We start from the raw sequence: 90,229 nt of genomic DNA, 5'->3' as shown, positions 1-90,229 counted from the left end.
CCCTGTGTGCCTCCTACCTGCCCCACTACATGATTCCCTCCGCCATTCTCCGTCTGGAGGAAATTCCTCTCACCGCCAACGGGGCAGGGACGGGGCATCGGCCCCCTCCAGGAGGGCGGCGGTACGCCGGGCGGTGCGGCAGGTGTACAGGTCGGCGACCCGCAGGGAGCGGCCGGTGGCCTGGGCAATTTGGCTGAGAGCCTCCATGGCGTTGAGGGAGTTTCCGCCAAAGAGGAAATAGTCGCTGTCCACCCCCAGGTCAGGACGGCCCAGAACCCGGCGGAAGATGGCCAGCAGGCCTTTCTGGGCCGGGGTTTGGGGCTGGGCGTCGGAGTGGACGGTCAAATCGGGGCGGGGAAGCAGGGCCTCATTGATCTTCCCGTTGGCGGTGAGAGGAATTTCCTCCAGACGGAGAATGGCGGAGGGAATCATGTAGTGGGGCAGGTAGGAGGCACACAGGGAGAGCAGCTCCACCTCGGGAATGGGGGAGTCAGAAGTGTAGTAGGCTACCAACGCATCCTGTCCGCTGTGGTGCTGTACCGCGGCAGCCGCCTGTTTTACCTGGGGATGGCGGCACAGACAGGCGGAGACTTCCTGGGGCTCAATACGCAATCCCCGCAGCTTGACCTGCCGGTCGGAGCGGCCGGCCAGCACAAGCTCCCCCTCCGGTGTCCAGCAGGCTAGATCGCCGGTGCAGTACAGGCGATCTCCCAGGGAGAAGGGGCTGTCGGAGAAGCTCTGAGCGGTCAGCTCCGGGGCGTTGCGGTAGCCCCGGCCCACACACACGCCGCCCACATAGAGGTTGCCGAACACGCCGATGGGCAGGGGATTGCCCCAGTTGTCCAGAACGTAGAGCTTGCAGTTGGCCATGGGGCCTCCGGCTGTGATGAGGGAGGCATCATTGAGCTGCTTGACGCTTACCGCCACCGTAGCCTCAGAGGGGCCGTACTGATTGTAGATCCTGGCTCGGGTGCACAGACGCAGAGCCTGGAGCAGATCGCTGGGAAAGGCCTCGCCGCCGCATACCAGGCTCTCCATCCCGGCCATCGCTGCCTTAAAGACGGGATCCTTCAAAAAGGCAGCCAGGCGGGAGGGGGTGGTGGAGAGGAAGCCGGCGCCAAAGCCGGTGATTAGTCCGGCTAGGGCCTGGGGAGACTCCAACTGAGCATCCTCGGGGAGGAGGATGGTCCGGCCGTTGAGCAGGGCGGTGGCGCTCTCCAGAAGGAAGGCGTCAAAGCCTACGCTGCACACCGACAGCACCGCCCCTTTGCCGTAGATGGGCTCCATAGCACAGGCCAAATTGAGTAGGGAGCGGCGGCAAATTTCCACCCCCTTGGGAGTGCCGGTGGAGCCGGAGGTGTAGACCACATAGGCCAGCGCATCATCTGGGACAGACACTGGCGGCAGACTGGTGGGGACGGGTAGGTGGGAGAGGTCCACTATGGGCAGGGCCCCGGCAGACACAGATGCCAGCTCAGGGGTGGTGAGCAGAGCGGCCGCCTGGCTCTGATGGAGAATTTCACGCAGTCGGTTTTCCGGAAGATTGGGGGGCAGGAGGAGAAAGGCTCCCCCTGCGCGTAAAATCCCCAGCATGGAGGCATAGAGGTCGGGACACCGGGGCAGCAGAACGGCCACCAGGGTCTCTGGAACATTACAGATGGGTTGGAGGACGGCATGGACCTGGGCAGCCCGCTCCTCCAGCTGGCGGTAGGTGGTCCGTTCTCCCTTCCAAATCAGGGCGGCCCGGCTGGAATTTTGGCGGACATAGCGCTGAAAGCGGCCATATAGGCTGGCCTCATAAATGGGACTTGCCGAACGGTTAAAGGTGTAAAGGACCCGTTCCCGCTCCTCCGGACTCAGCACGGCCAGCTGGCAAATGGGGCGGTCGGGGGCAGCCAAGGCCTCCCGCAGGATATTGACCAGACAGGAGTGGAGAATCTCAATGTCCTGGGCAGTAAAAAACTGGGTAAGGTAGTCATAATCCACCGAGTAGCGGCGGTTGTCCTCCAAATTGCTTAGGTGAATGCAAAGCTGCTCCAGCTGATATCCGCTGTAGTGCCAGCGGCCGGAGAACATCACCGAGGCGTCCCGCCCCTCCAAAAGCTGGCTGTTTTGGTAGGAAAAGGCGATGTGAAACAGCCGCTCTGGGCAGCTGCCATCCTTGCTGGAGAGTGCCTGAATGTGGGAGAAGGGGAAGCTCTGGTGACGGAGCATATCAAACCAGCTCTCGTTGAGGTGGTCGCTGAACTGGTTTAGGGTCCACTCCCCGGAGATCTGGTTAAAAAAGGGCAGAGTGCTGACGTACATGCCGCTGGTCTGCTTGGCGGCAAAGTCCTTCCGGTTAAAAATGGGCACCCCAATGGTAAAGTGGTCGGCGCCGCCTACCCGCTTAAAGTAGATGGCCAGGGCCATATAAAAGACGGAAAAAGGGGCCACCCGGTGGTTGACGCAGAAGGTGTAAATGGCGTTATTCAGATCCTGGGGCAGGTCGAAGGCCAGCCGCCGTCCCACGTAGCTGACGGCGGCGCCCCGCATGGACTTGAGTACAGAGGGTTCCCCAGCCTGACGCATGGCCTGGGCCCAATAGGCCTGATCCTTGGAATAGCTGGGGGAGGACAGGTATCGCAGCTCCTCCTCCACGTGGGCCTGGTAGCTGGGGATGGGGTCCAGGGACGGCTGTTTTCCCGCCAGAAGATCCTGATAGACCTGACCGATCCGGTTGCAGAGCAGGGCTTGGGTCCAGCCGTCGGAGATCAGGTGGTGCATTTTAATGACCAGTCCCCCGGAATTTTCCCCGGTCCGCAGCAGAACAAAGCGGTACAGGGGTGCGTCTAAAAGGGGCATGACCTCCCGGGTAAAGGCCTCCTCCCAGCTCTCCAGCCCCTCCAGGCTGGACTGGGAGAAGTCGTAGATGGGAATGGGCTCGCGCTGAAAGGGGGCCTGATACTGCACGGGTTTCTGATCAGAAAGAGTGATGCGGGTGCGAAGGGAGGGGTCCCTCTCCAGAATGAAATTGACACTGTGCTGCAAAGCGGAAAAGTCTACCTGTCCGCGAATCTGTAGGGTTGTGCAGATGTTGTTGATGGAGGTGTCAGGACAAGAGCGCTCCACATCCCAGATGTTCTGTTGACTGAGGGAGAGGGGGAAAAACGCTGTCGTGGAGTCATACACAGTATCCAATGAAATGGCACCCTTTCTGTTGACATAAAAATGGAGAAAAACACCCACATTATTTATACAAGTTTCCCCGGGAAAAAGCAAGGGAAAGAAGGGAAAATGTTGAAAAAAGGAGTTTAAATTGAAAAGAAATAAAATTTTGTCACAAGAAAAAATAAAAAAATTACAATAAAATAAAAAATTTGAAACAAGTGATAAAAATGTTACCATTTAAGCCGTAATTGCTGGTAGATTATGCAAGGTTCATTTGCGCCATTGGGGCAAAATGTGGTATAATCATCCAAAATCCAAAGTTGTCCTCACTGCAAGTGGGGGCAGTGATGAGAGGGAGGATGTAACTGTGAAAGGACGAGCCGAGGAATTGGCCGAGATGGTGCGTACCCTGCAGGGCTGGGTGAACGAGAGCCGTTCCATCGTCTTTTTTGGCGGGGCGGGGGTGTCCACGGAGAGTGGGATCCCTGATTTTCGCAGTGTGGACGGCCTGTACAACCAAAAATACGATTATCCTCCAGAGGAAATTCTCAGCCGCAGCTTTTTTGATGCCAGGCCGGAGGAGTTTTACCGCTTTTACCGGGACAAAATGCTCTGTCTGGACGCAAAACCAAATCCGGCCCATGAAAAATTGGCTCAGATGGAGAAGATCGGGAAGCTGCGTAGTGTAGTGACACAAAATATTGACGGCCTGCACCAGCGGGCCGGGTCGGAGCGGGTGTGGGAGCTCCACGGCTCGGTCCACCGCAACCGCTGTATGCGCTGCGGCAAGGCCTATCCGGTGGAGTATATCCGGGACAGCCAGGGGGTGCCCCGGTGCTCCTGCGGCGGAACGGTCAAGCCGGAGGTGGTGCTCTACGAGGAGTCCTTGGACGGCCGGGTGATGGAGGGAGCTCTGCAGGACATCCAGAACGCAGACATGCTCATCATCGGCGGGACCTCTCTGGCGGTCTATCCGGCGGCCAGCCTGGTGCGCTATTACCGGGGGCACCGGCTGGTGCTCATCAATAAAAGTCCCACCCCCTACGATTCCCACGCAGACCTTATGATTCCCTACCCCATCGGTCAGGTGCTGGGTCAGATCCGAGTTTAAAGGGACACAGCGGGTGGAGTAGAAGTTAGGAGCGTATGGATTATGAAAACCATCCTGCATGAACAACGGCGCAGCAGCATCATTGTGGCAGTGGCCACTGTGGTTCTGGGTCTGGTGCTGCTGTGCTGGCCGGACCGTTCGGTGCAGATTTTATGCATGCTGCTAGGTGCAGCTATTTTCGTTACAGGCATTATCTACTTCCTGGGCTGGTTGGCCCGGCGTCAGGAGGGACTGCCAGCCTTTTTCCTCCTTCCGGGGGTAATTTTGTGTGCTCTGGGGGTGTGGTTGATGACCAGCCCGGCCTCAGTAGTTCTGCTGGTGCAGTATATTTTTGGTGCGATCCTCCTGTTCCATGGGGTGCTGGATCTTCAGGCAGCCTTCGCGCTGATGCGCCGGCGGTGGGAGCGGTGGTGGCTGGATCTGATATTGGGTGTGCTCACCCTGGCCTGGGGCCTTCTAATTTTACTGCGTCCCCTGGGGACCTTTTCCGCTCTGGTCATGCTCATTGGGGCTGGTCTGGTGTTTGACGGGGTCAGCGATCTGGTCCTGATCAGGCGGCTGAGTCGGGCGTTCCGGGAGTGGGAGGAACAGCAATAAAAGCAATCAAATGGAGCATGTGGTATCTCACTTCTCAGGGTCTTCATAAACGAGCGGAGAAGGATTCCCTTCTCCGCTCTTGCATTTTCAGATTCCAGCATGTATAATTTTCCTCAATTAAACCTTTTGGGGCGGGGTCCCAGTGCGTTTTTGCACGTAGAGAGAGGAAGGGAAACAATGCTAGAAACCATTACCAATGTAAATAAGCTGGTCAACGGGTTTGTGTGGGGCCCGGTGATGCTGGCTCTGCTGGTTGGCACGGGGATTTTCCTCACGTGCCGCACTGGCTGGGTCCAGGTGCGCTGGTTCGGTTACATTATGAAAAATACCGTTGGCTCCCTGTTCCGCAAGCAGGAGAAGGACCACGGCAACAACCTCTCCCCCTTCCAGGCGGTGACCACCGCTCTGGCGGGTACGGTGGGAACGGGCAACATTGCCGGCGTCACTGGGGCTATCTTTGTGGGTGGTCCGGGGGCGGTGTTCTGGATGTGGGTGTCCGCCTTTTTTGGTATGTGCACCAAGTATGCCGAGATCGCGTTGTCCATGAAGTTCCGGGTCACCGGGGAGGACGGACGCTACAAGGGCGGCCCTATGTACTACATTGAAAACGGTCTGGGCAAGGGCTGGAAGTGGCTAGCGGTCCTATTTGCGCTGCTGGCGGGCATCGCCTCCTTCGGCATCGGCAACATCGCCCAGTCCAGCGAAATTGCCGGTGCCATGTCTGGCCTGTTTGGCCTGGATTCCTTGGTTACCGGAGTAATTTTGGCAGTGATTGTAGCCATCGTGGTCATTGGTGGGGTGCAGCGCATCGGCCAGATCACCTCCTACCTGGTGCCCTTTATGGCCATCTTCTATATTCTGGCGGGAGTGGCGGTTATCATCCTGCGTCTGCCCCAGATTCCCTCTGCCTTTGCCACCATCATCAGCGCCGCCTTCAGCTTTGAGGCGGTGGGCGGCGGCGTATTCGGCTACGCCATCGTGGTGGCTATGCGTCAGGGCTTTGCCCGGGGCGTGTTCTCCAATGAGGCCGGTTTAGGCTCCGCCCCCATCGCTCACGCCGCCTCCTCCACTGAGGAGCCGGGTGAGCAGGCCATCTGGGGCGTGTTTGAGGTGTTCATCGACACTATTGTCATCTGTACCATCACCTCCCTGGCGGTGGTCCTCTCCGGCCTGGAGCTGGGGGAGGCCGCATTGAAGACCTATACCTCCAACGGCGCTGCGGCAGTAGCCGCGTTTAATACCATTCTGCCCGGCAATTTGGGGGGGATGGTCATCCAAATCAGTATGCTGTTCTTTGCCCTGTCCACCATTTTGAGCTGGAGCTATTACGGAGAGCGCTGCTGGGGTTACCTGAGCGGCAACAATAAAGGGGTAGACCTTTGCTACAAGATCCTCTTTGTTCTGATGTGCCTGGTGGGCGCCACCGGTTCGGGCTCCCTGATGTGGGATGTGGCCGATACCCTCAACGGCATGATGGCAATTCCCAACCTCATTGCCCTGCTGCTGCTGTCCGGAGTTGTGGTTTCCATCACCAAGGACTATTTCCGGGATAAAAAATAAAAATAAACAGATACCCCGCCTTCCAATCTGGAGGGCGGGGTATTTTATTTAACAGAGTCTCGGGCCAATTGTTCCAGTTCCCGGAGAAGGACGGGGCGACTATTTTCCAGTTCCCCCTGGGAGACTTCTTCCAGAAGCTGGGCCAGTGCCCTGCCGATGGCAGGGCCGGACAGCCCCACGGCCAAGGCATCCCGGCCGTTCACCGCCAGCTCCCGGAGAGAGAGGCAGTGGGGCCGTGCCAAAAGGGTCCGGGCGGCTTGAAGTGCTCCATCCACATCAGCGGTACCCTCCGGATGGGGGGCACAGGTCAGAGCGTCGGCCCGCTTGAGGGCCAGCAGATCGAATAATACGTCCTGACCCAGCCGGGCCAGCCACCGGCCCGCCCACTGCTCCGTAGGTTCCACGGGCAGGTGGTGGCGCTGGATGAGGACAAGTGCCCGGTCCCGGGTGGCCCCATCTGCTCGTAGCCGTTCCAGGGCCTGGCGGGCCAGGGTGACGCTGTGGTCCGGGTGGCCGTAGAAGTGGCCCACGCCCTGTTTGTCCAGGGAGAAGGAGGCGGGCTTGCCCACGTCGTGGAGAAGAGCGGCCAGACGGAGGGCGGGGACAGGGGGCACTCCGGAGAGGGTTTTGACGCAGTGGGTGTATACGTCATAACAGTGGTGGGGACTGCGCGGGTCAAAGCCGATGGAGGGGGCCAGCTCCGGAATGATCTGGGCGGTCACCTCCGGGAAGTCCAGCAGGACCTTCTCGACCCCCGGCGCGCAGATCAGGCGGGAGAACTCCCTGAAAATCCGCTCCCAGGCCACCAGGACAAGCTGAGGGGTGTGGCGGCGGATGGCATCTGATGTGGAGGTATCCAGCGTAAATTGGAGCTGGGCAGACAGGCGCAGTCCCCGCAGCAGGCGCAGCGCATCCTCCTCCAGACGGGTATCCGGGTCTCCCACACAGCGGACGATTCCCTCTCTCAGATCCCTTTGGCCATCAAATAGGTCGATAATCTGCCGTCCGTCCCAGGCCAGAGCGTTGATGGTGAAGTCCCGCCGGGCCAGGTCCTCCTCTAAGTGGGGGGTAAATTCCACCTGGTCGGGGTGGCGGTGGTCGGAGTAGCCGCTCTCCCGGCGAAAGGGGGTGACCTCCACGGGCATCCCCTGGGAGAGAACGGTGACTGTGCCGTGGCGTCCGCCTGTCTCGATGCACCGCAGCCCCTGACAGGCGGCTAGGATCTCCTCTGGACGGGCGGAAGTGGCACCGTCGTAGTCATGGGGGGACACCCCTCGTAAACTGTCCCGGACACAGCCGCCCACCAGCACCGCCCGGTGTCCTGCCCCCTCCAGGCGGCGGAGCACCTCCAGGGCTCTGGGGTCAAAGGACCACATTCCGGCCCCTCCTTTCCTGATTGGTGTGTCCTATCTTATCAGAGGTGAGAAAAAATAACAAGGCCGGGCGGTGTCTGCCGCCCGGCCTTTCCAGTTACCGGGCCATGAGCCCCAGGTTCTGGTCGGAAATGAAGTTGGAAAAGCTATAGAGCACCGCTACGGCGTCAATGTCATTTTCTTCCACATAGGTTTTGACACTGGTGGCGTTGTAGCGCAGGTCGAAGAGGTGGATCTCCGAAAAACGCTGGGTGAGGAAGGGAGCCAGGGAATCGGAGTAAGAGTCTCGGATGAGGAGTACCTTGGGGGCATCCTCCTGCTGGGTGTGGATGACCCGCAGGCCCTGGACTCCGCCCAGGAAGTAGGAATATTTGTCCTTCTGGTCCAAATAGCTCTCGTCGTAAAGCTGGGTCTGGACGGGAGAGCCGGAGGGATAGGAGGTGACGGTGATCCCCTCCCCGGAAATGTAGGTGTCGATGTGGTCGGGGGCCAGCCAGCGCACGCCGGAGGAGGAGAAGAGGGTGCCGTAGAACTGGTCGGTCACCGTGGTCTTGGTGTAGTTGGCCAGGTCCAAGGGCTCCATTCCCATGGCCTGAAGCAGGGCGTTGGCTCCGTAATAGGCCCCCAGGCTGGTCCAGTGGTGGTCGGTGCGGTAGAAAATTTCTTCCTCCTTGTGCTCCATCAGGGGGGTGATCAAGTCAATGGTGCTAGCTCCGGTGGAGAAGTAGAGCTGATCAATGGTGCTCTGCTGGTCGGCGGAGGGGGCTCCGGCGGGGAGCTTGTCTGCCCAGATACAGGCGGCGGTGGGGATGAGGCCAAAGTAGACCGGCACATTTACATTGCCCACCAGGGTGTCCAGGTAGCCCATGTCCTTGTTCAGCTTATCCATGTCGGGGTCCTCCACCCGGCTGATAAGGGTGTCGTCAGCAGCAAAATAGACGCCGTTGTTCTCGCGCTTTCCGCTCAGCCGCTCACTCCAGGCCTTGAGAGCCACCCAGAAGTCACGGCCCACGATGTGGTCGCTGGCGTAGTCCTCGGCCTGCTCCATGAACTTGCCGTTCTGTAGGTTTTCCAGGGTGAGCTTGGGGGGGCTTTGCAGCACCCGATTTTCCAGGGGGGAGAAGTCCTTATCGGGGAGAAGCGTGCTGATGAGGAGCACACCGCCGATAAAGGCGCAGAATAAAATGGTCAAAAATCGGCTGTATCCTTTGGTCATATCTGCACTTCTCCTTTCTTAAAAGTTCCAGTAGAGGAAGGGGTTATAGGTGCCGTCCACCAGGTAGGCGGTGCACAGGATCAGACCTGCTAAAATGAGCACTGCCCCTGATACCTGGGCCGCCCGCTGGGGCAGGCGGAGGAAGAGGGACTTGCCCAGAGGGGCGCTGGCCAGAGCGGCCACACAGAGAATGGGCAGGTAGCTGATGAGGGAGTAGCCGAAGAAGGCGTCTGCCAGGGGAACGCCGCCCAGGCCGAACATGACCTTCAAGTAGGCGGTGAGCTGATTGAAGTCCTCCAACGCAAAGATGGCCCAGCTCACCAGCACCAAAAACAGGGTGTAGATGTGCCCCACCAGGGCAGGGGCCCGCTCCAGACGCCGAAGGAGAAAAAACTTTTCCAGCATGAGCAGGGCGAAGAAGTATAGGCCCCACATTAGATAGTTCCAACTGGCCCCGTGCCAGATGCCGGTGGCCGCCCACACCACAAACAGGTTAAAGGCCCACCGGGGCTTGGAGCAGCGGTTGCCCCCCAGGGGAATATAGAGGTACTCCCGGAACCAGGTGGACAGAGAGATGTGCCACCGCCGCCAGAACTCAGTGATGCTGCGGGAGATATAGGGGTAGTTGAAGTTGGGCAGAAATTCAAAGCCCAGCATTCGGCCCAGGCCCACTGCCATATCGGAATAACCGGAGAAGTCGAAGTAGATCTGGAAGGTAAAGGCCAGCACACCCAGCCAGGCCCCGGCTACCGTCAGCTCACCGGGGGCCATGGCCTTGTAGGCCTCCCAGAGCATCCCCACATTGTTGGCAATGAGGACCTTTTTGGCCATACCTACCATAAAGACCTGCACGCCGGAGGCAAACTTCTCTGTGGAGCAGGTGCGCTCGTCAATCTGGTCGCCCAGGTCCTTATATTTGATGATCGGACCGGCGATGAGCTGGGGGAAAAGAGCGACGAAGGTGCCAAAGTTCAGGATAGAGCGCTGGGCCCGGGCGTCTCCCCGGTAGACGTCGATGGTGTAGCTCATGGTCTGGAAGGTGTAGAAGGAAATGCCGATGGGCAGGTGGGTGCCCAGCACCGGCATAAAGCCCAAACCGACCGCCTGGAGGGAAGAGGCGATAAAATCCCAGTATTTGAAGAAAAAGAGCAGAGCCAGGTTGAAGATGATGGAAGAGGCCACTGTCCGCCTGGCCGCTTTGTCGTTGCCCCGCTTTTTGTACCGGTCCACCAGCAGACCGTGGGTAAAGTCGATGGCGGTGGACAGGAACATGATGAGCACATAGGTCCGTTCTCCCCAGTAGTAGAAGAGGAGGGAGGAGCACAGCAGCACCACGTTTCGACCCCGGCGGGGGACGAGATAGTAAAGCAGCAGGGTCAGAACCAGAAAGTAGAAGAAAAAGATGGGGGTGGAAAAGACCATGGGGACCTCCTCATGGAAATGGCGGACGAGGGCTCGTCCGCCATTTCAGCAGCTTTATAGGGTAGTATGCCGAAAATGTTTAAAATTAAAACAGAGCATTAAAGTCCTTGACGATGCTGTCACAGTCCTCGCTGACAATCATCATCACATAGTTGCCGTTGGACACCACACGGGAGTCCTCGGTCCACAGGCGGGTGGGCTCGGGATACCAGGCCCCACCGTTGATCATGTTGTCGATGCGGGTCTGGAAGATGGACTTTACAGTGTCCACATCCTTGGAGTCGGAGACCTGAACCAGGGCGATCTCACCCATATTCATGGACAGCATGTTCAGATACACCAGGCACTGCTCGGTCTTGACAGCGGAGAGACCAGCAAAATACTGCTCCATCAGCTGGCTGTCCACGGGCTCGGAGGAGCCGGGGACGTTATAGGTGGAGGAGACGGTGGAATAGAAGGAGGCCAAATCCACCTGGGAGGAACTGGAGGAGCTGCCGCTGGAAGAGGAACTGCCGCTGGAGGAAGAACTGCCACTGGAAGAGCTGCTGCCGCCGGAACTGGAGGAACCGGAGCCCTCGGGCTTGGACTCCTCCTGGGCCTTGCAGTAGACCTTGCAGGTGACGGTCTGGTCACCGGCCACAGCGGTAATGGTGACCGAGCCGGGGGCCACATACGTAACGGTGCCGTCCTCACCAACGGTGGCCACCTTCTCATTGCTGGAAGACCAGGTCACTTTTTCTCCCTCGGGGACGTTGGCCGCCTTCAGACGGAAGGTGGAGCCCACGGTAAACAGGGAGAAGTCCACCCGGTTGAGGGTCATAGCCGTCTGCTCAGGAGCGGGGATAGAGGGCTCGTTAATAGCGCTGCCCTGGCTGGAACTGCTGGAGCTGCTGGAGGAGGCGGAGCCTTCCACGGAGCTGCTGCTGCCGGGCAGGGAGAGGTCGGAAGAGGTGTCGCTGGAGGTGGCGCCGGTCTGGCTGGAGGAGACGCTGCTCTGGTCAGAGGAAGTGCTGCTCTGACTGGAGGAGGCACCATTGCCACAGGAGGCAAGCAGAGCCAGGGAGACGGCGCAGGCCAGGATCAGGGAAAAAGAACGACGTTTCATAAAAAGTGAACTCCTTTCGGGGGTCAAAAATTGAGTGTCAAATTGACCACTTTTGTGTCAGCAATGGGTTTGACGCAGATTTCCCCCAAAAGGTTCCACCTGGAACAAAAAATTTTTTTCTCACTGGCCGGATACCCAGGTGACCAGATTGCCGGTGCGCTCCGTGCGTCCGGGGTAGAGGGGGCCGACAGGGCGGCCCAGAGCCAGGCTGGCGCAGACCCGTTCCTCGTCCTTCACTCCGATCAGGGCGCGCAGGTCAGGGTCGTCGCTGAGAGCGAAGGGCTGATTGATCCACCGAGATGCAACCCCCACCGCGCAGGCGGCCAGCATCATGTTTTCCATGGCGCAGGAGGCGTCCTGGAGGGCCATGGGGTTGTCTTTCCGGTTGGCTACCACCACCAGGGCGGGGGCGGCGTAGCGGCAGTCCCGCCCCTCAAAGCCAGGCAGCTTCTCGCTGACCAGACGGGAAATAGAGGAGAGAATGGCATTGTCTGTAATCACATAAAAGTGGTTCATCTGCCGGTTCATGCCGCTGGGGGCATAGCGCCCCGCCTCCACAATGGCGGCCAGAGTGGGCCGGTCCAGGGGCTCCGGCTGATACTCCTTGCAGCTGCGGCGGTCCAAAATCAAATTTAAAAGGTCCATGTTCTTGTTCATAACCAGGCTCCTTTGTTGAAAACGGAGTCCCGCATTATGACTGCGGGACGGGGCTCATTAGGGACTTCCCCATTATACCAGCACCTTAGAAAAAATACCAGTCTCCAGCCCAATTTCCTCTTGACAAGGGAGGTGAGTCGTGATATGTTTAGATCAAACATATGAATACATGTTCACATGTAAAGAGGTGAGAAAACATGGCTAGACGGGAGCCGCCCTGCTGTGAAGAGATACAGGTGCATACAGACGCGGTGGAACAGGTGCGGAGGTTGCTGCCTCAGGACGAGGTGCTGTATGACCTGGCGGAGCTGTTTAAGATCTTTGGGGACAGTACCCGAGTAAAAATTCTGTATGCCTTATTAGAGGGAGAACTGTGCGTATGCGACATTGCCAGCCTGATGGAGGTGACGCAAAGCGCGGTGTCCCACCAGTTGCGGGTGCTGAAGGGAAGCAAACTGGTGAAGTCTCGCCGAAAGGGAAAGACGGTATATTACTCCTTGGCTGATGAGCACGTGATCAGCATTCTTTCCCAGGGCATGGAGCATATTCTGGAGTAACGGGGCAGGGCCCGGCAGAGTCAGTGATCGGAGAAAAATACAAGGAGAGTGTCTGTCATGAAAAAAACCTTTCGTATGATTGATCTGGATTGTGCTAACTGTGCGGCTAAGATGGAGCAGGCCATTGGAAAGCTGGAGGGCGTGACGGCGGTGAATATCAGCTTCATGACCCAAAAGATGACCCTAGAGGCCGATGACGAACGGTTTGATGAGATCGTGGCCCAGGCGGTGAAGGCCTGCAAAAAGGTGGAGCCGGACTGCCAGGTCGTGGTGAAGTAAAGAAACCGGTGGAGAAACTTTCAAACCCAGGCACTCCCCGGAGAGAGGCCTGGGAAAGGACGGGGCGAGTATGACGAGGAAACAAAAAAAGACCCTTTTGCGGATTCTCCTGGCAGCAGGACTGTTGGTACTGGTTTGGGTGTTGGAGCCCGATACTGCCTGGCTGCTGCCGGATTGGCTGTCCTGGCTGCCCCTGGCGCCTGCTGCCGTGTCCCAGAACGGAGCGGTGGCCCGGTACGCTCCCGGGTGGCTGACGGGAGCGGCCTATCTCATCCCTTACGCCGTGATCGGCTGGGATGTGGCGTGGCGGGCCATTCGAAACATCAAAGACGGCCAGGTCTTTGATGAAAACTTTCTCATGGCGGTGGCCACGGTGGGGGCCTTTGGCTGTGGAGAGTATCGAGAGGGCGTGGCGGTCATGCTCTTCTACCAGGTGGGGGAACTGTTTCAGAGTGTGGCAGTCTCCCGCAGCCGCCAGTCCATTGCCCAGCTGATGGATATCCGGCCCGACTATGCCAATGTGGAGCGGGACGGCACTCTTGTTCAAGTGGACCCGGAGGAGGTGGCGGTGGGGGATATCATCGTCATCAAGCCGGGGGAGCGGGTGCCGCTGGACGGCACCGTGACCGAGGGAACCTCCGCCCTAGATACCGCGGCCCTGACGGGAGAATCCCTGCCCCGGGATGTGGAGCCCGGACAGGAGGTGGTCAGTGGCTGTGTCAACCTCACCGGAGTACTCCGGGTAACGGTGAGCCGGCCCTACGAGGAGTCCACGGTAGCCAAGATTCTGGACCTGGTGGAGAACTCTGCCGCCAAAAAGGCCAAGGCAGAGCATTTTATCACAAAATTTGCCCGGTACTATACTCCGACAGTGGTCTTTGCCGCTCTGGCGCTGGCTGTTCTGCCGCCGGTTTGTAAGCTGGCGGATGACGCTTTGGGGCTGGGACTGCTTCCTAGTCTGGGGCCGGGTGAATGGATGATGTGGGTCCATCGGGCCCTGATCTTCCTGGTGGTCTCCTGCCCCTGTGCCCTGGTAATCTCCATTCCGCTGAGCTTTTTCGGTGGGATCGGGGGAGCGTCCCGACAGGGTATCCTGGTCAAGGGGGGCAATTACTTAGAAGCGCTGGCCCAAGTGGGAATCGTGGTCTTTGACAAAACCGGAACCCTCACCCGGGGACAGTTTGCCGTCACCCAGGTCCATCCCCAGGGGATGACGGAAGAGGAGCTGCTCACTCTGGCTGCCCTGGCAGAACAGTGGAGCAATCACCCCATCGCCCGATCCATCCGTTCCGCGGCTCCCGAAAATCTGGATTGGGAGCGGGCAGCCGGGGCGGAGGAGGAGGCCGGCCACGGCATCAAGGCGGTGGTGGACGGCTGCTCGGTCTGGGTAGGCAATGATAAGCTGATGGAACAGGCCGGGGCGGACTGGGAGCGAAATCCCGGACAGGAGGGCACCGTGGTTCACGTGGCACTGGAAGGCCGGTATGCCGGATGGATCCAGGTGTCGGATCGGGAGAAGGAGGAGGCTGCCCAGGCCATCCGGGAGCTGAAGCAGGCGGGCGTGCGCCGCACGGTCATGCTCACAGGAGATATTCCTGCTGTGGGGGAGGCCCTAGGCCGGAAGCTGGGCCTGGATGAGATCCATGCAGGGCTTTTGCCCCAAGATAAGGTAACATGGGTGGAGCGGCTACTGGAGGAGAAAAAGCCGGAGGAACGGCTGGCCTTTGTGGGGGACGGTATCAATGATGCTCCGGTGCTCTCCCGGGCCGACATCGGGGTGGCTATGGGTGCTATGGGCTCCGACGCCGCCATCGAGGCCGCCGACGTGGTGCTGATGGACGACGATCTGACCAAGCTGTCTGCGGCAGTACGCATTGCCCGGAAGACCCTGGCCATAGTCCGGCAAAACATTGTCTTCGCCCTGGGGGTCAAGTTCCTGGTCTTGGCCTTGTCCGCCGTGGGCCTTGCCAACATGTGGATGGCCGTCTTTGCGGATGTGGGCGTGTCAGTCATTGCCATTTTAAATGCCAGCCGGATGCTGGGAAAGATACGGTAAGAAAAAGGGCTCCCGTTTTTCAACGGAAGCCCTTTCCTTTATTCGCTTAATACGGAGAACAGACTTCCCCACAGATAGTCCAGGTCCTCAAATGGAGTGTTGGCGGAGAGAAGGAAGACGGCGGTCTCCCCTTCTAACAGCCCCGTAACCTCCTGGGATTCCAGCTGCTGCAAAACCTGAGCGGTGTTGTGGCCGGGAAAGCGGACCTCGACGCGCCCACGGTCCTGGTCAGCTGAGAGAACCTGAGGCCCGCCGGGACCGAAATCCTGCAAGCGGGCCTGGAGATGCCGGGTGAGCTGGGCCAGACGGGGACGTAAATCCGGGGGACAGAGGGTCTCTTGATTGAGGATGACTTGTCTCATAGGCGTGTCTCCAGAGGGGTGGTCAGAATGAAGTGGTTGCTTTCCAGCTGGCGCAGGAGGGAGTAGAGGACCCGGGCGGTGTTTTCATCGGCGTCCATGGTGAGGTAGACGCTGCCCGAGTACCGTGCTAAACTGCGGACGGTGGACGAGGCAAAAGTGTTGGCCCCCACAGAGTCGGAGGGGGAGAGAACCTTGGTCTCCGACCAGCACACCCACCCCTCCTCCTCCAGGGCGCTTCGGTGGGCGCTGGGGACATAGGCCACAGTGGTGCGGGTGTGGGCGGTGAGCTGCAGGAGCTGGTTACCCTGTTCCAGCAGGTAGCGGGTATATTCCAAATCGGTCCCCTCTGCCAAAAGACCAATGCTGTGGCCGGTGCCCAGTATCCGCTGAACCAGAAGACCGGACTCCTCCAAAGCCTGGGGAGTAAGGAAAAACATACCAAACACACCCTGATCGTCCAAGGTGTCCAGAATGGAGGTCAGCTGGTCGGCGCTGTGGCACCGAAAGGCCAGGTAGGTGCGCTTATCGGTGGTGGACTCAGAGGGCGTCTCAGGCTCCGGGGTTGGGGTGGGGTCCGGAGTGACCGGGGAAGTCGAGGTGTCGGTAGAGGGGTTTAGGCTCTGGTTATACTCCCGAACTCTGCGCTCGATCAGCTCCCCTGCTGCGTCAATAAAATCGGCGTCAGAAAGGACCACAGAATCGTTTTTGATCCGTACCAGGTAGCCCTGGTCAATGGCGGTATAGGAGCGGGCCAGTCCGAAAAAGTTGCAGACCATATTTAACGGGACATAGGGCTTTCCGTTTCGGATAATGGCCTTGGCATAGTAAATTTCACCGGTGATATCATCCCGGGAGTTGCCGGCTTTCAGATCAAACACCAGGATCTGCCGGGTGCGGTAGAAGGTGACGGTTCCCGATTCCCGGCTGTAGCTGGTGCTGATGTCCAGATCCACGCCGGAAACTTCCCGGCTAAAGACGTTGTATGGCACATAGAGCAGTCCGCCTGACCACAGGGGCATGGTGTCGGACGTGAGGGGAAGCAGGCGGTCATTGACCGACGTAAAATAGAGGTCGGCGGCGGAAACTGGAACGGGAAGGAGAAGCCCCACACACAGAACCAGCGCCAGGAGCTTGGGAAGAATGGACCGGAAGGCCTGTCTCATGGGTACACCTCCAGGAGTAAGATTGGTTGCCAAGCAAATTATAACATAGTATAATCGGATGGGCAAGCGCCCCGGATCTGGGAAGAACAGGGGGTGATTTAATGGGATTTTAATATAGGGTCAACCCTCTTTCAACCCGGTTGTGGTAAGATACTCCTGCAATGAGCCGTGAGCGGCTGGAAAGGAAGGAGCCGTTTCGATGGAAATTACCTTGGAGCAGGTGGAGCGTCTGCGGGAAAAGGCGAATGTGAGTTATGCCCAGGCCAAGCAGGCTTTGGAATACAGCGGGGGCAATCTGTTGGATGCACTGATCTATCTGGAGGAGCAGGGGGTAATCCCACGCCCGGAGGGGTCCTATTACTCCACCAGAAGCGAGGTGCCGCCAGCGCCGGAGCAGGTGCTTCCTGTGGTCTCTGCCCCTCAGACAAAGGGGAAAAAGGAAGCCCGTAAGGGGAAGAAACAACAGGGAGAGCGACCAAATCTGCTGCGTCGGCTGCGCTATTTGCTGCTGGATAACGAGTTGGAGATCTGGCGGCAGGACCAGCCGGTCACCGCTCTTCCGGTGCTGATTTTGATTTTGCTGGTTATTGCGGCCTTTTATATCACCGTACCTGCACTGCTGCTGGGACTGTTTTTTGGGTTCCGTTACCGGTTTTCGGGCCCGGATCTGGAGCGGGAGAGCATCAACCAGGTGATGGGGAGCGTGGCAGATACCGCGGCTGACCTGGGACGGCAGGTGGTGGAGGAGCTGCGCAGCCAGCACGAGAAATATTCGAAAAAACGGGACGATCAGTGAGGTGAACTCCGGCCATGGGAGAGCGGATTTTGTTGGTAGAGGACGAGGAAAAGCTGGCCCGTATGGTAGAGATGGAGCTAAAGTACGAAGGCTATGAGGTAGAAAAGGCCTTTGACGGACGTACCGGTCTGGACCGGGCGCGGTCGGGGGAATTTGACCTCATTTTATTGGATATCATGCTTCCCCAGCTGTCGGGCATGGAGGTGCTGCGCCGGCTGCGGCGGGAGAGCCAGGTGCCGGTGATCATGCTGACCGCCAGGGACAGCGTGATGGATAAGGTATCCGGCCTGGACTCCGGGGCGGACGACTATATTACCAAGCCCTTCGCCATTGAAGAGCTGCTAGCCCGCATCCGGGCGGCTCTCCGGGGAAGAGCAGGCAAGGACAATCCGGTGCTCACAGCCGGGGAGCTGTCCATGGATGTGGCGCGTCACCAGGTTACAGTGAAGGGGCAGGAGGTGGAACTGACCAAGAAGGAGTTTGACCTGCTGCGCCATCTGCTGGAAAATAAGGGCAGGGTGCTCACCCGGGAAGCGCTGCTGGACAGTGTGTGGGGCTTTGACTTTATCGGGGAGACGAACTCTGTGGATGTCTATATCCGGTTTTTGCGCAGCAAGATTGACGAGGCCTTTGGGGTGAAGCTGATCCACACCGTCCGCGGAGTGGGCTATGTCATCCGGGAAGAATAGGGGGAGAATTATGGTTATTGTGTATCAGTCCAATACAGGCTTTACCCAGGAATATGCCCAGATGCTGGGAAAGGCGGAGAAGATGAAGGTCTACGCCCTCGACCAGGACCAGCCGCCCAAGGGAGAAAAGGTGCTGTTTCTTGGCCCGCTGATGGCAGGGCACATCAGCGGTCTGGACGAGGCCAACAAGCGGTTTTCCCTTCAGGCGGTATGTGGAGTGGGGATGAGCCCTCCGGGACAGGATGTGATGAACCGGATGCGCCGGGCCAATTATCTGTCCGATCTCCCTCTGTTTTACCTACAGGGGGGCTGGGCCCCAAAAAAGGTGGGGTGGCTGAAGCGCCGGATGGTGAATATGGTAACCCGGTCGGCCAGAAAAGCGCTGCTGGCAAAGGGAATGCGCACGCCCCAGGAGCAGGAGCAGCTGGACTTTTTAGTCCGGGGCGGCAGCTATGTGGCCTATCAAAATTTGGATGAGGTGCGGACCTGGCTGAAAAATCAGCCCCGCTGACCAAGCAAAAGGGAGGAGCAGTCCTCCTGAGAGGAGGTGCCGGCAGTGGAACGAAAGGGGAGATTTCAGTCCCCACCCCCTACAGATCCCATCACAGCGGTTCGGGATTCCTCCCTGGCACTGCGGCTGAATATAGGATTTTTCCTGCGTCAGCTAGGAATTTTTTTGGTAATGGACCTGGTTCTGGTGGTATTGGCTATGGCAGGCCTGGTCCTGTACGCGGAAAACCGCTGCGCGGATGTGGCCGCTCTCGTAGAGGAGCGGGGTGTGCCTACCCAGGAGGCTCTGGCCTGGATGGAGGCCAGTGACTATACCATTCAGCCGTTGGACCGGGAGCCGGAGGGCTATCATGTGACCGTGTTCTCCTGGCTGCCCGTCCGGCCGGAGATTGCCGACGGCTTGCGCACCTGGGATCTGACCCAGTATTACCGGGTGGAGCAGTCCAACAACGGCAGCCCCTATGCCATCCAGGTGAGTTTGACGGGGCTGTTTGCCACCCTGTACTGGGCAGGCATTGTGCTGTTGGTGTGTCAGGTGCTGGCGCTGGTGTCCAACCTGTTTGGAAACCGGCGATCCATTCGAAGGGTGCTGCGCCCCATTCAGGAACTGGCCTCCACGGCGGCCCGCCTGAACTCCATGACCCATATGTCCCGCCGGGAGCTGGAGAATTTGGCGGACGAGCTGGACAAGATCAACGCCAAGCACCTGGACAGCCGGATTGACCTGCCGGCGACCCAGAAGGAACTGCGCTCTCTGGCCCAGTCCATCAACGACATGCTGGACCGGGTCAACCGGGCTTACAGCGCCCAGATGCGGTTTGTCTCCGATGCCAGCCATGAGCTGCGCACCCCTATTGCGGTCATACAGGGGTATGCCGCCCTGCTGGACCGGTGGGGGAAGTCGGACCCGGAGGCGCTACAGGAATCCATCGATGCCATCCGGGGGGAGGCTGCCTCCATGGAGCGACTGGTGGAACAGCTGCTGTTTTTGGCCCGGGGGGACAACGACTCCCAGCCGGTGAAAAAAGAGCGGTTAGACCTGACGGGTCTGGCGGGAGAGGTTATTCGTGCAGAGGAGATGATTCATCCCCAGCGGACTCTTCTGCCCTGCTGGGGGGAGGAGCCGGTGGCGGTGTTCGCCGATCCGGGGCTTATGAAGCAGGTCATGCGCATCCTCATGGACAACAGCATCAAGTACAGCCCCCCACAGGGCCGGGTGTACCTGCGGGTGACCCAGAGCCAGGGCTATGCCCGGGTGACGGTGCAGGACGAGGGGATGGGCATTCCTCCCCAGGGGATTCCCCATATCTTTGAGCGCTTTTACCGCACCGACCAGTCCCGGGACCGGAAAACGGGAGGGACAGGGCTGGGGCTGTCCATTGCCAAATGGATCATTGACCACCACGGAGGGTGGTTCGAGGTGGTGTCCCGGGTGGATGTGGGAACCCGGATCACCTTTGTCCTCCCCACCATTTCCGCCCCACCCCCGGAAGGAGAGCAGGCAGCTTCTTAAAATAAGACAAAACCCCCGGAGGGGAACCAAACTGCGGTTCCCTTCCGGGGGTTTTTCGTGCATCAAAGGGAGTGGCGGGAGAGAACATCTGCTACCGCCTGGTCATACAGCTGGGGAAAGGGGATCACCGGTGTGGGATCGGGGATGTAAGGAGCCAGGTCCTTTTCAAACCAGATGACGTCGTACCACTTCCCGTCCTTAAATCCGGTGTTCCGGTGAAGGCCGACACGTCGAAAGCCCAGAGACTGGTGCAGTCCCTCGCTGGCTGGGTTAGGGTCGGTGACCACTCCGTAGGCGGTCTTTACCCCCTGAAGGACCAGTAGGTCCATTAAAGCGGAGTACAGCCTGCGGCCGATGCCCCGGCCGGAGGCGGCGCGGTCCAGGTAGATGGACAGCTCTGAATTGAACTGGTAGGCCTCCCGTTCCCGCTCCGGGTGGGCGTAAGCGTATCCCAGCAAGGCTCCCTTTTCTTCCCACACCAGATAGGGGTAGTGTTCCAGGGTGGAGGAGATGCGCTGGGCAAATTCCTCCTGGGTGGGCAGGTCATATTCAAAGGTAATGGGGGTGCGGATGTATTGACTGTAGATGGACAGCAGAGCGGCGCTGTCCTCCGGCCGGGCCAGACGAATGGACATCAGTCAGCCCTCCCCGGTCAGACCCGCACCCGTTCAATGCCCTCCACCGCTTGGCGGACCATGGACTCAATGTCCAGCTTGGACTCGGCCAGCTCCACCTCGCCGGGCAGGGGGCGCAGACGGGGGTGACGGGGGGTAAAGACGGTGCAGCAGTCCTCATAGGGCAGGATGGAGGTGTCATAGGTGCCGATCTTCCGGGACACCTGGACGATCTCCTCCTTGTCCATTCCCACGCAGGGACGGAGGATGGGCAGCTCCACTACGCTTCCGGTGACCGCCATGGCCTCCATGGTCTGGCTGGCCACCTGTCCCAGGCATTCTCCGGTGACCAGGGCCTTGGCTCCGCACCGCTTGGCCACCGCCTGGGAAATGCGCATCATGAATCGGCGCATGATGATGGTGAACAGCTCCTCCGGGCAGGACCGGCGCAGCTCCTCCTGGATGGCGGTGAAGGGGACTACATGGACGGTGAGATGGCCGCACCAGGGGGTGAGCAGACGGGCCAGCTCCAGCACCTTGTCTTTGGCCTCAGGGGAGGTGTAGGGGTAGGAGAAGAAGTGGACCATCTCTAGAGCGACGCCCCGCTTGGCGATCATGTAGCTGGCCACGGGGGAGTCAATGCCGCCGGAGAGCAGGGCCACCGCCCGGCCGTTGATGCCCACAGGCAGTCCGCCCGCTCCGGGCTCCGGATCGGCATGGACAAAGGCGGCATAATCCCGGATTTCCACATATACCGTCAGCTCCGGATGGTGCACGTCCACCTGGAGGTTGGGGTAGAACTCGTCCAGCTCGCCCCCCACATACTGGCTGAGCTGAATGGAGGTCATGGGGAAGGTTTTATCCGCCCGCTTGGTCTCCACTTTAAAGGTGCGGGCGGAGGAGAGAGGGCCGTCCAAATACTCCCGGCAGGCGGCCAGGATGGCGTCCTTGTCCTTTTCGCAGGCCCGGGCCCGGCTCAGGCCCACCACGCCAAAGACCTTCTTCATGGCCTCCCAGGCCCCGTCCATGTCGCAGGAGGGGTCCATGGGCTCCACATAGGTGGTGGACTGGCGGGTATAGACGCGGAATTGTCCCAGCCCATTGAGACGGCGGTGGATATTGGCCTGAAGTTTATCCTCGAAGCTGCGGCGGTTCAGGCCCTTGAGGACCAGTTCGCCCAGCTTGAGCAAAATCATTTCATTCATATTATATTGGTTCCTTTCCACGGAATTGAAGGGTTCTCGGTCATTATACTGAAAATCCTGTGTCCTGTCCAGAGCGGTAGAAGACAACGCCCAAAACAAGCGGTACTTACCGCCGCAGGTATTCCGGCGGCCGGTACTGCAGGGCCTCCGCCAGATGGAAGGACTGGATGCCCGGGCTGCCGTCCAGGTCAGCGATGGTGCGGGCTACCTTTAAAATACGGTCATAGCTCCGGGCGGTCAGTCCCATCCGGTCAAAGGCCCCCTTCATCAGACGCAAGCCGTCCTCGTCCAGTCCACAGAACTGGTCCAGCCCATCCCGGTCCAGACCGGCGTTGGAGGCGCCGTGCTGGCGCTCCCGCTGGCGGCTTCTGGCTTCATTTACCCGGGCGCGTATGGTGGCGGAGGACTGGGAGGGCTGGCGGTGGGCCAGCTCGTCAAAGTCCAGGGCGTCCACCTGGACAAAGAGGTCGATGCGGTCCAGCAGGGGACCGGAGAGGCGGGAGAGGTACTTTTTTACCTCAGCTGGAGTGCAGCGGCACCGGCCGGAGGGATGGCCGTACCAGCCGCAGCGGCAGGGATTCATAGCGCACACCAGCATAAAGCGGCTGGGGTAGGTGACGGTGCCTGAGGCCCGGGAGATCTGGATCTGCCCATCCTCCAGAGGCTGGCGGAGCACCTCCAGCACCTCTTTGGGAAATTCGGGCAGCTCGTCCAAAAAGAGGACCCCCTGGTGAGCCAGGGAGATTTCCCCCGGCTTAGGATTGCTGCCCCCGCCCGCCATCCCCATGGAAGAGATGGTGTGGTGGGGGGAGCGGAAGGGGCGGACGTCAATGAGGGGATGCTCCGGAGAGGTCAGACCCATAACGGAGTGGACCTGGGTGGCCTCTAGGGCTTCCTGGCGGGTCATGCCGGGGAGAATGCCGGGCAGGCGGCGGGCCAGCATGGATTTGCCCGAGCCTGGGGGGCCGGAAAGCAGGATGTTGTGCCCGCCTGCGGCGGCAATTTCCAGGGCGCGCTTGGCCTGCTCCTGGCCCTTGACCTGGGAAAAATTGGGCAGGGCAGTGTCCTGGGGGGCGGGGACCCAGGGACGGGCGGGGGAGATGAGCTCTTCGCCCGACAGGTGGCGGACCAGCTGTCCCACATCCCGAACGGGGTAGATGTCAGGCCCTTGTGCCAAGGTGGCTTCAGGGGCGTTGTCCTCCGGAACGAACAGGGCGCGGATGCCCTCTTCCTTAGCCCGAAGGGCCATGGGCAGCATACCGGCGCAGGGGCGCAGCTGTCCGGACAGGGATAGTTCCCCCAGAAAGGCGCAGTCTGGCTGCTTGACCTGGAGCTGTCCCCCCGCCGCTAAAATGCCCACCAGAATGGGCAGGTCATAGAGGGTACCCTCTTTTTTTACGTGGGCGGGAGCCAGATTGATGGTGATCCGGCTGACGGGAAAGGTGAAGCCACAGTTTTTGATGGCAGAGCGGACCCGGTCCCGGGCCTCGTTGACGGCGGCGTCGGGCAGGCCGACAATGGTGAAGGCCGGCAGTCCGGCGGACAGGTCGCACTCCGCTAAAACGGGATAGCCAGAAATACCGTGCAGTCCCAGGGAGCGAACGGTAAAGACCAAGACGTTCGTCCTCCTTCCAAAATTAGGGAACGAAGTAATAAAACCATTGTACTTGGTTTTTTGAGGAAATGCAATGGACCCTATGGCATTTTCCTTATGGTTTGGGCGTTATGCCCTAGAAAAAGCAAGAAAAATTTCATTCTTTGGATTTACAAATGGAGGGAAAAGTGATACACTTATGGGCGTCGAAATAGACGTTTCCGCTCCCCACTGCCGGGGAGCGGTACTGTCATGTGCAGTTATAGTCAAACGCTTATAAAGATTATAAGCGATGTATGCATATGCATATGACGGAAGAAGCGGCAGTTCTGTATGGAATATGGACAGGCGGTTCTCGCTGCCGGTCCGACCAAATAAGGAAGAAAGTAGGGAACTCTATGGCAAGAAAGTTCAAAACCATGGACGGCAACAATGCGGCAGCCTATGTCAGCTACGCCTTCACCGAGGTAGCCGGCATCTACCCCATCACTCCGTCCAGCCCCATGGCCGACTATGTGGACCAGTGGGCGGCTCAGGGCCAGAAGAATATCTTCGGCACCACCGTGAAGGTCATCGAGATGCAGTCTGAGGCCGGTGCTGCCGGCACCGTGCACGGCTCTCTGAACGCCGGTGCTCTGACCACCACCTACACCGCCTCTCAGGGCCTGCTGCTGATGATCCCCAATATGTACAAGATCGCCGGCGAGCTGCTGCCCTGCGTGTTCCACGTCTCCGCCCGTACCGTGGCTGCCCAGTCTCTGAACATCTTCGGCGATCACTCCGACGTGATGGCCTGCCGTCAGACCGGTTTTGCCATGCTGGCTGAGGGCAACGTGCAGGAGGTTATGGACCTGGCTCCCGTGGCTCATCTGTCCGCCATCAAGGGCCGCGTCCCCTTCATCAACTTCTTCGACGGTTTCCGCACCTCCCACGAGATCCAGAAGATCGCCATTTGGGACTACAAGGATCTGGCCGAGATGGTGGACATGGACGCCGTGGAGGCCTTCCGTGCCCGCGCTCTGAACCCCGAGCACCCCACCATGCGCGGCTCCCACGAGAACGGCGACATCTTCTTCCAGCACCGCGAGGCCTGCAACCCCTACTACGAGGCTCTGCCTGAGATCGTAGAGGAGTACATGGGCAAGATCAACGCCAAGCTGGGCACCGACTACAAGCTGTTCAACTACTACGGCGCTGCCGATGCCGACCGGGTCATCATCGCCATGGGCTCCATCTGCGACGTGGCTGAGGAGGTCATTGACTACCTCAACGCTCACGGGGAGAAGGTGGGCCTGATCAAGGTCCGTCTGTACCGCCCCTTCCGCGCCGACAAGCTGATCGCCGCTATCCCCGCCACCGCCAAGAAGATTGCCGTTCTGGACCGCACCAAGGAGCCCGGCGCTCTGGGCGATCCTCTGTACCTGGACGTCATCACCGCTCTGGCCGGCGCCGGCATCACCGACAAGACCGTTGTGGCCGGCCGTTACGGCCTGGGCTCCAAGGATACGCCTCCCAAGAGCGTGTTCGCCGTGTATGAGAACCTGGCCAAGGCTGAGCCCAAGAACCACTTCACCATCGGCATCGTGGACGACGTGACCGGTTCCTCCCTGGAGGAGACCACCTCTCACAACACCGCTGCCGAGGGCACCATCGAGTGCAAGTTCTGGGGCCTGGGCGGCGACGGCACCGTGGGCGCCAACAAGAACTCCATCAAGATCATCGGCGACCACACCGACAAGTACGTGCAGGCTTACTTCCAGTACGACTCCAAGAAGACCGGCGGCGTGACCATCAGCCACCTGCGCTTCGGCGATAAGCCCATCAAGAGCCCCTACTACATCAACAAGGCCGACTTCGTGGCCTGCCACAACCCCTCCTACGTGACCAAGGACTTCCCCATGGTCCGTGACGTCAAGCCCGGCGGCGTGTTCATGATCAACTGCCAGTGGTCCGACGAGGAAGTGGCCCACCACCTGTCCGCCAACGCCAAGCGTTACATCGCGGAGAACAACATCCAGCTGTACACCATCAACGCCATCGACCTGGCCCGGGAGATCGGTATGGGCAAGCGCACCAACACCATTCTCCAGTCCGCCTTCTTCGCTCTGGCCAAGGTGATGCCCGAGGCTGAGGCTATCCAGTACATGAAGGATGCCGCCACTCACTCCTACCTGAAGAAGGGCCAGGACATCGTGGACATGAACCACAAGGCCATCGACGCCGGCGCCACCGCCTTCAAGAAGTACGAGGTGCCCGAGTCCTGGAAGAACGCCGTGGACGAGCCCAAGGAGAGCAAGCTCACCGGTCCCGCCAAGCTGATCAAGATGGTAGAGAACATCCTGGAGCCCGTGGACCGTATGGACGGCGACAGCCTGCCTGTTTCCGCTTTCGTGGACCACGTGGACGGCACCTTCGAGCTGGGCGCTGCCGCCTATGAGAAGCGCGGCGTGGCCGTCTCCGTGCCCACCTGGGATTCCACCAAGTGTATCCAGTGCAACCAGTGCGCTTACGTCTGCCCCCACGCCACTATCCGTCCCTTCGCCCTGACCGAGGAGGAGGCCAAGAACGCCCCCGCCGCCGCCAAGATCGTGGACGTGAAGGCCGGCAAGGGCAAGGGCCAGTACAAGTTCTCCATCGCCATCAGCCCCCTGGATTGTATGGGCTGCTCTGTCTGTGCCAACGTGTGTCCCACCAAGGCTCTGACCATGGTCAACCAGGAGGAGGAGCTGGCTCAGCAGGACGTGTTCAACTACATGGTTGCCAACGTCTCCGTCAAGGAGGATGTGGCCGACCTGACCGTGAAGGGCAGCCAGTTCAAGAAGCCCATGCTGGAGTTCTCCGGCTCCTGCGCCGGCTGTGCCGAGACCGCTTATGCCCGTCTCATCACCCAGCTGTTCGGCGACCGGATGTATATCTCCAACGCCACCGGCTGTTCCTCCATCTGGGGCGGCCCCGCTGCTACCTCTCCCTACGCCACCAACGCCGAGGGTCATGGTCCCGCTTGGGCCAACTCCCTGTTCGAGGATAACGCCGAGCACGGTCTGGGCCTGTACCTGGGCCAGAAGGCTATCCGCAACCGCTTGATCGCCAAGCTGGAGGCCATGGCTGCTGCCGAGGCCACTCCCGCCGAGGCCAAGGCCGCTATTCAGGCCTTCCTGGATACCAAGGAGGATGGCTCCGCCAACGGCGCTGCCACCAAGGCTCTGGTTGCTGAGCTGGAGAAGGGCGCCGCTGCCGGCTGCGCTGACTGCAAGGCCGTTCTGGCTGAGAAGTCCTACCTGTCCAAGAAGTCCGTGTGGATCTTCGGCGGCGACGGCTGGGCTTACGACATCGGCTTCGGTGGTGTGGACCACGTCCTGGCTTCCGGCGAGGATGTAAACGTCTTCGTCTTCGACACCGAGGTGTACTCCAACACTGGCGGACAGGCTTCCAAGGCCTCCAACATCGGCCAGGTGGCTCAGTTCGCTGCTGCCGGTAAGACCGTGGCCAAGAAGTCCCTGGCTGAGATCGCCATGACCTACGGCTACGTCTATGTGGCTCAGGTGGCTATGGGCGCCAATCCCAACCAGACCCTGAAGGCCATTGCTGAGGCCGAGGCCTATCATGGTCCTTCTCTGATCATCGGCTACGCTCCCTGTGAGATGCACTCCATCAAGGGCGGCATGGCTAACTGCCAGTCCGAGATGAAGAAGGCCGTGGAGTGCGGCTACTGGAACCTGTTCCGGTTCAACCCCGCCGCCAAGGCCGAGGGAAAGAACCCCTTCACTCTGGACTCCAAGGCCCCCGCTGGCGGCTATCAGGAGTTCCTGATGAACGAGGCCCGCTACTCCAGCCTGACCCGTTCCTTCCCCGACCGCGCCAAGGAGCTCTTCGCTCTGAACGAGGAGACCGCCAAGAAGCGCTACGACAAGCTGACCCGTCTGGAGAAGATGTACGGCGAGGAGTAATTCCTGCGAAATCCAAGAATAAAAGCCCGGGCAGACCATATGGTCTGCCCGGGCTTTTTCGTGGAAGGAAACCACTCACCCAGAAAAGTAACTTTGTCTATACGAAAAAGTCCCGCCGCCGGGCTGAGCCGGTGGCGGGAAAAGGTAAGGAAACTGGGATGCTGAAATTACAGCAGACCCAACAGGTGCTGCATAGATAAGCTGACAACGGTGATTCCCACCCAGCAGCTGGCTCCCAGAAGGATGGGCTTGGAACCAGTTTTCACCAGCTTGACTAGGTCAGTGTTCAGACCGATGGCTGCCATAGCCAAGATGATAAAGAACTTGGACAGCTCCTTCAGAGGCTGGAAAATGGCGGGGTCGGCACCGGCCAGAGTGGAGAGGGTCGTGATGATGGAGGCTAGGACAAAGAACAGGATGAAGAAGGGGAACACCTTTTTCAGGCTGAAGGAGCCGGTGGTGGTGTTGTCGCCCTGTTTGGCCCGCCAGGTCCGCCAGAAAGCCAGCGCCAGCGTGATGGGGATGATCGCCAGGGTGCGGGTGAGCTTGACAATGGTGGCGTATTTCAACACGGCCCCGTTGGTGCCATGAAGGGTGTCCCAGGTGGAGGCGGCCGCTGTGACGGAGGAGGTATCGTTGACGGCGGTACCGGCAAAAAGACCGAATCCGTCATTGGTCATTCCAAGGACGCCGCCCAGAGTGGGGAAGATCAGAGCCGCTAAAATGTTGAAGAGGAAGATAACGGAGATGGATTGGGCGATTTCCTCATCATCCGCCCCAATGACAGGGGCGGTGGCGGCAATGGCGGAGCCGCCGCAGATGGAGGAACCCACTCCCACCAGAACGGCAATGTTGTTGGGCATGGTGAGGTATTTTCGCAGCAGGAAGGCGGTAAGCAGCGAGGTGGCAATGGTGGAGCAGATAATGGGCAGGGACTGAGCGCCCACCTTTGCGATCTCGGACAGATTCAGGCCAAAGCCCAGAAGGATGACTGCATACTGCAGAATTTTTTTCGAAGTGTAGGCGATGCCCGCTTGGTAACGGGTTCTCTCGTAGAGGAATAGGGAGACCACCATGCCAAGTAAAATAGCAATCACAGGGCCGCCGATGACGGGAAAGACACGGCCCAACAAAAAGCTGGGAATGGCAAGAATCAAACACAGCACCACACCAGGGCCGACTTTTTTCAAGAAATCCATCGTTATCTCTCTTTTCGTTCTATATTTTTCCTATGGACATCTTGATTATAAACCAGATTATTGATAAAATAAAATTAAGAATCCTAATGTATCCATAAATTATTTTAATGGGTGATGTACCATGTTGGACCCTCGCTGGAATACCTTTTTAATCCTGTGTGAGACCATGAATTATACCCGGGCGGCGGAGCGGCTGTGTCTGACCCAGCCGGCAGTGACCCACCATATCCGGTATTTGGAAGAGCACTACGGCTGCCGGCTGTTTGTGTATGAGGGGAAGGTGCTCCGGCTCACGGAGCAGGGGCTGCGCTTGCGGGAGCTGGCCCGGTCTTTGGCCTATAACAGCCAGAAGGTGGAGGAGGCTATGGCCGTGGATGTGCCCATGTCCTTGCGGGTGGGGGCATCCAAAACCATCGGGGAATATGTCATCGCTCCCAAAGTGGAGAAGTTTCTCCGTGCCCATCCGGAGGCTACCTTTTCCCTTATGGTGGATAATACCTCCGTATTACTCCAGGAATTGGAGGGAGGTCGGCTGGATTTTGCGCTGGTGGAGGGATTTTTTCAGCGGGACCGGTATGAATCCACGCTCTATCGGAAGGAAGAATTTTTTGGGGTTTGTCCCTCGGGGCATCGGTTGGCCGGACGGGTGGTGCCGGTGGAGGAGCTGGCGGGGGAGCGACTGATTGTCCGGGAGTCCGGGTCCGGGACACGGGCGATTTTTGAAGAAGCACTCCACCGGCAGAACTATGCCCTGTACGGCTTTCCGAATGTAGTGACCATCAGCGACTTTTCCACCATCAAATCCCTGGTGGCCGACGGCTTAGGGGTATCATTTTTGTATGCCCCGGTGGTGGAAAAGGAGCTGGAGCAGGGGACCTTGGCTCGTTTTGATTTAGAGGGGATCCCCATGGGCGGAGCCTTTTATTTTGTGTGTCTAAAGGATAATCTGTTTTCCAGCGCCTGGGCAGACTGGATACAGTAATTGGAACGCAGGAAGCAAAACAAATCCCCTTCCGTGTCCCGGTTTGCGGGTACGGAAGGGGATTTTTATTGAAAATTAGAAATCAGGGCAGGCTCGCTTCCAGCTGTTGCTTCAGCGTGAGCAGGCTGTCACAGCGGCAGCAAATCATCTCTTCCAGCTCAGGGGTGGGCGGGATGAGATCGGGGACCATGACCACCGGCATGCCGGCGGCGTGGGCGGAGAGGATGCCGTTGCGGGAGTCCTCCACAGCCAGAGTGTGTCCGGGGTCAGTGCCCAGACGCTGACAGGCCACCAGATAGATTTCCGGGTCTGGCTTGCTGTGCTCGATCATGTCACCGGTGACGATGGCCTGGAAATAGTGGCCCAGTCCGGTGAGCTCCATCCGCCGCAGGGTGCGCTCCTGTCCGGTGGAGGTGGCCAGGGCAATGGGAATACCCTTTTCATGTAAAAAGTCCAAAATTTCCACCACACCGGGCTTCATCGGCACGCCGTCCCGCTCAATGCGGGCCTGGGAGCGTTGGGAACAGGTTTGGAGAAACTGCTCCATGGGGAACTCCGGCCCCCAGAAGCGGAGCATTTTGGCCCGGATATCGGTGCGGTTTTGGCCTACAAACTCCAGGTAGCGCTCTCCGGCCTCGGGCCAGCCCATCTCACGGCTGAGCGTGATCCAAACATTCTGGCACAGCCGCTCAGTGTCGAAGAGGACGCCGTCCACGTCAAAAACGACGCCCTGTAGATTCAGTTCGCTCATACCTTGCCGATGTCCGTGCGGAAGTGCATGTCCTGGAAGGAGATGGGTTTGGCGGCGGCATAGGCGTTGGCAATGGCCTGCTCCAGGGTGTCGCCCAGGGCGGTGACCCCCAGCACCCGGCCTCCGGCGGTAAGGATGGCCCCATCCTCGCCTTTCTTGGTGCCGGCGTGGAACACGGTGGCGGACTTGCCCGCCTCCTCCAAACCGGAGATGGGATAGCCGCTCTGGTATTTTACCGGATAGCCGCCCGAGGCCAGTACCAGGCAGCAGGCGGCCCCCTTCTTCCAGCGGATGTCCACCTGGTCCAGGGTGCCGTTGACGCAGGCCTCAAAAATATCCATCAGGTCGCTGTCCAGCATGGATAGGATGGGCTGGGTTTCGGGATCGCCGAAGCGGGCGTTGTACTCCACCACCTTGGGCCCGTTCTGGGTGAGCATCAGGCCGAAGTAGATGACCCCCTTGAAGGGACGGCCCTCCGCCTTTAGAGCGGCCACTGTGGGCAGGAAGATCTGCTCCATACAGGTCTTGGCCAGGTCGGGGGTGTACTTGGGGGAGGGACAGAAGGCCCCCATGCCGCCGGTGTTGGGGCCCTGGTTGCCGTCGTAGGCCCGCTTGTGGTCCTGGGAGGACAGCATGGGCACCAGGTGCTCCCCGTCGCAGAAGGCCAGTACGGTGACCTCGGGGCCCACCATGCACTCCTCGATGACCACCGTGGAGCCGCTCTCCCCAAACTTCTTGTCCTCCATCATCTCCCGGGCGGCCTTCTGGGCCTCCTCTACGGTGGAGGCCACAACCACGCCCTTGCCCAGGGCCAGGCCGTCCGCCTTGACCACGATGGGAGCCCCCTGCTCCTGGATGTAGGAGAGGGCCTTGTCAAGGTCAGTAAAGGTCTCATACTTGGCGGTGGGGATGTGGTACTTCTTCATCAGTTCCTTGGAAAAGGCCTTGCTGGCCTCAATGATGGCGGCGTTCTTCCGGGGGCCGAAGGCGGGGATACCCGCCGCCTCCAGGGCGTCCACCATGCCCAGGGCCAGGGGATCGTCGGGGGCCACCATGACAAAGTCCATGGCGTTCTCCTTCGCCCAGGCCACCATGGCCTCCACGTCGGTGGCCTTAATGGGGACGCAGGTGGCCACCTGGGCAATGCCGGCGTTGCCGGGGGCGCAGTAGAGCTCTGTGACCTTGGGGCTCTGGGCCAGCTTCCAGCAGATGGCGTGTTCCCGGCCGCCTCCGCCTACAACTAAAACCTTCATAGCGATGCGTTCTCCTTCTGAATTAGTGGTGGAACAGGCGGATGCCGGTGAAGGCCATGACCATGCCGTACTTGTCGGCGGTGGCGATGACCTGGTCGTCCCGGATGGAACCGCCGGGCTGGGCGATGTACTGGGCGCCGGACTTCCGGGCCCGCTCCACATTGTCCCCGAAGGGGAAGAAGGCGTCGGAGCCCACGGTCACCCCGGAGAGCTGGGCAATCCAGGCCTGCTTCTCCTCCTGGGTGAGTACCTCGGGCTTGACTTTGAAGGTGTTCTGCCACACGCCTTCCGCCAGGACGTCGTCGTGCTCGTCGGAGATGTAGATGTCGATGGCGTTGTCCCGGTCAGGGCGGCGGATGTTATCCACGAATTGCAGGCCCAGAACCTTGGGGTGCTGGCGCAGCCACCAGATGTCCGCCTTGTTGCCCGCCAGGCGGGTGCAGTGGATGCGGCTCTGCTGGCCGGCACCCACGCCCAGAGTCTGGCCGTTCTTCACATAGCAGACGGAGTTGGACTGGGTGTACTTCAGGGTGATGAGGGAGAGGAGCATGTCGTGCTTGGCCTGCTGGGGCAGGTCCTTGTTGGCGGTGACGATGTTCTGGAGCATGTCCTCGTTGATGTCCAGGTCGTTGTAGCCCTGCTCAAAGGTGATGCCGAAGATGTTCCGGCGCTCCACTGCTTTGGGGGTGTAGTCGGGGTCGATCTGGACCACGTTGTAGCCGCCCTTGCGCTTGGTCTTCAGGATGGCCAGGGCCTCGTCGGTGTAGCCGGGGGCGATGATGCCGTCAGAGACCTCCAGGGCCAGGAACCGGGCGGTGTCGGCGTCACACACGTCGCTGAGGGCGGCCCAGTCTCCGAAGGAGCACAGCCGGTCGGCGCCACGGGCCCGGATGTAGGCGCAGGCGATGGGGGAGAGCTCCCCCTCGGGGGCGAAGTAGATGTGGCGTTCCACATCGGTGAGGGGCAGGCCCAGGGCGGCACCGGCGGGGGAGACGTGCTTAAAGGAGGCGGCGGCGGGCAGGCCGGTGGCCTTCTTCAGGGCCTTGACCAGCTGCCAGGAGTTGAGGGCGTCCATAAAGTTGATGTAACCCGGCTTGCCGTTGAGCACCTGGAGGGGCAGCTCGCCCTCCTCCATGAAGATGCGGGCGGGCTTCTGGTTGGGGTTGCAGCCGTATTTCAGTTCCAGTTCGGTCATAGCAGTATAACTTCCTTTCCCAAATTTCAGCCGTGCTTGTTGACGATGACGGTGTCCCGCTCTCCGGTGGCCAGGTCGATGAGGCTGACGTAGAGGGAGACCTTGTTGTCCTTGTTTAGGCTCTTCCACAGCTGTTCAGCCCAGCTCTGGGCGTCGGCGGCGGAGATGGCCACCCGGCGGGGCTCTCCCTCAAAGGAGGGCAGCGGCTCGGCGTTTTCCTGGTAGGTGTGGATGAAGTGGCCCACGCCGGCCTGAGGCTTGTCGTACTCGTAGAAGTAGCGGCAGCAGCAGGCGGGATCGCCGTCCAGGCTCTTGAGGATGGACAGGTAATAGCTTCCGTCGGGGTTGACCAGGCCGGAGATACGGGGGGTGTAGTTGGGGCCGTCGGGCTCAAATTCCCGGGTGCGCAGGGCGTGGCGGTAGCAGTGTCCTTCCAGCATGTGGTCCCGAATGGTGTCGGTCTGGTCGCCGTTGGTGACGATGGTGGAGCCGTCGGCCAGGATGCGCACGGGGTGGTAAATGATGAGGGAGGGGTCGGTCATCTTGCTCTCGTCGAAGGCCTTGGTGCGGATGCCGTCCTCGGTCTCTTCAAAGACCCGGTTGCGGCTGTTCTCGCTGCGGCCCATGATGAAGTAGGCCACGGCGGCCTTCTTGTTGTCGGCAGTGCGGCCCAGGACGATGCCCCGGCCGGGGTAGGGGTGGCTGGTCAGGATCTCGTTGAGGTCAAGGGTCTTCATACATGTCCTCCTTTTTTTGCAAAAAGGGCGCACCACGCTTGGAACAAACGAGGTGCGCCCAGACGGTCGGCGTTCCAGAGGCGGTACTCCCTGTGGTTTCATCCACTTCCGTCAGTCATACCGCTTGGTTTTAGATGTGAGTCCGGCGCGCCAAAGGGGATTGGTGTTCCGGGAAAATCAGTCCAATACGCGGACGGTGCGGCCCTCTACCCGCAGCCGATCCTGGCAGAACAGAGACACGGCCTGGGGCAGCAGCTTCCACTCGCACTGCTCCATGATCCGCCTCTGTAGGATCTCCGGGGTGTCGTCGGGGAGGACCTCCACCGCCTTCTGAGAGACGATGGGTCCGCCGTCGCACTCCTCGCTGACGAAGTGGACGGTGGCGCCGGAGAGCTTTACCCCATATTCCAAAGCCTTCTCATGGACGTGGAGGCCATAGCAGCCGGGTCCGGCGAAGGAGGGGATAAGGGCGGGGTGGACGTTGAGGATGGCGTTGGGATAGGCCTGCACCATCTCCTGGGTGAGGATGACCATAAAACCGGCCAGCACCACCAGGTCGATGTTCAGCTCCCGCAGCTTATCCACCAGGGCCTGGGTCATGGCCTGGTTGGAGGGGTAGTCCTTCCGGGAGACCACAAAGTGGGGGATACCCGCTTTCTCCGCCCGCTCCAGAGCATAGGCCTTGGGATTGGAGGAGATGACAGCGGCGAGGAGGCCGTTGACGATCTCTCCCCGGTTCTGGGCGTCGATGAGGGCTTGGAGGTTGGTCCCGCCGCCGGAGACCAGGACCGCAATCCGTTTCGGCATGGGGATCGCCTCCTTATACCAGCTCTACGCCGGCGTCTCCCTCCACCACGGAGCCCACCTGGTAGGCCCGCTCGCCGGCGGCCTGGAGGATCTCCAGGGCCTGCCCGGCCTGGGCGGCGGGGACGGCCAGGAGCATGCCCAGGCCCATGTTGAAGGTGTTGTACATGTCCCGCTCAGGGATGTTTCCAGCCTTCTGAATAAGGTCAAAGATGGACAGGCGGGGGAAGGTGTTCAGCTCGATGCGGGCGGTGAGGCCGTCGGTCATCATACGGGGCACGTTCTCATAGAAGCCGCCGCCGGTGATGTGGCTGACGGCGTGGATGTCCACGCCCGCCTTCAGCAGGGCCTTAATAGCCTTGACATAGATGCGGGTGGGGGTGAGAAGGGTCTCGCCCAAGCTCTTGCCCTCCAGCTCGGGGCGGGGAGAGGTGAGGTCGGCGTGCTCTACGTCCAGCACCTTCCGAACCAGAGAGAAGCCGTTGGAGTGGACTCCGGTGGAGCCCAGGCCGATGAGAACGTCACCCTGGGAGAGCTTCTTGCCGTCGATGATCTTCTCCTCGTCCACAATGCCCACGGAGAACCCGGCCACGTCGTAGTCCTCATCAGGCATCAGGCCGGGATGCTCGGCGGTCTCGCCGCCTACCAGGGCGCACTCAGACTGGCGGCAGCCCTCGGTGATGCCGGAGACGATCTCGGCGATGCGCACCGGGTCATTTTTGCCGCAGGCGATGTAATCCAGGAAAAACAGGGGGGAGGCCCCGCCGCAGATGATGTCGTTGACGCACATGGCAACACAGTCGATGCCGATGGTGTCGTGCTTGTTCAGCAGCATAGCCAGGCGCAGCTTGGTGCCCACGCCGTCGGTGCCGGAGACCAGCACCGGCTTCTTCATCCCGGCCAGGTCGGGGGCAAACATGCCGCCAAAGCCACCCAGGGTGCCCATCACCCCGGGGATGTAGGTGGATTCCACCATGGGCTTGATGCGCTCCACCGCCTCATAGCCGGCGGTGACGTCCACGCCGGCAGCGGCGTAGGATTCCGAATGGGAGTTTTTCATATCCAAAACCTCCGTGAATTATTCTTTCCCGCTCCAGCAGTAGGTGCACACCTTGTCCCGGTCGAGGCCGATGGCCTCCAGCAGGCCATCCAGGGACTGATAGCCCAGGGAGTCGAAGCCCATCTTTTCGCAGATGGACTGCAGCAGGCACTTGCCACGCTCGGTGGTGCCGTCGGCGTACTCCTCCAGGTGCTGCTGTCCCTCGTCCCCCTCCAGTTCCTGGACCACCCGGCGGGCCAGCAGGTCCATGTCCGAGTTGCCGCGGGAGAAGTTGAGGTACTTGCAGCTGTACATGATGGGGGGGCAGGCCGAGCGCATGTGGACCTCTTCGGCCCCGGACTCGTAGAGAAATTCCACCGTCTCCCGCAGCTGGGTGCCCCGGACGATGGAGTCGTCCACAAAGAGGAGCTTCTTGCCCTGGATGAGCTCGGGGACGGGAATCTGTTTCATTTTGGCTACCTGGTTGCGCACCTCCTGGTTGGTGGGCATGAAGGAGCGGGGCCAGGTGGGGGTGTATTTCACGAAGGGCCGGGCGAAGGGCTTGCCGCTGCGGTTGGCAAAGCCAATGGCGTGGGGGACGCCGGAGTCGGGGACACCGGCCACGTAGTCCACCTTGGGCAGCAGACCCCGGCCGATCTCGTCCCGGGCCATGATCTCTCCGTTGCGGTAGCGCATGACCTCCACGTTGACCCCCTCGTAGTTGGAGTTGGGGTAGCCGTAGTAGGTCCACAGGAAGGCGCAGATCTTCATCTCCTTCCCAGCGGGGGAGAGGGTCTGGCAGTCCTCGGGGGTGATGCGGACGATCTCCCGAGGCCCCAGCTCATAGGCGTCCTCATAGCCCAGCTTGTGGTAAGCGAAGGACTCGAAGGAGACACAGTGCCCCTCCTGGTTTTTGCCTACCAGCACGGGCAGACGGCCCAGCTTGTCCCGAGCGGCAATGATCTCTCCCTTGTCGGTGAGGATGAGCAGGGTCAAAGAGCCCTGAATCTCTTCCTGGGCATGGAGAATGCCAGAGACCAGATCGTCCTTCTGGTTGATGAGGGCGGCGGTCAGCTCAGTGGCGTTGACTTTCCCAGAGCTCATGGCCATAAACTGGTGGCCGTGGTCGGAGAAATACTGCTGGATGAGCTGCTCGGAGTTGTTGATGATGCCCACGGTGGTAATGGCGTACAGCCCCAGGTGAGAGCGCACCAGCAGGGGCTGGGGATCGGTGTCGCTGATACAGCCGATGCCGCTGCAGCCGTGGAAATCGGAAAGATCCTTCTCGAATTTGGTACGGAAGGGGGTGTTCTCGATGGAGTGGATCTGCCGCTGGAATCCGTCCTTGGCGTCATGGATGAGCATGCCGCCCCGGCGGGTGCCCAGGTGCGAGTGATAGTCCACTCCGAAGAAAATATCAAGGGTAACGTCCCGCTTGGAGACGGCGCCGAAAAAGCCTCCCAATTGTGTTCCTCCTTGTCGATGGTGGTTGGGGTGGAAGTGGGCTTACTTGCCCATCAGACGGCGGCTCATCTCCTGATAAGCCCCCTCTACATTGCCCAGATCCCGGCGGAAACGGTCCTTGTCCAGCTTCTCTCCGGTCTTGGAGTCCCAGAAACGGCAGGTGTCGGGGCTGATCTCGTCGGCCAGGACGATCTGTCCGTCAGCGGTCTTGCCGAACTCCAGCTTGAAGTCCACCAGGGTCACGCCGCACTCGGCCAGGGTCTTTTTCAGGAAGTCGTTGACCTGGAAGGCGTACTTCTTGATGGTGGCGATCTCGTCCCAGGTGGCCAGCTTCAGGGCCACGGCGTGGTAGTCGTTGATGAGGGGGTCGTGGAGATCGTCATTCTTGTAGGAGAACTCGATGGTGGGCTCGTCAAAGACGATGCCCTCCTCCACGCCGTAGCGCTTGGCGAAGGAGCCGGCGGAGAGGTTGCGGATAATGACCTCCAGGGGAACGATGGTGACCTTCTTCACGGCGGTCTCCCGCTCGCTGAGCTCCTCCACAAAGTGGGTGGGCACGCCGGCCTTCTCCAGCTGCTGCATGAGGAAGTTGGTCATCTGGTTGTTGATGGCGCCCTTGCCGGTGATGGTGCCCTTCTTCAGGCCGTCAAAGGCGGTGGCGTCGTCTTTATAGGAGACAATCACAACATTGGGGTCCTCGGTGGCGAATACCTTTTTGGCTTTGCCCTCGTACAGCTGTTCCTTCTTGTTCATCCGAAATACTCCCTTTCAAAATAAATATTACAAAAAGTAGTGAGAGAAGAAATAAACCTGAAAACTGGCTCAGCCCTGGAGTTCGGCTTGCAGCTTCTGCTCCTTGGCGGCGATCTGGTCGGCCATGTCGGCCCGGGCCTGGTCCAGCTTGGCGGCCAGGCCGTCGTCGGCCACGGCCAGGATCTGGGCGGCCAGGACGGCGGCGTTTTTCGCTCCGTTGATGGCCACGGTGGCCACGGGGATGCCGCTGGGCATCTGAACGGTAGCCAGCAGGGCGTCCAGACCGTCCATGGCGCCGCCCTTCATGGGGATGCCAATGACCGGCAGGGTGGAGTTTCCGGCAAAGGCACCGGCCAGATGGGCGGCCATACCAGCGGCACAGATGAGCACGCCAAAGCCGTTTTTCCGGGCGTTCTTAGCGAAATCGGCGGCGGCAGCGGGGGTGCGGTGGGCGCTGAGAATGTGGGCCTCATAGGGGATGCCGAAGGCGTCCAGCTGGGAGCAGGCGCCCTTGACCACCGGCCAATCGGAGTCGGAACCCATGATGACGGCGACCTTTTTCATAGAAATCTCTCCTTTGGTGAAAAAGTTCAGGCTATCTGTGGTGTACAGATAGCCTGTTGTGTTACGAACCGTAGGATTTGGACATGTTGGGGCCCTGGAAGCAGATAAAGCGACCGGACAGACAAAGCAGATGCGAGCCAGCCATAACAGAACCTCCCTACGTCCAAAATGGCGGTATCAATTGATTAGGTTTCAATTTTAACGAAAACTGTCGTGGTTTGCAAGGGGAAGCCGGATTTTCGTAGGCTTGTACAAGGAATGAGGAGAAAATGGGAAGAAAAGTTGGCGTTCCCTGGGAAGAGGGTCAGAGCAGTCCGGCCATGCCCAGGATGCGGGCTACCTCGGCAGCCCGTCGGGGCCAGGCCGCGGCGGCGGCATGGGAACGGCGGCGCTGGGAGACAAAGCCGGGGGCCTCTGTCAGAGCGTGCTGGCACAGGGTAAGAAACTCCTGATCGTCATAAGCGGCATAGACCACATCGGGGAAGCGCTCCACCTGGTCGGGCCAGAGCATGGAGACCACCGGCTTGCCGGTGGAGAGGTATTCGTAGAGGCGGGAAGCCACCACATCCTCATAGGGGCGGTCCTCCCGGACAAAATTGAGAAAGACGTCGCAGCGGTGAAGCCACTCCGGCAGCTCGGACAGAGGCTTTGGACCGGCCAGAATCACATTTTCCAAACGGCGAAGCCGAGGAAGAAGGGGGTTGTCCTCCTGCCGTCCCACCAATAGGAAGGTCCAGTCGGGCCGCATCCGGGCGGCATACAGAAGGGGCTCCAGGTCCAAATCCTCCCAGATGGTGCCCTCCCAGCCCAATACCGGCCCATGGGTTCGGGGGCGGGGAGAGGAGTCCGGTGAAGAGAAGAGAGGAAAATTGACCCCATTGGGCAGCAGGGCGATGTTGGAGCTGCAGGGGGCCAGTCGCTGCTTGAGCAGGGGGGAGGCGGCGAAGACTACGTCGGCCGCCTGGGCCAGGCTGCCCTCCCAGGCCGGAGGCAGGTCCTCCCAGTCCCGGTCGCAGTCGTAGACCAAACCGCCGTAGTCCAGGTCATCCAGCAGATGTACATGCTCGGGATTCGTGGTCCAGAGCAGGGGCTCCCGGAAGCGGTGGCGGGCGGCCCGGTCAGCCACAAAGCGGCCCAGACGCCGCCGCTCCAGACGGAACAGGGCACCGTACCGCTCCTGCAGGTGCAAAGGCAGGGGGGGCAGGGAATAGGCGGTCACATTGGGACGCACCTGACGGCCCTTTGGTCCGGCAAAACGGTCATTTCGGCCGGCAAAGGGGGAAAAATAGAGAATCTGGGTATCCTTAAGCCGGGCAATCAGTTGCTGGGTCCGGCCTGGGGAGGAACTCCAGGGTTCATTGGACAGACAGAGGATTTGCTTCACATCGGGAGGCCTCCTAAAGAAGTGGTAAAAGAACGGAGAAATTGTGGCGAAAGTATGAAGATTTCGTTTAAGTTTTATTAAATCAAAGGAATCTGCCTTGCGTGGGGGCAGAAATCCCAGTATAATAAAATCCGAGGCGAGGGCCTTTTATTTGTATTATAAATGGCAAAAATGACCTGGTCAAGGATGGGAGGGCGGAAAAACTTGATTGGAATACTCCAAAATTTGGACAGCGCCATTTTATTGGCCATTCAAGAGGTGCGCAGCAGTACGCTGGACCCGCTGATGCAGGCGTATACCTCCCTGGGAAACGCAGGTATGGTCTGGATTGTGCTCTCAGCTGGGATGCTGTGCTTTAAACCCACCCGGAAAGCGGGTGTGCTGGCTCTGGTGGCCATGCTGCTGGGGCTGGTTTGTACGAATCTGATTCTCAAGCCCCTGGTAGCACGGGATCGGCCGTGGCTGGATGTGGCGGGCCTGATCCCGCTCATTGAGGAGCCAGACCCCCATTCCTTCCCCTCCGGCCATACCTGTGCAGCTTTCGCAACCGCTATGATTTTCTGGCGGGCGCTGCCGGAGACCTGGATTGGGACAAAGGCTTTGGTGATGTGTATGGCCTTCCTGATGGGACTGTCCCGCCTGTATGTAGGGGTCCATTATCCCTCCGATGTGCTGGCCGGTGCGCTGGTAGGCTCCAGCTGTGCCTGGACGGTATGGAGGATCTATCTGCTGCGCTGGGGACCGGTTTCGGTGTAGCGCGGCGGACGTAAATTGATAAAAACAGCCCCCGACGCAGCTGTTTGCGCCGGGGGCTGTTTTTTTGTTTCTTAGGCCATTCGCATCCGCAGCAGGACCACGCCGCCCTTTTTTCGGAGATACCGCAGCCGGGCCAGACGCTGGGCCAGGGCGTAGCAGCGGTGGAGGTCAGGGGCGTGGGCCAGGGGGTCCCCTTCCCACCGGCGCAGCCGGGGGCGGAGCAGGGGAAACTGCCAGCAGTAGATCATCTCGTACCAGGCCTGGCTCTCAGGGGAGACCTCCCGCTGCCAGTAGGCCCCGAACTGCTTCTCCATGGGGGCGTACATAATATCGTCCAGCTCCTGGGGCGTGTATAACCCCTGGTCAAGGGCCATGTCCACGATGTCGGTGCCGGGGAGGAAGTTCAGACCGTGGAGCTGTAGCTCATAGGGGGAGGGAAGCTCCTTCACCAGGGTATAGGAGGCCTTCAAATCGTCGATGGTCTCAAAGGGGTGCTGGAGCATCAGGTCAAAGCTGCCCCAGACGCCGGCGTCCCGGATGGCCCGGACGGCTCCCACCACATCCTGTTGGGACTCATAGCGGTGAAACACCTCCCGGCGCACCCGCTCTGAGCCGGACTGGATGCCCATGATCACTTCGGTAAGACCCACCGATTTCAGCTTGTTTAACAGCTGGGGGGGTGACCATTTTGGGGTGGGACCAAATGGTAAAGGGGAGATGGATGTGCTTGCGGTATTGGAGGCAGAAGTCATCCACCCAGCCGGGGAGGTTGGGAAAAATCTCGTCGTAGAAGTGGACGAACACCAGCTTTTTGCAGTGCTTTTTGGCCTCCATCAGCTCGGATATGACGCTGTCCACCGACCGGGTGCGTACCCCGGGCACTCCCTGGGGCAGCAGGCGGCGCAGGTTGACGCAGCAGCAGTAGGAACAGGTGAAGGGACAGCCCCGGGAGGCGATGACCTCATAGCTGCGGGTGGACAGCTGGGGATCGCCCCGGACCAGAGAGTCCCGGTCGATGAAGCAGGCGTCCCGGCAGCATACGGCGGGCAGGCCGTACTGGTCCACATCGGCCTCCAGGTCTCCAATGGGGTTGCAGCGAAGATTTCCCGCCTCCAGGTAGCACAGGGAGGGAATGTCCCGCCAGTCCCTTCCCCGGTTCAGGGCGTCGGCCAGGCGGACCATAGTCCGCTCCCCGTCGCTGCGCAGCACAAACCGGGCTCCCCGCTCCAGCAGAGGCTGGGGAAACATGGTGGCGTAGGCCCCGCCGCACACCAGGGGATAGGGTAGGGAACCCAGGGTATCCATCACCTGGTACACCGTGTCCAGATACATGGAGCTCATCACCGACAGCCCCACCAGCACCGGCCGGGCCGCCTCTACCTCCCGCCGCAGCAGCTCCAGCTCCGCGGGGGTGGTAGGGGTGGGGTGGACGCTGTTGAAGTCCTTGTAGAAGATGGTATGTACCACGTACCCCGCCCCCTCCAGGGCGGTCTCCAGATAGCGAACCCCCAGGGCCTTCTTGTTGTAGAAGGCCACCAGCACCACCACCGGGCGCACCAGGGGGCGTGAACGGCGAATTTCCTCCAAAATAATCGGTCCTTTCCGGTAAAAAAGATGAAACGAGCCCCGGCGTCCCTGGGGACGCCGGGGCCGTCTTGTAAAACACGGATATGAAATTGGGTTATGGGATCACCAGCATCTGCCCGCTCAGCTCTCCCTGGCCGTCTCGCAGGGTGGGGTAGTCCAGGGACCAGTGGTCCAGCAGCGTGACCGGCGCGGTGAGCACCCCGTCCTCCAGAGACATGTACTGGGGGAACTCCTCGTACTCCGGGTCTGTGGGGTCGTACCGGGTCTTATAGAGCATCTCTGCCGTCTCACCGTTTACCTGATAGCGGTACTCGCCTGCCGTCAAGGTGAGGGTGACGCCCCGGTAGGTGGCCGTGGCGGTCTGGGTGGCCTCGTCCCACTGGTAGTCCGCTCCTAACTTCCGGCACAATTCCTCCACTGGGAAGCGGAAATAGGAATTCTCTCCCGGGGAGATGATCTCCGTACAGGCGAAAGGGTAGAGCGTTTCCGGCAGGTCGGCGGGGAAGGAGGGGGAGCCGTCTGCGGGGAACTCCGTGTAGCCGTAGATGATGGACTCCACCTGGCTCAAATCCACCACAGTCTCGAACTGGCCGTTGAGGCCGCCCAGCTGCATCCGGGATAGGACGGTGCCGTCCTTCATGCGCAGGAAGAAGCAGTCCTCGGCCTGATCCGCCCAACTTATGTGGTAGAGGTTATCCGGTTCCTGCAGAGGTTCCGTGGTGATGGAGAAGGAGGTGGGAGTGAGGATAAACTCCTGCAAAATACCCTTGTACCCGGTGAAGGGGTTGTAGACGACCTCCTCGTTGGGGGTCAGGTGGATGGGCTGGGCCATGTTGTGCAGGGGAATGTCCACGGCGTAGTCTCGGCCCATAAAGTTTACCCAGAACTCCAGGGGTTGTTCCTGGGGGCCTACATAGGAGTGAAATTCGACGCTGATTTGCCAGGAGCGGCTGTGATCGTCGGGGTTGGGCAGGTCGTGGATCCCAATCCCCCCTCCGTCGGGAGAGAAGTCAAACTGATTGCAATGGAAGGTCTCCGGGCCGGTGGAGCCGCTCTTCATCAGGCCTTCCACCATCTCCTCCCCCCACGTCTCCCGGTGGGTTTCGGCAATGACCCGGTTGCTCATCAAATCCTCGGTGGCCTGGTCGTTGAGTGCCTCCACCGTGACAACAGAGTAGACGTTCTGCCCGTCGTACAGGCAGCTGTCCACCCGCAGGCGGTAGTCCTCGTTTTCCGCGGTGTCCAGGGCCTCCTGGACGTAAGGCTCCAGCTGGCTGGTGTCCCCCTGGAAGAAGAGCTCCAGCACGCCGGTGCGGTAGGCGGCAGCCATGGTGCCGGTGAGCAGGACCAGGGCGGCGGCAAGCAGAAGGGGAAGACGCAGTTTCCGTTTCATATGGGTCTCCTTGGGGCGGGACTCACCGTCCAGAGCGGCGTTCACCCGGGCCAAAACGGATGTTTCGTCCAGCTCGGGGTATTCCTCCGGCAGGTCCAGTTCCTCCCACAGCTCATGGATGTGGCTTGGCATAGGGTTCGCCTCCTTCCCTGGTCAGCAGTTCTTTGAGCCGTTTTCTCCCCCGGGCCAGCCGGCTCTTAGCGGCGGACAGGCCCAGACCCAGATCCTGAGCCACCTGGCCTAAGGGTTCCTCCTCGTAGTAGTAGCGTAGAAACAGGGTGCGGTCGGGCTCGCTCATCTCCTCCACCAGGTCCCGCAGTTGGTGGTGGAGGGCCTGGCGCTGGGCCAGCTCCTCGGGGCCGGGCCGGTGGTCAGGGAGGGTGTCGGGGATGTCCTGGGTCTCCTTTCGGCTGCGCAGACGGCTGACGGCCAGGTTGCGGGCGGCCACGGCCAGCCAGGGGCGCAGGGGGCGTTCCGGGTCCAGATTTTCCCGGAACCGCCACAGGGACAGGAAGGTGTCTGACACCACCTCCTCCAAATCCTCCCGGGTGGGAGCGGGGGCCATGGCCCGGGCGGCCACCGCGGTAAGGTAGTGGGTATATTGGCCCACTGCCTCCTCCAGGGCGCGCCGGTCCCCGGCCTGGAGGCCACGGATCAAAGCTGCTTCGTCCAAGGAGTTTCCTCCTTTCTGTCTGAAATCGAGATGGAAACCGCCGGTACCGTTGGTTCTGCCCATAGGTACGCTGAAAACGGGAGTCTGGTCGCAGGAAAAAGAAAATTTTATATCAGGAAAAGGATGGAAATAAAAACCAAACCAGCCCGCCCCGGCGGGAATGGGCCGGAACGGGCTGGGGACGTAAAAATTTTAGTAAGTATGGGTGCAAACCTCACGAATTTTAGCCTGAAGCTTCTTCAGATCCTCAAAAGTCTCCGGACGGCGGCGGGGGTCCCGAAGGATGGCGGCGGGATGGAGAATAGCGGTCATGTGGACTCCGGCCTTCTCAAACCACTGGCCGTGCTCCTTGGAGATCTTGAAGTCGGGCTTAATCAGGCGCATGGCGGCAATCCGCCCCAGGCACACGATGATCTTGGGCCGGATCAGGGCCACCTGGTTGCGCAGGTAGCCGATGCAGGCGTCCTGCTCGGTGTTCAGAGGGTCCCGGTTCTGGGGCGGGCGGCACTTGACGATGTTGGCGATGTATACGTTTTTGGTGCGGTCCAGGTCGATGAGCTCCAGCATGTCGTCCAGCAACTTGCCGGCCCGGCCCACGAAGGGCTCCCCCTGTAAATCCTCGTTCTCGCCGGGGCCCTCGCCGATGAACATGACCTCGGCGTCCCGTGCGCCTACGCCGAAGACTACGTTGTGCCGGGTGTCGGCCAGGGCGCATTTCTGGCAGCTGAGGCAGGCGCGCTCCAGCTCCAACCAATCCATCATGGGTCCGTCCTCCTGTCCGTTCAGTGGTTTTGCCGAAGGTGGTTACAGCCAGTATATCATGGCTTGCCCGTTGGGAAAAGAGAGAAAATTTTTTCTTGACAAATTGGAATGGCCGTTTTATAATGCGCCCATAATAATTCAAAAGCGCCGACGAAGACCGCTCCCTACGGCGTCCAACAGAGAGACCGGGCCACTGTGCTGAAAGCCTGGTTGGGAAAGACAGGGATGCGCAACACTTCTGAGCTGACGGTTCGAAGGATCTCTTGAGGGCCGTCCGTCCTCCCCACGTTACCGGGGCTCGAAAGAGGTTCCTTGTTGGAGGAGCAACGCGGGTGGTACCGCGGAATCATGGAAACGGTGATTTCGTCCCGGGTCGTATTTGTTTGATACGACCCGGGACGTTTTTCGTTTCCGGGCCTGTATCGCAACACAGAAAGGCAGGTTGTGCAAGATGGAACAGATCACAGGTATGCAGAGCAAACAGGTTTGGGCTAAGGACCTGGCCTCCGGAGCGCTGGACGGCCAGACGGTTACCTTCCACGGGGCGGTTCACGCCCTGCGGAAGCTGGGAGGTATTGTATTTCTCACCCTGCGCCTGCGGGACGGGGCGGTGCAGTGCGTGTGCGACCCCGACCGGCTGCCCCCCGAGCTGACTGAGGAGTGCACCGTGGAGATCACCGGCAGTCCCCGCCGGGAGGAGCGGGCGCCGGGCGGCTGTGAGGTGGCGGTGGAGGAGCTGGACATCCTCTCCCAGCCTGCCCAGCCCATGCCCGTTCCCCTGGCCAAGCGGAAGCTGAACCTGAACCTGGATACCGAGCTGTCCCTGCGTCCGGTGGTGTTGCGCAGCCTGCGGGAGCGGTCGGTGTTCAAAATCCAGGAGGGGCTGTCCCGGGCGTTTCGGGAGTACCTGACCCGGGAGGGCTTTACCGAGATCCACACCCCCAAGATCGTCCACGCCGGGGCGGAGGGAGGCAGTAACATCTTCCGTCTGGACTATTTTGGCAAAAAAGCCTTTCTGGCCCAGTCACCCCAGTTTTATAAGCAGACCATGGTGGGGGTTTTTGAGCGGGTGTTTGAGGTGGCCCCGGTGTTCCGGGCGGAGAAGCACGCCACCCAGCGGCACTTGAACGAGTACACCTCCCTGGACTTTGAGATGGGCTATATCCAGTCCTTCCGGGACGTGATGGAGATGGAGACGGGCTTCCTCCGCTACGCCATGGACCTGCTGGGCCGGGAGTACGCCGCGGATCTGGAGCGGCTGGGGGTAAAACTGCCCCGGGTGGACAGCATCCCCGCCGTCTCCTTTGAGGAGGCCAAGCGCCTGGCCTCGGAGAAGTACGGCCGTCCCATCCGGGACCCCTTCGACCTGGAGCCGGAGGAGGAGGCCAACATCGGCCGGTATTTCCAGGAGGAGTACGGCTCCGACTTCGTCTTCGTCACCCACTACCCCTCCAAGAAGCGCCCCTTCTACGCCATGGACGACCCGGAAGATCCCCGGTACACCCTCTCCTTCGACCTGCTGTTCCGGGGCATGGAGGTGACCACGGGCGGCCAGCGCATCCACGACTACCAGGCCCAGGTGGACAAGATGAAGGCCCGGGGGATGGATGTGGAGGAGTTTACCAGCTACCTGATGATTCATAAGCACGGCATGCCCCCCCACGGCGGGCTGGGCATCGGCCTGGAGCGGCTCACCGCCCGGCTGTGCGGACTGGACAACGTGCGCAGCGCCTGCCTGTTCCCCCGGGACCGCAGCCGCCTGGAGCCGTAAGAGAGAGGAGTGGTCGAGATGATGGTAACGAAAGAATTGGTGGAGCGACTGGCAGCTCTGTCCCGTCTGCGCCTGCCCCGGGAGGAGCAGGAGAAGATGACCGGGGAGCTGGAGCAGATTTTGGGGTATATGGATGTGTTGAAGAAACTGGATACCAGCGGGGCGGAATCCTTGGCGGAAAGCGGTTCCTTAAAAAACGTGCTGCGGGAGGACGAGGTGATTCCCTCCCAGGACCGGGAGGAGCTGCTGCGCAACGCCCCGGCCAGCGACGGGGAGACTTTTTTGGTGCCCAAGGCGGTAGAGTGAGGAGGGGGAGAATATGAAAGAACTGCTGAAGCTGACCGCCCTGGAGCTGGGAGCGGCCATCCAAACGGGAGAGGTGTCTATCCGGGAGGCCACCCAGACCGCTCTGGCGGCCATAGAGGAGCGAGAGGGGGAGCTGAACTGCTTCATCACCCAGACGGCGGACCGGGCCCTGGAGCGAGCAGACGCCCTCCAGGCCGGGGTGAAGGAGGCTAAAAGCCTTCTCTACGGGGTGCCCATGGCACTGAAGGACAACATCTGCACCCAGGGGGTGAAAACCACCTGCGCTTCCAATATTCTGGGTGACTTCGCCCCACCCTACCAGGCCACGGCGGCCCAACGCCTGGAGGCGGCGGGGGCGGTGTGCCTGGGCAAGGTGAACATGGATGAGTTTGCCATGGGCTCCACCACCGAGACCTCCTACTACGGCCCCACCCGCAACCCCTGGGACCGTCAGCGGGTGCCCGGGGGCTCTTCCGGGGGAGCGGCCGCCGCTGTGGCGGGGCGGGAATGCTGGTACGCTCTGGGCTCCGACACGGGGGGCTCCATCCGCCAGCCCGCCTCCTACTGCGGGGTCACCGGCATCAAGCCCACCTACGGCACCGTTTCCCGCTACGGACTCATCGCCTATGCCTCCTCCCTGGACCAGATCGGCCCTCTGGGCCGCACCGCCGCCGACTGCGCCGCCATTTTGGACGCCATCCAGGGCAAGGACAGCCGGGACAGCACCAGCCTGGACGCTCCGGCGGGCGGGCTGCTGGCCTCCCTCACCGGAGATGTGAAGGGGATGAAGATCGGCCTGCCCGCCCAGTGTTTCGGCTCCGGCCTGGACGCTCAGGTGGAGAGGGCGGTCCGCGGAGCGGCCCAGGTGCTCAAGGACCGGGGAGCGGAGCTGGTGGAGCTGGACTTCCCGGTGATGGACTATGTGATTCCTACCTATTATATGATCGCCGCTGCCGAGGCCTCCTCCAACCTCTCCCGGTTTGACGGAGTGAAGTACGGCTGGCGGACGGAGGGTTACGACGACCTCACCGACCTGTACTGCAAGACCCGCACCCAGGGCTTCGGCAGCGAGGTGAAGCGGCGTATCCTGCTGGGCACCTTCGTCCTCTCCTCAGGCTACTACGACGCCTACTATAAAAAGGCCCTCCAGGCTAAGGAGGTCATCCGGGAGGCCTTCCGGTCCGCCTTCCAGACCTGCGACCTGCTGCTCACCCCGGTGGCCCCCACCACCGCACCCAGATTGGGGGAGAGCCTTTCCGATCCTTTGCAAATGTATTTGAGCGATATCTACACGGTTTCCGTAAACCTGGCCGGGCTGCCCGGGCTGTCCATGCCCTGCGGCTTTGACGGGGCGGGGCTGCCCATCGGCTGCCAGCTCATCGGCCCGGCCCTGGGGGAGGCCAAGGTGCTGGGGGCGGCCCACGCCTTCCAGCTGGACACCGATTACCATAAACGTTCCCCCTGGGAAAAGGAGGTAGGTTGACATGACCTGGGAAACTGTCATCGGTCTGGAGACCCACGTGGAGCTGGCCACCAAGACGAAAATTTTCTGCTCCTGCACCACCGCCTTCGGCGGGGCCCCCAACACCCACTGCTGCCCCGTGTGCATGGGGATGCCGGGCACCCTGCCGGTGGTAAATAAAAAGGTGGTGGAGTTTGCCGCCAGGGCGGGCCTGGCTCTGAACTGCGAGATCACCCGCCGCAACCGCTTCGACCGAAAGAACTACTTCTATCCCGATCTGCCCAAGGCCTACCAGGTCTCCCAGCTCTACCTGCCCATCGCCCGCAACGGCCGGGTGGCCATCTCCACCGAGGACGGGGAGAAGGAGATCCGTATCCATGAGCTGCACATGGAGGAGGACGCGGGCAAGCTGGTCCACGACCCCTGGCTGGACCAGACCCGGTGCGACTACAACCGCTGCGGGGTCCCCCTCATCGAGATCGTCACCGAGCCTGACTTCCGCTCCGGAACTGAGGTCATCGCCTACCTGGAGACCCTCAAATCCACCCTGGAGTATTTGGGGGTGTCCGACTGCAAGATGCAGGAGGGCTCTCTGCGGTGCGATGTAAACCTGTCCGTCCGGCCTGCGGGGTCCCAGACCCTGGGCACCCGGACGGAGATGAAGAACCTCAACTCCTTTAAAGCCATCCTCCGGGCCATCGACTATGAGACGAAGCGGCAGATCGAGCGTCTGGAGGAGGGCAAGCCTGTGGTCCAGGAGACCCGGAGGTGGGACGACAACAAGGACGCCACCTTCTCCATGCGCTCCAAGGAGGACACCCAGGACTACCGCTACTTCCCTGAGCCCGACCTGCCCCCGCTGGAGCTGTCGGAGGAGTATCTGGAGGGGCTGCGGCAGCAGCAGCCGGAGATGGCCCACGCCCGGCGGGCCCGCTATCAGGCGGAGTACGGCCTGCCCGAGCAGGACGCCGCCCTGATCACCGGACAAAAGGCCCTGGTGGACTTCTTCGAGGAGACGGTGGCTCTGGGGGCGCCCCCCAAGGAGGCGGCCAACTGGATGCTGGGGGAGATGATGCGCCGGTTAAAGGAGGAGGGCCAGGAGCCCAAGGAGATGAAGCTCACCCCCGCCAACCTGGCAGCTCTTATCGCCCTGGTGGAGGCGGGCAAGATCAACCGCAACACCGCCACTAAGGTGTTCCGGGCCATTTTCCCCGAAAATATGGATGTGAAGGAGTATGTCTGCACCCACGGCCTGGAACAGGTCAGTGATCCAGCCCTGGTGGAACGGACGGTGGAGGAGGTCTTCCGGGCGCAGCCCCAGGCCGTGGAGCAGCTTAGGGCGGGAAACGGAAAGGTAATGGGCTTTCTCATGGGGCAGGTGATGGGTCGCCTTCAGGGGAAAGCAGACCCGGGAGCAGTGCGGGAAGCCATTCGCTCCAAACTTTAAAAATGACATTGCTTATGCAAAAAGGCGGGGGATGGGCGGTATAAAATGGGGCGCTATCGGGAAGCTTTTGTAAATATTACAATTTTTCCTGCAAAAAAATACCGGCCTTGTGGGTTCGGGCAATTGCCAAAACCTGGCTGGCTGTGGTATCATCAGGACAACAGAACAGATGAAGGAGGATATCCAGATGCGAGGAGTTCATACCGTTGTCAATGATATTCGCCGTAAGGTATTTACTGAGGTAGCCCGGATGAGTTTTGAGGGCGGAAACTATGCAGAGACGATCCGCAGTCTGCCCCATAAGATTGTTCCCGGTGAGGTGGCCCGCTACCGCCAGAATATCATCGTGGAGCGTGCCATTGTCAGTGAGCGTCTGCGCCTGGCGATTGGTCTTCCTCTGCGGGATCTGAGTGAGTACGCCCCCACCAGTGCCTCCATTGAGGAGAGCGTGGTGGCCGAGAAATACTATGAGCCCCCCCTGATCAACATTATCTCCTTCGCCTGCAACGCCTGTCCCCCCAAGCAGGTGCGGGTGAGCAACATGTGCCAGGGCTGTCTGGCCCACCCCTGCCGGGAGGTCTGCCCCAAGGACGCCATCCACATTGTCCAGGGTAAGAGCGTCATTGACCAGGAGAAGTGCATCAAGTGCGGCAAGTGTGTGGATGAGTGCCCCTACAACGCCATCATCAAGTTTGAGCGGCCCTGCGCCGAGGCCTGCGGCATGGATGCCATCGGCTCTGACGAGCTGGGCCGGGCCAAGATCGACTACGACAAGTGCGTCTCCTGCGGTATGTGTCTGGTGAATTGCCCCTTCGGCGCCATTGCCGACAAGAGCCAGATCTTCCAGATGATCCAGGCCATTAAGAAGGGGGACAAGGTCATTGCCGCTGTAGCCCCTGCCTTCGTCACCCAGTTTGGTGAGAATGTCTCTGCCGCCCAGGTGAAGGAGGCTATGCTCCAGGTTGGCTTCCATGACGTGAAAGAGGTGGCGGTAGGCGCCGACCTGTGTACCATTGAGGAGGCCAAGGACTTTTTGGAGAAGGTCCCCGACGAGCTGCCCTTCCTGGCCACTTCCTGCTGCCCCTCCTGGTCGGTGATGGCCAAGAAACTCTTCCCCCAGTTTAAGGACAACATCTCCATGGCTTTAACCCCCATGGTGCTCACCGCCCGTCTCATCAAAAAGGACAACCCCGACGCCCGGGTGGTCTTCATTGGCCCCTGCGCGGCCAAGAAGCTGGAGGCATCCCGCCGTACCATCCGCAGCGATGTGGACTTTGTGCTCACTTTTGAGGAGATGCAGGGCGTCTTCGATGCCAAGGGCGTGGACCCCAGCAAGATGCCCGGCCATCCGGAGGACGATTTCATCAACGCCACCGGCGCGGGCCGCGGCTTTGCGGTGACCGGCGGCGTGGCTGCGGCCGTGAAAGAGGCTATTTCTAAAATTGACCCGGACCGGGAGGTGCTGGTGGAGCATGCCGACGGCCTGCGGGAGTGCCGGAAGATGCTGATGATGGCCAAGGCCGGCAAGTACAACGGCTACCTGCTGGAAGGGATGGGCTGCCCCGGCGGATGTGTGGCCGGAGCCGGAACCATTACCCCGGCGAAGAAGAGCTCCACCGAGGTCTCCAAGTATATGAAAACCTCCTACTCCCAGAGCGCCATGGACTCCAAGGTGGCTGCCCGCCTGAAGGAAGTGGAGGAGTAAGAAGAGGCAAACAGAATATTGGTGTCGAAGAGGAAAAATGCAATGTGACGATACCATATATTGTGGATATGCCTGAAGTTTATTCCACATTTTGCGCAGAGTGCTTGGATAAGAAATTATTGGAAACCAAATAGAACGAATGTTTCACAGAAAAAACCGCTGATTTTTGAAGAAATCAGCGGTTTTTTCTACTTTTTTTCCCGAAAAAAACTCTTGCTTTTTATGTCAACAGCTTTTATACTAGAAAGCAAGGTGGGGTAAAGTGGAGTGAAAGCCCTGAAAAAGAAAGTGAAGTGGAGGAGAGGTGGCAGCGGATGACCGGCACATACGAGCACAGCATCGACGCAAAGGGCCGGTTGTTCATCCCCGCCAAGCTCCGTGTAGAGCTGGGTGAGACCTTTTACCTGGCCATGGGTGTGGACGCCTGTTTGGCCATCTACCCTCAGTCCACCTGGGACCGCTTCACCGAAAAGTTTGCCTCGCTGCCTATGAGTCAATCCAAAACGATGCGTCCCCTGTTTGCCAATGCCGCCCGGTGTGAGCTGGACAGCCAGGGGCGCATTGTTATTCCCCAAAAGCTGCGCCGCTATGCGGGGTTGGACAAGGACGTGGTGATCATCGGAGTCAACGACCGGGCGGAGATCTGGTCGGCTGACAATTGGAACGAGCAGGAGGAAGAGATGACACCGGAAAAAATGGCGGCCTGTATGGCAGAACTGGGGTTCTGAGACGATGAGTGAACATTTTACCCACAAGCCGGTGCTGTTGGAGGAATGCATTCAGGGGCTGAACATTCGTCCGGAAGGAATCTACCTGGATGGTACGTTAGGCCGGGCCGGACACAGCCGGGAGATCGCCCGGCGGCTGACTACCGGTCGGCTCATTTGTGTGGACCGGGACCAGGCGGCGCTGGATGCCGCTCAGGAGCGGCTGGCGGACTGGATGGATCGGGTGACCCTGATCCACAGCAACTTTGACCGAGTGGGGGAGATCGTGCAGCGGCTTGGACTGTCTGGTGTGGACGGTATGCTTTTTGACCTGGGGGTGTCCTCGCCCCAGTTAGACGATGGCTCCCGTGGATTTTCCTATATGGCGGACGCTCCCCTGGACATGCGCATGGACCGGGATGAGGGCTTGACTGCCGCCGACGTGGTGAACACCTGGAGCCAGGAGGAGCTACGAAGGATCCTGTACCAATACGGCGAGGAGCGCTGTGCCCCTCAAATTGCCGCGGCTATTGTCCGCCGCCGGGAGGACAAGCCCATTGAAACGACTTTGGAGCTGGTAGAGGTCATTAAAAGCGCCATGCCGGCCAAAGCGCTGCGGGAGAAGCAGCACCCGGCCAAGCGGAGCTTTCAGGCCATCCGCATCGCAGTAAATGATGAGCTGGCCAGCGTGGAGCGGATGCTCCAGCATGCGGTGCCCAAACTGAATCCGGGGGGAAGGCTGGCCGTTATCACCTTCCACTCCCTGGAGGACCGAATTGTAAAAAACAGTCTGAGTGAATTTGCAAAGGGATGCATTTGCCCACCGGACTTCCCCGTTTGTGTGTGCGGACGGAAGCCTCAGGTGCGGCTGGTCAATCGAAAGCCGACTCTGCCCAGTGAGCAGGAGCTGCAGGAGAATCCCAGAGCCCGAAGCGCAAAGCTGCGGGTGGCGGAAAAGCTGTAGGAAGTCCGGCTTTTGAGGGAGAAATACCGAAGAGAAATGGAGTGAACGCGCCATGGCCTCTCGCCGACGCAACGCAACCGCATACAACACCTATGGCAGTGTAGCCTATGCCCCGGCCTATGACGGGGCCGCCGTGGCCGTTCCCCGCAGAGAGCAGGAACTTCAGCGCCCCCAACCCAGACACAGAGAGCGGGTACGCCGCCACGCCCTGACCCGTACTCAGGTCCAGGTCCGGGAGGCCGGCCAGGTGGCCCCCTTTGCCGTGGTAGGATTTGTGGCGGTGGCTATTTTTGCGGCGCTGCTGCTGCTGAGCTATGTGCAGTACACTGTTTTGAGTGGAGAAATGGTCTCCCTGCGCAGTGAGATGGCCACATTGGAAAAGGAGAGCGCCACCTTGTCCGCCCAGTACGAGAAGGTGTTTGATTTGACCACCATCCAGGAGTCTCTGGGGGACACTATGACCCGGCCCACCAGCGACCAGGTGGTATATATTGACCTGTCTGAGCCTGATACGGTGGTGGTCTACGGCGAGGAGACAGATGGCGGAGTGATTGGAGCCCTGAAAGAAATCGGTGCCGCCATTGGTGAAGTGATTGAATATTTCCGCTGAGCGGACCATATAGTAAAAACGATGAGACATTGAAATCCACGACAGGACAAAGGGCGCAAGAAAGAGAATTTCTTGCGCCCTTCTACCGCCAAGAGGAGGAACCTATGCGGCAACGACAGGAACGGGAGCGGGAACCAAATATGCAGGCCCGAAGCAGCCGGTCAAAACGAGTGATTTTTCGCCGTACCGTCAGCCTCATGCTGATCTGCGGGATCATGCTCTTTGTTCCGCTGTTTTGGAAGCTGTGGGATATCGCCATTGTCCACCACGATGAATATCAGCAAAAGGCCACCCAGCAGCAGACCCTGGACCTGTCTGTTTCGGCCTCCCGGGGAGATATCTATGACCGGAATGGAAATGTGCTGGCCATGTCGGCTACAGTATACAGCCTGATTCTGTCTCCACGGGACCTGGTGCAAGACAAGGTGCCGGAAAAGGACTATAAAAATGAGGATGGCACTACCAACACCCAGGCCCGCCAGGCGGCCATTGAAGCGGAGCAGGATAAGCTGATCCGGGATCTGATGGCCCTGATTCCCGACCTGGATGAAGAGCGTCTGGAGAAGCAGGTGCGGGATGTAGACTATGCCTATAAGGAGATCAAAACGAAAATTGAGGAGGAGGACGCTGAGGCGATCCGCAACTACATCGTAGAAAACAAGACCTCCCACTACCTCTACCTGGTGTCCGGAACCAAGCGCTACTACCCCTATTCCAGCCTGGCGGCCCAGGCTCTGGGCTTTGTCAACGCCGAGGGTGGCGCATACGGAATTGAGGCGGCGTATAACGATGTGCTGGAAGGGACCGCTGGCCGGGTGGTCACCACCAAGACCGGGGCGGGCACCCAGATGTATAACAGCTACTCCGAGTTCATCGATGCCATTGACGGCTACGATTTGACCCTGACCATTGATGCCACCATCCAGTCCTATGTGGAAAAAACACTGGAGGAGGGCATCCGGGATTACGACGTACAAAACGGGGCCTTTGGCATTGCGATGGACCCCAACACCGGAGCGATTTTGGCCATTGCCAGTTCTCCGGACTTTGATCCCAATAACTACTCCACGGTGATCAATGAATTGCTCCTGGAGGGGATGGACGAGGATACCCAGGCCATCTACCAGCAGCTCAAGAAGGACAACAAGGAGAATCTCACCGACGCGGAATTGATGGAAAAGGCCCAGACCCAGGCCTATTACAATGCGGTCAATGCCCAGTGGCGCAGCAAGGCCCTTGACTCCCGCTACGAACCGGGCTCCACCTTCAAAGCGGTGGTGCTGGCCGCAGCTCTGGAGGAGGGGCTGGTCACCGAGAGCGATACCTTCACCTGTACTGGCTCCGTCCGGGTGCCGGGCTACTCCAAGCCCATCAATTGTTCTAAGACGGCCCCTGGCCATGGGGTCCAGACCCTGGCCGAGGCGGTGCAGCACTCCTGTAACCCGGCCTTTATTCAGATCGGCCAGCGCCTGGGAGTGGAGACTTTCTACAAATACTTCGAGGCCTTCGGAATGACGGAAAATACCGGTATTGATCTCCCCGGTGAGGCCAGCCTACAGGGCGCTAACTGGGGCGAGAATATGACCAACGTGGACCTGGCCGTGGCCTCCTTTGGCCAGCGCTTTGAGGTCACCCCTCTGCAGATGATTACCGCTTTCTCTGCGGTTATCAACGGAGGAAAGCTGGTGCAGCCCTATGTGGTGCAGTCGGTAAGCACAAAGGATGGGACAGTCATTCAAAATACGGAGCCCACCATTGTGCGCCAGGTGGTCAGTCAGCAGACCAGCCAGCGTGCCACCGCCATTCTGGAGAGCGTGGTCTCTGAGGGAACTGGTAACAATGCTTATGTAGCCGGTTACCGCATCGGCGGCAAGACCGGATCTTCCGAAACCCAGGAAGAGGGGCGTACCATTGTCTCCTTTATGGGCTTCGCTCCAGCCGACGACCCTCAGGTCATTGTGCTGCTCGCCTTTGATAAGCCTCAGGAGAGTGCCACCAACCCCAAGGTGTGTACCACCGGCGTCTACATCAGCGGCGGTAATATGGCGGCCCCCAAGGCCGGTCCCCTGATTGCCCAGATCCTGGACTATATGGGGGTGGAGAAGCAGTACACCGAGGCGGAAGCGGCCACAGTGGATGTACTCACGCCCCAGGTCACCGGCATGGCGGTCAAGGATGCTGCATCGGCCCTGGAGAAGAAAAACCTGAAGTACCGTACGGTGGGCGAGGGCGAGGCGGTAACCGGCCAGGTGCCTGCGGCCAGCTCTGCGGTGCCCGGCGGTTCTACGGTGATTCTTTATCTGGGTGACTCCGCTCCCGAGGAGAGCGGAGAAGTGCCCAATGTGGTGGGCCTGAGCTACGAGTCAGCTAAGAAAAAGCTGGAGGAGGCCGGGTTCTTCATGCGGGCCTCCGGCGTGTCCACCTACTACGGAAACACCACTACCGCCTCCGGCCAGGAAATTGAGGCGGGATCTGTGGCCGCAATTGGTACTGTGGTTGATGTGCAGTTCTCCAACGTCATTGAAGACGGAGCGGTGAATACCGGATAATGGGAGCTGAGCCCCACGCCTTTGCGCTTCTTGTTGTCACGCTGCGGATTGGACGCGCGGCCGGGTCGCTTTCGCTGCGACTCGAAGGGCAAACATCCGGGCTTTCAGCCCTCCTTGGTTTACCCTTCTCGCTTCACTCCAAGCTCCCCTGCGCGTCTATCCTTCGCGCTTCTCGTTGTCACGCTGCGGCTGCTCACAACGCTCGCCTTCCCTCCGACTCGGGACACAAACAGCTGCCCTGTGGGCCGCTTGGTTTGTATCCCTCGCTTCGGTCCAGGCTCGCTGTTCGCAACGCCTTCGCGCTTCTTAGATAGAATGAAACTCACCCATGAGGGGTGACACCATGAAATTACGCAGCCTTTTGGACGGCGTCCCCCTCATGGGGGAGACACCTAACCTGGATATGGAAATTTCTTCCATATCCTATGACAGCCGGACCTTGGAGCCCGGTGCGTTGTTTGTGGCCCTGCCCGGCGACAAGACCGATGGCCACCGCTATATCGCCCAAGCGCTGGAGCGGGGGGCGGCGGCGGTGCTGTGCCAGGTCCCGCCTGCCCAGCCCGGCCCATATCTGGTGACACGAGATACACGCCTGGCCTTGGCGCTGGTGTCCTGCCATTGGTTTGGCCATCCGGGAGATGGTATGACCTTGCTTGCCGTCACCGGAACCAACGGAAAGACCACCACCACAAACCTCATCAAGGAGATGCTGGAAAGCACCTTGGGTGCAAAGGTGGGGCTGATTGGAACCAACCGAAACATGGTAGGACGGGAGGAATTGCCGGCCCACCGGACAACGCCGGAGAGCTATGAGCTGCAGCAGTTGCTGCGGCATATGGCGGACGAGGGTTGCAGCCATGTGGTGATGGAGGCCTCCTCCCACGCTTTGGTTCAGCACCGCACAGCGGGGCTGACGTTTCAGATCGGAATTTTTACCAATCTGACCCAGGATCACCTGGACTACCATAAAACCATGGAGGAGTACCGCCAAGCCAAGGGAATCCTCTTTGACCAGTGCCGGCAGGCCATTTTGAATTTGGATGATGAGGCTGGCCGGTGGTATCGGGAGCGGGTAGGGTGTCCGGTGTTCACCTATTCGGAGAACCGGGCGCAGGCGGATTTGACCGCTCGAAATATTCGCCTGTTTCCCAGCCATGTGGAGTTTGAGGCGGTGACGCTGGGGCATATTACCCGGGTGCACCTGCCCATCCCCGGAGGGTTCTCCATCTATAATGCGCTGGCAGCTCTGTCGGCAGGGCTGTGCCTGGGGCTGGATCTGGGAGATATGGCAGCCTCTCTGCGCTGTGTCCACGGAGTGAAGGGCAGGGTGGAGGTGGTCCCGGTTCCCCGGGCCTATACAGTGATCATTGACTACGCCCACAGCCCCAATGCCTTGGAAAATATCTTAATGACTGCCCGGGATTTTACAGCTGGGCGGCTGATCTGCCTGTTTGGCTGTGGGGGAGACCGGGATAAGACCAAGCGTCCCATTATGGGCAGCATCGCTCAGGAACTGGCTGATGTGGTGGTGGTCACCTCCGACAACCCCCGTACCGAGGACCCGGAGGCCATCATAGCGGATATTTTAAAAGGGATGGAGCCAGAAATGCCGGTCCATGTGGAGCCGGACCGCCGGGCAGCCATTGGCTGGGCTCTGGAACAGGGCCAGCCGGGGGATGTGATCGTCCTGGCGGGAAAGGGACATGAGACCTACCAGGAGATCCAGGGGGTGTGTTATCCCCTGGACGAGCGGGAGGTTGTGGACCAGTGGTTCCGGAGCCGGGAGCGACAAGAAAGGACTGGAAATATTCCGGTCGGTGTAGTATAATAACCTGTTCCTTACCCAAGAGAAAGAAAACCTGGAGGTTTCCGATATGACATACATCCTCAGCTTTATTGTGGCCTTTGGTGTCGCGGCCATTGCCGGACAGATTCTGATCCCTGTGCTCCGCCGGCTGAAGGCAGGGCAGTCCATCCGGGAGGACGGACCGACCTGGCACATGTCCAAGCAGGGCACGCCCACCATGGGGGGCCTGATGTTCATTTTGGCCGTAGCCGTGGCCATTGTGGCGGCTGGCTGGCAGGAGCTGTCCTGGGGGAACTGGAACCATATCTATGTGTTCCTGTTTGCTCTGGTGTTTGGCATCATCGGGTTTATTGATGACTTTCAAAAGCTGCGTCACCATGCCAACGAGGGGCTGACCGCTCCCCAGAAGTTTTTGCTGCAGCTGGCGGCGGCCATCGCCTTTACCGCCCTGCTGCGCTATGAGGGTTATTTGACCTCCAATCTGTACATTCCGTTCTTTAACGGTACACTGATCCTGCCTTGGGTGGTGTACATGGTGTTTGCGGCATTTGTTATGGTGGGCACCGTCAATGCCGTCAACCTCACCGATGGCATTGACGGCCTGGCCACCGGGGTTACCATCCCCGTGTCCCTGTTCTATGTGGCGGTGGCCGCCTGGTATGGGAAAACAGATGTGGCTGTGGTAGCCGCCGCTTTGGCGGGCGGTTTGTCTGCCTTCCTCATTTATAACTTCCATCCCGCCAAGGTGTTCATGGGGGATACAGGCTCCCTGTTCCTGGGAGGAATGGTGTGCGGTCTGGCCTTTGCGCTGGATATTCCCCTGGTCATCCCCATTGTGGGCCTGGTGTATGTGGTGGAGGTGCTCTCCGACATCATCCAGGTGGCCTACTTTAAGAAGACCCACGGCAAGCGCTTTTTCCGTATGGCCCCCCTCCATCACCATCTGGAGCTGGGTGGCTGGAGCGAGACCAAGCTGTTCTGCGTGTTCTCCGGCGCTACGTTGGTCCTGTGTGTTCTTGCGTTTATTGGGGTGATGAACCGCTACCCCATGTAATGAGTTTGGAAACCGGCAAGGAGGTAGATCCATGGCCAGAAAACCAAAACGCGACCTCACGATGGAGGAACAGCTGGCCCGGGGCCCCATGGATCTGCCCTTCCTGATGCTGACCCTCATGCTGGTGGGCATCGGGCTGATCATGGTCTTTTCCGCCTCCTACGCCTCCGCCTACTACGATTCCAGTGCCAGTGTGCAAAATAATCCCCTTTACTACATTCGCCGCCAGGCCATGTTTGCCGGTGTGGGCCTGGTGATCATGTATCTGATCTCCAAAATCAATTACCAGACCTTCCGCATCCTGTCTATTCCCATGCTGGCGGGCTCCATCTTTCTCCTGGTTCTGGTGCTGACACCTTTGGGCGTCACCATCAACGGGGCCCAGCGGTGGCTGAAAATGCTTGTATTTGCCGGCCCCACCTATCAGCCCTCGGAGATTGCAAAGATCACCGTCATTATTTTCTTCGCCGCCCGACTATCCAAGCGGGAGACGGAAAAAAAGAGAAAGTTTACCAACCGTACACTCACCGGACGTACCCTGAACCGCCTGGAGCATATCGGCTTTCTGGAGCTGGTGCCCTATGGTGCTGTGTTGGGAACGGTGCTGCTGCTGGTGGTTCTGGAGCCCCATATGTCCGGTACCATTCTGATCATGGTGGGTGCGGCAGCGGTGCTGTTTGCCGCCGGAATCAATTTGTGGTGGTTTATCGGCACGGGCGGTTTGGCGGTGCTGGGTCTGACCCTGATCATCGCGGCCACCGACTACATGACCAACCGCATTAAGCTCTGGCTGAACCCCTGGGAGGATCCCAGAGGCTTGGGGTACCAGACCATCCAGTCCCTGCTGGCCATCGGGTCGGGAGGATTGCTGGGGCTGGGACTAGGAAAGAGCCGGCAGAAATTTTTGTACATCCCGGAGCCGGAAAACGACTTCGTGTTTCCCATTGTTGTGGAGGAACTGGGGTTTATCGGGGGAGCCATTGTGCTCATCCTGTTTGCCCTCCTCATCCTTCGGGGCTACTGGCTGGCCCTTCATGCCAGAGATAAGTTTGGAACCCTGACCATTGTGGGCATCATAACCTTGCTGGCCGCCCAGGTATTTTTGAATATCGGAGTGGTCACCAACCTGATTCCCAACACCGGTATTTCCCTGCCGTTTTTCAGCTACGGCGGCACCGCCTTGGTGATCCATATGGCGGAAATGGGGATTATTTTGAGTATATCCAGGCAGATACCCGCACCGAAGAAAGATTAACGCCATGAGGTGATTTGATGAACGTCCTGTTTACCTGCGGCGGCACCGCCGGCCATGTCAATCCTGCGGTGGCGCTGGCCCATATTTTCCAGGAGAAGAATCCCGGCTGTCGAGTTTTGTTCGTGGGCGCGGACGGGGGAATGGAGAATAAACTGGTGCCCAAGGAGGGCTACCAGATCCGTTCGGTGACCATCACCAACTTCCACCGCTCCTTTGCCCCGGCGGACATCGCCCATAACCTGGGGACGTTGGTGAATATGCAGCGGTCCAAGAAGCAGGCCCGGGCCATCCTGGATGAGTTTAAGCCCGATCTGGTGGTGGGGACGGGAGGATATGCATCCTATCCGGTGGTGAACGAGGCGGCCCATCGGGGCATTCCCACGGCAGTCCATGAGTCCAACGCAGTTCCCGGCCTGACCACAAAGGCGCTGTCCAAGGTGGTGGACCGGGTGATGGTGGGGTTTGAAGAGAGCCGTTCCCACTACGATGACCCCTCCAAGGTGGTAGTGACCGGTACTCCGGTGCGGGGAGATTTCTTCCGCTACACCCGCCAGGAGGCCCGGGCAAAGCTGGGCTTTGACGATGACCGGCCGCTGTTGTTGTCCTACTGGGGCTCCTTGGGGGCTGAGGTGATGAACCAGAAGATGGTGGATTTCATCGCCAAGGAGTGCTATGAGGGATCGCCCTACCGCCACATTCACGGGGCGGGCCGGGATTACGCCTGGATGAAGGAGGAGCTGCTGCGGCGGGGCCTGAAGCTGGGCGATAACGGAGTGGAGGTCCGGGAGTATATCTATGATATGCCCCTGGTGATGGCGGCGGCCGATCTGGTACTGTGCCGGGCAGGAGCCTCCACCATCTCCGAGCTGACGGCCATTGCCAAGCCCTCGGTACTGGTTCCCTCCCCCAATGTCACCGCCAACCACCAGGAGAAAAATGCACGGGTCCTGGCCGACCAGGGAGCGGCGGTGCTGCTGCGGGAAGCGGACTGTGTGGAGGACTCCCTGTATGAGACGGCCAGTCTGCTGCTGCGGGAGCGCGACCGGCGGGAGTCCATGGTTCGGGCGCTGACCTCCATGGCGGTGCCGGACGCAGGGGAAAAGATTTATGAGACTCTGCGGGAAATTATGAAATAATATTGCTGAGGCGGTTGAAACCAGTTTGATGAGGTCTGCATAGGATAGCCTGAATGAAATGAGATATTGGAGGCTATCCCATGAACTGTTATCAAATTGAGGGTGGGCACCCTCTGGAGGGCTGCCTGGCAGTCCAAGGGGCCAAAAACAGCGTGCTGCCCATTTTAGCCGCCTGTCTGCTGGCGCCTGGACGGAGTGTGATTCATAACTGTCCGGATTTGAGTGATGTGGCTGCCACATTGGATATTCTGTCCCTGTTGGGGTGCCGCGTGGACCGGGACGGAGACACGGTGACGGTAGATGCCAACGGTCTGTGCCGGGGCGAAATTCCTGACCGGCTGATGCGGGAGATGCGCTCTTCGGTCATTTTCCTGGGCGCGCTGCTGGCCCGGCTGGGGACGGCAGAGATGTCCTACCCGGGAGGCTGTGAACTGGGCCCCCGGCCCATTGATCTTCACCTGGGTGCCCTTCGGGCCCTGGGGGCGGAGATTCGGGAGGACCAGGGGTGCCTGTGCTGCCGGGGTGGACGCCGGTTGCGGGGGCGGGAGCTGTGCCTATCCATGCCCAGCGTGGGAGCCACAGAGAACGCCATGCTGGCGGCCTGCGGGTGCCCAGGGACCACCACCATTGTGGGGGCGGCCCGGGAGCCGGAGATCGTGGACCTGCAAAATTTCCTCCGGGCGATGGGGGCAGATGTGTCGGGAGCCGGGAGTACTGCTATCGTGATTCGGGGCGGACGGCCCCTCTATCCGGCCCGGTATACCATCATGGGAGACCGCATCGCGGCGGCGACCTATCTGTGTGCCGCGGCAGCGGCTGGAGGAGAGGTAGAGCTGACGGGCATAGACCCAAATCATTTATCGGCAGTGTTGGCCTGCCTGGAGGAGGCGGGCTGTGAAATACATACCCGGCAGGGAGGAGTGGCTTTGGCATGCCATGGGCCTTTGCAGGGGATTTCCCCGGTTCGCACCGCACCATATCCTGGTTTTCCCACCGATGCCCAGGCCATTCTCATGGCAGCTTTGGCGGGGGGCGAGGGAGCCACGATGTTTGTGGAGAACATCTTTGATAACCGGTATCGTCATGTGGATGAGCTGCGCCGAATGGGCGCCAGCATCCAGGTGGCCGGCCGGGTAGCGGTGGTGTCCGGCGTGGGGGGCCTGCACGGGGCCTGCGTCCACAGCACCGACTTGCGGGGAGGAGCTGCCTTGGTGGTAGCCGCCCTGGGGGCGGAAGGGACCACCCAGGTGTGCGGACTGAAGCACATCCACCGGGGATATGACGGGCTGGACCGCTGTCTGCGGCAGTTGGGGGCCCACATCGAGCATATATCATAAATTCTCAATGCATCAAATACCTAGGAGAATACTATGGCAGCAGCAAGGAACAAACGCAGACGCAGAAGAGGCAGAGGCCGGTTGGGGCCGCTGTTTAAGATTCTGTGCGCCATTGCGGTGGTGGTAGCGCTTACCATGGGCGCCACGGTGTTTTTTCAGGTGGAGACTATTGTGGTCAGCGGAAACAGCCGCTACACCCAGGAGCAGGTGATCGAGGCCTCTGGCATCCAAATAGGAGATAACCTCTACCGTATGAATAAGTTCCAGGTGGCCCAGGACATCCGGGAGAAGCTGCCCTATATTGGGGAGGTATCCATCCGGCGCGGCCTGCCCAGCACCATCCTGATCTCCATTACGGAGTGGGAGGCTGTGGCCCGGATTGAAGCCCCGGATCCCCTCCAGGCCCAGGCTCAGCTGGCAGAGGAGGACCAGGAGGGTGCAGAAGGAAGCGAAGATACTTCGGAGGAAGGAACCCCCTCAATAGAGGTGGCCCAGGAGGCCTGGCTGATCAGTGTGGGGGGAAAGCTTCTGGAGCCCGCTCCGGAGGGAAATACCGCCATTTCGGTTACAGGGATCACGCCTATTATGCCCCGTGCGGGGATGCAGCTCTCCCTGCCTCAGGCGGAGCAGCCCCAGCGGGAGGCACTGCTGTCCCTGCTGTCCAACCTGCAACAGCTGGAGATGATGGATGAGGTGTCCTCTATTGAACTGGGGAGTACACAGATCGTCATGGGGTATCAGGAGCGATTTCAGGTAAAGCTGCCTCTGAACGCGGATTTTCATTATAAATTATCTGCGCTTGAGCAATCGGTGGTTGAAGTGGAAAAGAAGCTGGGAGAAACTATCCAGGGGACTTTTGACCTGACCCAGGAGGATACCACAGCCATCTTTATTCCCGAATAAGGGCAAATCCTGGAAAGTTTAGGGGGATGCATGAATTTCTCTTGACCTGCCGGAAAAAGAGCGATACAATATAACAAAATATTGGCTTTACTGGGGGGACCTCCCCACAATCTCTTGTTTTTTCGGGGGTCCTCGACATTTACATAGGAGGAACGACAATGGCCTTCGGATTGGATATGGGTCCTGACAGCGTAGTAAATATTAAGGTGATTGGTGTAGGCGGCGGTGGTAACAACGTGGTCAACCGCATGGTGAAAACGGGGACCAAGGGTGTGGATTTCATCGCCGTTAATACAGATAAACAGGCTCTGGCAGTTTCCAGTGCCACCTTTAAGATCCAGATTGGAGAGAAGCTGACCAACGGTCAGGGTGCCGGATCGGACCCTGAAGTGGGCCGGAAGTCGGCAGAGGAGAACCGCAGCCAGATCTCCAAAGCCCTGGAGGATGCGGATATGGTCTTTATCACTGCCGGCATGGGCGGTGGTACCGGCACCGGCGCGGCCCCCATTGTGGCGGATATCGCCAAGGAGCTGGGTGTGCTCACCGTGGGTGTGGTAACCAAGCCCTTCCGCTTTGAGGGCATGCGCCGTATGAAACAGGCCGAGGGAGGCATTGCCGAGCTGCGCAACAAGGTGGATTCTCTGGTCATTATCCCCAATGAGCGGCTGAAGCTGGCCACCGACCAGAAGATTACCATGGTCAACGCCTTTGAAATTGCCGATGATGTGTTGCAGCAGGCAGTGCAGTCCATTTCCGATCTGATCAAGAATACCGGCTTTATTAACCTGGACTTCGCCGACGTGTCCGCAGTCATGAAGGATGCCGGCCGGGCCCATATGGGTGTGGGCCGGGCCGCCGGAAAGAACAAGGCGGAAGAGGCCGCACGGATGGCCATTTCCAGCCCCCTGCTGGAGACCTCCATCAACGGCGCCAAGGGCGTGTTGATCAACGTCACCGGCTCCATGGACATTGGCCTGGAAGAGGTGGAGACCGCCGCCAATCTGGTTCAGGAGGCCGCGCATCCCGACGCCAATATCATCTTCGGTGCCGCCTTTGATGAAACTCTGGAGGACGAGATTCGGGTTACCGTCATCGCCACGGGCTTTGATGAGAAGGCGTCTGCTTCCGCCCCGGCGAACAAGGAGGCCCCTAAGGCAGAGCAGGCTAAGGAGGAGGCTCCCAAGGCGGAGGAGAAGGCCAAGGAGGAGCAGCCGCCAGCTGTAAGCGATGACGACTGGGATATTCTCACTAAAATTTTCAGCAGCCGGAAATAAGCCGAGAGATTGGAACATAATGAGGCAGGAGCAGATGTTTTCTGCTCCTGCCTTTTTCTTCGGAAAAGAAGGGCCTGCAGCCAGATTATTTTGGCTGCAGGCCTGGTCAGTTTAGGGGAAAACTGGTTAGGGAAGAAAAAGAACCAGGATAGAGGTCATAATTCCGCACAGACACAGGGAAATGGAGCTCATAGCTCCCTGCAGAGGACCAAGTTCCATGGCCTTGGCGGTGCCCAGGGCATGGCTGGCCGCTCCAATGGCTACACCCTCTGCAATGGGATCAGTAATGCGGAACAGCTTGGAAAACATGGGGGCGAACATGGCGCCCATAGCCCCGGCAATGAGAACGGCAGCGGCAGTGATGCCGGGGATGCCGCCCCGGCTCTCTGATATGGCCAGAGCAATGGCTGCGGTTACGCTTTTGGGGAGCAGGGCAGCGGTGATGGAGCTTTCAACCTGAAGAAGATGACACAAAAATAAAACGGAAGCAAGACTCACGACGCTCCCCACAAAGCACCCCAGAAATACGGGGAGAAAATACTTTCCCAGCAGCTTTCGCTGGTTGTAAATGTTCAGCGCCAGCACGGCAGTGACGGGGCCGAGCATCATGGCGATCAGATCGCCCCCCTGGGCATAGCGCTCGTAGGGGATCTGAAAGGCGGAGAGAAAGAGAATGATGAGGGCGGTGGCAATGACAAGGGGGTTGCACAGGACATGTCCGGTTTTTTTCTGAATCCAGATCCCGATGCACCAGGCGGCGCAGGTAAGGGTCAAACCCAAAAATGGGGTGGAGAGCAGGGCTTCAATCATGGTTGGCCTCCTTTTTTTGACTGACCGCCATGAGAAAACGGACTGTCCAAGCAGTTATGGCGTAGACCAGGGGAGTGGTACAAATGGCAATGAGGAGAAATGGGACCAGACAAGCAGCCAGGGTAGGGAGGTGCTCGATGAGGCTGACACAGGGAGCCACAAAGAAAAAGGCCATGTTTCCCACTAGGAAGGTACAGACCCGGCTGATGTGACGTTCCTTAATCAAACCGGACAAAAGCAGAGCCAGCAGCAGGAGCAGACTGATGACGCTGGCAGGCAGGGCAATGGGCAAAAGGGCGGCAATGCCTTCGGAGATCAGGCATATCCCAAATATAATGGCGATCTCAGCCATAATGTTCATAGGAAGTCACCTCGCAGGAGAGTATCAGGGTTGACATAGCAAAACCGCCTTCCAACCGGAAAACAAGCCGCCGCGGTTTCGCGGCGGCTTGTGGCAGAAATCAGGATTCCCAGTGGAGGCTTCAGTCCCAGATCGCGGTGGCAAAGTAGTCCTCAGGGGTCTCAGCCCGGCGAATGAGGCGGGTGGAGCCGTCGGGCTGGAGCAGCACCTCAGCAGAGCGCAGGCGGCCGTTATACTGGTAGCCCATAGCGTGGCCGTGAGCGCCGGTATCGTGGATCACCAGCAGATCGCCGATGTCGATTTTGGGCAGCATACGGTCAATGGCAAATTTGTCGTTGTTCTCACACAGAGAGCCAGTGACGTCGTATTTGTGGTCGCAGGGCTGGTTTTCCTTGCCCATCACAGTGATGTGGTGGTAGGAGCCGTACATGGCCGGACGCATCAGGTTGGCAGCGCAGGCATCCACTCCGATATAGTCCTTGTAAATGTGCTTTTCGTGGAGCACACGGGTCACCAGGCAGCCGTAGGGAGCCAGCATAAACCGGCCCAGCTCAGTGTAAATGGCCACGTCACCCATACCGGCAGGGACAAGAATTTCCTCATAGGCCTTCCGTACCCCTTCGCCGATGATGGCGATGTCGTTGGCGGGCTGGTCGGGGCGGTAGGGCACGCCGATACCACCGGAAAGGTTAATGAAGGTGATGTGGCAGCCGGTCTCCTCCTTCAGCTCTACGGCCATGCGGAAGAGGATGGCGGCCAGTGCGGGATAATAGTCGTTGGAGATGGTGTTGGAGGCCAGGAAGGCGTGGATGCCGAACTCCTCCGCACCCAGCTCCTTCAAGCGGCGGAAGGCCTCGGTCATCTGGGGGCGGGTCATGCCGTATTTGGCGTCGCCGGGGTTGTCCATGACCTGGAAGCCCTCCTCGGAGGCACCCAGAGTAAAGGTGCCGCCGGGATTATACCGGCAGGAGATACGTTTTGGAATATAACCGAGAGTATTCTTCAAAAAGTCCACATGGGTGATATCATCCAGGTTGATGGTAGCTCCCAGCTCCTGGGCCAGATGGAACTCCTCAGCGGGAGTATCATTGGAGGAGAACATGATCTCCTCTCCATGGAAGCCGCAGCGCTGAGCCATCATCAGCTCGGTGAGGGAGGAGCAATCCGTCCCACAGCCCTCTTCCTTTAGAATTTTCAGAATCTGGGGGTTGGGGGTAGCTTTCACGGCAAAATACTCCCGGAAGCCGGGATTCCAGGAGAAGGCCTTGTACAAGGCACGGGCATTTTCCCGAATGCCCTTCTCATCATAGAGGTGGAAGGGAGTGGGGTGTTGCCGGACGATTTCCTGGAGCTGTTCCAGGGAGACAAAAGGCTGTTTCATGTGAGGGGTCGCTCCTTTTCTTTTTATAAGTGGAAGTAAAACGGGTCTGCAATCAAACAGCCTTCCTGCTCGGAGGGCCGGTGCTATGCTCACAGAAGAAAATCAGATATAGTTTATCCATATCGGAGAGAAAAGTCAATGAGCGGAACCCACAAGGAGGCCTGTTTTGGGAAAAAATCTTTCGCCTTTTTTGCAAAAAACAACAAAATTTTTATTTCCTCTTGCGTATAGGGGAAGATTCTGCTATGATGAGTCGAAACATGAAAGGGGAGAACTGCCATGGCCGTCAAAAATTACCAGGATAGGCTGATGGTAGGGGCGGCGTCTTCTTTTTCGGAGGCATGAGACAATCACAGAGTAAGTGATTGTCTTTTTTTGTGCGTGTGAATGTGAGAAGGGAGAAATGAAGATGAATCCAAATCAACCGATTCGGGATGCCCGCCAGCTGGGCACGCCCAAGATGCTGATCCTGGGTCTGCAGCACATGTTCGCCATGTTTGGGGCCACCATTTTGGTGCCCATTCTGGTGCAGCAGTACGGCCTGCCTCTGGACATCCAGACCACCCTGTTTTTTGCCGGTATCGGCACTCTGTTTTTCCATGTGTGCACAAAGTTTAAAGTGCCCGCCTTCCTGGGCTCCTCCTTTGCCTTCCTGGGCGGCTTTAACACCATGGCAAATCTGAATACCGGGATTTATGCCGCCATGTCCCCCCAGGACAAGCTGGCCTACACCTGCGGCGGCATCGTGGTGGCCGGCCTGTTGTATCTGGTTCTGGCGCTCATCATCCGTGTGGTGGGCGTGAAGAAGGTCATGCGCTTCCTGCCCCCGGTGGTTACCGGCCCCATCATCGTGTGCATTGGCCTGACTTTGGCTCCCTCTGCCGTGAGCAACGCCTCCACCTGCTGGCCTCTGGCCCTGATCGCCCTGGCTACCATCATTATCTTCAACATCTGGGGCAAGGGAATGTTTAAGATCATCCCCATCCTGATGGGTGTGATCATCTCCTACATCGCTGCCCTCATCATGAACGCCTGCGGTGTCACCATTTCCGACGGTGCGGGCGGAGTGAAGCCGCTGATGGACTTCACCGCTGTGGCCCAGGCCAGTATCCTGGGACTGCCTCCGTTCCAGATCGCGAAATTTGATCTGACCGCCATTTTGGTCATGGCCCCCATTGCTCTGGCCACCATGATGGAGCATATCGGCGACATGTCCGCCATCTCCGCCACGGTGGGAGAAAACTTCATCCAGAAGCCCGGGCTGCACCGCACTTTGGTGGGCGATGGTATTGCCACCGCTCTGGCCGGCATGTTTGGCGGCCCCGCTAACACCACTTATGGCGAGAATACGGGCGTGTTGGTGCTGTCCAAGGTCCATGATCCCCGGGTCATTCGGTTGGCGGCTGTCTATGCCATCATCCTTTCCTTCATTCCGAAGATGGCCGATATCATCGGCTCCATGCCCTCTGCCATCGTGGGCGGAGTGTCCTTCATTCTCTACGGTATGATTTCGGCCATCGGCGTGCGGAACATCGTGGAGAATAACGTGGATTTGACCAAGTCCCGCAACCTGATCATTGCGGCTGTCATCCTGGTGTGTGGACTGGGCTTCTCTTCCGGCCTGACCTTTGTGGTGGCCGGGACCTCCGTTACCCTGACCGGTCTGGCCATTGCCGCTCTGGCGGGTATCATTCTCAATGCCATCCTGCCCGGCAACGACTACGAGTTCGGCGTCAATCCCGAGGGCGATCAGAACCGGGGCATCCATCAGTAAGAATTTTCTGCCAGGGGCGGCGGGCGACAGGCCTGCCGCCCTTTGCTTTTGCCGGAAGATGAAAAATTGATTAAATCGCCTGCAATCACCTTGCGTGGACCTGAGAAATAGGATAGAATGAAGCTATCAAACGGGAAACCGTATGGACTCAGGAGGTAACAACATGGGATTTTTTGATAATTTTAAAGAGAAGGCCACTGATCTTGCCCAGGCTGGTGTGGCCCAGTCCAAGCGCCTGGCTGAGATCGCCAAGCTGAAGACCTCCAATATGGCCGAGGAGGACAGCATCAAGAAGGCGTATGTAGAGATCGGGAAGCTGTATTATGCAGAAAAGGGTATGGCTCCTGATGGCGCCTATGCTGCTGCCTGCGAAAAAATTACAGCGGCCAGAGCGGCCATTGAAGCCAATAATGACCGCATTGCTGAGCTCAAGGCTGCCGGGGACGGTGCAGAGGAGCCGGAGGACAGCGATATTTATGTGGTAGAAGAAGCGGTTGTGGAAGACGTACCCGAGGAAAGCGCGGAAGAAAAAGAACCGGACAACCAAGTGTGATCTCCATTTAAATGTTGAAAAAGACCGCCTGCTTTGAAAAAAGCAGGCGGTTTTTGTATAGAGTTTTCCGTGTTGGAGACACTGGGAGGAGAAAAGTACCGGACGAATGCAAATGGATTGCATTGCACGGAAAAACATGGTAGGATGGGGCAAAGAAAAAAAGGAGCGGTGTTTGTATGCTGTTTGTAGAATACCCCAAATGCAGTACCTGCCAGCGGGCAAAAAAATTCCTGGATGAACGTTCCTCTTCCTACGAGGACCGTCATATCAAGGAAATGCGCCCCACGGTGGAGGAACTGCGGATCTGGCAAAAGGAGAGCGGTCTGCCGTTAAAAAAATTTTTTAACACCTCCGGACAGCTCTATAAATCCATGGGTCTGAAGGATAAGCTGCCCCAGATGAGCGAGGAAGAGCAGCTGGAGCTTTTGGCCAGCGACGGCATGCTGGTCAAACGGCCCATTTTAGTGGGGGATGATTTTGTGCTGGTAGGCTTCCGGGAGAATGAGTGGAGCGAGCATCTGTAAGACGGAGCACGAAAAGAATCCCAACCCTGGATAAAAGGGGAACGAGATTTCTTCCATTGCCTGCGGAGTAAGGAGAAGTGGCAGTAGAACTGGAAAGACTGGAAGGGCTCCCCACGGTTGAAGGGGCGTATCCCCGGCCATAATGGAAGGGCGGACGGCAAACGTGCCGTTCGCCTTTTGTTATGAAACGGGGGGTGGAAGAGTGGAACAGGAGCCAAAACAAAAAGGTGGCCCTGGCTTTGGAGCGGCAGCCATGGCGCTGCTGTGCCTGGTGCTGGCGGTTTGCCTGGCGGGAGACCAGGGACGCTGGGTACAGGCGGCGGCGCCCGTGGAGCTGGAGCTGCCCAGAACGGCCAGTCAGGTGAGCACAACCACGCAGGTAGGCAGCCGTGTGATCCCGGTGGGACGGGCAGTAGGCATCAAACTCTTTTCCGATGGCGTACTGGTGGTGGGCCTTTCTCCAGTGGAAACGGAAAAAGGGGCCTGCTACCCAGGGCGTGACAGCGGACTGAAGGCGGGTGACGTCATAACCCACCTGAATGGAGATGAGGTGGACACCATTGAACAGGTACAAAATGTGGTGGCCCAGCAGGAGGGAGAACCCATTACCATTCAGGCGATGCGGGGACAAAAGCAGGTGCAGCTGACCGCAGCGGCGGTGGAGAACAGCCAGGGAGTCTATCAGCTGGGTGTCTGGCTGCGGGATTCTATGGCCGGCATTGGGACAATGACCTTCTATGATCCCAGCAGCGGCGTGTTTGCGGCCTTAGGCCATGGAATCAACGATGTGGATACCGCCATGCTCATGCCCTTGGAGTCGGGCAGCATCATGGGGGCCTCCGTATCGGATGTCAAACGGGGACTGAGCGGGGAACCCGGAGAGCTCCACGGCCAGTTTGATCTCAGTCAAGACCTGGGCACCTTATATGCCAATACGGATCGGGGAATCTTTGGAAACTTGGCAGTGCCTGAGCCGTTAGTGGAACAACAGCCGGTGGAAGTGGCGTCTCGAAAGGATATCCACACAGGTGCTGCCACCATTTTGTCCAACGTCCGAGGGAACCAGGTGGAGGAATTTGATGTGAATATTACCCACATCTCCTCGGATGCCGATGGTACACGCAGTCTCATGCTTCAGGTGACCGATCCGGAACTGTTGGAGGCCACCGGAGGAATTGTCCAGGGGATGAGTGGGTCGCCCATTTTACAGGATGGCCGATTGGTGGGCGCGGTGACTCATGTACTGGTGAATGATCCAACCCGTGGCTACGGGATCTTAGCGGAAACCATGTGTAAGGCAGCTGGAAGTAATTAAGATATAACTGGCAGGCCGAAGGGAATCAGGGCGGGGGCGAAAGTCCCCGCCCTTTTTGGAAAAAGAGAAAAAAGTGAATAAAAAGGGCGAAAAACGTCGTAAAATGTCGAAAAGTTAGGAGGTAATTTTTGGGAAAAAATGGTAATTTTATCTTGCGCGGAATGTCTGATTATGATACATTATAGGTGGTTGATCGAGGAATATCCCGGAAGGGGAACAGATGATAATTGTTGTGTTGTAAGTTGGGAGGAATTGCAGTGGAGATGGTAAAACGAGTCTTGCTTGCCGATGTGGGGGAGGAAGCCCGGTCTTGGCTAGCCACATGCCTGGAGAAGGAGACAGACATCCAGGTGGTTGGTCAAACGGGGGATGGCGCTCAGCTGGTTCAAATGGCCAAAGAGCTGCGGCCGGACGCGGTGGTCATGGAAATTGTACTGACCGGTATGGATGGACTGGAGGTACTGGACGAGCTGATAAAATTGGAACACAGGCCCAAAGTTGTGGTGATGTCCAGTTATATTCGGGGCAATATTGTTCAGGTAGCGGCCGAGCGAGGGGCGGACTACTACATCACCAAGCCCTGCCGGGCGGAGGCAATCTGTGAGCGGATTCGGCAGGTGACCGCGGGGGAACGTAGCAGCCAGGGAAGGGAGGAAAAGAATGTAGATCTGGAGACTCAGGTCACTGCAATTATCCATGAAGTGGGAGTGCCGGCCCATATTAAAGGCTATCAGTATTTGCGGGAGGCCATTTTGATCGCGGTGGCGGACATGGATGTCATCAATGCGGTGACGAAGGTGCTGTATCCCGAAGTGGCCAAACGGTTTAACACCACAGCCAGCCGTGTAGAGCGGGCTATCCGCCACGCCATTGAGGTGGCCTGGGATCGCGGGGATTTGGAGACGCTGCAGAAGTATTTTGGCTATACGGTCAGCAACGCCAAGGGTAAGCCCACCAACTCTGAGTTTATCGCCATGATTGCGGACCGCCTGCAGCTGGAAATTCGCCGGGCCTGACGGTCTCTTGCCTTTTCCCGGAGAGAATGCTACAATCAGGGGGAAAGGTGGGAATCATGTTGACAATAACCTATAAGCCCCGAGGGGTTTGTTCCCAGCGCTTTACCATCCAGGTGGAGGACGGGATCATCCAATCGGTAACGGTAGTGGGCGGCTGCGAAGGAAATTTAAAGGGCCTGTCCTCTCTGCTGAGGGGAATGAAGGTGGAGGATGCCGTGGAACGGCTGGAAGGGATTCGGTGTGGCTTCAAGTCTACCTCCTGCCCTGACCAGATTGCCCAGGCACTCAAGCAGGCGCTCTCCCAATAAGAAAATAAAAACAGGCGCGGTGAAGACAATCACCGCGCCTGTTTTTATTTCGTAGAACAATCTGTCTTACCGCCGGGTCCCCCGGTAATTGCCCCGGCGCCGGGCGCTGCCCGCTCCGCTGTAATAGCGGCGGCGTTTCCGGAGGACAAGTACCTTCAGCAGAATTACGGCCACCACCAGGAAAACCAGGGCCAAGGCCAACTTAACACCGGAGTGCTGGAAGAAGGAAATGAACTGGGCCTTCTTATAGAGCAGTTCCGATCGCTCCACCGAGTTGACGGCCACCAGGTCCAGCACGCCCAAAACCTCGCCCTCGTAGGTGAGTTTCATGGTGCCCAGCAGCTGTCCCTCCTCCACAGGGGCCTCTACCACAGTGGAAGTGAGATTGATCTCTGTTTCAATGAGATCCAAATCCATGTCCTTAGGCAGGGTGCGGGTGATAGAGCCCTGGGGCTTGACATTTACCTCATCTGCCTGCCGGGAGAGGGTCACAGCAACTTTATCCACCGGTTCGTTGTCTTTGGTAATGGTGACCCGCTCAAAATTGGAAAACCCCCACTTGAGCAGCCGGGAACTCTCGTAAAATTGTCCCTGCTTATCCACTCCGTCCACCGAGATAACGCCGGAGCCCAAGACCACGGAGATCAGAAGAGTGTCGCCGTCCTCGGCCGCGGCAACCAGACAGCGGCCTGCCTCGTCGGTGGAACCGGTCTTGCCCCCAATACACTTGTCGTAGACGTAGCCGTAGTAATTCCAGTTGGAAATGAGGGCGTTGGAGTTGTAAAACAGCCGCTCCTCAGACAGGTTGGTAGCGGGCACCCGGTAGCTGGGGGTGCCGATGATGGTACGGAAGGTGTCATACTGTAGTGCCGCGTTCATGTAGAGCGCGATATCATAGGCAGTGGAGTAATGCTCATCGTTGTGCAGTCCATGGGGGTTGGTAAAGTGGGTGCCCTGGCAGCCCAGTTCCCCCGCCCGGCGGTTCATGTGGGAGACAAAGTCCTCAATGGAGCCGTCCACGGCCACAGCCAGAATGTTGGCCGCCTCGTTGGCGGAGGGGAGCAGGAGGCAGTACAGCAGCTGCTCCACCGTTAACGTTTCCCCCACCTTTATGTTGGCGGTGGAGTAGTCTCCGGTCAGCCCCTGTAGAGCGGTGTCCCCGGCGGTGACGGGGGTGCTGAGGGAGAACTGCCCGGCATCCATGGCCTCCAGGACCAAAAGAGCGGTCATTACTTTGGTGATGCTGGCAGGATAGGCCTTTTCGTTGGCATCCTTATCGTAGAGGGTCTCCCCATAATTGGCGTCATAAAGAATGGCGTGGGTACATTTTAAATCCGGGTCCTCCAGCGCGGCAGCCGGCAGCGCAAAGGAGGAGACCAGGAGAGGGATGAGAAGGAGGAGAGAGAAAAGACGATATTTTTTCATAGGAAAATCCTCGTATGTATGATATACTATCTGGTGGAATGATTGAAAAAATAAACAGGATTACTACATATTATATCAAAGGACGGGGCAGTCTGCAAGAGCGGAGGGAGCAAGATGGCTGGAATATCCCGGTATGAAAAGGTGGCTCTGGGACTCACAGCTGCCTTTGTGCTGTTTACCGGCGGGTGGTTTTTCGCAACGCAGAGACAAACAGAACCCTATACAGTAACGGTTACCGCATCGGTTTCCACGGCCTCTACGTCCATGGCGGAACGTGTCCCCGGAGAAGATGTGTCCTCAGACGATAAGCAGGAGAAGCCTCAGAGCTTGCTGGAAGGGGAGAAAATCAATATCAATACGGCAAGTGCCCTTGATTTGGAACGCCTGCCCGGAATCGGGGAGAAGCGGGCCCAGGATATTGTAGCCTATCGGGAGGAGCATGGGCCTTTTGAGAGCGTTGAGGAGCTGGACAATGTGAGCGGCATTGGAGCTGGGATTCTTTCGGGACTGCGGGACTATGTGACGGTGGAGATCCAGGAGCCAGAGCAGAAGTAAGGAGTAATTTCGTATGGCAAAAATACTGGTTGTAGATGACGAGCAGGTGCTGGTCAAGGGAATTAAATTTAATTTGGAGCACGAGGGCTATCAGGTGGAGACCGGCTATGACGGGGAACAGGCGGTGGAGATGGCTCGGGAAGGCGGCTTTGATCTGATTATACTGGACCTGATGATGCCCAAGGTAGACGGCCTGCAAGCCTGCATGCGTATCCGGGAGTTTTCCAACGTGCCGGTGATCATGCTCACGGCCAAGGGGGAGGACTCGGATAAGATCATGGGCTTTGAATGTGGAGCCGATGATTATATTACGAAGCCCTTTAATATTTTAGAACTGAAGGCCCGGGTTCGGGCCCTGTTAAGACGGGCTGGAGCGGCGGAAAAGGAGAAAAAGAGGTCAGACAGTGAGCTGGTTCTGGGACATATCCGTTTGGATACCGGGGAGCGCTCGGCCTGGAAGGACGGCAAGATCGTGGAGCTGACCGCCAAGGAATTTGATCTGATGGAGCTGCTGATGCGCAATCCCGGTCGGGTATACAGCCGGGAAAACCTGCTGAATGTGGTGTGGGGCTACGAGTATATCGGCGATTACCGTACGGTGGACGTCCATGTCCGTCGTTTGCGGGAAAAGCTGGAGCTGGACCCGGCAAACCCCGAGTACATCCGGACCAAGTGGGGGGTAGGTTACTACCTCTCCAGCCACGGCGAGGAGCGGGAGAAATAAGGGCAGCCGGACTGGACGAAAGGAGGGAGACAGATGGGCCAGAGTGATGAGAAGAAACAGAGGAAAAAAGTGCCCTTTTTTGACTCCCTCCAGGCAAAGTACGCCATGAGCTATCTGGTGATCTTTGCCGTAGTGCTGGTGCTGTTAAATACGTACCCCGTCTTGGCCTCCCAGGATCTGCTGTTTGCCTCCAAGAGGGACAGCCTGAAAAGCCAGACCGCAGTGATTGCCTCCACGCTGATGGAGTTGGAGTCGCTGACAGAAGATCAGGTGGTGCGGGTCATGAACATGCTGGATGACATGGGCCTAAAGCATATCCTGGTCACCGATCCGGCCGGTCTGGTGCTGTACGACAGTTTGACCGATGACTGGGAGGGGAAAACCCCTCCAGAGGAGAAGACGGAGGAACAGAAGTATCGGTATGCTCTGTACCAGGAGATCGTTTTAGCTCTGAGAGGAAATGACGTGGCATATTCCCACTATGTCAATCAGGTGTTTGTCTCCACCGCGGCCTGTCCCATTGTCTACCGGGGTATGATTATTGGGGCGGTGTATGCCCTGGAGGTGGATGAGGCTCAGGGCGCTTTACTACAGAGCCTACAGCAAAATTTGCGTACCATTTCTCTGGTCATTGCAGTGGTTATCCTTGTGATGAGCGGGATCTTTTCCAAAATGCTGACGGCCCGGATGGCAGCCCTGCTCAGCGCCATTCGGATCGTGGGGGAAGGGGAGTATGGGCACCGGCTCCAGCCGGCAGGACGGGATGAACTGGCTCAGCTGGCGGAGGAGTTTAACCAGCTCACAGACCGATTACAGACCACCGAGGAGGTGCGCCGTCGGTTTGTCTCCGATGCCAGCCATGAATTGAAAACGCCCCTGGCCTCCATTCGGCTGCTGGCGGACTCCATTTTGCAAAATCAGCAGATGGATCAGGAGACGGTGCGGGATTTTGTCTCTGACATCGGCACAGAGGCGGAGCGACTGACCCGTATCACAGAACACTTGCTGGCACTGACCCGGTTGGACAGTCTGCCGGCAGGAAAGACAGTTCCGGTGGATGTGGCCGAGGTGACCCAGCGGGCGGTGACCATGCTGCAGCCGGTGGCGGATGCGGCCGGAGTTACCATCCAGACGGAATGGAAAAGCGGATGTATCATCCGGTGTACCGAGGATGATCTCTACCAGGTTGCCTTCAATCTCATTGAAAATGCAGTTAAATATAATTTCTCCGGCGGCTATGTGTATGTTTCCGTCCAAAAAGACGGGGATCAGGTGCTGCTAGAGGTGTCTGACACCGGGGTGGGCATTCCGGAAGAAGACCTGCCCAAGGTATTTAACCGTTTTTACCGGGTGGATAAGGCGCGGTCCAGAGCCGCAGGCGGCACGGGACTGGGACTGTCCATTGTGCGGGACACGGTCCGTCGTTACGACGGGTGGGTGACTGCCCGCCGCCGCAATCCGGAGGGGAGCATCTTTACCGTGGGCTTCCCCCGGGAGCAGCCTCAGGATCAGGAGGAAAGCATATGAGAGGGAAAATCATGCTTTTAGTTCTGGCCGCCTGGCTGCTGGTGGGGAGTAGTTGTAGCCGTCCGGAAAAGCAGGAGGGCTATCAGCTTTATTTTATGACGGATTCCAACGTCAGTCATGGTCCGGCATTGGCCAGTGAACCCTATGGGGGAAGCGGGGCAAAAAAGGAGACAGCGGAACCTACACCAGGCGAATTGGTCCAGGCGCTGTTGAACGGTCCCAGTACAGAGGGACTGATGTCCCCTTTTCCCAAAGGACTGACCTTCCAGTGGTGGGATTGGGATGAGGAGGAGCCGGGAAATCTACGGATTGGTCTGTCAGAGCAATATGGGGGCTTGACGGATGTATCCCTTACCCTGGCCGACTACTGCATTGTACTTACCCTGTCACAGCTGGAGGGAGTAGAGTCGGTGGAGATTATATCGGAAGGATATATGGCCAACTATCGCAGTCATCAGCTTCTCCGTCCGGAGGAAGCCGTTCTCACAGAGCCCGTCCTTCCTGGAGCGCCATCCACTTGACAAATGGGACGGTAAACGGTATCTTAAATAACATATTTTGTGCTGACTACGGGGATTTCCCGTTTGACCAAACAGCAAGAGAAAGAAGGGTGCGTTTTCGATGAGTGATTATTCCATCAATACCAAGTGCGTCCAGGGCGGCTACACCCCCGGAAATGGGGAGCCCAGACAAATTCCCATCATCCAGTCCACCACGTTTAAATATGCCACCAGTGAAGATATGGGCAAGCTTTTTGACCTGGAGGCCAGCGGATATTTCTATACTCGTCTTCAGAACCCCACCAATGATATGGTAGCGGCCAAGATCTGCGAGTTAGAGGGCGGTACCGCAGCGATGCTCACTTCCTCCGGCCAGGCGGCCAATTTCTATGCCATCTTCAACATTGCCAACTGTGGGGACCACGTGGTGGCATCTTCTACCATCTATGGAGGTACCTATAACCTGTTCCACGTCACCATGCGGAAGATGGGCATTGATTTTACTTTTGTGGAGCCTGACTGCTCGGATGAGGAACTTGAGGCGGCGTTCCGCCCCAACACCAAGGCGGTCTTTGGGGAGACCATCGCCAATCCCGCCCTTACGGTTTTGGATATTGAACGCTTTGCCAAAGCAGCCCATGACCATGGAGTGCCTCTGATTGTAGACAATACCTTTGCCACCCCCATCAATTGCCGGCCCTTTGAGTGGGGCTGCGACATTGTCACCCACTCCACCACCAAGTATATGGACGGCCACGGAGCCGGTGTGGGCGGTTGTATTGTAGACAGCGGAAAGTTTGACTGGATGGCCCATGCGGACAAGTTCCCTGGACTGTGCACGCCGGACGATAGCTACCATGGCATTACCTATGCGGAAAAATTCGGTCAGGGCGGAGCTTTTATTACCAAGTGCACTGCGCAGCTCATGCGTGATTTCGGTTCCATCCAGTCTCCCCAGAACGCATTTTTGTTGAATCTGGGCCTGGAGAGCCTCCATGTCCGTATGGCCCGCCACTGCGAAAATGGTTTGGCTGTGGCTAAATTCTTGAAAAATCACCCCAAGGTCAGCTTTGTCACCTATCCCGGCCTGGAGGGGGATAAATACTACGAGTTGGCCCAAAAATATATGCCGAACGGTACCTGCGGAGTGGTGTCCTTTGGCGTCAAGGGAGGCCGGAAGGCGGCAGAAGCCTTCATGAAGCACCTAAAGCTGGCCGCCATTGAGACCCACGTGGCCGATGCCCGGACCTGCTGCCTCCATCCCGCTTCCGCCACCCACCGTCAGATGAATGACGAGGAGCTGGTTGCGGCGGGAATCACCGCAGACCTGGTGCGTATGTCCTGCGGCATCGAGGATGCTGCCGACCTGATCGCGGATATCGGTCAGGCTCTGGACCAGATTTAACGCAGAAAAGGAATAAAAGTGGGGCGGGCAAGGGGCCCGCCCCATAAGGAAAGGATGTCAACCAATGAGATCAGGGATCATTTTGATGTACAATTGCTCCGGTCCGGAGTTTTCCAAGCTGCGTCAGATTTTTGCTATGCTGCGGATGAGAATGCGTCCGGTAAGCCCGGAGCAGTATCATGTATCCCTGGAGAAGCTGGCTCAAGGAAAAGGGGAGGACGCCCCGGCTCCGGAGTCGGTCCCGGAGGCCATTCCGGAGGCCATGCTGGTGTTCTGTGGCTTGAATCAGGCCCTCCTTCACCAGGTCCTGGAGGTAATCCGTTTGGCCAAACTTCCCCCTATTCCGTTGAAGGCTGTGCTCACTGAGACCAATCGGGAGTGGGATACCCTGCAGCTGCGGGAGGAACTGCTCAAGGAGCAAGCGGCGATTTGGGAGCAGCAGGAGAAAAAGGACGACTGATCCGGACGAATCTGGAAAAATCCCGTTGACAAATTGGCTTCGGGACAGTATAATAATCTAGCGGTTTGAAAAAACCGCGCTTTGCGGCTGTGCTGGAATTGGTAGACTGGCAAGCTTGAGGTGCTTGTGTCCGTATGGGCGTACGGGTTCGACTCCCGTCAGCCGCACCAGCTTAAAAACCCCGGAAACCCTTGAAATGACAGGGTTCCGGGGTTTTGCTTTTGTGGTCGTTGCGGCGATTTGGTCGTTACTTGGTCGTGATGGTCGTTAAAATGGCAAAATTCGTGGCAAATTTCCATGGAGCTCCCGGGGTGGGCGCTCTTATTTTTTGCTCCTGAAGGGAGGCAATGTGTCCAACTGGGACACAAGGAAGGAGCGGGACAGTGGCCTTGATCTTCGTGGCAGCTGCTCCCGCTCCTGGTGTTTATGATAGATGGTTTCCTCATGCACTGCCCTGGGATTTCCGCCTGCCTCCAAAATCCAGGGCGGCAGCCACGGCCTCACCCGCCCGGGCCTGGGCCTCTGCAAAGGTGTGGGCGTAGATATTGAGGGTGGTGGTTACCTGGGAATGTCCCAGGGAGGCGGACACGGTGCGGATATCTGCGCCGCTGTTGATCAGCAGCGAGGCGTTCAGGTGCCGGAATTGGTGAATCCCCAGGAAGCGCTGCCCCGTCTGCTCACAGAAAACCTTGAGCCAGTGATAAGGGGTGTTGGGGTGCATAGGCTCTCCAAAGGCGTTTACAAAAAGACGCTGGGTGTCGTGCCACTGATCCCCCAGGGAAAGCCGCTCCTGGGCCTGAGCGGCCCGGTACTGCCGCAGCACATCAAAGACCACGGCGGGCAGCTTTAAGGCCCGCTGGCTCTGTACCGTCTTGGTGGTGTCGGTGAATGTCCCTTTGCTCGTCAGGTATTGGCTGGTGCGGCGAATCCGGATCACACAGGTTTCAAAATCCAGATCGGGCCATTCCAGGCCCAGCAGCTCCCCGCGCCGGAAGCCTCCATAGATCGCCAGGACAAAGAAGGTGCGGTATTTGATGGGGGCGCTCTCCAGGCTGTCCAGAAAAGCCTGGGCCTCCTCCAGGGAGTAGCACTCCTTTTCCTTGTGCTCAGGGTGGGGCAAGGTCACATTCTGAGCGGGGTTGTGCTGGATCATGCCCATGCGCACGGCGTAGCTCAGCACAGAGGACACAAAACCATGGTAATTTCGGATCGTCTTGGGGGACAGGGACACCTTTGCCGCCGTGGTATCAAAGAGGGCGGCGTAGTCCTGGCCCAGAGCCTTTGCCAGCTGCTTTGCGGTCTGGAGGGAGACATACTCCCCCCGGCAGGCGCTGGACACCGTGGAGCGGCTGAGAGAGGCCATAGCGGCAAGGTCTTTCTGCAATATGTCCCGCTCCTCCAGGTAGGCCGCAAGGTCAATCTTGGAGCGGGAACGGCTCTCCCGCTGGCTGATCCCAGGTTTGCCCAGGTCGTTGATAAAGGCTTGAATGTGCCGGGGAGTCAGCTTGTCCAGGCGGATATGGCCCAGGGCGGCATAGGTGCGCTCCTCCAGCTGGTGGAGACGGGCCACGCTGCGCAGGCGGAGGTTTGGCGCTGCGTATTCCTCAAACCACTGCTTACAGAATGTCTCAAACTTGATGGAGCCGCCCCAGCCCTGGCCGGAGCACTTCTCCTGGAACAGCACCGCCTGACGCTGAAGCTCCTTTTCAATCTGCTTGGGGGTCATGCCCGGAGCGGGCTTCCAGGTGGTGGAGCGGGTGACCTGCTTCCCGTGGGCATCGTAGCCGCAGTATGCCCGAATACGGTAGGTGTCGCCCCGTTTGGTGATGGTGGGCATGGTTTTTCTCCTTCCATTTCCAGGCCCCGTGTGGTACAATAAAAGGGCATACAGGGCCTATATTTGTCTGTGGGGTCTGTTGCGTCTTGCCCGTCCCGGTGTTAGCAGCGCCGGGGCGGGTTTTATTATTTGGCCTGAGATATATATTCAGCTACAAGTTTTTTTGCGTAGTCATCAGTAATAGTCCCTAGAATCGGATTCCAATATGGGTTTTTTGTGTCCCATTCTGAAATGCGTTTGACTGCATCACAATATTCTTTGGCTTTTCCAGTGACAGTAAGTGTGGTTGTGTCCTCGTTGCATGAAGAAATAGATATTGCACCAACAGAAACCATAGAGAGAAAAATATTTAATGCTGTCCGCATTCGCAAAATAGGGATATTGCTATCATCATCATCATAAAAGCCGCAGAGCCATCCAAATGAAACATTAAAGGCAAGAGCAGTGTTAATTACAACTTCAATGGATGGTTTTTGAATTTCATTTTCATAAGCAGAAAGAGAGGCAGCGGTTACGCCTATTTTTTCAGCTGCTTGTCGCTGTGTCATTCCTGTTTTTTGTCGCAATAATTTAAGCCGTTTTGAAAAAGAAGACTCTAAATATTCAGAAAAATTATCCATATCACGACCCCCTTTGTGAACATTCTACATTGTAAGTCAACGAAAGTCAACAAAAATAACTATGACTAAAAATATAAAGAATACTTGACAAATAAAATTATACATGATATTTTTAAGAAAAGGAGGCGATAATATGCAGACACGGACGGAAATTATCCCTAATGGGGAGCTGATTGCCAGAACACGGATTCTTTTAGGGCTTAACAAAACTGATGTGGCCCGCAAGGCGGGTGTTCCTCACTCATCTGTCATTCGGGCAGAGCTGGGGCGTGGGGTTACTCCAAAAACTGCCGTGGGTATCAGCAAGGCCCTTGGAATGGCTTTTGATGATCTGTTTACCATCAAAGTACCCGGCGAAGCGGGAGAAACCAATGGACAAGCCCAATAAAATGTGTCCAACTTGGACACCAAACAAAGGAGGTATCACCATGGCAGCATTACCCAGGATGAGAAACGCGGAGGGGGTCATGGCCGAGTTAAAGGCTCAGGATCCGGACACCAGGATCACGCTGAACTTTATCCGAGGGCTGATCCGCAGCGGAGAAATTCCCGTTGTCCAGGCGGGGGTTCAAAAGCTGGTCAATGTGGATTTGGTCTTTGACTACCTGGCAAACCAGGGAACGGCTCAGCCCATCCGCTACAAGAATTACACCGGGGAGCGGGTGAGGGCGTGAGGTCATCCACATTGGAGGGCGCTGCCTTCTGCCTGATCCTGGGCCTTGGGGCCTGTGCTGATGGTCTGGCAGAGGCCCAGGGCGGTATGGCCGTTCTGGTGGGCGGCGTGGCCGTGTCGGCCTTGCTGATCCATCTGGCTCACTCCAGAGCCTGGGAGCAGACAGAGGCCCGGAAGGACAAGCAGCTGGGACAACTTGTCCCGCTCCGCAGGGACAAGCAGAGGCTTGTACAGGGCAAAAAGAAAGCCGCTGAGGTGGTAGCAACACCCCAACGGCGAGTGAAACAAAGCGGCAAAGCCTATATTTCACGCCCCTATTTTACCGGGGCAGGGGGAGATTGTCAACTTGAATTTCAGAATGATTGAGGCCCTTTTGCTGGCCTCCAACGGACAAACCGGCACACTGGATGCAGACGCCCTGAACCTGAAAAGCGCCAAGAACAGCACAGATAACTTCTATGCGGAGCTGGCGAAGGTGGGCCTTACCCCTAAGGACATGCCCGACACCCTGGATGAAGCACTGGTAACCGTAGAGAGCGAGTATGAGCGGCAGGGGTTTATCAGCGGCTTCCGCATGGGAGCCAAGCTCATGCTGGAGTGTATCGGCCCCGCTCCACTGGAGGCATGGGACCCGAACGACATAGGCAACCCGGTATCACGGGTGAAATGAGCGTACACAGCCGGAGCGGGACGGGCTTTCCTGTCCCGCTCCAGGAGGTAAGGAGGCATACATGGGACGCAGAGGGGAGAACACCGGGCCCGTACAGCGGCGGTTTAATCTGAGAAAATCCAGGGAGAAGCTGGAGGGGCTGCTTGCTGCCAACTTCCGGGACGGGGCGCAGCTGGTGACGCTGACCTACGGCCCGGAGACAAGGGCCCCGTCTGTCAAACTGGCAGACCTCCAGCTCATGGATTGGCTGCGAAAGGTACAGCGGATGATGGGCCATAAGATACCCTATATCCGGGCCACAGAGTGGGCCGGGGATGGGCATGGATACCATGTCCACCGGGTGGTGCTGAGGCTTCCTGCGGCCTCTGTGGGCGCTCTTGTGCCTTTGTGGAGCTATGGATATGTCATCGTCCAGGAAGTGCAGGAAAACGAACTGGAGGCCCTGGCGGGGCTTATTATGGCCCAGGCAATCAAAGCGGAGCGGGTGCCTATTTTGGGACGGCGCATATGGTCACCATCTGAGGGCCTGATCCAGCCAGACAGGAAAGGAACGGTCTAACATGAGTTACATTTTACAGGTGGAAAGCAACAGCTTATCCGATGAAGAACTGCGCTTTTTAAGCGAGTACACCCCCTATGCGGAGGGTGGGCTTCTATCTGAATTTGAGGAGGAGGGCAAGCGGGTCATGGAGGCCCTTGCCCAGGTCAATGCAGAAGTGACCGACAAACGGGCAGCACGGCTGCTCCTGCTCCGTGGGTTCTACTTCCTTGGGGTGCTCCGTGGTGCGGAGGCGTACCGAAATACGACTCTGGACACGGTGAATCCGGATCGGCAAGACGCTGACCCCCTTACCCTTGAATTGGATGAAGGGTGTGCGCAGCTGTTCGCGGATGATCTGAACAGGCTGCCACGGGGAGAATTGTATAAACTGTGCTCTGCTCTTGGAATGTAGAGGAGCGGGGCCGTGCAGCAGACGGACAATATTTGCCGGAGCCCTGAGAGGCCAGTGCAGGAAATAGAGCCGGGTGTGTCCCGGTGCCCTCACTGACGGCAAGCGCATAGAGTGCCAGCGCCTGAGCCCGTCCCGGAGCCTTCCGGGCAGCGCCTGAGCCAGAGCCAACGGTGACCGGGTGGGAGTTGATCCCGCTCCATGGGGCCATGCTCTGGCTCTTTCTTATACCCAAAACGAGGTGCGGCGATATGGCAAAGCGGAAAAAGACCATTACTGCGGGTTGCATTGTCAAAACAATCCTATACACCGCCCCGGAGCCACGGGACGGGGAGCGGGCCAGGGCGGAAAAGTCCCGTATGACCACTGCCGCACAAAAGGCCATGAACGACAAGACGGCCAGGGGCAAGCTGGAAATGCTGCTGGCGGCAAACTTTGTGGGGAAGGATCTCTTTCTTACCCTTACATACCGGGACGCTGATCTCCCGGCCAAACGGGCCGGGGCGGTGAAGAATGTGCGCAAGTTTCTAAAGCAGCTGAGAGAGCACCGCAAGGCCCGGGGACAGGTAACGAAATACATCTACACCACCGAGGAGAAGCACGGAGCGGCCCGCTTGCACCATCACATTGTACTCAATGCCACGGAGCGGGACATAGAGACGATACGCAGCCTGTGGCCCTATGGGGATGTGGTGGACTTGGAGTATGTGCGGGATCGGGACTATGACACCCTGGCCCGGTACATGACCAAGGAGAGCGTGGAGGGCCGCCCGGTGGGCGCTCAGATGTGGACGGGGAGCCGCAACCTGGACAAGCCCGTGGTGGAGAGCTGCTTTGTCTCCGATGATACGGCCCTGGCCGTCCCGCCCGGCTGCTTTGTCCTGGAGCGGGAGGAGAAGGCAACGGAGTATGGGAGCTACTGCTATATCAAATACCGGGTGCCGCACTGGAGAGGGCAGCACAGCTGCCCACAGGAGGCGGCAGCGGAGGCAATGCCGGGGCCTCAATATCTTGCTTGTAACTATATATAACTTTAGAACAGGCCCTAGAGAATCAAGGGATAGGCCCTTGTATCGGCGTTCCGGGTGCGCTATGCTGGTGACGGTGACAGGCATACACACTCGCGGGCGGGGGCGGGCGTGAGAAAATGAATCAGGAGATGATGGCATGAGTAAGACAGCGGCGGAGCTGGCTTGTAAAACAACCATGAGCGGAGCGTGGGTCGTGTGCCCGGTGTGCCGGAGGGGGAAGCTGCTGCGGCTGACAGAGGCAACCAGGGCGCAGGGGCTGGTGTTATTCTGCCGGCAGTGCAAGCATGAGAGCGTGGTGGAAATCAAACCAGGGGATGGAAAAATGCCACGGGTTACCCCGTGGCCTGGCACACAATCCCCCCCTTGCCCTGAGGGAGTTAAAGGGCCTTGAGAGGACCGGGGGGCAGAAGTATTTCCGACTAAGCAAGAACCTGTGAGGGGGGGTAAATCCGGGGAACGGCAACAAGATACGCGCCCACATGACGCAGGCGTTACGCGGGCGCAAACACCGCGCCTGTGCGTGAAGCTGCGGCAGGGAATGAAATCCGAAAGCCCATGCGGACGTGCAAAAAACGGGTCGCTTTACGCCTGATGTTTCCGCATAAATCCCGGAAGCCTTGGGCGTGCGTGGGTACGGGTGCGGGTGCGCACGGGCCTACGGCCAGCCCTCCCCCGGACCGAAAAAGTTTTGGACGATAGGCCGCAAGACCGCAGGCCCCCATTCGTGAGAGATTTTTTCCCATAGTGGGTGCAGGTTATGGCGGTGTGCTCATTAGAGCGGCTTAAATACGCAGACGCTTGCGTATTTGCGTGGAAACTGGCGTCTTTCCATTTGCCCGTTTGGGTAAATGCATATGCCAATTTCAGAAGCCGGACATAAGAAAACACCGTTGTCCGGAAACCCGTACAACGGTGCCTGATCTGTGAGGGAATCAAATACTACCGCGCTGTCGTTTTTGGACAGGGGGAGGGGTGCTGTCATGCTACGCAGAAGCGGCGGGTGGTGGTAGTCCTGGTGAATCGCTCCACCAGCTCAGGGGCGGCGGCTTTCAGGGCCTTACTGTCCAGCCTGGAGGATGTGACAGGCTTCCAGGTGATCTTGTACTCCCCGGCCCGCAGCTCCTCAGAGCGCCCCATATGGGCCTTGAGCTGATCCTTGATCGCCTCCGCCTCTGCCTGGGCTTCCTCAATTAGCTGCTGGAGCTGGCGCAGCTCCCGGACTTTGCTCTCAATCTCGCTCATGCTCATGGTGTGATCTCCTTTCCTGTGTGGTGAATCAAGCGGCTGGTGGCTCTTAAGGGTTCCTTGCCTTACTGTGTCCCTTATATCCTGTCCAGCTCTTGCCTGGCGCTCCCTATTGTTTCTACCGCCTTGGCTTGACTTCTGGTGTGTTCCCCCTTGTTATGGTCTTATTATAATATACTTGCGCAAATATATCAATAGGCAGAATAGACATACTTGCGCAAATATATTTGTAAGATTTATATATTTACGCAAGTAGAAAAAGGTGGTATAATAAAGCTATAATGGAAGGGGCGTCAGTATCAGGCGAAACCCAGGGAGGTATGGATATGCCGGTATCAAAAGCACAGCAGAAGGCAACAAATAAATATATTACAAGCAATTATGACCGCATTAACCTGACGGTTGCAAAGGGCCGCAAAGCGGCCATCCAGGCCCACGCAGCGGCCAGGGGCGAGAGTGTGAACGCATTTATAGGCCGGGCCATAGAGGAGGCCATGGAGCGGGATAAGGGGGAGTGTGCCAATGCCTGAAATCAGTCTGTTCTACGGAATCCGGGTGACCATGTATTACAGTGACCACAACCCGCCTCATTTTCATGCGGAATACGGGAACCACAAAGCGTTGGTGGACATTCAAGAGGGCTGCGTCATTCGTGGGGCGCTGCCCAGCCGTCAGCTGAAGCTGATCCTTGCCTGGTGTGAGCTGCACAGGGATGAGCTTATGCAGAACTGGGAGCTGTCCAAAGACGCAAAACCCCTCAACCGGATCAACCCCCTTGTCTGAGAAAGGAGGGCAATATGGATTTGATCCCCAAAGTAGTGCAGGCGGTGGCCGGGGAGAACTTCACGGTCTACGCCTATTTCAGTGACGGAACAATCCGCTTGCTGGACGCAAAGCCCTTGCTGGAAAAGGGCGGGGTATTTGCCCCGCTCCAGGACGCTGAGTTTTTCAGTCAGCGCCTTACCGTCCTGAATGATACCGTTGCATGGGATGTGAACGGTGACCGTGATCCATGCGCCTGTGTGGATTTAGACCCGTGCGAGATTTACGAGAGCTGTCCGGCTGTGGCTGATCCTTTGCGGGAGGTCATTTAGGAGCTGGACATAGACGAAAACCGGGGAGTGATCCCCGGTTTTTCTGTTCCAATTTGGGCCGTTGTTTGGTCGTTATTTTGGTCTGACGGGGGCAGAGAGAAGCGGAGCGGAGAAGAACAAGGAGACGGAAAAGCTAGTCATATCAAGGGGTACAGGGGACAGGAAAAGGAGCGGAAAAAAGAGCGGGCATTTTCGACTCCCGTCAGCCGCACCAAGAGAGACGCGACATTTTGTCGCGTCTCTCTTTTTTGTTAAAACAGGAGCTGCATGGATATTAAAATGAAGTGCACTTCATATTTCCCTTGACAAATGCAACCCATCACGTTAACATGAAGGAAACTTCATGTTGCGGAGAGCGAGATGAAAACAAAGATTAAGGAACTGCGCACAGCAAAAAAAATGACGCAGCAGCAATTGGCAAATTTGGTGCATGTCTCCGCCCGGACCATTATCTCCATCGAAAAGGAACAGTATAGTCCATCGTTAATGCTGGCCTATCGAATTGCCGAGGTGTTCGGTGTAACGGTGGAGGAGCTGTGCTGTCTAAAAGAAAATAAGGCGCTGGAGGACCAGTGCTATGGTCGAGGATCGCATCAGGAATGAATAGGAGAATCATGTTATGAGTCAAAGGGATCGATACGTTCCGGTCAAGGATGAACGGGATCAATTCATTCAAACAAATTCCAGAAGCTATGCGTTGGAGAGGGCAACTGCGGCGACACAGATCGTAACAGTCCTGTGCGCAATCAAAGGAAATCCAGCCTGGAAAGGGACCTTGTCAATTTTATTTTTTTCCATCGCGTTTTCTATGTTCTATCATTTCAAGGAATATGAGGAAAAGCCATATAAGCAGGTGGGTGTAATTTCCTTTTGCATTGGCCTTGTGTTGCTGTTCTGGTTTGGAATCATGGATTGAGAGTTAGGGACGGCAAAAAAGAAGGGGCATGTGGCGCTAATGTATACGCTACGGTTGTAAGGCCTATGAAGGGATTTTGAGAGATGATAAAGATACTTTTTGTATGTCATGGAAATATTTGCAGAAGTCCGATGGCTGAGTTTGTTATGAAGGACCTGGTGAAAAAGGCGGGGCTGGAGCACGGGTTTGAGATTGCCTCTGCCGCTACCAGTACCGAGGAAATTGGAAACCCGGTCTATCCTCCAGCCAGACGGAAGCTGGCGCAGCACGGCATTGGCTGTGAAGGAAAACGGGCCCGTCAGCTGTGCCGGGAGGATTACCGGGAGTATGACTTGCTGGTGGGTATGGACCGGGCGAACCTGCGGAATATGCAGCGGATTTGCGGAGGAGACCCGGAGGGAAAGCTGTCTTTGCTGTTGGACTATACCAATCGTCCCGGCGAGGTGGCCGATCCCTGGTACACCGGCGATTTTGACCAGACCTGGGAGGATGTGCTGGAGGGCTGCCAGGGTCTCTTGGCCGCTGTTAAGGGGAACAAAAAGGAATAAAAAGAAATGGCCACGGTGTCTCTCCTGACATCGTGGCCGTTTTTGCAGGAAATGGTACTGCTGAAAGTAAAGTCTTACATAATATGCTCTTCCGCGCAGTTATCTACTACGCGCATACCCATCTCGCCCGGTTGAGCCACGGGAAAGGTGGCAATGCTGTCCGCGTCAAATTTGGGACACAGGCGCATCTGAGGGCTGAGACGCAGGTCATCAGCCGTATGCTTGGAACGTTTTGCTTTTCGGTCGTGCTTCATGGTTCATCCCCCCGGAACTAGTATGTCCCGAAGAAAAAAGGTTTTTCCATATAAAATTTAGGATTGAAAAAGCCGTGGGATATGCGGGATAGGCGTTGTATGATATAGTAGAGAGACAGAAAAAGGGGGGAGAGAAGTGGAGGACCGGGAGATTGCGGCTGCCCTGGCACGGGGCGAACCGGCTGGCTTGGATGAACTGCTCAAGCGCTATGGCCCGCTGCTGCGGTATATTGTCACCCCCATTTTGAATGACCCCAGAGAGCGGGAGGAGTGCCTGTCGGACATTTCTCTGCTGATATGGAAGAAAATTGAAGGCTATGACCCGGACCGTGGCAGTATGACGGCCTGGTTGTCCGTCCTGGCCCGAAATACGGCGCTGAACCGGCGCCGGAGCCTGTCTCGCCGGGGAACAGAGGAGGAGTTGGGGGAGCACCTTCTTGACCCATCCCCTACACCGGAGGAGGCTTTGCTGCAGAAGGAGCGGAGACGGCGCTTGCAGGAGGCAATTAACCGGCTGAGCAGCGGGGAGCGAGATCTGTTTTATCGAAAGTATTATTATCTCCAGTCCACCGCTCAAATGGCGGCAGAGCTGGGCCTGACCCAGCGGGGCGTGGAGGGACGCTTGCACCGGCTGCGTAAGCGGCTGAGAAAGGAGCTGGGAGGTGACGGACAATGATGGATGACCGGGAATTTG

Annotated in this window: 91 protein-coding genes, 1 tRNA gene and 1 riboswitch (1 of these 93 only partly in view); of the genes, 57 read left to right on the top strand and 35 right to left on the bottom strand. The window is 58.5% G+C overall.

Annotated features, from left to right (window positions below; genetic code table 11):
- Positions 1–69: 69 nt before the first annotated feature.
- Positions 70–3,171: an amino acid adenylation domain-containing protein gene (locus B5E43_RS03350; protein WP_242964692.1), complete on the bottom strand. Its 3,102-nt coding sequence runs from the start codon at positions 3,169–3,171 to the stop codon at positions 70–72.
- Between the two features lie 376 nt (positions 3,172–3,547).
- On the opposite strand from B5E43_RS03350, the gene B5E43_RS03345 reads away from it, so the two are divergent.
- The 3 genes from B5E43_RS03345 to B5E43_RS03335 all read left to right on the top strand — a co-directional run bounded on the left by B5E43_RS03345 (position 3,548) and on the right by B5E43_RS03335 (position 6,418).
- Positions 3,548–4,261 (top strand): NAD-dependent protein deacylase, encoded by a 714-nt coding sequence (locus tag B5E43_RS03345; protein WP_087393644.1) that lies wholly within the window; start codon positions 3,548–3,550, stop codon positions 4,259–4,261.
- Between the two features lie 42 nt (positions 4,262–4,303).
- Positions 4,304–4,858, top strand: coding sequence for a DUF308 domain-containing protein (locus B5E43_RS03340; RefSeq protein ID WP_087393612.1), 555 nt, complete (start codon positions 4,304–4,306; stop codon positions 4,856–4,858).
- A gap of 177 nt (positions 4,859–5,035) precedes the next feature.
- Entirely contained in the window at positions 5,036–6,418 is a 1,383-nt protein-coding gene (locus tag B5E43_RS03335; protein ID WP_087393610.1) for a sodium:alanine symporter family protein, read from the top strand.
- Positions 6,419–6,462: 44 nt separating this feature from the next.
- On the opposite strand, the gene B5E43_RS03330 is transcribed toward B5E43_RS03335, so the two are convergent.
- The 5 genes from B5E43_RS03330 to B5E43_RS03310 all read right to left on the bottom strand — a co-directional run bounded on the left by B5E43_RS03330 (position 6,463) and on the right by B5E43_RS03310 (position 12,191).
- Positions 6,463–7,794: an HD domain-containing protein gene (locus B5E43_RS03330; protein WP_087393608.1), complete on the bottom strand. Its 1,332-nt coding sequence runs from the start codon at positions 7,792–7,794 to the stop codon at positions 6,463–6,465.
- Positions 7,795–7,888: 94 nt separating this feature from the next.
- Positions 7,889–9,007, bottom strand: coding sequence for a DHHW family protein (locus tag B5E43_RS03325; protein WP_087393606.1), 1,119 nt, complete (start codon positions 9,005–9,007; stop codon positions 7,889–7,891).
- Between the two features lie 18 nt (positions 9,008–9,025).
- On the bottom strand, positions 9,026–10,429 hold the full coding sequence (locus B5E43_RS03320) for an MBOAT family O-acyltransferase (RefSeq protein ID WP_087393604.1): 1,404 nt from the start codon (positions 10,427–10,429) through the stop codon (positions 9,026–9,028).
- 85 nt (positions 10,430–10,514) lie between these two features.
- Positions 10,515–11,534, bottom strand: coding sequence for a DUF4358 domain-containing protein (locus B5E43_RS03315; protein WP_087393602.1), 1,020 nt, complete (start codon positions 11,532–11,534; stop codon positions 10,515–10,517).
- A gap of 120 nt (positions 11,535–11,654) precedes the next feature.
- The gene (locus B5E43_RS03310) at positions 11,655–12,191 is read right to left on the bottom strand and encodes a nitroreductase family protein (protein ID WP_087393600.1); all 537 of its coding nucleotides are present in this window, start codon (positions 12,189–12,191) and stop codon (positions 11,655–11,657) included.
- Positions 12,192–12,388: 197 nt separating this feature from the next.
- On the opposite strand from B5E43_RS03310, the gene B5E43_RS03305 reads away from it, so the two are divergent.
- The 3 genes from B5E43_RS03305 (at position 12,389) to B5E43_RS03295 (ending at position 15,083) form a co-directional block, all read left to right on the top strand.
- A complete protein-coding gene (locus B5E43_RS03305; RefSeq protein ID WP_087393598.1) occupies positions 12,389–12,748 on the top strand; it encodes a metalloregulator ArsR/SmtB family transcription factor in 360 nt (119 codons plus the stop codon).
- A 57-nt stretch (positions 12,749–12,805) separates the two neighbouring features.
- Positions 12,806–13,027, top strand: a complete 222-nt coding sequence (locus B5E43_RS03300; RefSeq protein ID WP_087393596.1) for a heavy metal-associated domain-containing protein — start codon at positions 12,806–12,808, stop codon at positions 13,025–13,027.
- A 70-nt stretch (positions 13,028–13,097) separates the two neighbouring features.
- Positions 13,098–15,083, top strand: a complete 1,986-nt coding sequence (locus B5E43_RS03295; protein WP_087393594.1) for a heavy metal translocating P-type ATPase — start codon at positions 13,098–13,100, stop codon at positions 15,081–15,083.
- A gap of 38 nt (positions 15,084–15,121) precedes the next feature.
- On the opposite strand, the gene B5E43_RS03290 is transcribed toward B5E43_RS03295, so the two are convergent.
- Positions 15,122–15,445 carry a hypothetical protein gene (locus B5E43_RS03290; RefSeq protein WP_087393593.1) on the bottom strand — a complete coding sequence of 108 codons (324 nt, stop codon included), beginning with the start codon at positions 15,443–15,445 and terminating at the stop codon, positions 15,122–15,124.
- Positions 15,442–16,608 carry a hypothetical protein gene (locus B5E43_RS03285; RefSeq protein ID WP_087393591.1) on the bottom strand — a complete coding sequence of 389 codons (1,167 nt, stop codon included), beginning with the start codon at positions 16,606–16,608 and terminating at the stop codon, positions 15,442–15,444. Before B5E43_RS03285 ends, B5E43_RS03290 begins: the two co-directional genes overlap by 4 nt.
- Before the next feature lie 199 nt (positions 16,609–16,807).
- On the opposite strand from B5E43_RS03285, the gene B5E43_RS03280 reads away from it, so the two are divergent.
- Genes B5E43_RS03280 through B5E43_RS03265 form a run of 4 tightly spaced genes read left to right on the top strand, consistent with a single transcriptional unit; the run spans position 16,808 to position 20,116 of the window.
- A complete protein-coding gene (locus B5E43_RS03280) occupies positions 16,808–17,404 on the top strand; it encodes a hypothetical protein (protein WP_087393589.1) in 597 nt (198 codons plus the stop codon).
- 14 nt (positions 17,405–17,418) lie between these two features.
- Positions 17,419–18,093, top strand: a complete 675-nt coding sequence (locus tag B5E43_RS03275) for a response regulator transcription factor (protein WP_087393587.1) — start codon at positions 17,419–17,421, stop codon at positions 18,091–18,093.
- Between the two features lie 10 nt (positions 18,094–18,103).
- Positions 18,104–18,604 (top strand): hypothetical protein, encoded by a 501-nt coding sequence (locus tag B5E43_RS03270; RefSeq protein ID WP_087393586.1) that lies wholly within the window; start codon positions 18,104–18,106, stop codon positions 18,602–18,604.
- A gap of 45 nt (positions 18,605–18,649) precedes the next feature.
- Entirely contained in the window at positions 18,650–20,116 is a 1,467-nt protein-coding gene (locus B5E43_RS03265; RefSeq protein WP_242964688.1) for a HAMP domain-containing sensor histidine kinase, read from the top strand.
- A gap of 62 nt (positions 20,117–20,178) precedes the next feature.
- Here the strand turns inward: B5E43_RS03265 and B5E43_RS03260 are convergent, their stop codons facing one another.
- The 3 genes from B5E43_RS03260 to B5E43_RS03250 form a co-directional block, all read right to left on the bottom strand.
- Positions 20,179–20,751: a GNAT family N-acetyltransferase gene (locus B5E43_RS03260; RefSeq protein ID WP_087393584.1), complete on the bottom strand. Its 573-nt coding sequence runs from the start codon at positions 20,749–20,751 to the stop codon at positions 20,179–20,181.
- A 17-nt stretch (positions 20,752–20,768) separates the two neighbouring features.
- A complete protein-coding gene (thiI, locus tag B5E43_RS03255) occupies positions 20,769–21,935 on the bottom strand; it encodes a tRNA uracil 4-sulfurtransferase ThiI (protein WP_087393582.1) in 1,167 nt (388 codons plus the stop codon).
- Between the two features lie 106 nt (positions 21,936–22,041).
- Entirely contained in the window at positions 22,042–23,550 is a 1,509-nt protein-coding gene (locus tag B5E43_RS03250) for a YifB family Mg chelatase-like AAA ATPase (RefSeq protein WP_087393580.1), read from the bottom strand.
- Between the two features lie 377 nt (positions 23,551–23,927).
- Here B5E43_RS03250 and nifJ point away from each other — a divergent pair, with 377 nt between their 5' ends.
- Positions 23,928–27,476 carry a pyruvate:ferredoxin (flavodoxin) oxidoreductase gene (nifJ, locus tag B5E43_RS03245; RefSeq protein ID WP_087393578.1) on the top strand — a complete coding sequence of 1,183 codons (3,549 nt, stop codon included), beginning with the start codon at positions 23,928–23,930 and terminating at the stop codon, positions 27,474–27,476.
- Between the two features lie 167 nt (positions 27,477–27,643).
- Here the strand turns inward: nifJ and B5E43_RS03240 are convergent, their stop codons facing one another.
- On the bottom strand, positions 27,644–28,675 hold the full coding sequence (locus B5E43_RS03240) for a YeiH family protein (protein WP_087393576.1): 1,032 nt from the start codon (positions 28,673–28,675) through the stop codon (positions 27,644–27,646).
- Positions 28,676–28,796: 121 nt separating this feature from the next.
- Between B5E43_RS03240 and B5E43_RS03235 the strand changes: the two genes are divergently transcribed.
- Positions 28,797–29,657: a LysR family transcriptional regulator gene (locus B5E43_RS03235; protein ID WP_087393574.1), complete on the top strand. Its 861-nt coding sequence runs from the start codon at positions 28,797–28,799 to the stop codon at positions 29,655–29,657.
- An 82-nt stretch (positions 29,658–29,739) separates the two neighbouring features.
- On the opposite strand, the gene B5E43_RS03230 is transcribed toward B5E43_RS03235, so the two are convergent.
- The 10 genes from B5E43_RS03230 to B5E43_RS03185 all read right to left on the bottom strand — a co-directional run bounded on the left by B5E43_RS03230 (position 29,740) and on the right by B5E43_RS03185 (position 39,601).
- Positions 29,740–30,408, bottom strand: coding sequence for an HAD family phosphatase (locus B5E43_RS03230; protein WP_087393572.1), 669 nt, complete (start codon positions 30,406–30,408; stop codon positions 29,740–29,742).
- Positions 30,405–31,661, bottom strand: a complete 1,257-nt coding sequence (purD, locus tag B5E43_RS03225) for a phosphoribosylamine--glycine ligase (protein ID WP_087393570.1) — start codon at positions 31,659–31,661, stop codon at positions 30,405–30,407. Before purD ends, B5E43_RS03230 begins: the two co-directional genes overlap by 4 nt.
- A 22-nt stretch (positions 31,662–31,683) precedes the next feature.
- The gene (locus B5E43_RS03220) at positions 31,684–32,856 is read right to left on the bottom strand and encodes a phosphoribosylaminoimidazolecarboxamide formyltransferase (RefSeq protein WP_087393568.1); all 1,173 of its coding nucleotides are present in this window, start codon (positions 32,854–32,856) and stop codon (positions 31,684–31,686) included.
- Positions 32,857–32,882: 26 nt separating this feature from the next.
- Entirely contained in the window at positions 32,883–33,593 is a 711-nt protein-coding gene (locus B5E43_RS03215; protein ID WP_087393566.1) for an IMP cyclohydrolase, read from the bottom strand.
- 49 nt (positions 33,594–33,642) lie between these two features.
- Positions 33,643–33,722, bottom strand: a riboswitch (ZMP/ZTP riboswitch).
- A gap of 48 nt (positions 33,723–33,770) precedes the next feature.
- Entirely contained in the window at positions 33,771–34,400 is a 630-nt protein-coding gene (purN, locus tag B5E43_RS03210) for a phosphoribosylglycinamide formyltransferase (RefSeq protein WP_087393564.1), read from the bottom strand.
- A 13-nt stretch (positions 34,401–34,413) separates the two neighbouring features.
- The gene (purM, locus tag B5E43_RS03205) at positions 34,414–35,457 is read right to left on the bottom strand and encodes a phosphoribosylformylglycinamidine cyclo-ligase (RefSeq protein WP_087393563.1); all 1,044 of its coding nucleotides are present in this window, start codon (positions 35,455–35,457) and stop codon (positions 34,414–34,416) included.
- Positions 35,458–35,475: 18 nt separating this feature from the next.
- Positions 35,476–36,900 carry an amidophosphoribosyltransferase gene (locus B5E43_RS03200; protein WP_087393561.1) on the bottom strand — a complete coding sequence of 475 codons (1,425 nt, stop codon included), beginning with the start codon at positions 36,898–36,900 and terminating at the stop codon, positions 35,476–35,478.
- A 42-nt stretch (positions 36,901–36,942) separates the two neighbouring features.
- Entirely contained in the window at positions 36,943–37,653 is a 711-nt protein-coding gene (gene purC / locus B5E43_RS03195) for a phosphoribosylaminoimidazolesuccinocarboxamide synthase (protein WP_087393559.1), read from the bottom strand.
- A gap of 69 nt (positions 37,654–37,722) precedes the next feature.
- Positions 37,723–38,217 carry a 5-(carboxyamino)imidazole ribonucleotide mutase gene (gene purE / locus B5E43_RS03190; RefSeq protein WP_087393556.1) on the bottom strand — a complete coding sequence of 165 codons (495 nt, stop codon included), beginning with the start codon at positions 38,215–38,217 and terminating at the stop codon, positions 37,723–37,725.
- 304 nt (positions 38,218–38,521) lie between these two features.
- Positions 38,522–39,601, bottom strand: coding sequence for a glycosyltransferase (locus B5E43_RS03185; RefSeq protein ID WP_242964687.1), 1,080 nt, complete (start codon positions 39,599–39,601; stop codon positions 38,522–38,524).
- Positions 39,602–39,805: 204 nt separating this feature from the next.
- Here B5E43_RS03185 and B5E43_RS03180 point away from each other — a divergent pair, with 204 nt between their 5' ends.
- Positions 39,806–40,357, top strand: coding sequence for a phosphatase PAP2 family protein (locus B5E43_RS03180; protein ID WP_242964686.1), 552 nt, complete (start codon positions 39,806–39,808; stop codon positions 40,355–40,357).
- A gap of 71 nt (positions 40,358–40,428) precedes the next feature.
- Here the strand turns inward: B5E43_RS03180 and B5E43_RS03175 are convergent, their stop codons facing one another.
- The 5 genes from B5E43_RS03175 to B5E43_RS03155 all read right to left on the bottom strand — a co-directional run bounded on the left by B5E43_RS03175 (position 40,429) and on the right by B5E43_RS03155 (position 44,772).
- On the bottom strand, positions 40,429–40,992 hold the full coding sequence (locus tag B5E43_RS03175; RefSeq protein WP_143382934.1) for a radical SAM protein: 564 nt from the start codon (positions 40,990–40,992) through the stop codon (positions 40,429–40,431).
- Complete coding sequence (locus B5E43_RS03170) at positions 40,931–41,944, bottom strand: cobalamin-dependent protein (protein WP_158098947.1); 1,014 nt, start codon at positions 41,942–41,944, stop codon at positions 40,931–40,933. The genes B5E43_RS03175 and B5E43_RS03170 overlap by 62 nt, the downstream gene beginning before the upstream one ends.
- A gap of 94 nt (positions 41,945–42,038) precedes the next feature.
- Entirely contained in the window at positions 42,039–43,469 is a 1,431-nt protein-coding gene (locus tag B5E43_RS03165) for a copper amine oxidase N-terminal domain-containing protein (protein ID WP_087393546.1), read from the bottom strand.
- Positions 43,450–44,010 carry a sigma-70 family RNA polymerase sigma factor gene (locus tag B5E43_RS03160; RefSeq protein ID WP_158098946.1) on the bottom strand — a complete coding sequence of 187 codons (561 nt, stop codon included), beginning with the start codon at positions 44,008–44,010 and terminating at the stop codon, positions 43,450–43,452. Before B5E43_RS03160 ends, B5E43_RS03165 begins: the two co-directional genes overlap by 20 nt.
- A gap of 192 nt (positions 44,011–44,202) precedes the next feature.
- Positions 44,203–44,772, bottom strand: a complete 570-nt coding sequence (locus tag B5E43_RS03155) for a uracil-DNA glycosylase (protein ID WP_087393542.1) — start codon at positions 44,770–44,772, stop codon at positions 44,203–44,205.
- Between the two features lie 451 nt (positions 44,773–45,223).
- Here B5E43_RS03155 and aspS point away from each other — a divergent pair, with 451 nt between their 5' ends.
- The 16 genes from aspS (at position 45,224) to ftsZ (ending at position 65,059) form a co-directional block, all read left to right on the top strand.
- Entirely contained in the window at positions 45,224–46,543 is a 1,320-nt protein-coding gene (aspS, locus tag B5E43_RS03150) for an aspartate--tRNA(Asn) ligase (RefSeq protein ID WP_087393541.1), read from the top strand.
- Positions 46,544–46,561: 18 nt separating this feature from the next.
- Positions 46,562–46,849, top strand: a complete 288-nt coding sequence (gene gatC / locus B5E43_RS03145) for an Asp-tRNA(Asn)/Glu-tRNA(Gln) amidotransferase subunit GatC (protein WP_087393539.1) — start codon at positions 46,562–46,564, stop codon at positions 46,847–46,849.
- A 13-nt stretch (positions 46,850–46,862) separates the two neighbouring features.
- Positions 46,863–48,332, top strand: a complete 1,470-nt coding sequence (gene gatA, locus B5E43_RS03140; RefSeq protein WP_087393537.1) for an Asp-tRNA(Asn)/Glu-tRNA(Gln) amidotransferase subunit GatA — start codon at positions 46,863–46,865, stop codon at positions 48,330–48,332.
- 1 nt (position 48,333) lies between these two features.
- Positions 48,334–49,758 carry an Asp-tRNA(Asn)/Glu-tRNA(Gln) amidotransferase subunit GatB gene (gene gatB, locus B5E43_RS03135; protein WP_087393535.1) on the top strand — a complete coding sequence of 475 codons (1,425 nt, stop codon included), beginning with the start codon at positions 48,334–48,336 and terminating at the stop codon, positions 49,756–49,758.
- Positions 49,759–49,945: 187 nt separating this feature from the next.
- Positions 49,946–51,463: a 4Fe-4S dicluster domain-containing protein gene (locus tag B5E43_RS03130; RefSeq protein WP_087393533.1), complete on the top strand. Its 1,518-nt coding sequence runs from the start codon at positions 49,946–49,948 to the stop codon at positions 51,461–51,463.
- A 314-nt stretch (positions 51,464–51,777) separates the two neighbouring features.
- The gene (gene mraZ / locus B5E43_RS03125; RefSeq protein ID WP_087393531.1) at positions 51,778–52,191 is read left to right on the top strand and encodes a division/cell wall cluster transcriptional repressor MraZ; all 414 of its coding nucleotides are present in this window, start codon (positions 51,778–51,780) and stop codon (positions 52,189–52,191) included.
- Between the two features lie 4 nt (positions 52,192–52,195).
- A complete protein-coding gene (rsmH, locus tag B5E43_RS03120) occupies positions 52,196–53,134 on the top strand; it encodes a 16S rRNA (cytosine(1402)-N(4))-methyltransferase RsmH (RefSeq protein ID WP_087393530.1) in 939 nt (312 codons plus the stop codon).
- A 52-nt stretch (positions 53,135–53,186) separates the two neighbouring features.
- Positions 53,187–53,744, top strand: a complete 558-nt coding sequence (locus B5E43_RS03115) for a hypothetical protein (RefSeq protein ID WP_087393528.1) — start codon at positions 53,187–53,189, stop codon at positions 53,742–53,744.
- A gap of 104 nt (positions 53,745–53,848) precedes the next feature.
- Positions 53,849–56,293: a penicillin-binding transpeptidase domain-containing protein gene (locus B5E43_RS03110; protein ID WP_087393525.1), complete on the top strand. Its 2,445-nt coding sequence runs from the start codon at positions 53,849–53,851 to the stop codon at positions 56,291–56,293.
- Positions 56,294–56,636: 343 nt separating this feature from the next.
- Complete coding sequence (locus tag B5E43_RS03105) at positions 56,637–58,121, top strand: UDP-N-acetylmuramoyl-L-alanyl-D-glutamate--2,6-diaminopimelate ligase (protein ID WP_087393523.1); 1,485 nt, start codon at positions 56,637–56,639, stop codon at positions 58,119–58,121.
- A gap of 46 nt (positions 58,122–58,167) precedes the next feature.
- The gene (gene mraY, locus B5E43_RS03100) at positions 58,168–59,154 is read left to right on the top strand and encodes a phospho-N-acetylmuramoyl-pentapeptide-transferase (protein ID WP_087393520.1); all 987 of its coding nucleotides are present in this window, start codon (positions 58,168–58,170) and stop codon (positions 59,152–59,154) included.
- A 31-nt stretch (positions 59,155–59,185) separates the two neighbouring features.
- On the top strand, positions 59,186–60,409 hold the full coding sequence (ftsW, locus tag B5E43_RS03095) for a putative lipid II flippase FtsW (protein ID WP_242964685.1): 1,224 nt from the start codon (positions 59,186–59,188) through the stop codon (positions 60,407–60,409).
- A 17-nt stretch (positions 60,410–60,426) separates the two neighbouring features.
- Complete coding sequence (locus B5E43_RS03090; protein WP_087393518.1) at positions 60,427–61,545, top strand: UDP-N-acetylglucosamine--N-acetylmuramyl-(pentapeptide) pyrophosphoryl-undecaprenol N-acetylglucosamine transferase; 1,119 nt, start codon at positions 60,427–60,429, stop codon at positions 61,543–61,545.
- Between the two features lie 80 nt (positions 61,546–61,625).
- Positions 61,626–62,882 carry a UDP-N-acetylglucosamine 1-carboxyvinyltransferase gene (gene murA / locus B5E43_RS03085; RefSeq protein ID WP_087393516.1) on the top strand — a complete coding sequence of 419 codons (1,257 nt, stop codon included), beginning with the start codon at positions 61,626–61,628 and terminating at the stop codon, positions 62,880–62,882.
- A gap of 33 nt (positions 62,883–62,915) precedes the next feature.
- Entirely contained in the window at positions 62,916–63,785 is an 870-nt protein-coding gene (locus B5E43_RS03080; RefSeq protein ID WP_087393514.1) for an FtsQ-type POTRA domain-containing protein, read from the top strand.
- Between the two features lie 158 nt (positions 63,786–63,943).
- Complete coding sequence (gene ftsZ / locus B5E43_RS03075) at positions 63,944–65,059, top strand: cell division protein FtsZ (RefSeq protein ID WP_087393512.1); 1,116 nt, start codon at positions 63,944–63,946, stop codon at positions 65,057–65,059.
- 126 nt (positions 65,060–65,185) lie between these two features.
- Here the strand turns inward: ftsZ and B5E43_RS03070 are convergent, their stop codons facing one another.
- The 3 genes from B5E43_RS03070 to B5E43_RS03060 all read right to left on the bottom strand — a co-directional run bounded on the left by B5E43_RS03070 (position 65,186) and on the right by B5E43_RS03060 (position 67,611).
- Positions 65,186–65,869, bottom strand: a complete 684-nt coding sequence (locus tag B5E43_RS03070) for an LrgB family protein (RefSeq protein ID WP_087393510.1) — start codon at positions 65,867–65,869, stop codon at positions 65,186–65,188.
- Positions 65,862–66,230: a CidA/LrgA family protein gene (locus B5E43_RS03065; protein WP_087393508.1), complete on the bottom strand. Its 369-nt coding sequence runs from the start codon at positions 66,228–66,230 to the stop codon at positions 65,862–65,864. Before B5E43_RS03065 ends, B5E43_RS03070 begins: the two co-directional genes overlap by 8 nt.
- 121 nt (positions 66,231–66,351) lie before the next feature.
- Positions 66,352–67,611, bottom strand: coding sequence for a diaminopimelate decarboxylase (locus B5E43_RS03060; RefSeq protein WP_087393506.1), 1,260 nt, complete (start codon positions 67,609–67,611; stop codon positions 66,352–66,354).
- 409 nt (positions 67,612–68,020) lie between these two features.
- Between B5E43_RS03060 and B5E43_RS03055 the strand changes: the two genes are divergently transcribed.
- The 6 genes from B5E43_RS03055 (at position 68,021) to B5E43_RS03030 (ending at position 73,101) form a co-directional block, all read left to right on the top strand.
- The gene (locus tag B5E43_RS03055; RefSeq protein ID WP_343214261.1) at positions 68,021–69,385 is read left to right on the top strand and encodes a uracil-xanthine permease family protein; all 1,365 of its coding nucleotides are present in this window, start codon (positions 68,021–68,023) and stop codon (positions 69,383–69,385) included.
- Between the two features lie 163 nt (positions 69,386–69,548).
- A complete protein-coding gene (locus B5E43_RS03050; RefSeq protein WP_087393502.1) occupies positions 69,549–69,938 on the top strand; it encodes a serine proteinase in 390 nt (129 codons plus the stop codon).
- 176 nt (positions 69,939–70,114) lie between these two features.
- Positions 70,115–70,462, top strand: coding sequence for an arsenate reductase family protein (locus B5E43_RS03045; RefSeq protein WP_087393500.1), 348 nt, complete (start codon positions 70,115–70,117; stop codon positions 70,460–70,462).
- A gap of 202 nt (positions 70,463–70,664) precedes the next feature.
- Complete coding sequence (spoIVB, locus tag B5E43_RS03040) at positions 70,665–71,777, top strand: SpoIVB peptidase (protein ID WP_242964684.1); 1,113 nt, start codon at positions 70,665–70,667, stop codon at positions 71,775–71,777.
- A 263-nt stretch (positions 71,778–72,040) separates the two neighbouring features.
- Positions 72,041–72,793: a sporulation transcription factor Spo0A gene (gene spo0A / locus B5E43_RS03035; protein WP_087393638.1), complete on the top strand. Its 753-nt coding sequence runs from the start codon at positions 72,041–72,043 to the stop codon at positions 72,791–72,793.
- Between the two features lie 56 nt (positions 72,794–72,849).
- Positions 72,850–73,101 carry a TIGR03905 family TSCPD domain-containing protein gene (locus B5E43_RS03030; RefSeq protein WP_343214260.1) on the top strand — a complete coding sequence of 84 codons (252 nt, stop codon included), beginning with the start codon at positions 72,850–72,852 and terminating at the stop codon, positions 73,099–73,101.
- Positions 73,102–73,167: 66 nt separating this feature from the next.
- Here the strand turns inward: B5E43_RS03030 and B5E43_RS03025 are convergent, their stop codons facing one another.
- A complete protein-coding gene (locus B5E43_RS03025) occupies positions 73,168–74,526 on the bottom strand; it encodes a D-alanyl-D-alanine carboxypeptidase family protein (RefSeq protein ID WP_087393496.1) in 1,359 nt (452 codons plus the stop codon).
- 114 nt (positions 74,527–74,640) lie between these two features.
- On the opposite strand from B5E43_RS03025, the gene B5E43_RS03020 reads away from it, so the two are divergent.
- The 7 genes from B5E43_RS03020 to B5E43_RS02990 all read left to right on the top strand — a co-directional run bounded on the left by B5E43_RS03020 (position 74,641) and on the right by B5E43_RS02990 (position 79,867).
- A complete protein-coding gene (locus B5E43_RS03020; protein ID WP_087393494.1) occupies positions 74,641–75,081 on the top strand; it encodes a ComEA family DNA-binding protein in 441 nt (146 codons plus the stop codon).
- Positions 75,082–75,094: 13 nt separating this feature from the next.
- Positions 75,095–75,805, top strand: coding sequence for a response regulator transcription factor (locus B5E43_RS03015; protein ID WP_087393492.1), 711 nt, complete (start codon positions 75,095–75,097; stop codon positions 75,803–75,805).
- 33 nt (positions 75,806–75,838) lie between these two features.
- Positions 75,839–77,332, top strand: a complete 1,494-nt coding sequence (locus tag B5E43_RS03010; RefSeq protein WP_087393490.1) for a HAMP domain-containing sensor histidine kinase — start codon at positions 75,839–75,841, stop codon at positions 77,330–77,332.
- Positions 77,329–77,853 (top strand): GerMN domain-containing protein, encoded by a 525-nt coding sequence (locus B5E43_RS03005; RefSeq protein ID WP_087393488.1) that lies wholly within the window; start codon positions 77,329–77,331, stop codon positions 77,851–77,853. The genes B5E43_RS03010 and B5E43_RS03005 overlap by 4 nt, the downstream gene beginning before the upstream one ends.
- Before the next feature lie 100 nt (positions 77,854–77,953).
- Positions 77,954–79,237, top strand: a complete 1,284-nt coding sequence (locus B5E43_RS03000) for an O-acetylhomoserine aminocarboxypropyltransferase/cysteine synthase family protein (protein ID WP_087393486.1) — start codon at positions 77,954–77,956, stop codon at positions 79,235–79,237.
- A 64-nt stretch (positions 79,238–79,301) separates the two neighbouring features.
- Positions 79,302–79,697, top strand: a complete 396-nt coding sequence (locus B5E43_RS02995) for a DUF3783 domain-containing protein (protein WP_087393484.1) — start codon at positions 79,302–79,304, stop codon at positions 79,695–79,697.
- 83 nt (positions 79,698–79,780) lie between these two features.
- Positions 79,781–79,867: transfer RNA gene (locus tag B5E43_RS02990), tRNA-Leu, on the top strand.
- Between the two features lie 272 nt (positions 79,868–80,139).
- Here the strand turns inward: B5E43_RS02990 and B5E43_RS15035 are convergent.
- A complete protein-coding gene (locus B5E43_RS15035) occupies positions 80,140–81,534 on the bottom strand; it encodes a tyrosine-type recombinase/integrase (protein WP_158098945.1) in 1,395 nt (464 codons plus the stop codon).
- Positions 81,535–81,659: 125 nt separating this feature from the next.
- Positions 81,660–82,154 carry a helix-turn-helix transcriptional regulator gene (locus B5E43_RS02975; protein WP_087393482.1) on the bottom strand — a complete coding sequence of 165 codons (495 nt, stop codon included), beginning with the start codon at positions 82,152–82,154 and terminating at the stop codon, positions 81,660–81,662.
- A 133-nt stretch (positions 82,155–82,287) separates the two neighbouring features.
- On the opposite strand from B5E43_RS02975, the gene B5E43_RS02970 reads away from it, so the two are divergent.
- The 7 genes from B5E43_RS02970 (at position 82,288) to B5E43_RS02940 (ending at position 85,478) form a co-directional block, all read left to right on the top strand.
- Entirely contained in the window at positions 82,288–82,542 is a 255-nt protein-coding gene (locus tag B5E43_RS02970; RefSeq protein WP_158098944.1) for a helix-turn-helix transcriptional regulator, read from the top strand.
- A gap of 40 nt (positions 82,543–82,582) precedes the next feature.
- The gene (locus B5E43_RS02965; protein WP_143382933.1) at positions 82,583–82,828 is read left to right on the top strand and encodes a DNA-binding protein; all 246 of its coding nucleotides are present in this window, start codon (positions 82,583–82,585) and stop codon (positions 82,826–82,828) included.
- Positions 82,825–83,193, top strand: a complete 369-nt coding sequence (locus B5E43_RS02960) for a hypothetical protein (protein ID WP_143382932.1) — start codon at positions 82,825–82,827, stop codon at positions 83,191–83,193. Before B5E43_RS02965 ends, B5E43_RS02960 begins: the two co-directional genes overlap by 4 nt.
- On the top strand, positions 83,174–83,497 hold the full coding sequence (locus tag B5E43_RS02955; protein ID WP_143382931.1) for an urea carboxylase-associated family protein: 324 nt from the start codon (positions 83,174–83,176) through the stop codon (positions 83,495–83,497). The genes B5E43_RS02960 and B5E43_RS02955 overlap by 20 nt, the downstream gene beginning before the upstream one ends.
- A gap of 61 nt (positions 83,498–83,558) precedes the next feature.
- Positions 83,559–84,056, top strand: coding sequence for a hypothetical protein (locus tag B5E43_RS02950; protein WP_087393469.1), 498 nt, complete (start codon positions 83,559–83,561; stop codon positions 84,054–84,056).
- A gap of 1 nt (position 84,057) precedes the next feature.
- A complete protein-coding gene (locus B5E43_RS02945) occupies positions 84,058–84,450 on the top strand; it encodes a hypothetical protein (protein ID WP_087393467.1) in 393 nt (130 codons plus the stop codon).
- A 248-nt stretch (positions 84,451–84,698) separates the two neighbouring features.
- A complete protein-coding gene (locus B5E43_RS02940) occupies positions 84,699–85,478 on the top strand; it encodes a hypothetical protein (RefSeq protein ID WP_087393465.1) in 780 nt (259 codons plus the stop codon).
- A gap of 978 nt (positions 85,479–86,456) precedes the next feature.
- On the opposite strand, the gene B5E43_RS02930 is transcribed toward B5E43_RS02940, so the two are convergent.
- Positions 86,457–86,726, bottom strand: coding sequence for a hypothetical protein (locus B5E43_RS02930; protein WP_087393461.1), 270 nt, complete (start codon positions 86,724–86,726; stop codon positions 86,457–86,459).
- A 323-nt stretch (positions 86,727–87,049) separates the two neighbouring features.
- Between B5E43_RS02930 and B5E43_RS02925 the strand changes: the two genes are divergently transcribed.
- The 6 genes from B5E43_RS02925 to B5E43_RS02900 all read left to right on the top strand — a co-directional run bounded on the left by B5E43_RS02925 (position 87,050) and on the right by B5E43_RS02900 (position 89,281).
- Positions 87,050–87,253, top strand: coding sequence for a hypothetical protein (locus tag B5E43_RS02925; RefSeq protein WP_087393459.1), 204 nt, complete (start codon positions 87,050–87,052; stop codon positions 87,251–87,253).
- Positions 87,246–87,506: a DUF4160 domain-containing protein gene (locus tag B5E43_RS02920; protein ID WP_087393457.1), complete on the top strand. Its 261-nt coding sequence runs from the start codon at positions 87,246–87,248 to the stop codon at positions 87,504–87,506. Before B5E43_RS02925 ends, B5E43_RS02920 begins: the two co-directional genes overlap by 8 nt.
- A 14-nt stretch (positions 87,507–87,520) precedes the next feature.
- Entirely contained in the window at positions 87,521–87,817 is a 297-nt protein-coding gene (locus B5E43_RS02915) for a DUF2442 domain-containing protein (RefSeq protein WP_087393453.1), read from the top strand.
- A 360-nt stretch (positions 87,818–88,177) separates the two neighbouring features.
- The gene (locus B5E43_RS02910; protein ID WP_087393451.1) at positions 88,178–88,420 is read left to right on the top strand and encodes a helix-turn-helix transcriptional regulator; all 243 of its coding nucleotides are present in this window, start codon (positions 88,178–88,180) and stop codon (positions 88,418–88,420) included.
- A gap of 16 nt (positions 88,421–88,436) precedes the next feature.
- On the top strand, positions 88,437–88,733 hold the full coding sequence (locus tag B5E43_RS02905) for a hypothetical protein (protein ID WP_087393448.1): 297 nt from the start codon (positions 88,437–88,439) through the stop codon (positions 88,731–88,733).
- Between the two features lie 83 nt (positions 88,734–88,816).
- A complete protein-coding gene (locus B5E43_RS02900; RefSeq protein ID WP_087393446.1) occupies positions 88,817–89,281 on the top strand; it encodes a low molecular weight protein-tyrosine-phosphatase in 465 nt (154 codons plus the stop codon).
- 74 nt (positions 89,282–89,355) lie between these two features.
- Here B5E43_RS02900 and B5E43_RS02895 read toward each other — a convergent pair whose 3' ends face one another.
- Positions 89,356–89,535, bottom strand: a complete 180-nt coding sequence (locus B5E43_RS02895) for a hypothetical protein (protein ID WP_087393444.1) — start codon at positions 89,533–89,535, stop codon at positions 89,356–89,358.
- 136 nt (positions 89,536–89,671) lie between these two features.
- Here B5E43_RS02895 and B5E43_RS02890 point away from each other — a divergent pair, with 136 nt between their 5' ends.
- Both B5E43_RS02890 and B5E43_RS02885 read left to right on the top strand, forming a co-directional pair.
- Entirely contained in the window at positions 89,672–90,211 is a 540-nt protein-coding gene (locus B5E43_RS02890; protein ID WP_087393442.1) for a sigma-70 family RNA polymerase sigma factor, read from the top strand.
- Positions 90,208–90,229: the 5' end (the start) of a hypothetical protein gene (locus B5E43_RS02885; protein WP_087393440.1), read on the top strand. It continues 1,469 nt past the right edge of the window; 22 of the gene's 1,491 nt are visible here — the first part of the coding sequence; it begins with the start codon at positions 90,208–90,210; its stop codon lies beyond the right edge, outside the window. Before B5E43_RS02890 ends, B5E43_RS02885 begins: the two co-directional genes overlap by 4 nt.

It is taken from the genome of Flavonifractor sp. An100 (genome assembly GCF_002161175.1).
Taxonomy (GTDB): Bacteria; Bacillota; Clostridia; order Oscillospirales; family Oscillospiraceae; genus Lawsonibacter.
This window is presented reverse-complemented; position numbering and strand designations above follow the sequence as displayed.

What these genes read in the sequence shown, in the direction of transcription:
- B5E43_RS03110 (WP_087393525.1), top strand. Translation starts at nt 53,849, where the DNA reads ATGCGGCAACGACAGGAACGGGAGCGGGAACCAAATATGCAGGCCCGA.
- B5E43_RS03300 (WP_087393596.1), top strand. Translation starts at nt 12,806, where the DNA reads ATGAAAAAAACCTTTCGTATGATTGATCTGGATTGTGCTAACTGTGCG.
- B5E43_RS03020 (WP_087393494.1), top strand. Translation starts at nt 74,641, where the DNA reads ATGGCTGGAATATCCCGGTATGAAAAGGTGGCTCTGGGACTCACAGCT.
- B5E43_RS03335 (WP_087393610.1), top strand. Translation starts at nt 5,036, where the DNA reads ATGCTAGAAACCATTACCAATGTAAATAAGCTGGTCAACGGGTTTGTG.
- B5E43_RS03325 (WP_087393606.1), bottom strand. Translation starts at nt 9,007, where the DNA reads ATGACCAAAGGATACAGCCGATTTTTGACCATTTTATTCTGCGCCTTT.
- B5E43_RS03280 (WP_087393589.1), top strand. Translation starts at nt 16,808, where the DNA reads ATGGAAATTACCTTGGAGCAGGTGGAGCGTCTGCGGGAAAAGGCGAAT.
- B5E43_RS03305 (WP_087393598.1), top strand. Translation starts at nt 12,389, where the DNA reads ATGGCTAGACGGGAGCCGCCCTGCTGTGAAGAGATACAGGTGCATACA.
- B5E43_RS03215 (WP_087393566.1), bottom strand. Translation starts at nt 33,593, where the DNA reads ATGAAGACCCTTGACCTCAACGAGATCCTGACCAGCCACCCCTACCCC.
- B5E43_RS03340 (WP_087393612.1), top strand. Translation starts at nt 4,304, where the DNA reads ATGAAAACCATCCTGCATGAACAACGGCGCAGCAGCATCATTGTGGCA.
- purC (WP_087393559.1), bottom strand. Translation starts at nt 37,653, where the DNA reads ATGAACAAGAAGGAACAGCTGTACGAGGGCAAAGCCAAAAAGGTATTC.
- B5E43_RS03015 (WP_087393492.1), top strand. Translation starts at nt 75,095, where the DNA reads ATGGCAAAAATACTGGTTGTAGATGACGAGCAGGTGCTGGTCAAGGGA.
- B5E43_RS03090 (WP_087393518.1), top strand. Translation starts at nt 60,427, where the DNA reads ATGAACGTCCTGTTTACCTGCGGCGGCACCGCCGGCCATGTCAATCCT.
- B5E43_RS03285 (WP_087393591.1), bottom strand. Translation starts at nt 16,608, where the DNA reads ATGAGACAGGCCTTCCGGTCCATTCTTCCCAAGCTCCTGGCGCTGGTT.
- B5E43_RS03070 (WP_087393510.1), bottom strand. Translation starts at nt 65,869, where the DNA reads ATGATTGAAGCCCTGCTCTCCACCCCATTTTTGGGTTTGACCCTTACC.
- B5E43_RS02930 (WP_087393461.1), bottom strand. Translation starts at nt 86,726, where the DNA reads ATGAGCATGAGCGAGATTGAGAGCAAAGTCCGGGAGCTGCGCCAGCTC.
- B5E43_RS03165 (WP_087393546.1), bottom strand. Translation starts at nt 43,469, where the DNA reads ATGCCAAGCCACATCCATGAGCTGTGGGAGGAACTGGACCTGCCGGAG.
- B5E43_RS03115 (WP_087393528.1), top strand. Translation starts at nt 53,187, where the DNA reads ATGGCCTCTCGCCGACGCAACGCAACCGCATACAACACCTATGGCAGT.
- mraY (WP_087393520.1), top strand. Translation starts at nt 58,168, where the DNA reads ATGACATACATCCTCAGCTTTATTGTGGCCTTTGGTGTCGCGGCCATT.
- ftsW (WP_242964685.1), top strand. Translation starts at nt 59,186, where the DNA reads ATGGCCAGAAAACCAAAACGCGACCTCACGATGGAGGAACAGCTGGCC.
- B5E43_RS03045 (WP_087393500.1), top strand. Translation starts at nt 70,115, where the DNA reads ATGCTGTTTGTAGAATACCCCAAATGCAGTACCTGCCAGCGGGCAAAA.
- B5E43_RS03025 (WP_087393496.1), bottom strand. Translation starts at nt 74,526, where the DNA reads ATGAAAAAATATCGTCTTTTCTCTCTCCTCCTTCTCATCCCTCTCCTG.
- B5E43_RS02925 (WP_087393459.1), top strand. Translation starts at nt 87,050, where the DNA reads ATGCCGGTATCAAAAGCACAGCAGAAGGCAACAAATAAATATATTACA.
- B5E43_RS03320 (WP_087393604.1), bottom strand. Translation starts at nt 10,429, where the DNA reads ATGGTCTTTTCCACCCCCATCTTTTTCTTCTACTTTCTGGTTCTGACC.
- B5E43_RS03050 (WP_087393502.1), top strand. Translation starts at nt 69,549, where the DNA reads ATGGGATTTTTTGATAATTTTAAAGAGAAGGCCACTGATCTTGCCCAG.
- ftsZ (WP_087393512.1), top strand. Translation starts at nt 63,944, where the DNA reads ATGGCCTTCGGATTGGATATGGGTCCTGACAGCGTAGTAAATATTAAG.
- B5E43_RS03010 (WP_087393490.1), top strand. Translation starts at nt 75,839, where the DNA reads ATGGGCCAGAGTGATGAGAAGAAACAGAGGAAAAAAGTGCCCTTTTTT.
- B5E43_RS02905 (WP_087393448.1), top strand. Translation starts at nt 88,437, where the DNA reads ATGAGTCAAAGGGATCGATACGTTCCGGTCAAGGATGAACGGGATCAA.
- B5E43_RS02915 (WP_087393453.1), top strand. Translation starts at nt 87,521, where the DNA reads ATGGATTTGATCCCCAAAGTAGTGCAGGCGGTGGCCGGGGAGAACTTC.
- B5E43_RS03080 (WP_087393514.1), top strand. Translation starts at nt 62,916, where the DNA reads ATGGCAGCAGCAAGGAACAAACGCAGACGCAGAAGAGGCAGAGGCCGG.
- purD (WP_087393570.1), bottom strand. Translation starts at nt 31,661, where the DNA reads ATGAAGGTTTTAGTTGTAGGCGGAGGCGGCCGGGAACACGCCATCTGC.
- purN (WP_087393564.1), bottom strand. Translation starts at nt 34,400, where the DNA reads ATGCCGAAACGGATTGCGGTCCTGGTCTCCGGCGGCGGGACCAACCTC.
- B5E43_RS03330 (WP_087393608.1), bottom strand. Translation starts at nt 7,794, where the DNA reads ATGTGGTCCTTTGACCCCAGAGCCCTGGAGGTGCTCCGCCGCCTGGAG.
- B5E43_RS03230 (WP_087393572.1), bottom strand. Translation starts at nt 30,408, where the DNA reads ATGAGCGAACTGAATCTACAGGGCGTCGTTTTTGACGTGGACGGCGTC.
- B5E43_RS02965 (WP_143382933.1), top strand. Translation starts at nt 82,583, where the DNA reads ATGGCAGCATTACCCAGGATGAGAAACGCGGAGGGGGTCATGGCCGAG.
- B5E43_RS02895 (WP_087393444.1), bottom strand. Translation starts at nt 89,535, where the DNA reads ATGAAGCACGACCGAAAAGCAAAACGTTCCAAGCATACGGCTGATGAC.
- B5E43_RS03000 (WP_087393486.1), top strand. Translation starts at nt 77,954, where the DNA reads ATGAGTGATTATTCCATCAATACCAAGTGCGTCCAGGGCGGCTACACC.
- murA (WP_087393516.1), top strand. Translation starts at nt 61,626, where the DNA reads ATGAACTGTTATCAAATTGAGGGTGGGCACCCTCTGGAGGGCTGCCTG.
- B5E43_RS02910 (WP_087393451.1), top strand. Translation starts at nt 88,178, where the DNA reads ATGAAAACAAAGATTAAGGAACTGCGCACAGCAAAAAAAATGACGCAG.
- B5E43_RS03060 (WP_087393506.1), bottom strand. Translation starts at nt 67,611, where the DNA reads ATGAAACAGCCTTTTGTCTCCCTGGAACAGCTCCAGGAAATCGTCCGG.
- B5E43_RS03275 (WP_087393587.1), top strand. Translation starts at nt 17,419, where the DNA reads ATGGGAGAGCGGATTTTGTTGGTAGAGGACGAGGAAAAGCTGGCCCGT.
- B5E43_RS03065 (WP_087393508.1), bottom strand. Translation starts at nt 66,230, where the DNA reads ATGAACATTATGGCTGAGATCGCCATTATATTTGGGATATGCCTGATC.
- B5E43_RS02975 (WP_087393482.1), bottom strand. Translation starts at nt 82,154, where the DNA reads ATGGATAATTTTTCTGAATATTTAGAGTCTTCTTTTTCAAAACGGCTT.
- B5E43_RS02900 (WP_087393446.1), top strand. Translation starts at nt 88,817, where the DNA reads ATGATAAAGATACTTTTTGTATGTCATGGAAATATTTGCAGAAGTCCG.
- B5E43_RS03315 (WP_087393602.1), bottom strand. Translation starts at nt 11,534, where the DNA reads ATGAAACGTCGTTCTTTTTCCCTGATCCTGGCCTGCGCCGTCTCCCTG.
- B5E43_RS03290 (WP_087393593.1), bottom strand. Translation starts at nt 15,445, where the DNA reads ATGAGACAAGTCATCCTCAATCAAGAGACCCTCTGTCCCCCGGATTTA.
- nifJ (WP_087393578.1), top strand. Translation starts at nt 23,928, where the DNA reads ATGGCAAGAAAGTTCAAAACCATGGACGGCAACAATGCGGCAGCCTAT.
- B5E43_RS15035 (WP_158098945.1), bottom strand. Translation starts at nt 81,534, where the DNA reads ATGCCCACCATCACCAAACGGGGCGACACCTACCGTATTCGGGCATAC.
- purM (WP_087393563.1), bottom strand. Translation starts at nt 35,457, where the DNA reads ATGAAAAACTCCCATTCGGAATCCTACGCCGCTGCCGGCGTGGACGTC.
- purE (WP_087393556.1), bottom strand. Translation starts at nt 38,217, where the DNA reads ATGAAAAAGGTCGCCGTCATCATGGGTTCCGACTCCGATTGGCCGGTG.
- gatC (WP_087393539.1), top strand. Translation starts at nt 46,562, where the DNA reads ATGATGGTAACGAAAGAATTGGTGGAGCGACTGGCAGCTCTGTCCCGT.
- B5E43_RS02920 (WP_087393457.1), top strand. Translation starts at nt 87,246, where the DNA reads ATGCCTGAAATCAGTCTGTTCTACGGAATCCGGGTGACCATGTATTAC.
- spo0A (WP_087393638.1), top strand. Translation starts at nt 72,041, where the DNA reads ATGGTAAAACGAGTCTTGCTTGCCGATGTGGGGGAGGAAGCCCGGTCT.
- B5E43_RS02995 (WP_087393484.1), top strand. Translation starts at nt 79,302, where the DNA reads ATGAGATCAGGGATCATTTTGATGTACAATTGCTCCGGTCCGGAGTTT.
- gatB (WP_087393535.1), top strand. Translation starts at nt 48,334, where the DNA reads ATGACCTGGGAAACTGTCATCGGTCTGGAGACCCACGTGGAGCTGGCC.
- B5E43_RS02950 (WP_087393469.1), top strand. Translation starts at nt 83,559, where the DNA reads ATGGGACGCAGAGGGGAGAACACCGGGCCCGTACAGCGGCGGTTTAAT.
- B5E43_RS03260 (WP_087393584.1), bottom strand. Translation starts at nt 20,751, where the DNA reads ATGTCCATTCGTCTGGCCCGGCCGGAGGACAGCGCCGCTCTGCTGTCC.
- B5E43_RS03240 (WP_087393576.1), bottom strand. Translation starts at nt 28,675, where the DNA reads ATGGATTTCTTGAAAAAAGTCGGCCCTGGTGTGGTGCTGTGTTTGATT.
- B5E43_RS02940 (WP_087393465.1), top strand. Translation starts at nt 84,699, where the DNA reads ATGGCAAAGCGGAAAAAGACCATTACTGCGGGTTGCATTGTCAAAACA.
- mraZ (WP_087393531.1), top strand. Translation starts at nt 51,778, where the DNA reads ATGACCGGCACATACGAGCACAGCATCGACGCAAAGGGCCGGTTGTTC.
- B5E43_RS03155 (WP_087393542.1), bottom strand. Translation starts at nt 44,772, where the DNA reads ATGATGGATTGGTTGGAGCTGGAGCGCGCCTGCCTCAGCTGCCAGAAA.
- B5E43_RS03310 (WP_087393600.1), bottom strand. Translation starts at nt 12,191, where the DNA reads ATGAACAAGAACATGGACCTTTTAAATTTGATTTTGGACCGCCGCAGC.
- rsmH (WP_087393530.1), top strand. Translation starts at nt 52,196, where the DNA reads ATGAGTGAACATTTTACCCACAAGCCGGTGCTGTTGGAGGAATGCATT.
- B5E43_RS03030 (WP_343214260.1), top strand. Translation starts at nt 72,850, where the DNA reads ATGTTGACAATAACCTATAAGCCCCGAGGGGTTTGTTCCCAGCGCTTT.
- B5E43_RS03105 (WP_087393523.1), top strand. Translation starts at nt 56,637, where the DNA reads ATGAAATTACGCAGCCTTTTGGACGGCGTCCCCCTCATGGGGGAGACA.
- aspS (WP_087393541.1), top strand. Translation starts at nt 45,224, where the DNA reads ATGGAACAGATCACAGGTATGCAGAGCAAACAGGTTTGGGCTAAGGAC.
- B5E43_RS03005 (WP_087393488.1), top strand. Translation starts at nt 77,329, where the DNA reads ATGAGAGGGAAAATCATGCTTTTAGTTCTGGCCGCCTGGCTGCTGGTG.
- B5E43_RS02970 (WP_158098944.1), top strand. Translation starts at nt 82,288, where the DNA reads ATGCAGACACGGACGGAAATTATCCCTAATGGGGAGCTGATTGCCAGA.
- B5E43_RS03220 (WP_087393568.1), bottom strand. Translation starts at nt 32,856, where the DNA reads ATGACCGAACTGGAACTGAAATACGGCTGCAACCCCAACCAGAAGCCC.
- gatA (WP_087393537.1), top strand. Translation starts at nt 46,863, where the DNA reads ATGAAAGAACTGCTGAAGCTGACCGCCCTGGAGCTGGGAGCGGCCATC.
- B5E43_RS03130 (WP_087393533.1), top strand. Translation starts at nt 49,946, where the DNA reads ATGCGAGGAGTTCATACCGTTGTCAATGATATTCGCCGTAAGGTATTT.
- B5E43_RS02945 (WP_087393467.1), top strand. Translation starts at nt 84,058, where the DNA reads ATGAGTTACATTTTACAGGTGGAAAGCAACAGCTTATCCGATGAAGAA.
- thiI (WP_087393582.1), bottom strand. Translation starts at nt 21,935, where the DNA reads ATGAATGAAATGATTTTGCTCAAGCTGGGCGAACTGGTCCTCAAGGGC.
- B5E43_RS03345 (WP_087393644.1), top strand. Translation starts at nt 3,548, where the DNA reads ATGGTGCGTACCCTGCAGGGCTGGGTGAACGAGAGCCGTTCCATCGTC.
- B5E43_RS03295 (WP_087393594.1), top strand. Translation starts at nt 13,098, where the DNA reads ATGACGAGGAAACAAAAAAAGACCCTTTTGCGGATTCTCCTGGCAGCA.
- B5E43_RS03270 (WP_087393586.1), top strand. Translation starts at nt 18,104, where the DNA reads ATGGTTATTGTGTATCAGTCCAATACAGGCTTTACCCAGGAATATGCC.
- B5E43_RS03055 (WP_343214261.1), top strand. Translation starts at nt 68,021, where the DNA reads ATGAATCCAAATCAACCGATTCGGGATGCCCGCCAGCTGGGCACGCCC.
- B5E43_RS03235 (WP_087393574.1), top strand. Translation starts at nt 28,797, where the DNA reads ATGTTGGACCCTCGCTGGAATACCTTTTTAATCCTGTGTGAGACCATG.